The following is an 80771-nucleotide window of genomic DNA, read 5'->3' on the forward strand; positions in this document are numbered from 1 at the left end:
GGCACTGACCTTCTTCAAGAGCTACGGCGGCAACGTAGTAGCAGCAAAAACGCATCTGGGTGACGCACCTGTACTGGCGGAGCTGATTGGCTCGGTCAAGGTGATGTTCGATGCGTTTGCAGAAGGCAGGCTGGATCGCCTGTTTGTGGTGTCGAACGAATTCGTTAACACCATGACACAGAAACCCGTGGTTGAGCAGATTCTGCCACTGCGGGCTGAAGACGACGACAAACAGCTGAGCCATCACTGGGATTACATCTACGAACCGGAAGCGAAAGAGCTGCTCAACGGGCTGCTCCAGCGCTATGTCGAGTCGGTAGTCTACCAGTCGGTGGTCGAGAACAATGCCTGTGAACAGGCAGCCCGTATGCTGGCGATGAAGAGCGCAACTGATAACGCCGGCGACCTGATAGACGAGCTTAAGATGGTTTACAACAAGGCTCGTCAAGCTGCGATTACTCAGGAAATTTCCGAGATCGTTAGTGGCGCCGCTGCAGTTTGATGCAGTAAACGGGTTTCAACGTTTTAGAGGATCCGAACATGAGTAGCGGACAAATCGTTCAGATTATCGGCGCCGTCGTCGACGTGGAATTCCCGCGTGACAGCGTGCCGAAAGTATATGACGCCCTGACAGTACCCAAAGTCGGCCTGACGCTGGAAGTTCAGCAGCAGCTGGGTGATGGTGTTGTACGTGCGATTGCCATGGGCCAGACCGAAGGCGTAAGCCGTGGTCTGACTGTAGAAAACACCGGCGCTCCTATTTCCGTACCTGTGGGCAAAGCGACCCTGGGCCGGATCATGGACGTGCTGGGCAACCCGATCGACGACGCCGGTGCTATCGGTGAAGAAGAGCGGATGCCGATTCACCGCAAGGCACCGACCTACGCGGAGCAGGCAGCTTCCAACGAACTGCTGGAAACTGGCATCAAGGTTATCGACCTGGTTTGCCCGTTTGCCAAAGGCGGCAAGGTGGGTCTGTTTGGCGGTGCTGGCGTCGGCAAGACCGTCAACATGATGGAGCTTATCCGTAACATCGCCATCGAGCACAGCGGTTATTCCGTGTTCGCAGGCGTGGGTGAGCGTACTCGTGAAGGCAACGACTTTTACTACGAGATGAAAGAGTCCAACGTACTGGACAAGGTATCTCTGGTATATGGACAGATGAACGAGCCGCCGGGTAACCGTCTGCGCGTAGCACTGACCGGTCTGACCATGGCGGAGAAATTCCGTGATGAAGGTCGTGACGTACTGCTGTTTGTCGACAACATCTACCGTTACACCCTGGCGGGTACCGAAGTATCGGCTTTGCTGGGTCGTATGCCTTCAGCAGTAGGTTACCAGCCGACTCTGGCCGAAGAGATGGGCGTTCTGCAGGAACGTATCACTTCTACCAAGACGGGTTCCATCACGTCCATCCAGGCGGTATACGTACCGGCGGATGACTTGACTGACCCGTCTCCGGCGACCACCTTCTCCCACCTTGATGCGACTGTAGTACTGTCCCGTCAGATTGCCGAGCTGGGTATCTACCCGGCTGTGGACCCGCTGGACTCTACGTCCCGTCAGCTGGATCCGCTGGTAATCGGTCAGGAACACTACGACATCGCTCGTCAGGTGCAGAACGTGCTGCAGCGTTACAAGGAACTGAAGGATATCATCGCGATTCTGGGTATGGATGAGCTGTCTGAAGAAGACAGGCAGATCGTATCCCGTGCGCGTAAGATCCAGCGCTTCCTGTCTCAGCCGTTCTTCGTAGCGGAAATATTTACCGGTGCAACCGGCAAATACGTCTCGCTGAAAGACACCATCCGTGGCTTTAAGGGCATTCTGGAAGGCGAGTTCGACTCCCTGCCGGAACAGGCCTTCTACATGGTTGGCGGCATCGAAGAAGCGGTTGAGAAAGCCAAGAACCTGTAAGGTTCTGGTCGGAAACCTTTAAGAGGTAATAAGCATGGCTATGACTGTTCATTGCGATATCGTGAGTGCCGAGGGCGAAGTTTTCTCCGGCCTGATCGAGTTCGTATCGGTAACAGGTAGCCTGGGTGACCTGGGTATCTACCCCGGTCACGCTCCGCTTCTGACGGAACTGAAACCAGGCCCTGTCGAGCTGCGCAAGCAGGGCGGCCAGGAAGACGTTTTTTACGTCTCCGGCGGCTTTCTCGAAGTGCAACCGCACAAGATCATAGTGCTGGCAGACACCGCTCTGCGCGCCAATGATCTGAGTGAAGCGGCGGCAATCGAGGCTCAGACGCATGCGCAACAGGAGATGGCTGATAAGTCCGCCGAGTTTGAATACTCGCGGGCGGCCACGCAGCTGGCGGAAGCTGCTGCGCAGCTCCGCACACTGCAGCAGCTTCGCAAGAAAGGTAAACACTGATCCTGCGAACTGATCTCGATTAAAAAGGGGTAGCCATTGGCTACCCCTTTTTTGTGGACGCGCGGCTACGCCTAGCGGCGAATATTTTTTCAGCTTTCAGCTTTCAGCTTTTATCTTGCCCCTAGCCCCTAGCCCCTAGCCCCTTTCCTCTTTAATCTCGCACCTCGCACCTCGCACCTCGCACCTCACAACAACCCCCAGAGCGTATCGAAGACTATCTTCTGCGCGGCTGACACTTCCCGTGAATCAATCACCACGGCGGTGGGGTAATTCTCCGAGGCCAGCGAGATGATAGCTACCTTGGGTGGATAGATGGCGATATAGGCCGCATCTACCGGGCCTTGGGTACGAATCCATTTGCGCTCCGATAGCTCAGCATCCTCACCGCCCTCGCCGATGGCGATGACCCGCACCTGGATACCGCGGGCGATGCGCTGCACCGTATAGGTCGGGAAGGGACGGTACAGGTGACGCCGAATGGGCTTGGATGAAAATACCGAATAGGCCGGGTTGGGCTGGCCAGACACCGTATTGAGAATATCCCGCAGCACAAATTCGATACCGTCGTCACCTTCATAGAACTGTACATTGGCGGCGCTGAAATCGGGCTTGAGATGATTCAGTTCGGGGATTATCTTGCCGCGCAACTGGCCCACCGCATTGTCCAGCGAAGCCTGACGTTCCTGTGCCATCTGCAGCAGCACCTCGGGATCGCGGGGCGAGAAGTAGCGTCGTTTGCCCTTGGGCAGGTAGGTGACAACTCCCTTGCTCTGCAGGCTCTTGAGGCACTCGTAGGCGGTGCCGCGATTGATGCCGGCCTTGTCGGCAATGGTACGTATGGCGCTGGGGCCCAGACTCAGCAGGGCACGGTAAATACGTACCTCGCGTTCTTCCAGGCCGAGCAGACTAAAGATTGAATCGGTCATTTTGTCAAAATTTTACTGACAACTAATATTGAATTAGAGTTTGTATCAGCTAAAGTCTGCAACAACCAGTTTTACTTCAGTTAACCGGATAAAACGCGCAGCGCGCAGGATTAGCGTAACGATGTCATTGGATGTGATTATTCTGGCGGCCGGACAGGGCAGCCGCATGAAATCGAAGAAACCCAAGGTGCTGCACGGCATCGGCGGCAAGCCGATGGTGCAGCATGTCATCGACTGTGCACTTGAGCTGGATGCACCGCGCATACATGTAGTGGTGGGGCATGGCGCCGAGCAGGTGCGCGAAGCCCTGGGCGATCAGGCACTCAATTTTGCCCTCCAGGCTGAACAGCTGGGCACCGGCCATGCCGTAGCCCAGGCGCTGGACGGCACCGAAGCTTCCGGCATCAGTCTGGTGCTGTACGGCGATGTCCCCCTGACCCGCAGCGAGACCCTGCGTCAGCTGGTTGCTATAGCTGCCCAGGACAAGCTCGGCCTGCTGACGGTGAAGCTGACCGATCCCAGCGGTTATGGTCGTATCATCCGCAACGATGCCGACCAGGTAGTGGCCATCGTCGAGCACAAGGATGCAACCGAGGCGCAGCGCGAAGTGGATGAGGTCAACACCGGCATAATGGCGTTGCCCACACGACTGCTGGCCGACTGGCTACCCAAACTCTCGAGCAACAATGTCCAGGGCGAGTATTACCTCACCGATGTCATTGCCATGGCGGCGGATCAGGGCGTGCTGATCGAGGCGATTCAGCCTGAACACGAACAGGAAGTGCAGGGCGTGAACAACCGCCTGCAGCAGGCCGAGCTGGAGCGCTGGTATCAGCTGCGTGAAGCGCAGCGCCTGATGCACCAGGGTGTGACCCTGCTGGACCCGTCGCGGCTGGATGTGCGCGGCAACCTGAGTGTCGGCCTCGATGTGGTGATCGATATCAACTGTCTGTTCGAAGGCAAGGTCACTCTGGGTAACGATGTCACTATCGGCGCCAACTGCCATATCAGCGATGCGGTGATTGGCGATGGCTGCCATATCAAGGCCAATTCCGTGATCGAACAGGCGACTATGCAGGAAAACTGCGATATCGGGCCTTTTGCGCGGCTGCGTCCGGGCACGGTACTGGCGGCAGGGGTCAAGGTTGGCAACTTCGTTGAAACCAAGAAAGCCCGTATCGGCGAAGGCTCCAAGGTCAGTCACCTGAGCTATGTGGGCGATGCCCTGATCGGCAGTGGCGTCAATGTCGGCGCCGGCACCATTACCTGCAACTATGATGGCGTCAACAAGTCACAGACCGAGATCGGCGATGGCGCCTTTATCGGCTCCAACAGCGCCCTGGTGGCACCGGTGAAGGTAGGAGCGGGCGCAACCGTGGGCGCAGGTTCTACTATTACCAAGGATGTGGCCGACGATCAGCTGTCGGTGGCCCGGGCCAAGCAGCGCAATCTCGATGGCTGGCCGCGCCCGACTAAGCGCGAAAGCTGAACGCGCGCAGCGACGGCATTTGGCCTGCAGTACTCAATATTCGTTATATAAGCTGTACCCGTTTTAACGGAAGGATCGAAACATGTGTGGAATCGTAGGGGCTATCGCCGCAAGGCCGGTATCGGAAATACTGCTCGAAGGCCTGCGTCGGCTGGAATACCGCGGTTATGACTCCGCCGGCATGACGGTGTGGGATGGCAGCCAGATCAATCGTTTGCGCCGCGCCGGCAAGGTACAGGCGCTGGGTGATGCCCTGGCCGAAACCCCGCTGGACGGCCAGCTGGGCATCGCCCACACGCGCTGGGCCACCCACGGCAAGCCCACCGAGAACAATGCGCATCCGCATATGTCCGGCACCCGCGTGGCGGTGGTGCACAACGGCATTATCGAAAACTACGAGAGCATCAAGCGTGACCTGATCGCCAGGGGCTACGAGTTCACCTCTGACACCGATACCGAAGTCATCGCCCACCTGCTGGACAGCGCCATCTCCGCCGGCGCCAGCGTGCTGGATGCGGTGCGCGATTCGGTGGCGCAGCTGCACGGTGCCTTTGCCCTGGGCGTGATGCACCAAGATTATCCCGGCGAGCTGATCACGGCGCGCAAGGGCAGCCCGCTGGTTATAGGTGTGGGGATCGGCGAGAACTTTATCGGCTCAGATCCGCTGGCGCTGCTGCAGGTCACCGACCGTTTCATCTACCTGGAAGAGGGCGATGTGGCCCGTCTGCGTCGCCTTGGCATCGAGATATGGAACAGTGCCGGCGAGTCCGTCGAGCGCCCGGTACTGCGGTTTGAGTACGGTTCCGGCAGCGTCGACAAAGGCGAATACAAGCACTACATGCTCAAGGAAATCTACGAGCAGCCCAGGGTCGTGCACGCCGCCATGGAAGGGCGCCTGGGTGCCGAACGGGTGCTGGAAGAAGCCTTTGGCGTCACCGCGCCGGCCATCTTTGATCAGGTCAAACAGGTGCAGATCGTGGCCTGCGGCACCAGCTATCATGCCGGCCTTATCGCCAAGTACTGGATCGAGGATCTGGCGGGGATTCCCTGCATGGTGGAAGTGGCCAGTGAATTCCGCTACCGCAAGGTGGTGCTGCCCAAGGGCACGCTCTTTATCAGCATTTCCCAGTCGGGCGAAACCGCCGATACCCTGGCGGCGTTGCGCGAGGTGCGTGATCGCATTCTGGCCAGCCTGACCATCTGCAACGTGCCGGGTAGCTCCCTGGTGCGCGAATCCGATCTCTGCCTGATGACCAATGCCGGCCCCGAAATCGGCGTGGCCTCCACCAAGGCCTTTACCACCCAGCTGGTCGCGCTGCTGATGACCACCCTGGTGCTGGGGCGTCGCCATGAGCTGAGTCCTGAGACCGAGGCGCGGATAGTGGCTGATCTTAAAACACTGCCGGGGCTGCTGGAGCAGGTACTGGGGCTGGATTCTGCCATCGAGAAAATGGCTGAAGCCTTTGCCGAGAAGCAACACGCCCTCTTTCTGGGCCGCGGTACCCTGAACCCTGTGGCGATGGAAGGGGCCCTCAAGCTCAAGGAAATCTCCTACATTCACGCCGAGGCCTACGCCGCCGGTGAGCTCAAGCATGGCCCGCTGGCACTGGTCGACAAGGACATGCCGGTGGTCACAGTCGCGCCGCGCAACGAGATGCTCGACAAGCTCAAGGCCAACCTGCAGGAAGTGCGCGCCCGTGGCGGCGAGCTGTTCGTCTTCGCCGGCAGCCGCCAGGAAGTACAGCCCGAAGAGGGCGTGCAGGTGCTGGAATTGCCGCCGATGCCGGGCATTCTGGAGCCCATCGTCTACACCCTGCCGCTGCAGCTGCTGTCCTACCACGTCGCCGTACTCAAGGGCACAGACGTCGATCAACCGCGTAACCTGGCCAAGTCTGTCACGGTGGAATAACGGCTTTTGCCCGGTCGACTCAAGCGGAGTCGAGCGCCAAGGTGAAACGCAACGCAAAAGCCCGACAGCAATGTCGGGCTTTTGTCGTTTTGGGGTTATTTTGTGGATCAGTACTCGACGATATTGACCGCCAGGCCGCCGCGGGAGGTTTCCTTGTACTTGTCGAGCATGTCGCGACCGGTTTCGCGCATGGTGCGGATCACCTTGTGGGGGGGGGGGGGGCAAAATGCTGGCCGTCGCCGCGCAAGACCAGAGCGCGAAAGCCCATGCCGTTGGCGTGCAGCGGTAGGCTTTCCTTGCGGTGGTAGGTCAGGTGTTCTTAAAACCGATCTTTTGTCGCCCGTGCCGGTGGCACCGAGGGAGCCGTACAGCTGGGTCTGCACCGCAGCGACTCGGGGCCGCCCGGTTTCCCGGAGCGACCCCGGGTGCGCGTTACTTCAAAGGGCTTCCCGAGGCTTGCAGGTCCGCATGGTAGGAGGACCGCACCATGGGGCCGCTGGCGACGTTGCGAAACCCCAGTTGGTTGCCGATCTCTTCGTAGGCCTTGAATTCGTCCGGCGTCACGTAGCGCTCGACCGCCAGGTGGTGTCGGCTCGGCTGCAGGTACTGGCCGATCGTCAGCATGTCGACGCCCTGGTTGCGCAGGTCCTGCATGACCGCGACTATCTCGTCCCGGGTTTCGCCCAGGCCCACCATCAGGCCGGACTTGGTGGCGACCTCGGGGTGCTGATGCTTGTAGCGCTGCAGCAGGTCGAGGGAGTTGCGGTAGTCGGCGCCCGGTCGCACTGTTGCGTAGAGGCGCGGCACGGTTTCCATGTTGTGGTTCAGGACATCGGGCAGGTCGACGGACAGGGCTGCCAGCGCGGTATCGAGCTTGCCGCGAAAATCCGGTACCAGAATCTCCACCGTCAGGCCCGGATTCAGCGCCCGGGACTCGCGCACAGTGGCACTGAAGTGGGCGGCTCCGCCATCGCGCAGATCGTCACGATCGACGGAGGTAATCACCGCATAGCGCAGGTTCAGCTGCTGAATGCTCTGGGCCACGTGGCGCGGCTCGTCCGGGTCGAGCCCCAGAGGCTTGCCGTGGGCGACATCGCAGAAGGGGCAGCGGCGGGTGCAGATTCCGCCCATGATCATAAAGGTGGCGGTGCGCTTGCTGAAGCACTCGGCCAGATTCGGGCAGGAGGCCTCCTCGCACACCGTATGCAGTTTCAGCTCGCGCAGCTGTTTCTTCACCTTGGCGACGTTGCTGTTGCTGCGCGGATCAATGCGGATCCACTCCGGCTTCGCCAGGCGCGTACGGCTGGGATCGGGCTTGTGGCGCAGGCGCGCCATCTTGGATTCGCCCTTCAATTCTTTTAACGGAATGAGTTCCATCCTGTCACCTCTGCTTGCGGAGTTCTGCCGTAATCGGGTTCATTGGGCCGTGGTGATAGCGCATGTTCCATCAGGAACACGGCTGTCACGGCCTTCGATTGTTGCCTAATCATGCACCAAGCAAATAAAGTTTCCAATAGGAAACAGTGTTTCTTTGTTTTCAAGCCTGGCCGTGCATCTATAACGCGCACCTGATCAACAGCCTGATGAGTAGCTGTGCCGGTTGAGGCTAGTCAGTCCCAATACGGGTAAAGTATGTTTCGTTAGTTTCCAATAAGAAATTTTTGTTGAAAGCGGGAAATCGTGTTGCTAGTCTGTGGCTGTCACCGGTTCAGGGCGATAGCCGCCGGACCCTCGATGAACAGCAGAAGGAAAATAACGATGAGCAAGGTCCCGACAAATCTGAAATATGCCGCCTCCCATGAGTGGGTACTCGACAACGGTGACGGTACCGTGACCCTGGGCATCAGTGATCATGCCCAGGAGCTGCTGGGTGACGTGGTTTTCGTGGAGCTGCCGGACCTGGGTCGCCAGATCAGCAAGGGTGAGGAGTTCTCGCTGGTGGAGTCCGTCAAGGCGGCCTCCGACATCTACTCGCCGGTCAGCGGTGAGGTGATCGAGGTCAACGGCGCGCTGACGGATACACCGGAAATGGTTAATGAAAACCCCTACGAGGGGGCCTGGATCGCCAAAATCAAGCTGTCCGAGGTTGCTGAACTGGCGGATCTGCTGAGTGCCGTGGAATACGAGGCCACCGTCGCCGAAGACGCCTGATCCGCCCACGCCCGGCAGGTGTACCGAGAATAAAAGAGCAGGTAGAAGACTATGGCTGTAGAGACACGCACGCTGGCCCAGCTGGAACAGCGCAACGAATTCACCCGGCGCCACGTCGGCCCGGATACCGCCGAACAGCAGGCCATGCTGGCAGAGCTTGGGCTGGATTCGCTCCAGACGCTGATCGAGCACACCGTACCGGATAGCATCCGGCTGGATGATGCCCTGGCGATGGACTGGGGTGTCTCCGAGACCGATGCCCTGGCCGAGCTGCGTGTCCTGGCGAGCCAGAACAGGGTCAACAAGTCCTACATCGGCATGGGCTACAGCAATACCCTGGTGCCGAATGTGATCCAGCGCAATGTGCTGGAAAATCCGGCCTGGTACACCGCCTACACGCCCTACCAGCCCGAGATCGCCCAGGGACGGCTCGAAGCACTGCTGAATTTCCAGCAGATGGTGATGGGCCTCACCGGCATGGATCTGGCCAACGCCTCGCTGCTGGACGAAGCCACCGCCGCCGCCGAGGCGATGACGCTGTGCAAGCGCGCCAACAGCAAGAAGAGCAATGTGTTTTTCGTCGCCGACGATGTGCACCCCCAGACTCTCGACGTGGTGAAAACCCGGGCCGAATACTTCGGCTACGAGCTGGTGGTGGATGCGCCGGAAAAACTGGCCGAACATGATGTTTTCGGTGTGCTGCTGCAATATCCCGGCAGCCGTGGTGATGTGCGCGATATCGCGGCCCTGGTCCGCCTGGCGAAGCAGCAGAAGGCGATGACCGCCGTGGCCTCGGACCTGCTGGCGCTGGTGCTGCTCAAGTCCCCCGCAAGCCTGGGCGCCGACGTGGTGTTCGGCTCATCGCAGCGCTTCGGCGTGCCGATGGGCTTCGGTGGCCCCCACGCCGCCTTTTTCGCAGCCTCCGGCAAGCTCAAGCGCTCGGTGCCGGGGCGCATCATCGGCGTTTCCGTAGACAGCCGTGGCAACCCGGCGCTGCGCATGGCGATGCAGACCCGCGAGCAGCATATCCGCCGCGAGAAGGCGACCTCCAACATCTGTACCGCCCAGGCACTGCTGGCGAACATGGCCAGTTTCTATGCCGTTTACCACGGTCCCCAGGGGCTGAAGGTCATTGCCGAGCGCGTTCACCGCCTGACGGCGATCCTGGCCAGGGGGCTGGCCGACAGGGGCGTCGCGACCAACGATACCTATTTCGATACCCTGACCTTCGAAGTCGACGACGCGGTCTATCAGCGTGCGCTGGATGCCGGCTGCAACCTGCGTGACTACGGTGATGGCCGCCTTGGCATCAGCCTGGACGAGACCAGCACCGCGGCCGACATCGCCCAGCTGCTGGACATCGTGCTGGGCAACGGTCATGGCCTGGAAATCGCAGCGCTGGACGCCCGTATCACAGCAGGCGAAGCGACCGGCATTGCCGCCGACCTGCGCCGCGAAGACGCTATCCTGAGCCACCCGACCTTCAACAGCTACCAGTCCGAAACCGAGATGCTGCGCTACATGAAGCGCCTCGAGAACAAGGACTACTCGCTGGTGCACGGCATGATCCCGCTGGGCTCCTGCACCATGAAACTGAACGCCACCGCGCAGATGATCCCGGTAACCTGGCCCGAGTTCGCCAATATCCACCCCTTCGCACCCGCCGATCAGGTGACCGGCTATCACGCCATGATTGATCAGCTGGAACAGATGCTGGTGGAGATCACCGGCTACGACGCGATTTCGATGCAGCCCAACTCCGGCGCCCAGGGCGAGTACGCCGGCCTGCTGGCAATCCGCAAGTACCAGGAATCGATCGGCGAAGGTCACCGCAATATCTGCCTGATACCCTCGTCCGCCCATGGCACCAATCCGGCGTCCGCCGCCATGATGGGCCTGAAGGTGGTGATCGTCGAATGCGACGAGGAGGGTAACGTCGATATCGCCGACCTGACCGCCAAGGCGCAGCAGCACAGGGATGAGCTGTCGACCCTGATGATCACCTACCCGTCGACCCACGGCGTGTTCGAAGAGGCAATCGTCGAGATCTGCGGTGTCATCCACCAATGCGGCGGCCAGGTGTATATGGACGGCGCCAACATGAACGCCCAGGTCGGCATTTCGAAGCCCGGCCTGATCGGCTCCGACGTGTCGCACCTCAACCTGCACAAGACCTTCGCCATTCCCCACGGCGGCGGCGGGCCGGGCATGGGCCCCATCGGTGTCAAGAGTCACCTGGCGCCCTTCCTGCCGAGCCATAAGGTGAGCCCGCTGGACGGGCTGGACCACAACAACGGCGCCGTGGCGGCGGCACCCTTCGGTTCCGCATCGATTCTGCCGATAACCTGGATGTATATCCGTGCGCTGGGCAAGGACGGCCTGAAGCATTCGACGGAGCTGGCGATCCTCAATGCCAACTACCTGACCGCGAAGCTGGCGGACCACTACCCGGTGCTGTACCACGGGCGCAACGGCAAGGTGGCCCACGAGTGCATCTTGGATATACGCCCGCTCAAGGAAGCCTCGGGCGTGACCGAGGAGGATATCGCCAAGCGCCTGATGGACTACGGCTTCCACGCGCCGACCATGTCGTTCCCGGTCGCGGGTACGCTGATGATCGAGCCCACGGAGTCCGAATCCCGAGTGGAGTTGGATCGCTTTGTCGAAGCCATGGTCGGCATCCGCGCCGAGATACAGCGTGTGCAGGACGGCTCGCTGCCGGCGGACAACAACCCGCTGTGCAATGCGCCCCACACCCAGGCTGACCTGGTCGGCGACTGGCAACGCCCGTACAGCCGTGACGAAGGCGTGTTCCCGACCGCTGCCACCCGCGCCGCCAAGTTCTGGCCTATGGCGAATCGCATCGACAACGTCTACGGCGACCGCAACTTCATCTGTTCCTGCCCGGGTATCGATGTCTACCGGGATGAGTAAGACGGCGCGTTAGCCCTCGTTTGGTTAGAAGCACTACCAGGTCCGGCAGCAATGTCGGGCCTTTTTTGGCTTCCCCAGCGGCACCGGAGCGACTCGTACCGGTGCGCCCGTCGACGTTAACCCGCCCCCCCTTTCCCTTCCTGGGGGATTCACTTTCCTTGCTCGCACGAAGTAAAAGCAAGCGGCTCCCTGCAACAAGTGGCGCCCTCAGACGCCCTCTCACTGCGCCCTGAAGCGACTTTCTGCGTTACGCCCTTGTACCGTAGCGCCAGCTCGACACCCATGCCCCGCCCCTGACGAGCCTGACCCTGACTGTGCCATGGATCCGTCACGCTTTGTCGCCGCTGCCAGGCCGTTGTGCTGTTGCCCCTCCAGTTCTGCTGTTCGTGCTACCCGACCGTCCACCCCGGTTCGTATTACTGACAGCAGCAACGCTTGCAATGGTCAAAAGGTTGCGGTATAACTCGTGAAGTTCCCATAATGTTCAAAAAGGTGTGTTAATATGAACAAATCGAGAACTGCCGGGAGGTTTTTTTTGGATTTAAGTCGTTTTTACGGCCTAACCCCTTGAAGAACCTAGAATAACTATTAGAAACCAGGAGATGACAATGTCTGATAAAACGACAACATTCGCGGAGGCGGGCGACGATAACGCCAGAGTGGTCGTGCCGCTGTCCGAACGCAGAGCAACATGGGACGTTTCGCTTGTGGCTGCCGGCTACTGCATCGCAATGTCCGGCTTGTTTACCGGAGCCGCGCTCATGGCCGGTATGGAGCTGTTCCAGGTAATCATTGCAGCCCTGATCGGCAATACCGTCCTGGCGCTGTATGGCGGATTGCTGGGTGCCGCGGGTGCCCGGGAAGGTGTGGGTACGGCAATGCTTGCGCGTCATGCTTTCGGGCGGGAAGGCTCCAAGATTGTCGGCCTGGTGCTGGCGATCACCATGCTGGGGTGGTTTTCTGTTCAGGTGGGCTTTTTCGGAAACACCATCAATGCGCTTTTCCCTGAAGGCGGTATTTTGACCCAGCCCAAAATAGCGGCATTCTGGGGAGGCATCCTGATGATAGGTACAGCCTATCTCGGCTACAAAGGCCTGTCGCTGGTTAGCCGGATCGCGATCCCTGCCGTGGTTATTACTGCCGCCTGGGGGGCACTCACGGCGGTGAACAGCGCCGGCGGCTGGGAACATATCGCGAGCATAGTGCCGCCTGAGAGTTTCGGTCTGGGAACCGGTATTGTTATCGTGGTTGGTTCCTTCGCCGCAGGGGCTTCTGCCCAGGCGGATATCACCCGCTACGCAAAAGACGAAAAAGCCGCATGGATTTCTACGGTCTTTGGATACATGTGCGCCAATGCCTTCGTTATTCTGGCTGGATTCTTGACCAGCGTTTCCACCGGCACCGGTGACCTGCCTTCGGCAATGGTCAGCCTTGGTTTGGGGGCTCCGGCTCTGGTGGTACTGATCGCCGCTCAGTGGACTACGAATGACAACAATCTTTATACCTCGTCACTGGGCCTGTCGGCGCTGGTCAAGCTGAAAAAGTCGGTCATCGTATTAATCACCGGATTGTTCGCCACTGCCATCGGGGTTCTGGGTATGGCGGATTACTTTATCAACTGGCTTATCATTCTGGGTATTGCCATCCCGCCGATGGCTGGGATATTAATTGCCGATTACTATGTTTTGAATGGTCGTAAATATTCCTTTGGCGAAGGTGTTCGTTATAACAAGTGGAACTTGACGACCTTTGTGTCCTGGGGCTTTTCGTCTGTCGCCGCTTACAACATCGAGTGGGGATCCGGTGCAATTAATTCGCTATTCCTTGGGTTTGTCGTTTATATAATTCTGTCGAAAATAGAATCCTTGCGAGTGATGGGTAATGTTGGCGAATGCCACGAAGACTCGGCCGGATTTTGAGTTATTAAATAAAACAGATTAAGAGGAAATTCTAATGCCTACTTACCTGGATATGGAGCTTACCAAAGCTGCTTACAAATTAATTCATGACCAGATTAAGCTTAAAAAAGGCGAAAGCGTCCTGATCACTACGGATTCAATCAGTAACTTCCGTGTGGCTGAGGAATTAGCAAAAATGGCCGACGCTCTTGGCGGAAAGGTCATGCTGGCATGGCATAGTACGCCAAAAGGGTATGGCGAAGTCACGATTCCCTATCTGCCTGAGCCTTTAATCGCCTGTGCTGATAAGACGGACGTGTGGATTGAACTCAATAACCAGTGGCTGTTATACAGCAGTTTCTGGAATAAGGCTGTCACCAATGGCCGTACACGACAGGTAATGCTCGGTGGATTATCGGTAGAGCAAATTGTTCGATGCATTGGCATGGTGGATATCGATGTTCAGGCAGAATTTCAATCTCGTGTTGTCGAGATGACAAAAGCGGCGTCCCACGTCCGTATCACCAACAAGGCGGGTACTGATGTTGAATTTAACAACGATCCGAACCGGCCCATGAATAGCGAGATTCTGCATGACAAGCCGGGTGCCAATTTTTTGCTTGGTCAGATCGGGTGGGCGCCCATTGAAGAAAGCATCAACGGCATTATCGCTATTGATGGCGCCATAAGTGGCGGGGGGGATGCAGAGCTTGGTGTTCTGGATGAAACGATCAGCTACCATGTGGAAAAGGGGCGCATAAAGGATATTACCGGTGGCAAGAAAGCCAAGATAATTCGGGACTGGTTTGCCGGACTCGATGACCCGAACATGTATATTGCTGCTCATGTCTGTTATGGCTTCAACCCGAATGCCCGCCTCGAAGGGACCACCACGGAAGATGAACGCGTATGGGGATCCACGGAGTGGGGCTTCGGTTACCAGGGTCCTAATTTCTCCGGTGGCGCGCCTCGGGAAGCGAAAAGCCATATTGATGGTATCTGCCTGGATTGTACCGTCTACCTGGACGGACGCGTTATCATGGAGGATGGCAATGTCGTCGCGCCGGAGCTTGTGGAGCTTGCAAAACAGCTCGGTCACTAGCACCTCCTTGGGTTGAAAATAATCATTCCTACTAATGTTGGCTTGATGGATTCATGCTATTGAGGCCATCACCGGTGGCCAGGCAATCAATAGGGCCGCGAATCTTTCAAGCCACTTCCAGTATGGAAAGAGAGCGATGAATACAATAAACCTAGTTGCGGACCCCTTTCCTCCGTATCAGTATATGGACATAAACGGCCAGCTTGCAGGGGCCGATTATGAGATTATTGTGAACGCTTTTTTGCGGGTGGACATCGCTGTGAATGTCAAACTGTACCCATGGGGGGAGTGTGATTCTAAAGTAAGGGCTGGAGAGGTGGATGGAGCTTTCCAGGTACAACGTAGTTCTGAAAGAGAAAAATATTTTGCGTTTTCAAACACGTTGAGAGAATCTGAAACCACGCTCTATGTAAGCAGAAAATACGGTGATAAATATCTAGGAATTAAAAGCTTTGACAGCCTGGCGGGTCCTATTGGGTTATTGAAGGGATACTGTTATGGAGATAGTCTGGGTCAATCAATTTTGGAAAAAAGTCTTAGGTTTGAGAGTACCATCGATTTGATTGAGGCGATCGAAAACGGAAAAATAGACGGTGGTGTTATGGATTGTGGGGTTTATAATTTTCTTGTTTCCCATCACAACCATATGCCTCTTTTAAAGATTTATGATCTTTTGTTTAAAAGGCCTCTTTCACTGATGGTGGCTAACAGCAAGTCTGGCATTGTTGAAAATTTTAACCGTGGGCTTGAGGCTATAAAATGTGATGGCCTGTATCACACGATATTGGAAAAATATCAGGTGTCACAATGACGTGCTCCCAGGCCGTTGGTTGCGTCAAGTGGAATTTTCATTGAGTGATTAGGATAAGTTAACTATAATCATTTTTGAATTCGAGCGAATGACTTGAGCCGAAATGAAAAAACTTATAGAGATATAATTATGGTTAAGCTTGATGAAATCGATATAAGTATTATTCGCCAGCTATGGGATGGTCGGGCGGCTTACTCTGATGTATCCAATGAATTATCTATTAGTACCAAAACCATTGGAAAGCGTGTCAAGGAGATGACGGACTCCCACGCGGCTGAAATTACCTGTCTGGTTGATCCCTTTAAATTACATGACCATGGGGCCGCATTTGTTGGTTTTAAAACGGTTCCGGAAAATAGAAAAGAGGCGCTGGCGAAAGTCGACAAGCTAAAAGGGGTTATTCTTGCGGCTATTGTCACCGGTCGGTTTGATATAATGGCGATCGTCATTTTCAATGACTCTTTCACCTATGAGAATTTTATCGCTAATGAAGTTGTTAAGGTCCCGGGCATAAGAGATGTCGAGGCCTTTATTGCTTTCGGTGGTCGGGATTTTCAGCTTAGATATTTGTTGGATTGAGTAATATGAAAACCGGGGAAACAAAAGACGCTCATATCCACCTGTCATTGACAGACCTTAAGATTATCAAGGCCTTGAGAAATGGGCGTAAACCTCTGGCAGACGTTGCTGACGAGGTGGGGCTTACGCTGAGTACACTCAGGCGGCGTGTTCAGCGCATGCAGGAAGACAATGCCATACAGATCATATGCTTGGTGGATCCGTTCCTGATCAAGGGGCATTCCTCCGCGTTTATTGGTTTCAAGTTCGAGCCCGATAAAATACACCAGGGGGCCAAGCAAATTGAGAACCTTAAAGGCATAGTGTTAAGCGCCCTGGTTTCTGGAAGCTATGATGCCATGGCGATAGCCATGTTTAACGAAGAGTTCACCTTTCAGCAATTCATCATGGATGAAGTTTTAAAGCTCGAAGGGCTCGTCGGTATTGAAACCTCGCTGGCAATTGAGGGTGGTGAAAACTATCAGCTTCGATACGTTCTTTAAGTGTGAGGGTTAGCTGCGAGTAAGTTTATTTTCCAATTGGTGGGCTTCAGGTCGAAATCCACCTCGATATATCAGGTGGTAATAACACAATGATAACGATAAGCAGTCAGTTCGATGGCGGGAACATCGACACGGTGGATACGCGCGAGCCCAGCAACATATTGTTGAATATCAAGCCTGATCATGAATCTGACTTTTATCAGTGGTTCTATTTCAGGTTGCAGGGGGCACAGGGCGTAAAGTGCCGGATGCACATTCTCAATGCTGGAACGGCGGCTTACCCCGATGGCTGGCGCGATTACTCCACGGTGGCCTCCTACGATAGAGTTAACTGGTTTCGTGTACCAACCCGGTTTGAGGACGGTCGCCTTACCATCGAACATTGCCCGGATAAGGGTTTGGTCTGGTATGCGTATTTCGCGCCTTACAGCGGGGAAAGGCATCAGGATCTGCTGGCACGCGCCCTGGCCTCGCCGGACTGCCAGTACGCAAGCCTGGGCCAAACCCTGGATGGCCGGGAGCTTGATCTGCTGACAGTCGGCCAGCCCGGTCCCGGTAAGAGGGTAATCTGGCTAACGGCCCGGCAGCACCCGGGGGAAACGATGGCGGAGTGGTTCATGGAGGGGCTACTGGAACGACTGCTCGATAACCAGGACTCCGTTGCCCGTGAGCTGCTGAGTAAAGCTGTCTTCTATCTGGTTCCAAACATGAATCCGGATGGTTCGGCGCGAGGCCACCTGAGAACAAATGCAGCAGGGGTGAACCTGAACAGGGAATGGACCGGGCCCCGACTGGAGCGCAGCCCGGAGGTGCACTACGTACTGGTCAGGATGGAGCAGACCGGTGTCGATCTCTTCCTGGATATTCATGGAGACGAGGTCCTGCCTTACAATTTCCTCGCGGGCTGTGGTGGCAACCCGAGCTTCAGTGAAAAACAAAGGCAGCTGGAGTCACAATTCCGGCAGGATTTGCTTGCGGCCAGTGACGAGTTTCAGCTGGAGTACGGCTATGCCGATGACCAGTTTGGGCAGGAGGCGCTGACACTCGCGGCGAACCAGGTGGGACACCGGTTCAACTGCCTGGCGATGACGCTCGAGATGCCCTTTAAGGACAACAGTAACAGGCCCGCCCCATCAGAGGGCTGGTCGCCCGAGCGCAGCAAAAAGCTGGGGAGTACTGTTCTGACGCCAATCCTTAAGGCCATCTAAATAGACTGATGTGAGTGATACGGCCCCTGTGTTCGGTTACAGAGGCTTTATATAACCCGGCGGGTGCCTGGGATTATTCCGATGACTTTTGCCCTGCGCTAGCGGGGCATTTTTTTGCGCGCGGCTTCCGGCAGGGCCGGGAAATGCTACGTTCAGCTGGGCGTGCAACGATAGCGAGGTCGCGCAGCCGAGCTCGGCCGTTTTCGGAATGCCGGGTGCGCAACCGCCGCTTTACGCCGGAAGGAAAAGGCTAACCGCTACAGCCGTCAGGTAGAGCCCCAGCCCGAAGACGGCATGGTTGAGCAGGCTGTGGAAGCGGGCGACATTCGGACGGGGTGTGCGGGATGCGGCGATGCCGGCGCCCATGCCCGGCTGCATCAGCAGGAAAGGCGCTGCAACGGTGCCGATCCCGACGATCAGCGCAGGTTCGATCGATGGGCGCGATATCCAGTCGCTTCCCCAGATGCCAGTCAGCAGCGCCGCGTACGCGATGCCCGTCAGGTAGTGGGCGCTCCAGCCGATCAGTGTTTCGCCTGTCACGGCAGCGGCCCTAGAGATGGCCCCGTGACGAAAGCGGCCCCGGGGCATGTGGCCGAGCCAGCGTCCGACCATTGTGTAATCGGCGGCGGGGTGCTGGAGCGTCTGGCGCTGATCGCGCTGGGGCGCTCGGCGGGATTCTCGCTGGACGAGATCGCCGGCATGCTGGGCACCGGCGCGGAACCCCGGATCGATCGCCGGCAACTGAACGCAAAGGCCGACGAGCTCGACGTCACCATCCGGCGGCTCACCGCGATGCGCGAGGGCTTGCGGCATGTCGCCGACTGTTCGGCGCCGAGTCACCTGGAGTGCCCCAGGTTCCGCCGCCTGATGGAGCTGGCGGCGGCCGGGGCCCTCGGTGACGGCCGCGACGGCAGGAAGGCACCGGCACCGCGCCGAGACGAATGGAGAGTCTCGTCTCCTTGACCCCTGATCCGGCCGCTGGGGCGGATCCTCAGCTGAGTAGAAGCGCACCGCCGATCATGGTGCCCGTCACCAGCATCACGATTGCGCAATATCCCATGATATCCCGGGCTTTCAGGCCGGCGATGGCCAAGGCGGGCAGGGCCCAGAACGGCTGCAGCATGTTCGTCCAGCTGTCGCCCCAGGCGAATGCCATGGCCACCTTCGGTATATCGGCATTCAGCGCCTGGGCCGCTTCCATCAGGATGGGGCCCTGCACGGCCCACTGACCGCCGCCGGAGGGGATGAACATGTTGATGATGCCGGCGGACAGGAAGCTCCAGGCCGGCAGGGTTTGCGCACTCGATATGTCCACGAATAGCTGCGCGAAGTCACTGGCAAGGCCGGATTGACTCATCATGCCCATTATGCCGGCATAGAACGGAAACTGGATAATGACGCCGCTTGCGCCTTTTACCGCTTCGTTCATCTGGTCCAGAAAGTTACGCAGGTTCCTGTGCAGACCGATGCCGGTAAACAGCAGTGCGAAGATGATGATGTTCAGGTTCAGGCCCCCACCCTGCACGGCGTAGGCGACGACGCCCGCCAACCCCAGCAGAGCGATGAACAGCGCGGGCCAGGCGGCCTGCTCGATACGTTCGGCGGGGCGGAGGGCCTCGGTGTTGCCGGGTTTGGGCGTATCGGCCTGGGCAGTCAGGGTGACGGGCGTGTCGATGCTTTTCATCAGCAGATAGTTCGTCAGCGGCAGGACGATGAACAGTGCCACGACCAGGCTGATATTGAAGTTGCTGAACAGTGTCAGGCTGGTGGGAATAAGCCCGATATTGGCCTCGAGAAAGTTACCGGGTGTCGCCAGCGCCAGCGGTACCGAGCCTGAAAGGCCCGCGTGCCAGATCAGAAAGCCGGAGTAGGCACTGGAGATCAGCAACCGGTAATCAACGCCGGCAACACGTCTGGCCAGCTCCTTGGCGAGTATTGCGCCGACGACCAGCCCGATTCCCCAGTTCAGCCAGCTGGCGGCAAGAGACACCAGTGTCACCAGGATGATGGCGCTGGCGGGGGTTGTGGCACCACTGGCAATGCGGGATACCAAGTGCTTGAACAGCGGGGTGGTGGCGACAACGAAACCGGTCACCAGTATCAGCACCATTTGCATCGCAAAAGCGTGCAGTGTCCAGAAACCATCCGTCCAGTAGTTCAGCATGGCGGTAGCTGTGTGACCCTTGAGCACGATGCCCGCGGCCATGATGGCGATGGTGATCAGCACCACGATCACCAGGGGGTCGGGGAGGTAGCGGTCGAAGAGACGGGTGCAGCCATGGGTTAAATGGCCGAAGACGGACTTTCTCTCGGGCGCAGTCATGGTTTTGTTTAGCATTTTTATTCTCCAGTGAGCTGTTTAGCCTTGATAGACGAGTGAGGCCGCGGCCAGATCTTCCAGTGCGGTGCCGACCGCCTTGAATACCGTACGTTCGGTCTCCGACTGGCGTACGCGGCATTGGCCCCGGCACAGGTCTTCAAGTGTGCCGATGACCAAGCGTGGGTTCAGGGCCCCGGTCGACAGGGGTTTAAGCAGATCGCCGGATTTTTCCATGGCCTCGGGGGTATCGATAAACAGGCTGGCGTTGACGATGGCGTCTTCGTCTGCCTCGCGCATCTCGGGTGTGAAGCTGCCGATCAGATCGAGGTGGCTGCCGGGCTTAAGCCAGGCGCCTTTTACCACAGGCTCCGTCGACAGGGTGGCGCAGCTGACGATATCGGCCCAGCCTGCGGCCTGGGCAAGATCGACGACGGCGCGGGCGGCAATGCCATCCTGATTGAGCTGTGCAACCAGTCGCTGGGTGGCGACAGGGTTGATATCCCAGACTTGCACTTCCTCGATGGGCAGGACTTCGCGGTACGCGTAGGGGATGAGGCTGCCGACTCTGCCGGCGCCAAGCAGCGTCAGCCGGGACGCATCGCGGCGTGCCAGAAAAGATGCCGCCAGCGCCGAGGCCGCCGCGGTTCTTCGCGAGGTAATCTCGTTGCCATCGACCTGCGCAACGGGCTCACCGGTGTTGCGGTTGTACAGCGTATAGGTCGAGAAAAGACCCGGCAGGGCTTTTTTTGCATTGTTGGGAGCAATGTTGACCGTTTTGATGCCCATGAGCCCCGCGTCGCTCCAGGCCGGCATGATCAGGGTTGTCAGCGGATTTTCGTCCGTACCGACGGCGTGAACATGCCGTCGCGGGACGCAGCAATCACTGTTGAACATCTTCTCCAGTGCTGGAATCAGTCGGGAAAAGGGCAGCGCAGCTCGTGTTTCGTCACAACTGTATATTTTCATGTTGAGTTCTCTCTTCTTTTAAATGTCCAGCGTCAGATCGCTGACAGGCACCGCCTGGCAGGTCAGACAGACGCTGGGGTCTTCCGGCACTTGGCCGTTGAGGTGATAGACCTTGCCGGACAGGATGCGCACGGCGCAGCTTTCGCATTGACCCACCCGGCAGCCGCTGGGCAGCTTGAGGTTTTGTTTCTCCGCGAAATTGAGTATCGGGCCGGACGCGGGCGTCCAGTTCAGGTCCTGGCGCTCGGAGCGCGCGAAGGAAACCCGGTATTGCTGAGACCCGGTGGGATCGAGGGTCACTGGGGATCGGAAAACCTCGCTGAAGATGTCGAAGGACGGCACGCCCTTTGCGATCAGCTGATCGGTAATGGCGCTCATCATCGGTCCGGGGCCGCACAGGTAAAAGCGGGCGCGGCGCTCCAGCAGGGCCTCGGGCACAACGGCGGCGGACACGAACTCGCTGCTGTCGTAGTCGCGGCCCTTTACATCCTGTGCCAGTGGCTCGTTGTAATAGTTGATGACGTTGAGCCGCGGCAGTTGCCGTTGCAGTTGGGCCAATCGTTGGGAAAAGGCATGGGTGGCGCTGTTGCGGTTTGAATAATGCAGCCACACTTCGGGCATGCTGTGCGCATCTTCAAGGGATTCCAGGTAGCTGATAAAGGGCGTGATGCCGATACCGCCTGCGAAAATCACCACCGGCTGCGGCAGTGAGCGGGGCAGGATAAAATTGCCGCCGGGCGCGCCGAGGTGCACTTCCTGCCCGGGCTCAAGGTGTTTGTGGAGGTAGCTGGACATCCGGCCTTCGACGGCGTTGCCTTGCTTGTCCAGGCCTCGCTGATGGCGCACCGCGATGCTGTAGGTGGTTCTGTCCTGCCGCTCGGCGGGTCCTGTCAGGGAATAGGCGCGGGTCAGTTCGCTATCGCTGCCCGGGTTGATGCGCAGGGTAATATGCTGCCCCGGCAGGTAATCGGGTAACAGGGATCCGTCGTACGTCTCCAGCTCAATGGTGACGACGCCATCCGATTCCGGTCTGATGGCGCTCACTTTGAACGGTCGAAAACCCTGCCAGCTGCGCTGCCGACTGTCCTGCTCGGGATCGAGGCGGACGTCGCAGGGGAAGGATCGCATAGGCACTGATCCGCTGACCGGGTCCGAATGGCGGGCACTGATGAGGCTGTTGAAGTTGCTGCTGCCGGCACCGATGATTGCCGAACCCCTGCGACCTAATTCCTCGCATGCCTGCCACCAGCCGAACTCGGCAATGATGACATTGCGGTCGATGTCCGGGCTCAGGATGGCGCTGAACCGGGCACGCCCTTCGGTGGTTTCGATCTGAACCCAGTCGCCTTCACGGATGCCCTTTCGCTTGGCGAGGGCCGTGCTGAGCTGAGCGATCGGCAGGGGCGACCGTTTTCGCAGGGAAACCAGCGATCGATGCTGGCTGTGGCAAAAGTAGCCGCTTTTCACCGAGGTCAGCGTGCAGGGGTAGCGCTCGTCGGCACAGGCTTGCGGCTGCGCGTACGCAGGCAGAGGCGCATAACCGTTGCGCAGCAGGGTTTCCGAGTACAGCTCGACGCGCTCTGTCGGTGTATCGAAACCCCGTACTCTGCCGTTTGTTATTTCGGCGTACTTGCGGCTGCGCTGGGTCAGGGGGTGGCGTATGCCGGCGGGCTGCTGACGCAGCTGCTCGACGCTCAGACCCATCGGCTGCAACTGCCAGTTCCAGCCCGCTTCGATGCTGCCGTTGAAGAACAGCTCACCCATGCCGAGCTGTTCGGCCAGTGCGAACACGATTTCGGTGTCGGATTTTGATTCTCCCCGTGGCGACACCATCCGCTGTCTCAGCTGAATATGTTCGACCGCTTGGGCATCGATCTCGAAGCCGGCCCGCAGCGCTTCGCGTTCCCAGGGCGTGTTCACCGGCAGGAGAATGTCCGCAAAGCGGGAGGACGGGGTCTCGAACAGGTCGCAATGGACATGAAACTCCAGGCTCTGCAGGGCTTCGATGCCCCGGGCCACATCCCCCTGGCTGACAAGGGTGTTGGTGCCGAAGCCGACAAAGGCCCGAACCTGGTAAGGCTGGCCATCGATAATGGCGCTATAGAGATCCCGCGTATTGACCCAGCCTTGGGACGCAGGCCCCAGTGGCCGTTTCTCCAACCCCAGTGCTTTGCGTTTCTGCTCAGGGGCGATCAGGTCCTCGCCGTTCGCCTTGTTCAGCGGCAGCTGTGTGTAAATGCGATTACCGCCCCGGATATCGAAGCTGCCGGTAAGGGCGTAGAGAATGGCCACGGCGCGTTCAGTCTGGGTCGCATTTTCGTGCTGGCCGATGCCTGTCCAGGCGTGGTAGGCCACGCGCTTGCTGGTGGCCAGAAGTTCGGCGGCCCGTAGCAGCTGCGGCTCATTGACGCCGGATATTCGGGCAACGACTTCAGGGGTGTAGTCCGCACAGGCCCGCTCGAGCAGGGCAAAAACGGGTTCGCAGATCACCTGCTCGCCACTTTTTAGCGTCACGCTATAGCGGCCCGACAGTGCGCTGTGCGCGGCGCGGGAAAGCGATTCCTCGTTGCTGGGTTTGTAGCCGGCCGGCCGGTTGGCCTCGCGATCCCAAACCACGTAGCTGCTTGCGTCGGTACTGGTGCGGCTGGATTTTTCGGCGAGCTCGCAGTCCTCTGCACGCAGCAGGGTTGCATCATCTGCGCGAACGAGGAAGGGCGCATTGGTCCAGGCGCGAACAAAGCCCTTGTTAAAACCACCGCAGTTTATCAGCAGGCGGATCAGACCCAGGGCAACGGCGATATCGGTTCCGGGGCGCACCTGCAGCCAGGCCTCTGCACTGGCGGCCAGGGGTGTTTTGCGCGGATCGATCACGATCATCTGCGCGCCCTTTTCGCGGCCATTGCCGATGGCATTGGCCTGGCTGAGCCAGGTGCTGGTCGGGTTGTGCCCCCAGAGCATGATCAGATCGGCATTGCTGTAGTCAGCCGTCGGCATGCCACACCCGAAGGTGAAGGCGTGTGCGTAATCCTTGTGCCAGTTGCAGACCTCGGTGCCATAGCAGATGTTGGGGCTTTGAAAGGCCCGGACGAACCGTTCGATCCAGTCGATGCTGTCTGAAATAGGCGTCCCGCTCGGCGTGGTAATGCCGAATGAGACGGCCTCGGCGCCGCTTTGTGTCTTGATGTCGGCAAGCCGGACGGCGATATCGGTGATGGCGTCGGCCCAGGTTATTCGCTCCCAGCCTGGGTCGCTGTCGGTTTTCGGCCGGGTGCGACGCATGGGGTGCAGGATCCTGTTGGGATTGTGCACCAGCTCAGGGGCTGCACGTCCCTTCATGCACATGGCGGAGCCGGTCGGGTGCTGCGGATCCGGCACAACCTTGAGCAGACTGTCGTTGTCGACCCTGTTGATCGTTCCGCACCGGGAGCGGCACAGGGTGCAGTAGCCGTGTTTTTCTTCGACTGCCATGGGGGATCTCCGGTCTCGCGTTAGGTCTGATACCCATCACGCTATCCGGAGCACACTTGTATTGCTAATATATATTTTGAATCAATGAATATTGAAAAAAACAATATGTCTAGCGGTATCACCCTGCGACAACTCGAGTATCTAGTGGCACTGGCGGAAACCGGACAGGTTTCCCGGGCGGCGCTGCGCTGTCACGTATCCCAGTCCTCAATGACCATTGCACTGAAAAACCTTGAGCGCAGCCTCGGTGCGCAACTCTTTGAGCGCCACGCTAAGGGCGTGAACCTGACGGGGGCCGGTGAGCGTTTCATGCGCAAGGCACAGGGCATCGTGGCGGGTGTCGAGGAAGCCGTCGAAGAAATCCGCCACTCGCCGGATGACCTGTCCGGGCGGGTGCGCATCGGCGTCACCGAAACCATATCGGCGTACCTGATTCCCATGCTGGTGAGTGCGTTATCCCGGCACTTTCCCAACCTGCAAATCGAGATGATTGAGCGTGACAGGAGCAGTATTGAAAAAGGGTTGATGGCGCAGGAGTTCGATCTGGCTTTTATCCTTGTATCCAATATGGAAGGCCGGGCGGAGCTCGAATATGAAACCATGCTTCGTTCGCCCAGGCGACTCTGGCTGCACAGCGACAGCCCGCTGCAATACCCGCAAAGCCTGGGGCTCGAGGATATCGCCCGGGCCGACTATATCCTGCTCGATATGGATGAGCACGTTTCAACGGTGAACCGATACTGGGGCGCGCAAGGCCTGGAACCCAAGGTCCATTTCAAGAGCAGCTCCCTGGAGGCCGTGCGCAGTCTCGTGGCGCTGGGGCAGGGGGTGACGATCCTGTCGGATCTGGTGTACCGGCCGATATCCCTGGATGGCCGTCGCATTATTCGGCGGGATCTTGACGATAAATTACCCACGATGGACGTCGGCTGCGTGTGGAAAAAACTGGAGCATCAGCCTCGCAATATAAGCGCCGTTATCGACTTTATTCGCCGGTCTATAAGCGAGAATGGCTAGCCGGCTTTAACGCCTTACCCGATGACTCTGACGAACCTAAATACATGAACCCTGCCCCGGCCGCAAAGCCGGGGCAGGTTTTTAGAGCGTGCCGATATTTCTTGCAACAGGCTTACCGAAACGCCAGGTCCCGCAGGAAGAGCGCGATGGGCGGGAAGGCGACAATCAGTACCGTGGCAGCGAACAGGATTATCAGGAAGGGCGGTACGCCGCGGATCACGTCCATGAAGGGGCGGCGGAACACCGCTACGGCGGTGAAGATGTTGCAGCCAAAGGGTGGCGTGGCGGCGCCGATGGCGACCTGCAGCGTGATCAGTACGCCGACCAGCACCGGGTCGAGACCGGCGGCCTTGATCAGGGGGGCGAAGATCGGCACCAGGATCAGGATCACGACGATGGAGTCGACGAACATGCAGCCGACGAAAAAGGCGATGTTGAGCGCGACCAGGGTCATGATGGGGCCGGCGCCTTCCAGCCCGATGGCGGCGATAAGCTGCTGCGGAATCTGCGCATAGGACAGCACCCAGGAGAAGGCCGCGCCAGCGGCGATCAGGATAAAGACCACCGAGGTGACGGCGCCCGTCGACAGGGCGATATCGAAGATCTCGCGCAGCTTGATGGAGCGGAACACCAGGGTTTCCAGTATCAGGGCGTAGAGTACGCAGATGGCCGCGGCCTCGGTCGGGCTGAAGATGCCGCCATAGATGCCGCCAACGACGATGGCGGGAAAGCCCAGCGGCCAGATGGCACGGCGCACCGAGGTCATGCGCTCACCCCAGCTGGCTTTGGGTTCGACCGGGATATTGTGCTTTTTGGCGTACCAGATGCAGTAGGCCGAGAAGAGCGCGATGATCAGCAGCCCGGGGCCAATACCGGCGATAAACAGCTCCGAGATGGAGGTGCCGGAAATCACGCCATAGATGATCATGCCGATCGACGGCGGGATCAGGTAGGCCAGGTCCGCGGCATTGATTATCAGGGCGATGGAAAAGCTGTCGTTATAGCCGGCCTTGAGCATGCGCGGGCGCATGGCACCGCCCACGGCCACCACCGTGGCCTGGGTCGAGCCACAGACGGCTCCGAACAGGGCACAGGCGGCGGTGACGGAAACCGCCAGGCCGCCACGGATATGGCCCATAAAGCGCATCACCACATCCACCAGGCGATCGGCCGAATGGCCGCGGGTGATGATATCGGCGGCGAGGATAAACATGGGTACCGCGATCAGTGCGGCGGGTTTGACGCCGCCGATCATCTGCTGCACCACCAGCTGCAGGCTGAGGTCCGGCAGGTAGAAAATGAAGGCCGCGACTGTGGCGGCCAGCAGGGGCATCATCATTGGGAAGCCTGCGAGCAGCAGTACAAGCATGATACCAAGCATTACCAGGGACATGGCGGGGCGCTCCTGTCGTTATCGTGTGTTGTTGTCGTTATTCGCTGGTGCCTGTCCCGTGTCATCCTCGGCTGGGTGGTCCTGGTTGTAGAGGTGCATCACCTCGCTAATTTCCGGGTCTTCGTAGGCATCGACGGTGCTGTAGGAGATGTAAACATCCGTATCGGCCAGGTCGAGGTTCTTGAATACGGTCAGCAGGTACTGGATGCCGGTGACCAGAAAGCCGAGTACCACCCAGACATAGGTCAGGTAGAGCGGGAATTGCAGTGCTGGCGTCACGCGGCCGCGGCGGGCAATCTTGGCGACATACTCGAAGGCATACCAGGCGAGTGCCAGCATGGCCACGGCGGTGACCGCGGCAATCAGAATCATCAGCAGCTTGCGGGCCCGTGCCGGCAGCACATCATAGAGCGCCGACATGCGGATATGGCGGCCTTTGCGGGTCACATAGCCCAGCCCCATGAAGGTGATGATTACGATGAGGAATTCGTTGAGCTCTTCGGTGAAGTAGATGCTCTGGGAGAACAGGTAGCGGCCAAATACGTTGGCGATGGTGTTCAGGGCCATGATAATGATGCCCCAGCCCAGCACATACATTTCAGCCTTGCCGATAACCGCGTCGAGCAGCGTGAAAAGGCGGCTGGCGATGGAGCGGGAGGATCGCATAGTCGTCCTCTGGGCATTGGCCTGATGGGTTGTCATGTCTTGTTGGCTCATGGGTGATGTCTCCTGCACCAGGGTGCGGGACCTGAAACCAGGGACTCCGCTATATAAATTAGCAGTGCTGATCGGTGGCGCTTTGGCATTGGGAAAGGCAAGGGAGGTGCTGCCGATGGGCCCGCACCTCAATGGACGGGCTCCCTGTCAGAGCGCTTCGACTTCGGCCAGCAGGGCATCCAGCAGGGACTGGCCGCGATCACCGACGATATCGACGTAGGCGGCATGGGTGGCCTGGCTGCGTTCACGAAAGGCGGCGCGTTCTGCGTCGCTCAGCTGCACCATCTTGATCTCGGGGCGTGCAGCCTTGATCTTTTCGAGTTTCTCGGCGTTGAAGCGATCGACGATACCGTGGATATAGTCCTGCAGTTCGGCAGTGGTGTCGCTGACCAGCTGCTGGCGCGCCGGGCTCAGGGTTTCGTACCAGTCGGTACCGGACAGGACCGAGGTCACCAGTTCCTGTTCGCCGGCCCAGATCATGTAGTCGGTGACTTCATAGAACTTCATTTCCTCGATGGCCGAGACCGGGTTGACCTGGCCGTCGACCTGCTTGAGCTGCAGGGCGCCGTAGACCTCGCCGAAGGCCAGGGGTGTCGGGCTGGCACCTAGGTCTTCATAGGCCTGCAGCAGAATGGGCGAGACCATGACCCGCATCTTGAAGTTGTCGAAGTCGGCCGGGCTGCGGATGTCGCGGTTGGTGGTCCAGACCTGGGGCCCCTCGGAGTAGAGGCGGTGCAGCTTCAGGCCCTTTTTTTCGAAGTCTTCGCCAAGCTGGTCGTAGATCACCGGGCTGGAGCCGAGCAGTTTCGAGACCGAGGCCGAATCGGATGGCAGGGTGTAGGTGAGCAGGAATATCTGGGATTCAGGCACTATGGTGCCCAGGTTGCCGACTGAAACATTGGCGAACTGCACCACGCCATCGGCGACCTGTTCGACCAGTTCGGTGGGCGTGCCCAGGGTGCCGAGGGGGTAGATCTTGACGGTGACATCGCCGTTGGTCTTGGCTTCGATGCGTTGCTTGAACTCCTGGGCGTAGCTGTCCATGATCGAGCCCGGAATTTCTTCAATGGCGAATTTCCATTCTTCGGCCTGGGCCTGCATCGGCGTCAGGGCGATGGCGGCCGAGAGCGCGGCGCCTTTAAGCAGTTTCTTGAGCATTAGCATGGTGGACTACCCCGTTCGTTTTATTTTTCTGAATCGGTTTGTAACAGGGCCAGTATTACAAATGGCTATCCATCTAAAAATACAAACATTGATATGTTTATATTTGATAACGTGATGTATTAGGCTTCATGTCCTTAACGTGCCTGAACCGGAGGTGCCCCATGTCCGCCTATTCGATGAAGCATATGCAGACCTTTTGTACGGTCGTAGAGTATGGCGGCTTCGTGGGCGCGCAGTCTGCGCTGGGCATGAGTCAGCCGGCCATCAGTACCCATATCCGCGATTTCGAGATCCGGCTGGGTTTCCCGCTCTGCCTGCGGGGTCGCAGTGGCTTTAGCCTGACGGAAAAAGGCGAGGTCGTGTACCGCCGCTGTCGGGAGATGCTCAATTCCATCTCGGATTTTGAAGCCGACCTGGGTGAGCTGCGCAATACCCTGACGGGAACCCTGCGGGTGGGGCTGGTCGACAACGTCATTACCAACCAGACGCTGCCGATCGCCGATGCGATCCACCGTTTCTACAGCCGGCCGAACGATGTCTCGATCAAGCTGCTGGTGTTGGCGCCGGAAGATCTTGAGCGCGAGCTGCTGACCGGCAATATCCACCTGGCCATAGGGTTGTTTCAGAACCGCAGTACGGCGGTGACCTATCGGCATCTGTGTTACGAGCAGCACAGTTTCTACTGTGGCCGCCGGCATCCCCTGTTCGGGTTACCGGATGAGCAGGTCAGCATCGAGACCATCCGGCAGTATCCGATTTCGTCCCGCACCTATCTGCAGCATGCCGATCTGCAGAACATCAAGAAGAGCCGCAATGTGGCTTTTGTTTCCAATATGGAGGCCCAGGCGATACTGATCACCAGCGGCAGTTTTCTCGGCTTTCTGCCCAGCCACTATGCCCAGCAGTGGGTCGAATCCGGCGACATGCGCGCCTTTGATCACCTGGATCTGTGCTGGAACTCCGAGTTCAGCCTGGCGGTGCGGGCATCGCCGGCGCCGCAGAATATTGTGCAGGTCTTCGTCAAGGATATCGAAGCGGCGCTGGAGGCGCAGGCGCAGACTTGACGTTAATTGCATCAAAAATCGTGATATGAACATTCTGTAATTTGTATTTTTTGATGCAATCGCTTTTGCAATACTGCCCCTGTCGAAAGCAGCCCGATCACTTTTTAACCGGTGCCGGGGGCTGCGAAACAATAAAATCGGTCGCTGACCGAGAACAGACAGAGGTCACCTGCTATGAGCGAAAATACCTACGAAAAGGGCCGTTTGAACCTGCCGTTTGTCGGATTCTGCACTTTTGGCAAGAACCGTACCTGCGAAGACTGGGACAACATCAAGGCTGATGTGGCGTTCATGGGCGCGCCCTTCGATTGCGGTACCCAGTGGCGTTCCGGTGCCCGCATGGGACCGCGTTCCATCCGCGAGGCGTCCACGCTGTTCTCGTTCGGTCATAGCGGTGCCTACTCCTATGAAGACGACGTCATGTACCTCGAAGGCGTCGATATTGTCGATATCGGTGATGCCGACATGGTGCACACCAACACCGAGAAGAGCCATGCCAACATCGAATACGGTGTGCGCAAGATTCTCGAGTCCGGTGCGCTGCCGGTGATTGTGGGCGGTGATCATTCCGTCAACGCGCCCTGCATCCGTGCCTTTGAAGGCCGCGGTCCGATGCACATCATCCAGATCGATGCCCACCTGGACTTCGTCGACGAGCGCCACGGTGTGCGTTTTGGCCACGGCAACCCGCTTCGCCGTGCCTCCGAGCAGGAATTCATTACCGGCATGACCCAGCTGGGCATCCGCAATGTGTCCTCGTCCAACCGCGCTGACCACAAGGAAGCCGAATCTGTGGGTTCGACCATACTGTCGGTGCGCGACGTGCGCCGTTTGGGTACCCAGGGCGTACTGGACCTGATTCCCAAGGGCGTGAACTACTACATCACCATCGATATCGACGGTTTCGATCCGTCCATCGCGCCGGGCACGGGCACTCCGAGCCACGGTGGCTTTACCTACTACGAAGTGATGGAAGTGCTGCAGGGCGTGGCGCTCAGCGGCGAAGTGGTCGGTATCGACCTGTGTGAAGTAGCGCCGGACTACGACCAGACCGGTTCGACCAGCGTCCTTGCCGCCCAGGTACTGATGAACCTGATCGGCTATGTCTTCCACGGTCGTCAGCTGCGCAAGCAGGGTTAGGAGCCTGCCGGACTTAACACTGATCTACTGCGGAAAAGCCGACTCTGGCCATTTTTTGAGCTCTTTCTTGTTAAATAGAACCACTATTCGCCGCAAAAGAGCTCAAAAACCGACTCAGAGCGGTCTTCCCCTCGCTACGATCGGCTAAGCCCGACAGGCTCCAGGCAGCCCGACAGGCTGCTAGGCTCTAGGTTTTTTCATGGCCCCTGGTTTTCCAGGGGCCATTTTTGGTTGTGGGCCAGGCGTTCACCCATATCAGCGCGACCGGTCCCGCAACCGCGTTGCAATGAACTTTTCTGCTACAGCTTGAGTCCACTGCGCTACTTTCCGTTGCGGTACTTAGGAGGAACAGTGATGCTGAACAGACTTAAAGCCGCGTTGACCGAGGTGTTTCAGCTGGGGGACACAAACGCCGGCGTGATGCCGCAAGACGATGTTTCCCTGGCATCGGCAGCGCTGATGGTGGAGGTGATAGCGTGCGACTACGAAGACCGGCCGCAGGAGCGGGAGATACTGCTGGCGATCGTGCAGCGCAGTTTCGGGCTCAATGCCGCAGACGCCGCGCAACTGCTGCAGCAAGCTGAAAAAGCACATCAGCAGTCCACCGACTACTTTCGTTTTACCTCACGCCTCAACGAGATCTGCACGCCGCGGGAAAAGGTGGCGCTGATCGAAAATCTTTGGCACATCGCCTTCGCCGACGGTGAACTGCATCATTACGAAGAGCATGTCATTCGCCGCATCGCCGACCTGATTTATGTGTCCCACGGGGACTTTATAGCCGCAAAACTCCGGGCCGAAACGCCGAGCTGACGGCTTGGCGTACGGGGCACCCAGTCCATGCGATCCGTGATGCCTCCTGGTTCAAGGTCAACCTGCGAAAGCCCAGCCGGAAGAGGGCGTGCAGGTGCTGGAGCGGCCTCCGATGCCGGGTATCCTAGAGCCCATCGTCTACACTCTGCCGCTGCAGCCCTACCAGGTCGCCGTACTCAAGGGCACCGACGTCGATCAGCCCCGCAATTTGGTAAAGTTTGTGACGGTAGAATAGCAGCTGTGTTTTTTCTCGGCTTCTCAAGTGCTGATATAACGTGATGAGAGACTTTAGAAGGCATTCGGTCTATCATATGAAGGAATTTAGTACTGTTTCATTACCTTACACAATCACTGATGATTGTGACTATTTAAGTAAGAAGTTTTAATTATGGCTACGGCGGCACAAATAAAAGCGTTAATGAAAAGTCACGTTGATAAAGATGATCAGCGTTTCTATTCTATTGCGCTGCAGATGGCTGCTAGGGAAGCTAGGCAAGGTCACACAAAATTGGCTTGCGAGATTAAAGAGATGATTGAAATATCTCAGAAATCTCATGTTTCAGCAGTTCCAGCGCGACCAACATCTATCGTTCAAAAGGTAAAGAGTGACCTTTCGGGCTTACTTGAACTTACGCACCCTCAGGTTCATCGTAATTTACTCGTATTATCTGATGAAATTCAAGATCGATTGGATAAAGTAATTCTCGAGCAGAGGCAAAAAGATAAGTTAGCGAAATTTGGACTTCATCCGCGTCGAAAGTTGCTTTTTACCGGATCTCCTGGAACTGGAAAAACTATGTCAGCAGCGGTACTGGCTACTGAACTAAAACTTCCACTGTACACTATCGTTCTGGATAATCTTATCACCCGGTTTATGGGAGAGACCGCTGCTAAGCTAAGGCTAATATTTGATCATATTAAGCAGACTAGGGCTGTTTACCTTTTTGACGAGTTCGATTCAATTGGAACACAACGTGGATCGAATAATGATGTGGGTGAGATACGACGAGTTTTGAACTCTTTTTTGTTATTTGTAGAGCAAGATAGTTCTGAAAGTTTGATTATTGCGGCAACTAATCACCCCGAGCTTCTAGATAAAGCCTTGTATAGAAGATTTGACGATAATATCCGATTTGAAAAGCCTAAAAGTGGTCAGATTAGAATTATTATCGAAAATCGCTTGTCAATGTTTGATCTCTCACATCTTGATTGGCGGTCAATTGAAAAAGAAGCTGAAGGCTTAAGCTCGGCAGAGGTTACGCGTGCTTGTGAAGATGCGGCGAAGGAAGCTGTACTTCATCATGACACTTATATTAATACAGAATTGGCTCTCACTGCTGTAAAAAGACGACATCCACAATATCAATAAGGATTGAAATGGCAACTAGGAAGCCCCATTTAAACGTTAATAACTATTTCACTCCGGAAGTTTTTCGCTCTCGTGGAAGTGCTAGAGGCAGTGAGGTTCCTCTACGAAATACAGCAGTTCACGGAAAGATGTTATCTGATCAATTTTTACAGATTCTTAATACATATGAGCAGCGTGCTCCTGATGAAGACGCAATTACTGAAGAAAAAGGTATATATGTAGAAATAATATCATTTGAAGATTCTGAGCTTCCATTAGACAGCCTAGATACCTCGAGAGATTTTAAACTGAGAGCTGTTAAGAAAACCGATGATGGCAGACACATAGCGATCGTCTTCATCCCGGAGTTACGAAGAAAAACATTTCAGAATAAAGTTGAACAGTACATTAACTTCAAAAATAAAAAAGGGGATAAGCCGAAAAACCACAAGTTGATTGGTAGTATTTCGGAGGTTAGACTTGCAAATATACGATCTTTTTGGACTGATTCGGCTAGTGATTTTCCGCAAGATTCTAATCAAGCTGTTTGGTGGGAATTGTGGTTAAAAGGAAGGCTAGAGGAAAATACAAAGCAAGTAGCCAAATTGCTTTCTTTAAGAATTGATGCCGTCTTAGGTAATACTGCACAACATTTTTTTGATAGCTCCGTATTTTTAATCAAAGCATCGGTTAATCAACTCGAATCGGCCACTTCTTTAATTGGCAACCTTGAGGAACTACGCAAAGCGAAGGAAACACCAAATGTTCTTCTCCACTCAGCCCCTAAAGAGCAGCAAGAATGGGTTGATAGTCTCGTTGAGAGACTGGAGATTCCCGAGGTGTATACGAGTTCAGTTTGTATTATGGATTCTGGGGTGAATTATCACCACCCCCTATTATGCTATGGAATCCTCCCTGATATGGCTGAGTGCTGGAATCCTAATTGGCCTCATTTTGATACATACTCATTCCATGCACCCTACCATGATCATGGATCTTTGCAGGCTGGTTTGGCTCTTTTTGGAAATCTACAGGAAGCACTCGTAAGTACGGGGAGTATACGTTTATCTCACTGTATTGAATCGGCTAGGATTTTACCTCCTATTAGTTCAAACGACCCTGAGTTGTATGGCGCTATCACTGTTGGCACCGCAGCTAAAATTGAAGCATCTAATCCAAACTTACCTCGCGTTTACTCTCTGGCAGTAACTGCCAGTCCAGAAGATTTAGGGGGCCAGCCAAGCTCATGGTCAGCTGAAATAGACCTTTATACCTCTGGAATGTTTGACGGATATCGTAGGCTATTCGTTATCTCCACTGGAAATATTAGAAATCTTGGAGTATATCCGGATTTTTGGGATCAAATCCATTTATCAGAAATTGAAGATCCTGCTCAGTCTTGGAATGCTATAACGGTGGGCGCCTATACTGAATTAACTACTAATGATGATCCTACGTTTTCTGGTTGGGCGCCTATAGCGCGAGCTGGTGATGCGTCGCCTGCTACACGTTCTGCAGTCAACTGGGGCTGGATAAAACAAGCACCTTATAAGCCTGATGTTGTTGCTGAAGGTGGAAATCGTTTAATTTCTCCTGACCAAACAGAGGTTAGTAATGCCGAATCAGTTTCGTTACTGACAACGTCGGGTAAAACTTCAGGCGATTTGTTTGAGGTTAATACTGATACAAGTGCAGCAACAGCTCTAGTTTCACGGCAAGCAGCAATTTTGATGTCAGAGTATCCTGCGTATTGGCCAGAAACTATTCGCGGGTTAATCGTACATGCTGCTGAGTGGACCCCTCGGATGTGGGAGCGCTATGGAAGCCTACAACGGCTCCATTCCCATAAAGTAGCGAAAGAAACTATGCTGCGGACCGTTGGGCATGGCGTTACAAGCTTAGATAGGGCGCGCTACAGTGCTGATCATGCCCTGACCTTGATAGCTGAAAATACAATCACGCCTTTCACTAAGGCGACTACCGCAAGTGCATCTACTGATCCGAATTTAAATGAGATGCAGCTTTATCAACTTCCGTGGCCCATTGAGGCACTACAAAGCCTTCCTCCAGAACTGGAAGTTAAGCTAAAAATTACGCTGTCTTACTTCATCGAACCAAGCCCTGGCCGTAGGGGTTACAAACAACGTTATAGCTATCAATCTCACGGCTTACGATTTGAAGTAATTAGGCCAGGGCAATCACTTCCAAATTTTAGAGCCTTTGTGAATGGTCTTGCTAATATTGAGAACTATCATGGCCCAGAAGGTGATAGTGATGGGTGGCATCTTGGCCCTCATTTAAGAAAAAGAGGCTCTCTGCACACTGATACATGGACTGGTGATGCTCAGTCATTAGCAGATATGTATACAATTGCTGTGTACCCCGTAGGAGGTTGGTGGAAGTATCGAACTGCAGAAGATAGATGGACTAATGACGTGCGTTATAGTTTGCTAGTCAGTGTCGAAGTTCCTAATCAAGATGTGGATATATATTCAATTATTGAAACGATGGTTGAGACCGAAATTCAAATACCGATTGAAGTATAATGAAGTCTTCATTTGTAATTTTTTAGATTTATTTCATTTTAAGTTAAGAATTTATTCACGTCGCTGCTTCTCTGCAGCGGATATACTCCAATAATTATAAATAACCACCGTCACTAACTGGAATTTAACCTCCGGTTGCCGTTTTAAAATCAGCTTAACCTATCCCGCAATTGGTAATACAACATGCCGGCGACCAGCGCCGGCCAGCGCAACAGGGTGCCGCCGGGAAAACCTGGGCTGGGGACGCGGGCCAGGATGTCGAAGCCTTCGGATGAGCCGCTGATGGCATCGCTGATCAGCTTGCCGCCGAGCGTCGCCAGGGCGATGCCGTGGCCGGAGTAGCCCTGGGCCACATAGAGATTGCTGTCGAGGCGGCGAAAGAAGGGCATGCGGTTGCGGGTGATGGCCAGGGTGCCGCCCCAGGCGTAGTCGATGCGGGTGCTTTCAAGCTGCGGGTACACCTGCAGCAGGTGCTTGCGCACAAAGGCGGGGATGTCCGCCGGGAAGCGGCTGCGGTAGTTTTCGCCGCCGCCGAACAGCAGACGATTGTCTGGTGTCAGGCGGAAGTAATTCACCACGAATTTCGAGTCGGCCACCGCTACATCATCCCGAATCAGGCTGCGGGCGAGGTCTTTACCCAGGGGCTCGGTGGCCAGAATAAAGTTGTTGATGGGCATGATCTTGCCGGCAATGCGCGGCTCCAGTGCACCCAGATAACCATTACAGGCCAGCACCAGAGTCTTTGCCCGTACCGAGCCCTGGGCTGTGTTTATCTGGGCGTTCTCGTTGCTACTGCCTTCATGTTGGTAATCAAGCACAGGGCTGTTTTCAAATATCTGCACGCCCTTGGCCCGTGCCGCCTGGGCCAGACCCAGGGCGTAATTGAGCGGATGCAGATGCAGGGCATCCGTAAACAGCTGGGCACCCTGGTAGCGTTCGGTGCCAAGCATAGTGCGCAACTCATCCCTGGGTACGAACCGCAGGCCCTGGTAGCCGTAGTGCTGTTGCAGATGCTCGGTTTCGCGCTGCATTGGGCCTACATGGGAGGGCTTGAAGGCCGTGTGCAGGATGCCGGCTTTCAGATCGCAATGGATGTTGTGGCGTGCGATCAGGTCTTTTACCAGTGCCACCGCCTCAACGGACAACCCCCACAGTTGCTGCGCATGTTCGGCCCCGAGCCAGGCTTCCAGTTCATGTTGGCCCAGGTTCAGGCCGACGCACACCTGGCCACCGTTACGCCCCGAGGCGCCCTGGGCCACGCGCGCCGCTTCCAGTACCACCACGCTGTAACCCTGCTCGCGCAGATGCAGCGCCGTCGACAGACCGGTGTAGCCGGCGCCTATGATGCAGACATCGGCCTGCACTTCGCCCTGCAGTGTCGGCCAGGGGTCAACTGAGTGAGCGCTGGCGGCGTAATAGGAGGCGGCAAAGCCGGTGTCGTGCATAGGGTCCGGGTCTCCTGGGGAAGGGAGGGCAAAAAAACGCTTTCTTATCAGCATACTATGGCCATAAATCGTCTGTTTGACAGCTCCCTGGGCAGAATCTTGTCATACACTGAAATGGGTATGGACACTTCTCTGGACGGTGCGCGATGGATACGATTGAGCAGTTTCTGCAGCAACACAATATAAGCGAGATTGAATGCCTGGTGCCGGACATGACCGGCAATGCCCGCGGCAAGTTTCTGCCCACGCGCAAGTTTATCGCCGAGCAGAATGCCCGCCTGCCTGAAAGCATTCTGATCCAGACGGTGACCGGCGACTGGTCCCGCGAGCACGATCAATTGGTGGACCCTGCCGACCGGGACATGGTGCTGCAGCCAGACCCGACCACGCTGCGCCTGGCGCCTTGGGCCAAGGAGCCGACGGCCCAGCTGATTCACGACTGCTACGACATGCAGGGTGAGCTGCATCCGCTGGCGACCCGCAGTGTGCTGCGCCGGGTGCTGGCGCTGTACGAGGCAGAAGGCCTGAGGCCGGTGGTGGCGCCGGAGGTGGAGTTCTATCTGGTGCAGAAGAATCTGGACCCGGACTACGAGCTCAAGGCGCCGATCGGGCGCTCCGGCCGTACCGAGAGTGCGCGCCAGTCCTACAGCATCGATGCGGTGAACGAGTTCGACCCCATTATCGATACCCTGTACCGCTACTGCGAACTGCAGCAGCTGGATGTGGATACCCTGATTCACGAGTCGGGCGCCGGCCAGATGGAGATCAACTTCAAGCACGGCGATGCCCTGGCGCTGGCCGACCAGGTGTTCACCTTCAAGCGCACCCTGCGCGAAACGGCGCTGCAGCACGATATCTACGCCACCTTCATGGCCAAGCCGATGGAGCATGAACCCGGCAGTGCGCTGCATATTCACCAGAGCCTGCAGGATATCGCCAGCGGTGAGAATATCTTCGCTACCCCGGAGGGCGGCCTCAGCGAGGCGCTCTATCACTACCTGGGTGGGCTGCAGAAGTACGTGCCGGCGGCGATCAGCTTCTTCGCCCCCAATGTGAATTCGTACCGCCGCTTCGTGCCGGATATAGCCGCGCCCATCAACCTGCAGTGGGGGCTGGATAACCGCACCACCGGGCTGCGGGTGCCCCAGAGCACACCCGAATCCACCCGGGTCGAGAACCGTTTTGCCGGCGCCGATGCCAACCCTTATCTGGCCATCGCCCTGTCCCTGGCCTGTGGCTATCTGGGGCTTAAAGAGCAGTTGCAACCTTCGGCCCCCACCCAGGGCAGTGCCTATGGCGCCAACAGCCGGGTCGAGATTGCCCGCACCCTGGAGGAGGGGCTGCGGCTGTTATCAGGTTGCGAACCGCTGCAGGCGATTCTGGGTGAGCGTTTTGTTCGGGCCTATGTCGCCGTGAAACTGGCGGAATACGAAGCCTTCAACAAGGTCATCAGCTCCTGGGAGCGCGAGCACCTGCTGCTGCGGGTGTGATCGACATATGGTTGATCTGGGTTCGCAGGTTCGGCAACCTGCTTGCAGGTGAAAGCAGATGGTCCAAAATCCATATCGCTAATCTTAATGCAAATCATTATTGTTTATCTTATACTCCTGCGCCTTGACAGAGAGGGAGTAAAGGATGCGATTTGCAGTATTGGTGGCGCCGTTGCTGAGCCTAATGGTGCTCTGGAGCACGGTAGCACAGGCCATTACCGACGACCGGGGACAGGAGATCCAGCCTCAGAGCGAGGCCCGCAAAGTGGTCGCCATTTCGACCTTCGCCGCCGACACCCTGGTGGCCCTGGGGGTTGCGCCGGCGGGGGCATCCACCTTCGGCGATCGTCCGACACCGGACTTTCTCGGGCCGCTGATGGAGGGCGTGCCGAGCCTGGGGCAGCGCGCCAGCACCAATCTGGAGCTGCTGTCGGCGCTGCAGCCTGATCTGATTCTGGCGATCCGCCGCTATACCGAACCCAGTGCGCAAAAGCTCAGCGCCCTGGCACCTTTCTATGCCTTCGATGTGATCAGTCATGACGACAGCCTGCGGGCGGTGACGGGCATTGCCACGGCGCTGGGCAAGGCGTCAGAAGGCCAGGCACTGAATGCGGATTTCGAGGCGCTGGTGGCGGATTTTGGCCGCCGGGCTCCCGGTGGAATTAGTGCCGTGCTGCTGGCGGGCAGCGGCGAAGCGCCCTTTGCCTATTACGACCACTTTCTGACTACTGACCTGCTGCGCCGGCTGCAGGCGACCAACAGCATAGGCCCGTCGCCCACGCCAGAACAAGTGGTCCCCTTTGGCTACCAGCTCAGCCTGGAGCAACTGCTGGCGCTGAACCCTGATGTGATCTTCATATTTGCCTCCAGTACCCGCCATGCCTATGCCGCCAACCCGGTATGGCCTTATCTGAAGGCCGTGCAGCAGGGGCGCGTGTATGAGGTGGGCCTGCACTGGAAGGAAGGCGGCGGCCCCTTTGCCCGTGAGTACATTCTGCGGGAAATGGCCTGGCGCCTGTACCCGCAAACCTTTCCTCAGCCGCAATTGCCTGCCTCTCTGGCCAGCCGGCTGTTTAACTAGGCCGTGTTCCCGATAATGGTGCGTGCAACCCTGTCGACGTTGAGATCCGCCCCGGCTCCAGACGCCGATTTCAAGGGTCTGGGCCTGCTCGCCGGGCTGGTCATAGCCTTGCTCGCCACCGCTGCCCTGGCCCTGGCCGCCGGTGCCGTACCTGTTTCAGTACAGGCACTCTGGCGTGTGTTGAATGGCACTGAAACCGGCATGCCCGCGATACTGGTGTGGGAGCTGCGGCTGCCGCGTTTTCTGGCCGGTCTGCTGGTGGGCGCGAGCCTTGGCGTTGCCGGCTGGGTGATGCAGACGGTGACCCGCAATCCGCTGGCATCCCCGGGCATTACCGGCGTGGTTGCCGGTGCGTCCATGCTGGTGGTGGTGGCCCAGGTCAGTTTCGTGGTGAGTGCCAGTTGGCTGCCCTGGATAGGCATGCTGGGAGGCACACTGGCGGCCACGCTGACCTTTGTGCTGGCGGCGCAGGGTGGCTTCACGCCCCTGCGCCTGGCCCTGGCCGGTATCGCCGTGACGGCCCTGGCCACCGCGCTGGCAACCGCTTTTCTGCTGTTTTCCGGCGCCCAGGCGCAGCAACTCTATTTCTGGCTGGCCGGTGGTCTGCAGGGGCGGGGCTGGGATCATGTGCAGCTGATGCTGCCCTGGGCCTGTGGCGGCCTCTTGCTGGTGATGTGTTTTTCCCGCTACCTGAACCTGCTGCGGCTGGATGATGCCGTCGCCCGGGCCCTGGGTGCCCGGGTGCTGCTGTGGCGTCTGGGCTTTGTCGGTATCGCAGTGGCGCTGACGGCGGCGACTGTGGCGGTGGCAGGTCCGGTGGGCTTTGTCGGGCTGGTGGCGCCCCATCTGGTACGTCTGCTGCTGGGCCCCGATCAGCGCTTTGCGCTGCCGGCGGTCATGTTGCTGGGCGCACTGCTGGTAACTCTGAGCGATCTGCTAGCGCGTATGCTGGCTGCTCCGGCCGAACTGCCATTGGGCATGTTTACGGCGCTTCTTGGCGGGCCGCTGTTTATCTGGCTGATTCGCACGAGGGTTCTGTGATGACGACACAGGCGCAAGACAGGCTGGCCATCCGACTGTGGCGCCTTGAATGCCCGCGCCTGCTATGGCTTGCGCTGCTGTTACTGGCGCTGATTGCTGTGGCCCTGGTGCTGAACCTGCTCTACGGTGCTGTGACGCTGACGCCACTGCAGGTCTGGCGGGCCCTCAACGGGGAGGGCGATGCAGTAGCCACCGATATTGTCTGGAATCTGCGCCTGCCGCGGGTACTGCTGGGGCTGCTGGTGGGGGCGCATTTTGCCATCGCAGGTTCCGTGCTGCAGGCCGTGATGCGCAATCCCCTGGCGGATGCCGGTGTGCTGGGCATCAATGCCGGCGCCAGTTTGGCTGCGGTGCTGGCTTTTGTTATGGCCGAACGGCTTTGGGGAGATAACGGCAGCTATTCGGCCCTGACGCTAAGTCTTAACTGGTTGCCGCTGATCAGTAGCGGCGGTGGCATTCTGGCCGCGGCGGCGGTTTACCGGCTGGGCTGGAGCCGCGGTGTCACGCCGTTGCGTCTGATACTCAGTGGCATTGCCGTGGCCAGTGTGCTGAATGCACTGGCCACCGGAGTACTCGCCGGCTGGGGGTCCATGAATACCGAAACGGTGCTGGTCTGGCTGGCGGGCAGTCTGTTTGGTCGTGGCTGGGAGCACCTCTGGGCTTTGCTGCCCTGGACGCTGCTGGCACTGAGTCTGCTGCCGCTGCTGCTGGCCGGAGCCAACCTGCTGCAGTTGGGGGATGATATCGCCAGCAGTCTCGGGCTGCCGGTCGAGCTGTGGCGTTTTGCCCTGCTGCTGGTGGCGGTGCTCTTTGCCGCCAGCGCCGTGGGGGTGGTGGGGCCTATTGGTTTTATCGGCCTGATAGTGGCGCAGATCGCGCGTCTTAGTTGTGGCCCGGACCTGCGCCGCCAGCTGATGCTGGGTCCGCTCTACGGGGCGCTGCTGGTGATGTTGTCAGATCTGCTGGGGCGGCTGCTGATGGTGCCGGCCGAGATCCCCATCGGGGTGATTACGTCCCTGCTCGGGGTGCCATTTTTTATCTATCTGCTGGCGCGCAAGCAGGCGTAGGAGGGAGTTCACATGTTATCGGCGCAGCAACTGCAGCTGGGTTACGACGACAAGATCATAGTGCCGCAGCTGAGTCTGGCAGTGGATACTGGCCGGATTCATTGTCTGATTGGTCCCAATGGTTGCGGCAAGAGTACGTTGCTGCGGGCACTGGCCGGTTTGCTGCAGCCACAGCAGGGCCAGGTCCTGCTGGACGGACGCTCGCTCAGGCGCTGGAAGCGGCGTGAACTGGCGCAGCGCCTGGCCATGCTGCCGCAGCATCCGGTGGCGCCGGATGGCCTGACCGTGGAGCAGCTGGTGCGCTACGGTCGCTTTCCCTATCAGCGTTTGCTGGGTCAGCCGAGCGAGCAGGATTTTAAAATGGTGCGCTGGGCGATCCGGGTCACGGGCCTGGGTGGCTTCGAGGCGCGGCCCTTGTCGGCGCTGTCCGGCGGTGAGCGTCAGCGCGCCTGGATTGCGCTGTCGCTGGCACAGCAGGCCGATATTCTGATTCTGGATGAGCCAACCACCTACCTCGATCTGGGCCACCAGCTCGAGGTGCTGGAGCTGCTTAGCGAGCTGAACCGCCAGCAGGGCCTGACCGTGATCATGTCACTGCACGACCTGAATCAGGCGGCGCAGTTTGGTCATCGCCTGGTGGCCATGCGGGCAGGGCGGCTGGAACAGGAGGGCGCACCGGCCGAAGTATTGACGCAGGCGTTATTGGCCGATGTCTTTCGAGTGCACGCCCGGGTGACCCCCGAAGAGCTGACCGGCAAGCCGCAGTTTGTACCTGTGTCGTCCCTGGCGCGACCGCTGCTGTAGGCCGGATGAGAGCAGCTGCAGTGTTGGCCGCTGCCGGTCCCTGAAAGTCGTGTGATTCGCAAGGCTTGGTTCAGCGGCGATCAATAGTTGTATGCGAAATATAATCTAGATACAATTGCGAACACTTATCATTTAGATTTAAATAATTACGCAATTGGAGAACCTTATGCCCCGGTCGATTTGCGGACAGCAGCCTGTACGCCCAAGGCTTTTCAGGAAGCCTCTGGTAGTGGCGGTCAGTCTGGTGACTATTGCTGTCAGTCAGGTTGGCCAGGCCGGGGACGCGGTGGAGCTGGATGCATTGACGGTGCAGGGCGACTGGATTGGCACTGCCAGCGAAGAGGAAATCAAGGTCTATCCCGGTTCCCGTACCCTGCTTGACCGTGAAGCCTTGCAGCAGAACGGCGCCCTGAATTTGGAAGATGCGCTGCGTAATGCGCCCGGCATCCAGATACTGGATGAGACCGGTACCGGCATTCTGCCGAATATAGGTCTGCGGGGCCTGAATCCGTTGCGCAGCGAACGTCTGCAAATGCTGGTGGACGGTTATCCCATCGCCATAGGCCCCTACAGCAACGTCGGTGTCTCGCTGTTTCCGGTTACCCTGCCCAGCGTCGATGCGATTGACGTGGTACGGGGCGGTGCCGCCGTGCACTATGGCCCCAATAACGTTGGCGGTGTAATGAATTTCCGCACCCGGCCGATTCCGGTCGAAACCGAACAGACACTGCAGCAGCGGCTGGTGATTGCCGAAGAGACCGGCAATGTCTTCAGCGATACCTACTACCGTATTGGCGGCTTTGCGACCGAGGACCTGGCGTTGCAGTTCCAGGCCAATGTGCAAAGTGGTGACGGTTTCCGTGATCATTCCGATACCGAGGTGCGTAATTTCGTCCTCGACGCCGAATATTTCGTGAATGATTACAACGAGCTGGCCGCGCAGCTGCAGTACTACGATGTCGATGCGCAGCTGCCAGGCGCCTTGAGCCCTGCGGCCTACGCGCAGGACCCCACCCAGTCCCAGCGCCCGCACGATGCCTATGCCGCCGACATGCTGCGCGGCACCCTGACCTGGACCGCGCACCCGAGTGATGCGGTTGAATTTCAGTGGCGCAATTTCGCCCACCGCGCCGATCGTACCTTCTTTTTCGGCCAGGACCTGACCAGTGGTGGCAGCTGGGCGGACCCGGAAGCCGATGCCAGCCATGTAGCCGACTCGCCGCGCATCTTTAATGTCTGGGGTACCGAGCCGCGCCTGACGGTACAGCAGGGGAATCATACCCTGACCCTGGGCGCGCGTTATGTTTCCGAAACGGTGGACTTTGATGTCAACCGCGAGGAACTGTCCAGCGGCACCTATGCCTCGGTGCGCCAGTGGGATTTGGAAACCAATGCCGTGGCGCTCTATGTCAGCGACACTCTGAGCCTGCTGGATGGCCGGCTGGAAGTGACGCCGGGGCTGCGCTACGAAAACGTGCGCATGGATTTTGTCGATCAGCTAAGCGGCGCTGAGTCGGCCAATAACGCCGACGAGCTACTGCCGGGCCTGACCCTGGGTCTGCAGGCGACCGACAGGGTCTTCCTGTTTGCCAACACACAGCGTTCCCTGGTGCCGGTACAGATCGCCCAGGCCACCAAGGCCGAGGACGTCGCCAACGAAACCGCCTGGAACTACGAGCTGGGTGCCCGCTGGCAGGCGATGCCTGAGCTTGCAACCTCAGCCACGCTGTTCCGCATCGATTACGATGATCAGATTCAGTACAACAAGGCGCTGGACCGCTACGAGAACCTGGGCGAGACACGCCATCAGGGCGTTGAACTGGAAGCCGACTGGCAGGCTACTCAGCGCTTGAGTCTGGGATTGGGGTATACCTATCTGGATACCGAACAGCTTAACGGTGCCAATGCCGGCAACGAGTTGCCGAACGCATCGCAGCACCATCTGAGCCTGCGGGCCGGCTATCAGTACCAGCAGTGGCAGGCCAGCCTCAGCGCCCAGTATGCCAGCGACAGCTTCAGTGATGCGGCCAATACCGAACAGGAAACGGCCAACGGTGATGCCGGCAAGCTGCCGTCCTATACCCTGGTGAATGCACGTCTGGGACGGGATATCGTCCTCGCCGGTGGGCGGAATCTTAACCTGGGCCTGGCGGCCACCAACCTGCTGGATGAGGACTATTACTTCCGCGGTGCCGATGTCAGCCCGGTCGGGCGTGTGTCAGGCCCGGGTCGCGCCTTTATCCTGGAGGGGCGGCTGGATTTCTGACCCTGTAATCGCGCAGGACTGCGTGACTCGCATGATCTGACAAGAGGCCGGCATTGATTGCCGGCCTTTTTACGTCAGGCTGAGTTATGGCGGCAGGCTTAAAGCGACCAGCGTACGGGTAATTCGGTGGTCGATTTCAGCGTCTGCAGCAGCAGGTTGGATTTGACGTTGGACACCATGGGCAGATTCAGCAGCCGGTGCAGGGTGACATCGGCGAAAGCCTTCAGATCTGGCGCCACTATTTTTAGCGCACTGGGTGCCTGCAGCGCAGGCTATGCTAAAGCGACCAGCGTACGGGTAATTCGGTGGTCGATTTCAGCGTCTGCAGCAGCAGGTTGGATTTGACGTTGGACACCATGGGCAGATTCAGCAGCCGGTGCAGGGTGACATCGGCAAAGGCTTTCAAATCCGGTGCCACGATTTTCAGCATATAGTCTGCATCCCCCGCCACCCCCCAGCATTCGAGTACCTCGGGGTACTCTATAATGGCAGTACGGAATGCGTCGGCGATCTTCTCGCTGTGTTTGTCCAGCGATACGCTGACCAGTGCCATGACGCCAAGCCCGATCTTTTCCGGGTCCAGCTGTGCGATGTATTTGCACACCACCCCGGTTTCTTCCAGCTTCTGACGCCGCCGCTGACACTGGGACGCGGACAGGTGTACCAGCTCCGATAATTCCACATTACTGAGCCGGCCGTTTTGCTGTAGCGCCTCGAGAATTTTGATGTCCTGACGGTCGAGCGCAACGGAATGCGTGTTTCTCACGTTTTTGATCTCTTGAATGCGGGAATCATGTGAAAGTTAAGCGGTACGAGCGTTTTATGCAAAATAAACGCACGGCATTTGCCTTAAGCTATTTCTCAATCACTCGGCGCGACTCAGGTCACGCCGGATCACTTGCCAGCACCAGCGGTACGGATGGAGATAATAACAATGGCCCAGACACAAACTGCAACCACTTCAGGCCTGTGGGAAAACCCCCTGGGAACCGACGGCTTCGAATTCGTCGAGTATTGCTCGGATTCGCCTGAAATCCTGTCGCGCCTGTTCGAAAGCCTGGGCTTTGTCGCCATCGCCCGGCACCGCAGCAAGAATGTCACCCTGTTTCGTCAGGGCGATATCAACTTCATTCTCAACGCCGAGCCCAACAGCCGCGCCCAGAGCTTCGCCCATGAACATGGCCCCAGCGCCAATGCCATGGCGTTTCGGGTGGCCGATGCCGCCGCCGCACTCAAGGCGCTGGTGGCCGGTGGCGCCAAAGCGGTGGAATCCGGCGCGGGCCCCATGGAGCTGCAGATTCCGGCCATCGAGGGTATCGGCGGCTCCCTGATCTACCTGGTGGATCGCTATGGCGACAAGAGCATCTATGATGTGGATTTTCGCGCCATCCAGGGCGTCGATCAGCACCCGGCGGGTGTGGGCCTGACCTATATAGACCACCTGACGCACAATGTGGCACGGGGCAATATGGATCTGTGGGCCGGCTTCTACGAGCAGCATTTCAACTTTCGCGAAGTGCGTTACTTCGATATCGAAGGCAAGCTGACCGGGCTCAAGTCCCGCGCCCTGACCAGCCCCTGTGGCAAGATTCGCATCCCGATTAACGAGTCCACCGACGACAAGAGCCAGATCGAGGAATTCCTGCAGGATTATAACGGCGAAGGCATTCAGCATATTGCGCTTGGTACTGGCGATATATTCCAGACCGTTGAAACCCTGCGTGCGGCCGGTGTGACCTTCCTGACCACGCCGGACACTTACTATGCACGTATCGACGAGCGCCTGCCGGGCCACGGTGAAGATGTGGCACGTTTGCAGAAGGATCATATCCTGGTCGACGGCGCCCCCACTGAAGGGCAGGGGCTACTGCTGCAGATCTTTACCGATACGGTGATTGGCCCGATTTTCTTCGAGATCATTCAGCGCAAGGGTAACGAGGGCTTTGGCGAGGGCAACTTCCAGGCCCTGTTCGAATCCATCGAGGAAGACCAGATCCGCCGCGGCGTCCTGCCGAACAACGGCTGATCAGCGCTCACCGCTCAGTCTGACCCGCTCCGGCGTCTCTCTCCTCCTTTCCTCATCAGGAAGGCAGGGAAGAGGCGCCGGCGGCGACCTATAACAAAGCTAATAACAGGTTTTCAAGGAGCACTCTGTGTCTTCAACCACTATCGCATCCTCCGCGAGTCGCTCGGCTGCGCCCGGTCCGGCCCTCTGGTCGTCACGTCTGGCCTTTATTCTGGCGGCGGCGGGGTCCGCCGTCGGCCTGGGTAATATCTGGAAATTCCCCTATATCACCGGTGAAAACGGTGGCGGTGCCTTTGTGCTGGTGTACCTGGCCTGCATCGCCGTGATCGGTATTCCGGTAATGATCGCCGAAGTCATGCTGGGTCGGCGCGGTCGCCACAGCCCGATCAACAGCATGCGCGAAATTGCCCGCCAGGAAGGGGTGTCACGACACTGGAAGGCCATCGGCTGGCTGGCCACCCTGGCGGCGTTTCTGATCCTGTCGTTTTACAGCGTCATCGCCGGCTGGACCATTCCCTATATCTTCCATGCGCTACAGGGCAACCTGGTGGGGATGGATGGCGCCCAGGCGGGCGAGATGTTTGGCCAGCTGCTGGCGTCGCCCTTTGAGCTGACGATTTGGCACAGCCTGTTTATGGTGCTGGCGGTGATTGTGTCCGTGGGCGGCGTGCGCCACGGCCTGGAACGGGCGGTGACCTGGCTGATGCCGGCGCTGTTGCTGTTGCTGGTCATGCTGGTGGGCTTTGGCATGAGCACCGATCATTTCGGTACCGCCTTGCGCTTTCTGTTCAAACCGGACTTCTCCAGCCTTACCGCAGCGGCGGTGCTGGTGGCGCTTGGTCATGCGTTCTTTACCTTGAGCCTGGCCAGCGGTTCCATGATGGCCTACGGTGCTTATCTGCCCAAGGGGGTATCGATTGTGCGCACCTCCATGCTGGTGGCGGTGATGGATACCGCGGTGGCATTGATGGCGGGTCTGGCGATTTTCCCCATCGTGTTTGCCAACAATCTTGAACCCGGTGCTGGGCCTGGTCTGATCTTCAATACCCTGCCGGTAGCCTTTGGCCAGATGCCGGGGGGCAGCTTCTTTGCGACCCTGTTCTTTGTGCTGCTGCTGTTCGCCGCCTGGACCTCGGCGCTGTCGATGCTGGAGGCCGTGGTGAAGTGGCTGGAAGAGCAGGGCATGGCGCGGCGCAAGGCGGCCATTTCGGGCGGTCTGGCGGCTTGGCTGGTAGGGCTGACCACGGTGCTGTCGCTGAATGTCTGGTCCGACTTTACGCCGCTGGACAGCTTCGAGCGCTTTGAAGGCAAGACGCTGTTTGATCTGTACGACTTCCTTACCGCCAACGTCATGATGCCGCTGGTGGCGTTGCTGACCGCTGTCTTTGTTGGCTGGGTGATGAAAAAGGCGTCCAGTGAAGAGGAGCTCGGCGCGGGCTTGATGCATCGGATCTGGCTGTTCGTGCTGCGCTACCTGACGCCGGTCGGCCTGGTGGTGCTGTTCTTCTACAACCTCTGATTCCCTCATTCACGATAATCAAGCCAGGCTGCGCGCCTGGCCAGGTACGGGCTCTGCCGGTGCCGGTAACACAGGTATATAACGATGAAAGAACTACTGCAGGCATTTGAAAGCAAGACGCCCGAAATCGTCTTCGAGTGGCAGGATGCCGAAACCGAAGCCAAAGGCTGGGTGGTGATCAACTCTCTGCGCGGTGGCGCCGCCGGTGGCGGTACCCGCATGCGCAAGGGGCTGGACCGCCACGAAGTGGAATCCCTGGCCAAGACCATGGAAGTGAAGTTCTCTGTGTCGGGCCCGGCCATCGGCGGTGCCAAGTCCGGCATCGATTTCGACCCCGCCGATCCGCGCAAGCTCGATGTGCTCAAGCGCTGGTACAAGGCGGTGGCACCCTTGCTGAAGCACTACTACGGCACTGGTGGCGACCTTAACGTCGATGAAGTGCACGAGGTGATACCCATCACCGAAAGCTACGGCCTCTGGCACCCGCAGGAAGGTGTGGTCAATGGCCACTTCCAGCCCAGCACCAGCGAGCGAATCCAGAAGGTCGGTCAATTGCGCCTGGGCGTGGCCAAGATTATCGAAGACAGCCGCTATACGCCGGATCACGGCCGCAAGTACACAGTGGCCGACATGATCACCGGCTGGGGGGTGGCCGAGGCGGTGCATCATTACTACAACATCTACGGTGGTGAAGTGCAGGGCAAGCGCGTCATCGTCCAGGGCTGGGGTAATGTCGGCTCCGCTGCGGCCTATTACCTGGCACAACAGGGCGCCAAAATTGTTGGCATTATCGATCGCGCCGGTGGCCTTATGGTACCCGAGGGGCTGTCGTTCGAGCAGGTGCGCGAACTGTTCCACAACAAAGAAGGCAATCAGCTGGCAGCTGAAGGGTTGCTGTCGTTCGAAGAGGTGCAGGCACGCATCTGGGATATGGAGGCGGAAATCTTCCTGCCCTGCGCGGCGTCCCGCCTGGTAACGCGAGATCAGCTGGATCGCCTGATCGACCGGGGGCTGGAAGTGGTGTCCTGTGGCGCCAACGTGCCCTTTAACGATCCCGAAATCTTCTACGGCAAGGTGTACGAGTACGTGGACTCCAGAGTCAGCGTGCTGCCGGACTTCATCGCCAACTGCGGTATGGCCCGGGTGTTCGCTTTCCTGATGAACAGCAATGTCGAGATCAGCGATGAGGCGATTTTCAGCGATGTGACTACCACTGTGCGCAATGCCCTGGCGCTGACCCACGCTCAGTCCAGCGCGCGCACCGGTATCGCCAGCACGGCGTTCGAGATTGCGCTCAAGCAACTGGTCTGAAACCGCACTGAAGTTGCGGGCTGAATCTATTGCCTGAACGCATTGTCTGAAAGCGTCGCCAAAGCCCGTTGCATTTCGATGTGACGGGCTTTGTGCGTTTGGGTGTGTTTTCATCCCTTAGTGCGGTGGTTATGAGGCTATCGGCACAGACTCATAATATTTTCAGTTTCAATTGATAGTTTGTAGCTCAAATTGTTATGGGCTCCCTGCCCCTGGTGCCTGTAACGTGCCCAGCCATTGAGCTTTGGCATGGCAGGGGTAGGATAGGGGCCTGAATCTGGCTGGAGATATAGTGCATGAACGATGCGGTGACGAGTTTTGCGATCAATTTCATCGCAGTGATCGGTGTGCTGGTGCTGATTGTGCTGGTGGGCGCCGCAGTGGCGGCGTTGGCCTACTACCAGATCGACAAGCATCAGACCAAACACAGCCTGAGGCGCAACTATCCGCTGGTGGGGCGCTTTCGCTACCTGTTTGAGCATCTGGGTGAGTTCTTTCGCCAGTACTTCTTTGCCATGGACCGGGAAGAAATGCCCTTTAACCGCGCCCAGCGCTCCTGGGTGTATCGGGCGGCCAAGAACATCGACAATACTGTCGCCTTCGGTTCGACCCGCGATCTGCGCACCCCGGGTACTTATTACTTCCTGAATTGCCCCTTTCCCAAGCTGTCCGAGGAGAGCACCCGTTCGGTGTCGATGCGCATAGGTCCTTATTGCACCGAGCCCTACGATGCGCCCTCCTGGTTCAACGTATCGGGCATGAGCTACGGCGCTCTGTCCAAACCCGCCGTACAGGCGCTGTCCCGTGGAGCCAAGCTGGCGGGCTGCTGGATGAACACCGGTGAAGGCGGTATTGCTCCCTACCACCTGGAAGGCGGCTGCGACCTGGTGTGTCAGATAGGAACGGCCAAATATGGCGTGCGCGATGAGCATGGTCTGTTGTCCGACGACAAGCTGCGGGAGAAGGCCGCCATTGGCCAGGTGCGGATGTTCGAGATCAAGCTGTCCCAGGGCGCCAAGCCCGGCAAGGGTGGCATGCTGCCGGCGGAGAAAGTCAGTGAGGAAGTGGCCAGTATTCGCGGTATCCCTGCAGGCCATGCCTCCATCAGCCCCAACCGCCATCCGGAAATCGACTCCATCGATGATCTGCTGGACATGATCGGGCATGTGCGCAGCGTGACTGGCAAACCCTGCGGCATCAAGCTGGTATTGGGGTCGGCGCACTGGCTGGACGATTTCTGTCAGTCGATTCATGACCGGGGCATAGAGTCGGCACCCGACTTTATCACTCTGGATAGCTCTGATGGCGGTACCGGTGCGGCGCCCATGCCGCTGATGGACAGCGTCGGCTTGCCGCTGCGCGAAAGCCTGCCGGTGCTGGTCAACAAGTTGCTGGAACATGGCCTGCGCGAACGTATAAGGCTGGTCGTGTCCGGCAAGCTGATCAATCCGACCGATGTGGCGGCGGCACTGTGCATGGGGGCGGACTTTATTGTCAGTGCCCGCGGTTTCATGTTCTCGCTGGGCTGCATCCAGGCCATGCAGTGCAATCGCAACACTTGCCCCACAGGGGTGACGACCCATGACCCGGACCTGCAACGCGGCCTGGTGCCCGCCGACAAGGCCGAGCGGGTGCGTCATTACCACGATAACCTGGTGCACGAGGTCGAGCTGATCGCCCACAGCTGCGGTGTTTCAGAGCCCAGACTGCTGAGGCGCGAGCACGCGGCCATGGTGGTGGAAGGTGGCCGTTCTGTGCCGCTAAATATTATCTATCCAGAGCCCCGGACCGATACGGGTACAGGGGTTGCGTGAGGCCGTGCTTGGGTAAGGCGTGGTGCGGACGCCGCTTCAGAGCCAAGACTGCTGCGGCGCGAGCATGCACATACTGAAGAGCCGCTGGTGGAAGGTGGCCGTTCTGTGCCGCTAAATATTATCTATCCAGAGCCTCGCACCGATGGAGGGGCAGGAATTGTGTGACGGATAAGGTGAAGCGCTAAACGTACTGAACCCTGCGATTGCAGGGCTCAGTTGTTTGATGGGGGAGACTCAGGCTTCTTCGAGCCAGGCGTCGGTATCTATATGTCGCGTCAGGTTGCGTTCCTCCATGTGCCTTTCAATGGCGCGTCTGGCTTCCAGGGCGCGACGCGAGGCGCGTTGCTTGCGTACCTGTTTTTCCTCGTCGTTGAATCCGATCAGAATGTCGAATACTTCGGTTTGAATGGCGTTTAGATCCTGCTCTTTGCGTATCAGCATAATGACAGCTCCTCGTCGCTCGAGTCTCTGTATCTGCCGGTGACCTGCCTGCTGCCTGTCACTGACTCAGAGACTGCCTCAAACACGATTCCCACTGGGTGCGATGCTGCATTCCATGACGGGAATCGCTACGGGTTACTCTGTTTTATCGCAACTTTAATTGTTTTTCAAACAATGACGGCAGAGTAATGGGCGGCTGTTACAGACTGATGTCAATCTTCGGCGCCGGCAGCGGAGGGGCGTTTGTCGTTCAGACGCAGGCTGCGCAGGCTGCGTTTGATGGTCTTGAGATGGTCGAGCAGGGCCGGGCCGAGCTTCATGGCAACGCCTACCGCCAGCACATCAATCACCACAAGGTGCATGACGCGGGATGACATCAGGGCGCTGAGATCCTTGTCTTCTTCCAGGTCGGTGTGGATGGCGATTGTGGCGAGGTCTGCCAAGGGGGTGTTGCCCGGGCACAGGGTAATGACGGTGGCACCGGTCTCGCGCACCAGGCGCACGCTGTGCAGCAGATCCTTGGTTCGGCCGGTTTGGGACACGGCCATGACCACATCGCCTTCCTTCAGGGTGACGGCGGAGATGGTCTGCATGTGGGGGTCTGAATAGGCCGCCGCCAGAATTTTCAGGCGGTGCAGCTTGTGCTGTGCATCCATGCACACCGGTGCCGAGGCCCCAAAGCCGTAGATCTCGACCCGCGGAGCCTGGGCCAGTGCATCTATGGCACTTTCGAGGGTTTCCGAGTCCAGGTCTTCGCGGATATTGATCAGGTTGCCGATCATGGAATCGAAAATCTTCTGCTTGAATTCGTGCACAGTATCGGTCGAATTCAGCGCAAACTGCTCAAAGCTGGGGTTGCTTGCCAGACCCTGAGCCAGGGTCATTTTGAAGTCCTGAAAGCCATCGTAGTTGAGCGCACGACAAAACCGCACCACTGTCGGTTCACTGACGCTGGCCTCGGCCGCGAGGTCGACAATGCGCATATGAATGACATCGCTGGGCTTTGCCAGGACGAAGTCAGCCACCTTCTGCTCGGACTTGCGCAGCTTGGGGCGTGCATCTGCGATCATTTTCAGCAGGTTGAGGGGGTGCAAGGCTTTTCTCTTTTTCGAACAACTACTTGGCAAGGCGGCAATTATAGCAATGAATGTGACAGCGATCCTATTTAACTACGCTCGCCTGTTATATCAAATGCGCCATGCCGGCGCAGAAAACCGCGTTGCAGCTTCAGCAGGTGCGTGCTACCTTTTTGAATTGCAAATAAAAATCCGAATAATGCAAAACAGCGGGGAAGGCTCTGTGAAACGTCGTCAATTCCTACAAGGAGCGGGTGCGGCCACTCTGGCAGCAGGCACTCTGGTATCAGGAGTCGCGCAGGCGGCACCAGAACACAAGTGGAAAATGGTCACTACCTGGCCGAAGAACTTTCCGGGGCTGGGTACCGGCGCAAACTATCTGGCTGAGCTGATTGGCAAGCTCAGTAACGGTCGAATCGAGGTTAAGGTTTACGGTGCAGGCGAGCTGGTCGGCGCACTGGAAGTATTTGACGCAGTCTCCCGCGGCACGGCCCAGCTCGGCCATGGCGCGTCCTACTACTGGAAAGGCAAAAGCAGCGCGGCTCAGTTCTTCGCAGCGGTGCCTTTCGGTCTGACCGCACAGGAAATGAACTCCTGGCTGTACCACGGTGGCGGCATGGAGCTGTGGGAAGAAGTCTACGCACCCTTTGGCCTGGTGCCGGGCGCAGCCGGTAACACAGGCGTGCAGATGGGCGGCTGGTTCAACAAGGAAATCAACAGTGTTGGTGACCTGGAAGGCTTGAAAATGCGTATTCCGGGCCTGGGCGGCGAAGTGCTCAAGCGCGCTGGTGGTACTCCGGTACTGTTGCCGGGTGGCGAGATCTTCCCATCGCTGCAGTCCGGTGCCATTGATGCCACCGAGTGGGTTGGTCCTTACAACGACATGGCCTTCGGTCTGCACAAGGCCGCCAAGTACTACTACTACCCGGGTTGGCATGAGCCAGGCACCACGCTGGAGTGCATGATCAACAAGGAAGCACTGGAAGCACTGCCCGAAGAGCTGCAGCTGATCGTGCGTACGTCCATTCGCATTGCCAACCAGGACATGCTGGCGGACTTCACGGCCAAGAACAACCAGGCTCTGGAGCAACTGGTTAACGAGCAGAACGTGGATCTGCGTCGCTTCCCGGATGATGTGCTGAAGAAACTGCGCGATCTGTCCGACGAAGTGATTGCTGAAGAAGCCGCGCAGGACGAGATTACCAAAAAGGTGTTCGACTCCTTCGTCAAATTCCGCGACCAGGCAACGAAATGGCACGCCGTTTCCGAGCAGGCTTACCTGAACGCCCGCTCGCTCTAGGCTTTACCTTGTAAAAAATACCGCTGTAAAAAAGGCCGACAGAAATGTCGGCCTTTTTTATGTTCAGGATGAACGGGCCCTGACATTAGCTCCTGCAATGTCAGGATTTCCGCCATCCATGGCGGTCATATCGCGGTCGCAGGGCCGTTTTTTGCTCCCGGCAAAAACGGCATTCAGGCCATTCCTGGCCCTTATGCGAAGGAGTGGTGCATGTTCAGGATGAATCTACCCTGACGGTAGGTTGGGTGAAGCCCCGAAGGGGCGTAACCCAACGATGGCCGTAACCCAACAAGACACCATTGATGGGTTTCGCTGCGCTACCCCCATCCCAGCCGTACACATTAGCCGTACACCACTTCTGGCAGCCAGGTGGCGAGCGCCGGCCAGTAAGCCAGCAGGCTGAGGACCACCAGCTGTATGAGGATGAAGGGTATAACGCCGCGATAGATCTGCATGGTCGAGACCGACTCGGGCGCCACGCCACGCAGGTAAAAGAGCGCGAAGCCAAAGGGCGGCGTCAGGAAGGAGGTCTGCAGGTTGATGGCGATCATGATACCCAGCCACACCGGATCCAGCCCCATGGTGAGCAGAATCGGCGCCACTATGGGCACGACCACAAAGGTGATCTCGATAAAGTCGAGGAAGAAGCCAAGCAGGAAGATGACCAGCATAACGATGGCCATGGCGCCGAAGACGCCGCCGGGCAGGTCGGTCAGGAAGTCTCGCACCAGATCATCACCGCCGTAACCACGGAACACCAGCGAGAAGATGGAGGCGCCCACCAGGATGATAAATACCATGGAGCTGACTTCGGTGGTGGACTTCATCACCTGCTTGAGCACGATATAGCTGAAGTTGCCGCGCATTATGCTGAGCGCAATGGCGCCGACAGCACCGACCGAAGCGGCCTCTGTCGGGGTCGCAAAGCCACCCAGAATGGAGCCCAGCACCAAGCCGATCAGCATAATGGGGGGCACCAGTGCCTTGAGTACGCGGGCAGTGAGGTCATCCACTGCATCGCGCTCGGCCTGGGGAATGGCCGGCACGCTTTTGGGATCAACCACGGCTTTGAACAGCAGATAGAGAACATAGGCCATAACCAGGATCAGGCCGGGAATCAGCGCGCCGAGGAAGAGATCACCCACTGTGACGGTTTCAGGCGAAAACATGCCCTGGTCGATCTGTGCCTGCTGATAGGCGGATGAAATAACATCCCCCAGCAGTACCAGCACTATAGACGGCGGAATGATCTGCCCCAGGGTACCTGAGGCGCAGATAATGCCGGTGGCCACCTTGGGATCGTAGCCACGGCGCAGCATGGTGGGCAAGGACAGCAGCCCCATGGTCACCACTGTAGCGCCAACGATACCGGTACTGGCGGCCAGTAGCATTCCCACCAGGGTGACCGAGATGCCAAGGCCTGCACGCATGGGGCCGAACATCAGCGCCATGGCATCCAGCAGCTCTTCGGCGATGCGGGATTTTTCCAGCATGACCCCCATGAACACAAACAGCGGTACTGCGATCAGTACTTCATTGTTCATGATGCCGAACAGGCGGTTGGGGATGGCTTCCAGAAAGACGGAATCGAAGTGTCCTGTCCAGGTGCCGATGGCGGCAAACAGCAGGCCGGTGCCAGCGAGGGAAAAGGCCACGGAGTAACCCAGTAGCAATACGGCTATGGCGCCTGCGAACAGCAGCAGCGGAAGAAGTTCGCTCATAGACCGTGTTCCTCGTCAGTCGGCAGCAGATGACCGTGGCCGCAGATTACCAGCAGGCAGCGGCCAAGGTCGGCGATACCCTGCATGATCATCATGATGGGCATTATGATCAGGGTTGATTTGAGTATGTAGCGGTACGGAATACCCCCGGCTTCCTGGGAGCCTTCGAGCTGGCCCCAGGAGGTGGCGACGTATTCCCAGGAGATCACCAGTATGAAAATGGACACGGGCATCAATAGCAGCAGGGTACCGAACAGGTTGATCCAGGCCTTGCCGCGCTCACTCAGCGGGCGGTAAAAGATATCCACCCGCACATGGCCGTCGTGCTTGAGGGTGTAGGCGGCGCCCAGCAGGAAGACAAAGCTGTGCATGTAAATAATGGATTCTTGTACTGCGATGTTGCCGAAGTTGAACAGGTAGCGCATGACCACAACCACGAAGGTCGTCAGCACCATGGTCAGTGTCAGCCAGGAAATAATGCGGCCGCTCCATTCGCTGAAACAATCCAGCATCTGGACCAGTCGATTGATCGACGAGAATGAGGACATTTTTGTTATAACCGCGATTCAATTCGAGGAGGTACTAATATAACCGCATCAGGCAGGGCCGTCATGACTTCCCGTACTGCAAATTACTGTAAAACCCTTACAATAGGGCCTACGAAACTGCCTCGACCTGCGGAGAGATCAATGAGTGATCAATTGGATATAGAAGCACGCCTGTCAGAACTGGAGCAGGTCCGGTTGACGGCCTTCTGCGCCACCCTGTCCGAACGCATGTTTCCGAATTTTGCGCTCTTTTCCCGGCTGGCTGAATTTGGCGATGCGCAGCAGCTGCGCCAGATTCTGAATGGGGTCTGGGATCATCTGTCCAACAGCGGTGCCAAGATGAACTTCGAAGTGCAGCTGGACAAGGTCGAGAGCAATATGCCGGATCTGGATGCCTTCGACATGTATGGTGCATCCCCGGCACTGGACTCGGTACTGGCGTTGTTCTCCACCCTGAGCGCAATTCTGGATAATGACTCGGCTGAAGCCGTGGCGGCACTGAATCTGTCCCGCGAGTGTGTGGCGTCCTACATCGAGGTCACCGAAGGCAATGACCAGATGTCCGACGAGGAGCTGGTGCGCTTCATCAATACCCACGACATGATGTTGCAGGAAGAAGCCTTTGTGGACACGACGCTGGAATTGCTGGAAGCCGATGGTCCCTTCAACCCGGCACTGGTGAAGCAGTTGCGCGATCTGGGCTGCAACGAAGGTTTCAGCAACATCGGCATTAGTGATCAGGACTGATGCTCAGACTCGGCCTTTTACTGCTGCTGGTGCCGGCGATCGGCATGATGGCCGGTTACATGATGGAACAGTCGCTGATTGATGCCTGCCTTGATGCCGGCGGATCTTTCGATTATGCCGCCGAGGCCTGTGACCCGGTGGGCAATCATGCTTTTGTACCCTTTAGCGCGCGCAATCCGTTGCTGGTGAACGGTGGCATGCTGCTCTCCACCCTGGGCCTGTTCCTGTGTCTTGGCGGCCTGTACACCAGGCGTCGCTGAAGGCCTTTCTACTCTCTGAAACACCGGGTTGACTATGAAATCACGCAGCAAAGTCCTTATCGGGCTCGGCCTTATTACGCTGGTGTCGGGCCTTTGGGCCTGGCTGAGTGGCCCGCTGTGGCTGGAGCAGTTCAATGAGCGCCAGATAGATGTGCGGGAAACCTTTCAGGCCCAGGGGCGGCTGTTTGGCCAGAGCCACGATCAGCAGGCCTGCCTGACCCAGACCCTGAATGATTTTAGTGGCTGTATCGGTTTTGAGTGCACCTTGCAGCAAGACTACTTCCTCAAGGCCTGCCTTGCTGAAGCAGCGCCTTCGCAAGGGTTCTGTGACGGCGTACCGGCGTACCGACTCAAGCTCACCGAAGATGACAAGTCCTGGGCCAAGTACGCTTGCTGGGAAGGTGATATTCGTGGTGAAGGCTGTCGCCTGCTATTGCGCCAGCAGCAGTATGAATGCAGCGGCGGCATTGCCGCGGATGCGCCGGCGCAGTAACGCCCATTCTTCAGCGGGTGCTGATCAGACGGTCAGCACCAGCTTGCCGCGTACATGACCACCGGCGCTCTGCTGGTGGGCGCTACGGGCTTCGGCCAGGGGTATTTCAGCGGCCAGGGTTAGCTTGAGGCTACCCTGGGCATAGCGCTTGGCCAACTCTGCCAGCTGGACGCCATTGGGTTCAACCCGGATGCCGCTTGCCTGCACGCCAGCTGCTTCTGCGGCGCGTACCACCGCATCAAGGGTAACCGAGGGCAAGGTGACCAGGCGACCACCGGGTTTGAGGCACTGCAATGCATTGATGCCAACCTCACCGCCCATGCCATCGATCACCAGATCGATGTCCTGCAGCTCCTGACCCAGGTTCTGCGTCTGGTAATCAATCACCGCATCACAGCCCAGGCTTTGCAGGTACTCATGGTTGGCCGCCGAGGCGGAGCCTGTTACCTGGGCGCCGGCCGCCTTGGCCAGCTGCACCGCCAGATGCCCCACACCGCCAGCCGCTGCCAGTACCAGCACTTGCTGGCCGGCACTGAGCTGCCCCTTGTCGAACAGCGCCTGCCAGGCAGTGAGCCCCGCCAACCCAAGCCCCGCGCCTTCACTGAATGACATCTGCGCAGGTTTGTGGGCGATCTGATTTGCCGGCGCCGCCAGATGTTCGGCATAGCATCCGGCTGCTTCAGGAAAGCGGATAAAACCAAAGACTTCGTCGCCGGGCTTGAAGCCTTCCACCGCTGCTCCGACCAGTTCAACGACGCCGGCAAACTCCCAACCGGGCACGAAGGGCAGTTTGCCTATAAAGGAAGCGGCACCCCCGCCGCTGCAGGTTTTCCAGTCAATCGGATTGATGCCGGCCGCCTTGTTGCGCACTAAAACTTCGTTGTCGCGAATGGTGGGGGTCGGCACTTCCTCATAGCTGAGGGCGTCAGGGCCGCCAAAGGCGTGAATGCGAATCGCTTTCATGAAAGTCTCCTGCTGGGCAGAGGGGCTGCGGCGAAAGTGCTAGTCGGAACTGCAGCTCTTGAGGTTTGAATTTGTTAGGCTTGGTGTTTCTGCAGGCCGCCTGGGCGGGCCTAAACACGCGAAACAGATATCAGGTAGCAAGAGTATGGTTTATTTGGGAATTTTGGAACAAGTGCTGTTCTGGGGTGGAGTTATCCTGTTTCTGGTGTCGCTGGGGCTCTATGGTCTGCGCACCCGGGATTACCGCTCACTGCTGATGTTCTGGCAGCCGACTATTGCTTTCAGTGCCGGTGAGAACCGTATTAATCGTATCGCGCTGGTGATGATGATTCTGGCCGTTGTGCTTAAGGGTTATCTGTTTTATATCAGCTGATAATCTCGTATAAGTGGGCAGGCCCGGGTTAAGAGCTGCGGGCCGCCATCCAAGTGCAATCACGCAAGGTCTGTCATGAAAGGAAATCCTGTTAAGGGCGCAGGCTATCTGCTGCGCGGCCTGAAAATGTTGCCCCACCCCTCGATTCGCAATTTCGTACTGATCCCACTACTGATAAATGTGTTGCTGTTCAGCGGTGCTATCTGGCTGCTGATGAGCCAGTTTGATGGTTGGGTCGATTACCTGCTGACACAGCTGTTGCCGGACTGGGAATGGTTATCGTTCCTGCGCTATTTGCTCTGGCCGCTGCTGGCGCTGGTGGTACTGGTGCTGGTCTATTACAGCTTTACGCTGGTGGCCAATCTGATCGCGGCACCTTTTAACGGTTTGCTGGCAGAAAAGGTCGAAAGCAACCTGCGTGGAGTTCGCAGTGCCGATGAGGGCTGGCAGGGGGTGCTGGCGCTGGTGCCGCGCACACTGGCGCGGGAACTGGCCAAGATCGCTTATTATTTGCCGCGAGTGCTGTTGCTGCTGGTGCTGACCTTTGTGCCGGTGGTGGGCCTGATCTCGCCGTTACTGTGGTTCCTGTTCGGTGCCTGGATGATGTCGATCCAGTACTGCGACTACCCCATGGATAACAACAAGGTCAGTTTTGGGCAGATGAAGCTGCTGCTAAAAGAGAAACGCCTGACATCGATTGGCTTTGGTGGCCTGGTGCAGCTGGGCATGATGGTGCCGCTGCTGAATCTGATACTGATGCCAGCGGCGGTGGTGGGTGCCACCCTGTACTGGGTGGAAGAGCATGCACCGGTGGTGGAAGGTGAGTCAGCGGAATTACGTCTGCGTTAAATGAGGCTGCTAGGTAAACGGTGCGATTCGCTTCGCTCATCAGCACCCTGATGCACGTGCCCCGCAACCCTATTACACCCTATGCTTCCTTACTTCGAGGTGGCCGGATATGGGTCGAGGTAAGATGAAAGTGCTGCTCTAGTGCCGGGCGTCGGCGGTTTCGGTCTTGCGATCGGCGGCGTCGACCAGCATCTCGGGCGGGAAGTGGCAGCTGAAGGTGCTGCCCTTACCAGGTCGGCTGTCGATACTGAGATGGGCGCCGTGGCGCACCAGCACATGCTTGACGATGGCCAGCCCAAGGCCTGTGCCGCCGCTGGAGGATGAGCGGCTTTCATCGACGCGGTAAAAGCGTTCCGTCAGGCGCGGAATATGGATGGAGTCGATACCGATGCCGTCGTCCGCGACCGAGAAGTGCCCGCCGTTTGTGTCTGTCCACCAGCGCAGCGCTATCCTGCCCCCGGCCGGTGTGTAACGCACGGCATTGAATACCAGATTCGAGAAGGCGCTGTGCAGCTCCAGTTCCTGGCCGGCCAGATCAAAATCGCTGTCCAGCTGCAGACTGATGACATGGTCTTTTTGCTGGGTTTGCGTCAGCACCTGGGCATCCTGACGAATCTGCTCCAGCATGGGTTTGAGCTGGATCTGGTGTTCATCGGCGATATGGTTGCTGGACTCCAGCCGTGACAACAGCAGCAGGTCATTGACCAGACTCTCCATGCGCAGTGCCTGAGCCTGCATCTGTCCCATGGCGCGGGCCAGCGGACGCGGCAGATCCTGATCCATAAAAGTTTCGACATAGCCGCGAATGACCGTTAGAGGTGTGCGCAGCTCGTGGGAAGCGTTGGCGACGAAGTCCTGGCGGGTCTGCTCCAGGCGCATCAGTCGGGTAATATCACGGGCCACCAGCAGCCGGTTGCCTTCGCCGAAGAGGGTGATCTGGTATTGCAGGTGCAGGTCGTTGTTTACAGGGCTCGGCAGTTCCAGTGGCTCGGCATACTGGCCCTTGCGGAAATAGCGGATAAAACGCGGGTCACGCAGCAGGTTTATTACCGGCTTGCCGCGATCCGACGTCGCCTTTAGGCCCAGCAGCTTGTCGGCCGAACGGTTCCACCATTCCAGATTGTTGTTGCGATCGACAATGACGATGCCGTCCTGCAAGGCGGCGGACGACTGCTGGAAACGCAGGATAACGGCCTGCAGGCTCTTTTCACGGCTGCGATCGGTTTTTTGCGTGCGTGCCAGCTCGTCCAGCAGCTCACCCCAGTAACCTGTGGCCTCGGGCGGCGCCGCGCCATCATTGCGCTGTAGCCAGGTCTGGAGTTTCTGAAACTGGCGAATCTGGTAGCTGCCCCAGCCCAGCAGGCCGGCAGTGGCGCCCCAGGCCGGGGTGCCAAACAGCAGACCGGCACCCGCTCCGGCCAGTGCACTCAGGCACAGGCTGACGAACATTGCGTGCTGCGTGTTCTGCATACTCGTCTGGGCCCCTGATTGTCAGATGGCGAATTATGCCACCTGGGAGGAGAAACGGTAACCAGTGCCGCGAACGGTTTGCACCAGGTAGTCGTGACGCTCAGTGAGTGCCTTTCTCAGGCGGCGTATATGCACATCGACGGTACGTTCCTCCACGTAGACATTGCCGCCCCAAACCATGTCCAGCAGCTGGCTGCGAGAGTAAGCGCGGTCCTGATGCGTCATGAAAAACTGCAGCAGGCGAAACTCGGTCGGCCCCAGCTCAATGGGCTTGTCGTCGGAGGTCACGCGGTGCGAGATGGGGTCCAGCATCAGGCCATCCACGCTAACCGGTTCTTCGACGCCCTTGGGCGTGGTGCGGCGCAAAACCGTTTTCAGCCGTGCCACCAGCTCGCGTGGCGAGAAGGGCTTGGTGATATAGTCATCCACCCCGGCCTCAAGCCCCTTCACCTTGCTGTCCTCTTCACCCTTGGCGGTCAGCATGATGATGGGGATTTCTGCGGTGAGTGCATCCTTGCGCAACCTGCGGGCAAATTCGATGCCGGTCATACCGGGCATCATCCAATCCAGCAACACCAGATCCGGTGGGCTGTCCACGACCAGTTCGTGGGCATCGCGGGCGTTATCAGCTTCCAGGCACTCGTAGCCGGCCATTTCCAGCGCCACCGCGATCATTTCACGTATCGGCGCTTCATCGTCGACAATCAGTACACGTTTTGCTGCAGACATGGGTCCTGCCTCTGTACGTAGCAATTAAGACGACATCATTACAAACGTAAATTATGACAGAGATGTGACGAAGGCCGTAATCAGCGCCAATTGGTTGGTTTTTCAGGTAAAAAGGCGCCGATCAGGCGCCTGTGCTGAGACTGTAGTCCGCTGCCAGGCCGATAAAGATCACCAGGCCGGCGTAATGGTTGTTGAGAAAGGCACGAAAGCAGGCATCACGCATCCGCGTGCGGGTGAGCCAGGCCTGGTAGACGAAGAAGCCGGCGGCGGCGACTAGACCTCCGTAGTACCAGGCGCCAAGGCTGAGGTTTTGCCCCACCATCACCAGGCACAGCAGCGACAGCCCCTGCAGCAGGCCAATAATCACCCGGTCCGCATCACCGAACAGGATGGCGGTGGATTTAACGCCAATCTTGAGGTCGTCGTCGCGATCGACCATGGCGTAGTAGGTATCGTAGGCCACTGTCCACAATAGATTGGCCAGAAACAGCAGCCAGGCGTTTGGTATCAGCTCGGCCTCCAGCGCGGTAAAGGCCATGGGGATGGCCCAGGAAAAGGCGGCACCAAGCACGACCTGGGGCAGGTGGGTATAGCGCTTCATGAAGGGGTAGCAAAACGCCAGCAGCAGGCCGCCGAATGACATCAGCACCGTGGTGTAGTTGGTATAGAGCACCAGTATGAACGCCAGTATCATCAGCACGGCGAACAGGTACAGGGCCTCGCGGCTGCTGACGCGGCCGGAGGCCAGTGGTCGGCCGGCGGTACGCTTGACATGGCCGTCAACCTTGCGATCAGCGAAGTCATTGATAACGCAGCCGCCGGCGCGGGTAAGGAACACGCCGGCACTGAAGATCAGCAGGATATCCAGTGGTGGTACGCCGTCTGCGGCTATCCATAGTGCCCAGAAGGTTGGCCACAGCAGCAGGTAGATACCGATGGGCTTATTGACCCTGGACAGCTGGATATAGGCATCCAGGCGATCACGCAGATGTGCGGACAGACTTTGGCTAGCGGGTGGCTGATGCATGGGCGTTATCCGTTGTGACCCCGAAAGCGGGGATATTCGACGTGCTGGAGTGCGGGCAGAAACACCTCGCACACCAGCAGGGGTTTGTTGGCCAGCCGGAACACCGAACGGCGGGCCCAGAGCGGGTCGCTGCCCTGCAGGCGCAGCCGGCCAATCTGCAGTGGCTCGCGCTGCATCGACAGGTCGCTGAACAAGAGTGTCCCCAGGGAGCGGCTGCCCACGCCCCTGAGCTGACGCTGCGGCCCTGACAGGGTATCAATCGGAATCACCGAGCGGGCATAGACCCAGGGCTCACCCTGGCCCAGCAGCTGCACCTCGCGGATCAGCGCCTGGCGCCGTGGCTGCATGCCCAGGGCACGGGCTTCAGAGCGGGTTGGGCGGGCATAGCCCAGACGTACAAGCTGGACACTGAACTGGCCATGACTCGCCCGTGTCAGCCGTTTTGTCAGGCTGCCCCTGTCCTGCAACCAGTCGCGCCAGGGCTGGGGTGCGGCCAGCCGGGACGGTCGCCTGAGGGCGCGCCAGCGGGTCGAAAAATGGTTACGAGTCAGGGCTTGAGCGGGTGTCACGGCAGGGTCCGGGGCAGGAAAGGGGCCTATCTTAGCACTCAGGTCGCTGGGCTCAAGCGGGCTGAGGCATACATCTTCGCGGCCCGGCTGTGGTAGCATCGCGCGATGAACGAAAAGACGACAGAATTGTGTGCCGATCAGGTGCGTGCGCTAACCGAGCGCTGGGTTGAGGTCATGGTGGTGGGGGAGAATCTGTGCCCCTTTGCTGCTGCGGTACTCAAGCGTGAGCAACTGCGCTTCGCGGTATCACCGGCGGACAGCGCCGAGGCCGTGGCCCGCGATTTCCTGCAGGAGCTGGCTCTGATCCAGCAGGCGCCGGAAGAAGAGATTGCCACAACGCTGATGATAGTGCCGGCGGCATTGGATGACTTCTACGATTACCTGGATGCGCTGGCGCAGTGCGAGGCACTGATCGCGAAGGCCGGGCTGGAGGGGGTGTTTCAGCTGGCCAGCTTCCATCCGCGCTATCGCTTTGGTGGCGTGCCGGCCGACGATATCAGCCACTGGACCAACCGCTCGCCCTATCCGATGTTTCACCTGCTGCGTGAAGGTCAGATGAGCCGCGTGCTGGCACACTATCCCGACCCCGACGCCATCCCGGAGCGCAATATTGCGCACCTGCGAGCACTGGGCCCTGAGGGACTGATCAAGCTCTTCCCGCCTTTCGCCGATTACTGCTAAACAGCTGTTATAACGAAAATGGCCGCGGAGCTAGCGCTACCGCGGCCATTGTATTGTTACGCCAGTGTGCGGGGTTTAGGTATCGTCTGACTCGTCAAGGTCGCCGGATTCGTCATTCACCGTGCGGCGCATTTCCTGCAAGCTCTGGTGGCGCACGTCCGTGCCACTCACCTGATAGACCAGATGTTCGGCCAGATTGCAGACATGATCGCCGATACGCTCGAGGGAGCGCAGCACCCAGATTACATTCAGTACGCTGCTGATGGAGCGCGGGTCTTCCATCATGTAGGTGGCCAGCGAGCGCATCGCTGAACGGTATTCCTGATCCACGGCCTTGTCCTGCTTGGCGACCTGGTAAGCCAGGTTTATATCGCTGCGGGCAAAGGCGGTCAGGACATCCCGCACCATGATGCGGACCAGACTGCCGATATGACGAATTTCCTGGTAACCGCGGGGAGACTCGCCGCCCTTGACCAGCTCAATGGCCTGACGTGAGATACGGGTCGCTTCGTCGCCGATGCGCTCCAGATCCACTACCGCGCGCGAGATCGCCATGATCATGCGCAGGTCGCTGGCGGCAGGCTGGCGGCGGGCGATGATGCGCGTGCAGTGCTCATCGATCATCAGCTCCATGTCGTTGGTCTGCTTGTCGCCGCGCAGTGAGCGCTCGGCCAGGTCGCTATCGCCGTTCAGCAGGGCTTCGATGCTGTCCTGCACCTGGCGCTCCACCATGCCGCCCATGGTCAGCAGTTCGGTCCGGATCTGTTCGAGATCTTCGTTGAACTGCTGGGAAATGTGGGTGCTGTAGCCGTCTTTTTCATATTCCACGGTGTCTTTCTCCGTAGCGGTTATTCGGGTTATCGCGTCTTTGCAGGCTGCAAGACTGCATCAGCCGTAACGGCCGGTGATGTAGTCTTCGGTCTGCTTTTGCACCGGGTTGGTAAAGAGGGTGTCCGTGACGCCAAACTCAATTAGGTCGCCCATGTACATGAAAGCGGTGTAGTCCGATACGCGGGCGGCCTGCTGCATGTTGTGGGTAACAATGACGATGGTGAAATCCTTTTTCAGAGCATGGATCAGCTCTTCGATCTTCAGGGTCGAGATGGGATCCAGTGCCGATGCCGGTTCGTCGAGCAGCAGGACTTCAGGCTTCACGGCGATGGTACGGGCGATGACCAGACGCTGCTGCTGACCACCGGACATGCCCAGTGCGCTCTCGTGCAGACGGTCCTTGACCTCATCCCAGAGGGCGGCGGAGCGCAGCGCCCATTCCACGGTATCGTCAATCAGGCGCTTCTTCTTCAGGCCCTGAATACGCAGGCCATAGGCTACGTTTTCGTAGATCGACTTGGGGAAGGGGTTGGGCTTCTGGAACACCATGCCAACACGACGGCGCAGTTCGGCGACATCCACGCCGCGGCCGTAAACGTTGCTGTCGTCCAGCAGAATTTCGCCGTCGATCTGGCAGCCATCCACCAGGTCGTTCATGCGATTGAAGCAGCGCAGCAGTGTGGATTTGCCGCAGCCCGACGGGCCTATAAAGGCGGTGACCCGGTTCTTGGGAATCAGCATGTTGATGCCGTGAAGTGCTTCCTTGTCGCCGTAGCGCAGGCGCAGGTCATTGACCTTGAGGGTGATTTCCTCGTCGTCCATGTTCAGTGCACGGGGATCACGCTTGAGCGAGGAAATGTCGATCGCATGGGATTTCATATTGCTACTCATGTCTCAAACCTTTGTTAAGTCAGCGCGTCAGGCCAGCGTTACATTTCAAGCGCTTTGTATTTCTCGCGCAGATGGTTGCGAATCGCGATGGCTGAGAAGTTCAGCAGGGCGATCACTACCACCAGCAGCAGCGCTGTGGCATAAACCAGCGGACGGGCCGCTTCCACGTTCGGGCTCTGGAAACCCACATCATAGATGTGGAAGCCCAGGTGCATGAATTTCTGATCCAGATGCAGATAGGGGTAATTCATATCCAGCGGCAGGCTTGGTGCCAACTTGACCACGCCCACCAGCATCAGCGGAGCCACTTCACCGGCGGCGCGGGCAATGGCCAGAATAACACCGGTCATGATGGCGGGGCTGGCCATGGGCAGCACTACCTTCCACAGGGTTTCAGCCTTGGTCGCGCCCAGTGCCAGTGAGCCTTCGCGCACGGCGCGGGGGATTCGACTCAGGCCTTCCTCAGTGGCGACGATGACCACCGGTACTGTCAGCAGTGCCAGGGTCAGAGAGGCCCACATCAGGCCGCCGGTGCCAAAGGTCGGCGACGGCTTGGCTTCGGGGAAGAAGAGGTCATCGATATTGCCACCCAGGAAATAAACGAAGAAGCCCAGGCCGAAGACGCCGTAAACGATGGACGGTACGCCGGCCAGGTTGTTGACGGCGATGCGCAACACACGGGTGGTGAAGCCCTGGCGGGCATATTCGCGCAGGTAAACCGCCGCGATAACTCCGAACGGTGTCACCATCACGGACATCAGCAGTACCATCATCACGGTGCCGTAGATGGCTGGGAATATGCCGCCCTCTGTGTTGGCTTCACGGGGATCATCGGCGATGAATTCCCAGATCTTGGCCGCGTAGTGCAGAACCTTGTCGCCCAGATGCATGCTGTTGGGCAGGAAGGCGCGCACAACCTTGGACAGTTGCACTTCCACGCTGCGACCGTCGGCCACTTCGGCCACAAAGCTGTCGCGGTTCAGCGCATTGCTCAGCTCCAGCAGATCGACCTGCAGTTCCTCGTACTCGGCATTGAGTTCGCTACGCCTGTCTTCGATGTCGGCATAGGGCTGCGGATCTGTGACGTTTTTCAGTTCCAGTGAACGCTGCTTCAGGCGCAGGCGCTCCAGTTCATAGTTGATGGAGCCGATAACGCCTTTCTGGATGTCCTCAATCTGGGCATGCAGATCCTGGGCACGGCTGATGCGACGCTGAAAGTTCTGCCACAGCGCATCGTATTCCGGGCCCGGAGCGTAGCCGTCATGCTGGGCGACCAGTTCGCCGTCCTGCTTGATGGCCTGCAGATAACCGTAAAGGTTGCCCCATTCGCGACGTTCGGCGACAAACATCATCGCCGGATAGCTGCGTTCGGTCACATGGTCATCCAGCGCCCAGACAAAGTCGGCGCCGGTGATATCGCGGTTACCGACCTTGAACAGGTCACGTTTCATGTGCTCGAGGCCAGCGGGTACATCGACGCCGGCATCGCGCAGCTGGGCGGCGGGTACAAACTCGGACTCCACCAGTTCGCCCACTAGCACGGAACGCTGTCCGCTCTGATCGTAGCTGGCGCTCAGCACGTCGGCGGGCCAGAAGTGACCCAGGCCGCGCACGGCGATCAGCGCCAGCAGGCCCAGCACCATGATGATACAGATGGCCACGGCGCCGGCGTTGAGCCAGACCCAGGGGGAGCCGGAGCGGGTCCAGTCGGAAACGGAAATTCTCATCACATTAATCCTCAGTCACCCGATTACAGAGAGCCATATTTCTGGCGCAGATGCTGGCGAATGCTCTCGGCCAGGGTGTTCACCATAAAAGTGAACATGAACAGTACGAAGGCGGCCAGGAACAGGATGCGGAAATGGGTGCTGCCCACTTCGGACTCCGGCATTTCCACCGCGATATTGGCGGCCAGGGTACGCATGCCCTCAAAGATGTTTACATCCATGATTGGGGTGTTGCCCGTGGCCATCAGCACTATCATGGTTTCACCTACCGCACGGCCCATGCCGATCATCACCGCCGAGAAGATACCGGGGCTGGCGGTCGGCATGACCACGCGCACCAGTGTCTGCCAGGGCGTGGCACCCAGCGCCAGTGAGCCGTAGCTCAGGCTCTTGGGCACCGCGAAGATGGCATCCTCGGTGATCGAGAAGATGGTCGGGATAACGGCAAAGCCCATGGCGATACCCACCACCAGAGCGTTGCGCTGATCGTAGCTGATGCCCATGGTCTGACTGACCCACAGGCGCAGGTCGCCGCCGAACAGCAGGTTTTCAACCGGGCCGGCCAGGGCAAAGCTAAGCCAGGTTGCCAGCATGACCACCGGAATCAGCAGGGCGGCATCCCAGCCGTCGGGCAGCAGGTAGCGGATGCGATTGGGCATTTGCGCCCAGCCAAAGGCAAAGGCCAGGATCGATGCCGGGACCACCAGTAGAATCAGGAAGACCGCAGCCAGGTTGAGTTCCATAAAGGGCGCCAGCCAGAGACCTGCCAGAAATCCCAGGATGACCGTTGGCAGAGCCTCCATCAGCTCGATCACCGGCTTTACCTTGCGGCGCAGGCCCGGAGCCATGAAGTAGGCGGTGTAGATGGCACCGCAGATGGCCAGCGGGGTCGCCAGTAGCATGGCGTAGAAGGCAGCCTTGAGAGTACCGAACGCCAGTGGCATGAGGCTGTATTTGGGCTCGAAGTCGTTGTTGGCGGCGGAGGACTGCCATACATAAGCCGGTTCTTCATAACCTTCATACCAGACCTTGTCCCAGAGCGCGGTCCAGGAAATGTCCGGGTGCTCGTTGTGGATGGCCCAGAAGCTTAATGTTCCGCGCTGTTCCAGCAGCATGGCGTTGGAACGCGGTGCATAGGCGATCTGGTCGGCGGGGCCGTCCAGCAGTTTCTCGCTCAGTACAGTGCGCTGCGCCGTGGTGTTGAACAGCTTCAGGGTGCCTTCGTTGTCCAGAGTAGCGAAGCCCTTGCGACGGTGTTCGGTGGTGAAACTCGACAGGGTGCCGCCTTCGGTGTCGAAGTGGCGAATGGGGGTCAGCTGCCAGCTGCCCTGCTCATCACGCACCAGGAACCACTGTGAAACGCGGCCCTTGCTGTCAGCCAGCATCAGGGAGTTGCCGCCCAGCAGCAGTTCAAATGCCTCTATATCGCCATTGGTGGCGTTGATGATCTGGCTGATGCTGGCGTCGTTCGGTGCCTGCAGGTCAGCTACGGCGAGCTTGCCACCCTGGGCGGCGATCAGCAGCCAGCGCCGATCCGGCATCAGCAACAGTTTGGTCGCCTTGACGTTGGGTTGCGCCAGGTGGGTTGTTTCGATGCTGGTTTCCACTTCACCGCTGAGGAAGTTCTCGCTCAGTTCGATATCGGTGCGAGTCAGGCCGCTGGCGTTGCCGCCGATCAGGCGCCAGTTGTCGCCATCACCATTAACCGTCAGCAGTTCCAGCGGGTTGTCGCCCATGGGGATGGGGTCGGTGCCCAGCGGGTAGGCCAGTTCCGGTGACAGTACGCGCACCCCGTCGGGGTAGGATGCCTTGTAATCGTGGCGCAGTACCAGGGCATTGCCGTTGCTCAGTCCCAGCGCAAACAGGCGACGGGCATCGGAGATGAGGGCAAAGCTGCTGATGGATACGCCTTCGGGCAGATCCAGCGACTGTTGCCTGACGATGTCGCCACTGCGGGTGTTGAAGAAGATAACTTCAGCCGCATCGGTCAGGCGCAGGCCTATTTCAGCCTGTTCTTCCATGGCCAGATAGAGCGTCTTGCCCTGGCCCGGCAGCGGGTAGGGGCTGACGACCTGGCCGTTCTGCTGCCAGGGCTCGACGGCGGCGGAACGAAACAGTGGCATTACTTCATATAGCAGATAGAAAAAAATCAGCAGAATAGCGACTATAACGCTGATGCCGCCGATGCCGATGCCGACGGTCGCAGCCTTGTCCTTGAGCGCGCGCATCTTGCGCTTGCGCCTGGCGGAGGGCGTATTGAAGTCGAGCTCGGGTACGCTAACTGTGGCTTCGTTGCTCATGACACTCGGTTCCCGGAAGTCCTGAATATACGGCGGCTACAATAATGCAGTTATATGACGCTTTTGTTACAAGCCGCGAACAATAAAATGCAGGGATGCTGTCGCCAGCACCCCTGCATTTCGTAACACCTTAACTCTCTCCGATCACGGCTTGGAACCGGCCGGGGGAAGCTGTGTTACAGGCCCAGAGCAGCCATCTGTTTTTCAACAACCTTGGCGGGCAGCGGGATGTAACCGTCTTTCACGACCACTTCCTGACCGGCCTTGGACATGACCAGCTTGAGGAACTCGCGTTCCAGCGGCTGCAGGTCGGTACCAGGCTTCTTGTTGATGTAAACGTAGAGCGAACGTGCCAGCGGGTATTTGCCGGTAATGGCGTTTTCCGGCGTTGCTTCAACGAATTCTTCACCAGCTTTCTTCGCCAGTGGCAGGGCACGTACGGAAGCGGTTTTGTAGCCGATACCGGAGTAACCCAGGCTGTTCAGCGAGGTGGAGACAGACTGTACAACAGAGGCAGAGCCTGGCTGTTCGTTAACGTTGTTGCGGAAATCGCCCTTGCACAGCGCTTTTTCCTTGAAGTAACCGTAAGTGCCGGATACCGAGTTGCGACCGAACAGCTGAATGCTCTTGTCGGCCAGGGTACCTTCCAGGCCCAGTTGACCCCAGTTAGTGACGTCGTCAGCGCCGCCGCACTTGCGGGTAGACGAGAACACAGCGTCAACCTGGTCGATGCTCAGGCCGGCGATGGGGTTGTCCTTGTGGGCGAACACGGCCAGAGCGTCGATGGCCACGGCAACAGCGGTCGGCTTGTAGCCGTATTTCTGCTCGAAGGATTCCAGCTCCTTGTCTTTCATCTTGCGGGACATGGGGCCAATGTTGGAAGTGCCTTCAGTCAGGGCTGGCGGCGCTGTGGAAGACCCGGCGGCCTGAATCTGGATGTTGACGTTGGGGTACAGACGCTTGAACTCTTCAGCCCAGAGGGTCATCAGGTTGGCCAGAGTATCGGAACCGACGCTGGACAGGTTGCCTGAAACGCCAGACGCTTTTTCGTAAGTCGGCAGGTTGGCATCCAGCAGATCGGAGGCGTTGGCAGTCAGGCAGGTTGCCGAGATGGCAACGGCTGAGATCAGCTTTTTCATCGGTGTCATGGTTAGCTCCTGAAGAGTTTTAAGAGTCAGTGTTCAGTTGTTGGACGTCACTATAGGGCGGGTCTGTGACACTAATGTGACAACCTGCGAGGGTTTGCAGTCGGGGGGCTGGCGCGCTACAGGTAGTGATTTGTGAAGCTGTGAAGATTACACTCTGTGCATCCGAAATCTGCACCCGAAAAATACAGGTTGGAATATCGATCATGTCCAGTGTTGATGAGCACAATCCGTTACCCGACGGTGAGCTGAGCCTAAAATTGCCGGCCAGCAGTCAGGCAACCAACATGTTTGGCGATGTCTATGGCGGCTGGGTCGTGGCGCGGGCCGTTGAAGCGGCAGAAATTCGCGCCGCCAAGATTGCCGAGGGCCGCATTGCCACAGTGTCGGTGGGGAGCATGGATTTTCTCTCGCCGGTGCTGGTTGGCACCATTCTCAGCTTCTATACCCGCGTGATTGAACTGGGCAACAGCTCAGCGCGTATTCTGGTTGAGGTCTGGGGTCGTTGCCCCGATGGCCGGGAGCCACGCAAGGTCACCGAAACCGAATGTGTCCAGGTTGCCATCGATCAGTACGGACATATTCGCCCGCTGCCGGTGCAGTGATCGCAGCATGCAGGTGAACTTCCTGTAGCTCAGTTTGACTAACAGGCCCCGCTTTAGCCTGCATCTGGAGATCACATGTACACGCGGCGCATAAAACTGCTCAGGATGGCGCTTTCGACATTGCTCGGATGGCGCCGTCAGGGCTACTTCATTCCCTATCGCTACGCCGACCAGCTGCCGGAGGCAACGCCATCTTACCCGGCGCTGGAACAGCTGCTGGCGCGCCATGAGCCACAGTTCAGTCAGTTGCTCACCGCATTGGACGCCTTTGCGCCACAGTTGCAGGGATTTAGTGGTACCCAGCCGCCGCTGCCTCGCTGGCAGCAGAGCTGGTTTCCCCGCCTGGATGGCGCTATCGCCTACGGCCTGACCCGGCTGCAGCGCCCGCGAATGATTATCGAGGTGGGGTCCGGCCATTCCACGCGCTTCTTTGTCAAAGCCTGTCAGGATGAGGGGCTGAGTACCGAACTGATCTGTATCGACCCTGCGCCACGGGCGGATCTGGCCCGGCTGGATGTGAAGGTGCAGCGTACGCCGGTACAACAGGCGGATCCGGCACTGTTCGAGCGTTTGCAGGCCGGGGATCTGCTCTTTATTGATTCCAGCCATCTGTTGCTGCCAGGCAGCGATGTCGACTGGCTGCTGAATCGGGTCTGGCCAGTGCTGGCTGCCGGCGTGCTGGTGCATTTCCATGACATACTGCTGCCCGACGACTACCCCGAGCAGTGGCGCTGGCGCGGTTACAACGAACAGCAGGCAGTGGCGGTGTTGCTTAGTAGCGGCGCAGCCACACCGCTCTGGTCCAGCCATTACGCCGCCAGTCGCATGCAATCCCAGTTACAGCATAGCTTTGTGGCGGGGCTGCCGATGCCGGATGAAGCGCTGGAAACCAGCCTGTGGCTGCGCAAGGTCACACCGGCGCTGGATGCTCTCTAGGACGCAGCCCGGCAGACAGTGTTTTTTACAGCGGCTGCAGGTTGGCGTAGCCGAGCATCAGCCACTTGGAGCCCTCGTCATCAAAGTTCACCTGCACCCGTGCCTTGGGTCCAGAGCCTTCGTAGTTGACCACTATGCCTTCGCCAAACTTGGCGTGGCCGACGCGCTGCCCCAGGGAAATATTGGTGGCAGGCACCTCGGCGTTGGACAGTGAGGAACTGCTACCCTGAAACAGAGGCTCGCTCGGGCTTCGGGCGGTCAGCGGGCGGCGAACCTGGGCATTGAGGCGCACTTCCTCGATCAGCTCGGGCGGCACTTCCTGGATAAAGCGCGAGGCGCGGTTGAAGTTTTCCTGGCCGTGCAGACGGCGCGATTCCGCATGGGTCAGATACAGCTTTTGCATCGCCCGGGTAATGCCGACGTAGCACAGACGGCGTTCTTCCTCGAGCCGGCCGGGCTCCTCGATCGACATCTTGTGGGGGAACAAACCTTCTTCCATGCCCGCCAGGAACACCAGCGGGAACTCCAGCCCCTTGGCCGAGTGCAGTGTCATCATCTGCACGCTGTCCTGGTGTTCGTCGGCCTGGGCATCACCGGCATCCAGTGCCGCCTGATCGAGAAAGGCGACCATGGGCGTGCGGGCTTCACCTTCCTCGGTTTCAATATCTTCCTGCCAGCTGCCGGCAAATTGGCGCGCGGCTGTGATCAGCTCATCAAGGTTTTCGAGGCGCGACTGTGCCTTTTCGCCCTTTTCCTTTTCGTGATGCTGCACCAGGCCGCTGTGCTTGATCATGTGCTCGGTCTGCTCGTGCAGCTGGGTATCCCGAGTCTCGGTATCGAGCCTGTCGATCAGTTCAAGGAAGCCCCGCAGTGCATTGCCGGCACGGGCCGGCAGCAGACCCTGCTCGATAATTTCGCAGGCCGCCTGCCACATGCTCAGTTCCTGCTCGCGGGCGTGCTGGCGCAGCAGTTCGATGGTGCGGGTGCCGATGCCGCGGGTCGGTACATTGATCACGCGCTCCATGGCGGTGTCGTTGTGACGGCTCGACATCAGGCGCAGATAGGCCAGGGCATTCTTGATTTCCAGTCGGTCGTAGAAGCGCTGTCCGCCGTAGATGCGATAGGGCACACCTGCGCGAATGAGCATTTCCTCGATAATACGTGACTGGGCGTTGGAGCGGTACAGCACGGCGGAATCGACCCGCAGGTTGCCGTCCTGCACCCACTGCTGCACGCGGCCGACAATAAAGCTGGCTTCGTCCTGTTCGTTGAAGGCGGAGTAGACCGACAGTAGCTCGCCATCGCTGCCTTCGGTCCAGAGCTGCTTGCCCAGACGCCCCTGGTTGTTGCCGATGACGGCGTTGGCCGCCTGCAGGATGTTCTTGGTGGAGCGGTAGTTCTGCTCCAGCTTGATGGTCGTAGTGCCGGGGAAGTGTTCTGGCAGGTTCTGAATATTCTCGATGCGGGCGCCGCGCCAGCCATAGATTGACTGGTCATCGTCGCCGACGGCCATCAGCTTGCGTTCGGCGCCACAGAGCAGGCGCAGCCAGGCGTACTGGATGGCGTTGGTGTCCTGAAACTCATCCACCAGCAGGTAGCGAAAGCGCTCCTGGTAGTGCTTGAGCAGCGCCGGCGAGCGGTCACGCAGCAGTTCAAGACTGCGCAGCAGCAGTTCGCCGAAATCGATCATGCCGCCGCGATCGCAGGCCTGCTCGTAGGCTTCGTAGATATTCAGCATGGTGCGCTGGAAAGGGTCGTTGGAAGGTTCTATGTGGCGCGCGCGCAGGCCTTCGTCTTTCTGGGCGTTAATGAACCACTGGAACTGTCGCGCCGGCCAGCGCTGTTCGTCCAGGTTCATTTCCTTGGCCAGGCGCTTGATCAGCCGCAGCTGATCATCGCTGTCCATGATCTGGAAGTTGTCCGGCAGGCCGGCATCGCGCCAGTGCGAGCGTAGCAGACGGTGTGCCAGGCCGTGGAAGGTGCCCACCCACATGCCGTGGGGGTTGAGCCCCAGCAGTTCTTCGATACGCCCGCGCATTTCCCGGGCGGCCTTGTTGGTAAAGGTCACCGCCATGATCGAGTAGGGCGAGATATCCTCGACCTGGATCAGCCAGGCAATGCGGTGCACCAGCACGCGGGTTTTACCGGAGCCGGCACCGGCCAGTACCAGCAGGTTCTGCACCGGTGCAGAGACCGCTTCGCGCTGGGCATCGTTGAGTGAGTCGAGTATCGGGGTTAAATCCATGGCGGCAACAATCGGGCTCTGGGGTTGATTTCAGGGCCGCCTGCGGGTTAGCAGCGGGCGACTCTGAAAAGAAAAGGGCTGTATGGGCGTCCAGTATAACCCGAACGACTGCGATTGGCTGCCGTCCTGAATCAGGGCAGCTGCGAGGGGTGTTCTATGCGGTGCAGCAGGATGCGTTTGAGCTCGTCTGGATTTTTGAGCTTCATTTCCACGCCCTGGCGTCCAGCCTGTTCGATGCCCAGCCAGGGAATCAGGCGCGAGAGCCAGAAACGCATGGCGGCGGTGCGGGTCAGCTGTGACCAGACTTGCCGCTCGTCATCGGTGAACGGGCGCACGGCGTTGTAGGCTTGCAACAGGGCTGCTTCCCGCTCAGTGTCTATGCTGCCGTCTGGCCTGGTGCACCAGTCGTTGGCCACTATCGCCAGATCGTACAGCAGATAGGCGGTGGCGGCGTTGTAGACGTCCAGAATGGCGCTAACGTCGGTGCCGCTGAACAGGGCGTTGTCGTGGAAGAGGTCACCATGAATGACGCCCATGGGCAGATCCAGCTTGGCTGCACGCAGGGCATCGAAGTTGCGCACTTCGGTGCTGAGCAGCTGGGCTTCATCTTCCGGCAACAGGCGCGCAATCTGCTGGCTCTCGCGGCGCCACCAGAAGACCCCGCGGTGGGCCTGGCGATGCAGATAGAACTCGGAGCCGGCCAGGTGCATCTGTGCCAAGGCTGCGCCAACGGAGCTGCAGTGCGCCGGGCTGAGTTCACTCTGGGCCACATGCTGGCCTCCAAAACGCGGCAACAGCAACGCCGGGCGGCCGTGCAGTTGCTTCAGTGCAATGCCGTCACGGTCCTTGAAGGGTGCTGGCACCGGGCTGTCGCGTTCGGCCAGCCAGCAGGTCAGTTCGACGAAAAAAGGCATCTCCTCCAGCGTAAATTCCTCGAACAGGGTGAGGACAAACTCCTGTTCGGTGCCGGCAGGGCTTTTAAGCGTGACAAAATAGTTAGTGTTTTCTATACCGCCTTCTATACCCTTGTGGGCGACCAGCGTGCCGAGATCAAAATCGGCCAGCAGGCGGTTGAGGTCCTGTGCAGTTACTTCTGTATATACCGCCACAAAATATTACCAGCTGAAGATGACCCATTTGGGGATTAGCAGGGAGGATTCTTCGAAGCGGCTGAATTCACCACTACCCTCGACCGGCACCAGATAATAGGGCTTCCCGACTTTGGGAACCACCTTGACCTCTTTCAGCACACCGTTGACCCGGTACTCGTAAAAGGCGCGTTCGTCGTTGTGGCGAATGGTGATTTGCGGGGCGTCCGGCCCGAACTCCGGTATTGTCTCCGCCTGCGCCGGCGGCACCAGCAGAAGGCTGGCGAGCAACAGCAGTTTTTTCATCTTATTTCCATATTCGTTGGTTGGCTGCGGCATATTTAATATGATTGTCAGCCCTGACACTATCCCCCGGCACTAACAATCATGGATACCGCTATGAGCGAGCAACACCCATCCCTCATTCTAGTCGACGGCTCTTCCTATTTATACCGTGCATTCTTTGCTTCACAGCAGGCCGACATGCGCACCAAAGAGGGCTTTCCGACAGGCGCGGTGCGGGTGGTGACTTCGATGCTGCGCAGTCTGATCAGGCAGTACCCGAAAAGCCCGGTGGTGGTGGTGTTCGACGCCAAGGGCAAAACCTTCAGGGACGAACTGTTTTCCGAGTACAAGGCCCAGCGTCCGTCCATGCCCGATGACCTGCGGCTGCAGATCGAACCGATTCACGACATCATCCGTGCCATGGGCCTGCCCCTGCTGATGGTGGACGGGGTTGAGGCTGATGATGTGATCGGCACCCTGGCGCGTCAGGCCAGCGCCCAAGCCATGAACACGCTTATCTCCACCGGGGACAAGGATATGGCGCAGCTGGTGGATGAGCATGTGACACTGATCAACACCATGAACGATGTCCGCATGGACGCCGCCGGGGTGCAGGAAAAGTACGGTATACCGCCGGAACTGGTGATCGACCTGCTGGCGTTAATGGGGGACAAGGTCGACAACATTCCTGGTGTGCCGGGAGTGGGCGAGAAAACTGCGCTGGGGCTGTTGCAGGGCATTGGTGGCATAGCGGCACTGTATGAAAACCTCGACAAGATTGCCACCCTGGGCTTTCGTGGCGCCAAGACCATGGCCAAAAAACTGCAGGAAAACCGCGAAGCCGCAGAGCTTTCGTATCTGCTGGCTACCATCAAGACCGATGTCGAGCTGGATCAGGGTGTAACCGACTTTGGCCTGCCGGCGCCCGACAATGAAAAATTGCTGGAGCTGTTTGGCCGCTTTTCGTTTCGCAGCTGGATTCAGGAACTGGGCACCTCGTCGCGGGCGCAGACTATAGCGCAGGCCGCCGCCGATGCTACAGCGGGCACTCTGGCTGCAGAACCCGCACAGATCGAATACGAAACCCTGCTGGAGCAGGCGGATCTGGATCGCTGGATCAGCGCGCTCAAGGCTTCGAGCCTGTTCGCCTTTGATACCGAAACGACCAGTCTGGATTCCATGCAGGCGGAGCTGGTGGGCGTTTCCTTTGCCATTGAGCCTGGCCGTGCGGCCTATGTGCCCCTGGCCCACGACTATGTAGGCGCCCCGGAGCAGCTCGATCGCGCCGCCGTGCTGGCCCAGCTCAAGCCGCTGCTGGAAGATGCCAATCTCGCCAAGGTCGGCCAGCACATCAAGTACGACATGAATGTGCTGGCGCGCTATGGCATTGAACTCCAGGGCGTGGCCTTTGACACCATGCTGGAGTCCTATGTGCTTAATTCAGTGGTGACCCGCCATGACATGGACAGCCTGGCCGATGTCTACCTGGGACAGCAGACGGTGCATTTTGAAGACATCGCCGGCAAGGGTAAAAAACAGCTGACCTTCAATCAGATCGCACTGGAGCAGGCCGCACCCTACGCCGCCGAAGATGCCGACATCACCCTTAGGCTGCACCAGGTGCTGCATGCCCGCCTGAGCGAAGAAGGCTCGCTGCTGCAGGTTTTCGAGGAAATCGAAAAGCCGCTGATTCCGGTGCTGTCTCGCATTGAGCGCAACGGTGCCCTGGTGGATGCCAACCTGCTGGGCAAGCAGAGCGTGGAGATCGGCGAGCGTCTGGTTACGCTGGAACGCGAGGCCTTCGAGTTGGCGGGGCGACCATTCAATCTGAGTTCCCCCAAACAGCTGCAGCAGATCTTCTATGAAGAACAGAAACTGCCGGTACTGAAAAAGACCCCCAAGGGTGCGCCCTCGACCGCCGAGGAAGTGCTGCAGGAGCTGGCGCTGGACTACCCGCTGCCCAAGCTGATTCTGGAGCACCGGGGCCTGAGCAAGCTTAAGTCCACCTATACCGACAAGCTGCCGCTGATGATCAATCCGACCACTGGCCGCATTCATACCTCCTATCATCAGGCCATTACCGCCACCGGGCGGCTGTCGTCCACCGACCCGAACCTGCAGAACATCCCGATTCGCAGTGCCGAGGGGCGGCGCATTCGTCAGGCCTTTATTGCGCCCGAAGGCTACCGTCTGGTGGCGGCGGATTACTCCCAGATCGAACTGCGCATCATGGCGCACCTGTCGCAGGATCAGGGGCTGCTGAGTGCCTTCTCCAAGGGCGAGGACATTCACCGCGCCACGGCGGCGGAAGTGTTCAAGGTTGCACTGGATCAGGTCACCATCGAGCAGCGGCGCAGCGCCAAGGCCATCAACTTCGGCCTGATCTATGGCATGTCAGCCTTCGGGCTGGGCAAGCAGCTTGGCATAGGCCGCAACGAGGCGCAGCAGTATATCGATCACTACTTTGCCACTTATCCAGGTGTGCAGCGCTACATGGATGACATTCGCGAGAAGGCGCGGGCCCAGGGTTACGTCGAGACGGTGTTCGGACGCAGGCTCTATCTGCCGGAAATCAATGCCAGCAATGGCATGCGCCGTCAGGGGGCCGAACGCACGGCCATAAACGCGCCCATGCAGGGTACGGCGGCGGACATTATCAAGCGTGCGATGGTGCAGGTGGCGCAGTGGCTGGATGATACGGGGCTGGATGTTCGCGTCATCATGCAGGTACACGATGAGCTGGTGTTCGAGGTACGGGAGGATCTGGTCGACGACTTCGTGCCACAAGTGAAGGCGCGCATGGCTGCGGCGGCGAAAATGGATGTGCCCCTGCTAGTGGAAGCAGGCGTTGGTGCTCACTGGGACGAGGCGCACTAACAACTCGTGTCGTGTAACTGAGAAAAGGGGCGGTTAAGAGTATCGCTTTTAGCCGCTCCGGAACTTTCGTAGCGCCCCAGGACTCAACTGATACGCAGAGTCACATTTTTACATTTGTTTGTGCCATGGCAGTGATCTCTGACACAAGAAGCATGCGTTGAAGCCCTACGACTGTCTGTAATTCCCCTTCCAGCCAGTTGCAGGGCTTCTTTTTGTAGAGCACTTTCATCTTACATCGACCCGTATCCGGCCGCCTTGAAGTAAAGAAGCATAGGGTGCAATGGGGTTGCGGGGCACGTGCTTTTGTAGGGTGCCTGTAGCACCGTTTACCCAAGCGAATTGTTCCGGGGGGCGTACCGTCATGTGGCGTGCTGACGGACGCTTCTAGCTGGCCGATCGTTGCGCGGGAAAGTCCGTTTTGAGGCAGTTTTTGAGCTCTTTTGAGACGAATAGTGGTTCTATTTAACACTTGTAACGCAGTGTAAAGAGCCGCTTTAGCGGAGTCGCAGACCGAGGAGCTTGCGACGAGTCAAAAAGAGCGCGAATAATGCCCAAAATCGGCTTTTCCGCAGTAGATCAGTGGTAAGTCCGACAGGCTGCTAGGAGGCTGTCCGACAATACTCAACCTACTGCGAACCACCTGAGTTTGGCTGTTTTTTGTGCTGTTTTGCGTTAAATAGAACCACTATTCACAAGCTACATCCCTGTAACTTGCCCTTCGGGCAGCTAACGCTGTGTAAATCGGCTATCCTGCCGATTTATCGCCTTAAAACACCGCAAAAAACCGCTCAAATCAGTCGGCTCTCGCTACGGCTAGCATTCTCGGACAGCCTCCTAGTTTCAGCGCTGTTCTGAAGCCTGGTGCGAGACATATCCTGTCCATTAGACCACAACTGACCCTGCCAACG

70 protein-coding genes and 1 pseudogene (1 of these 71 cut by a window edge) are annotated in these 80771 nt (G+C 58.3%); 41 read left to right on the forward strand and 30 right to left on the reverse strand.

Annotation, left to right across the window (positions count from 1 at the left end):
- The 3 genes in view from atpG to MPRO_RS06785 are tightly spaced (at most 38 nt apart) and all read left to right on the forward strand, a layout consistent with a single transcriptional unit that may run on beyond the window.
- Window positions 1-502, forward strand: the 3' portion of a protein-coding gene (gene atpG / locus MPRO_RS06775; RefSeq protein ID WP_067289249.1) for a F0F1 ATP synthase subunit gamma. It extends 362 nt beyond the left edge of the window; 502 of the gene's 864 nt are visible here — the last part of the coding sequence; the start codon falls outside the window, past its left edge; its stop codon occupies window positions 500-502.
- Between the two features lie 38 nt (window positions 503-540).
- Window positions 541-1917: a F0F1 ATP synthase subunit beta gene (gene atpD / locus MPRO_RS06780; protein WP_067289252.1), complete on the forward strand. Its 1377-nt coding sequence runs from the start codon at window positions 541-543 to the stop codon at window positions 1915-1917.
- A gap of 34 nt (window positions 1918-1951) precedes the next feature.
- Entirely contained in the window at window positions 1952-2377 is a 426-nt protein-coding gene (locus tag MPRO_RS06785; RefSeq protein WP_067289254.1) for a F0F1 ATP synthase subunit epsilon, read from the forward strand.
- A 185-nt stretch (window positions 2378-2562) separates the two neighbouring features.
- Here MPRO_RS06785 and MPRO_RS06790 read toward each other — a convergent pair whose 3' ends face one another.
- Window positions 2563-3303: a TrmB family transcriptional regulator gene (locus MPRO_RS06790; protein ID WP_067289259.1), complete on the reverse strand. Its 741-nt coding sequence runs from the start codon at window positions 3301-3303 to the stop codon at window positions 2563-2565.
- A 121-nt stretch (window positions 3304-3424) separates the two neighbouring features.
- Between MPRO_RS06790 and glmU the strand changes: the two genes are divergently transcribed.
- Entirely contained in the window at window positions 3425-4792 is a 1368-nt protein-coding gene (glmU, locus tag MPRO_RS06795) for a bifunctional UDP-N-acetylglucosamine diphosphorylase/glucosamine-1-phosphate N-acetyltransferase GlmU (protein WP_067289262.1), read from the forward strand.
- 82 nt (window positions 4793-4874) lie between these two features.
- Window positions 4875-6701, forward strand: coding sequence for a glutamine--fructose-6-phosphate transaminase (isomerizing) (glmS, locus tag MPRO_RS06800; RefSeq protein WP_067289264.1), 1827 nt, complete (start codon window positions 4875-4877; stop codon window positions 6699-6701).
- A gap of 107 nt (window positions 6702-6808) precedes the next feature.
- Here glmS and MPRO_RS26695 read toward each other — a convergent pair.
- Window positions 6809-6954 (reverse strand): annotated as a pseudogene (locus MPRO_RS26695) (L-serine ammonia-lyase, iron-sulfur-dependent, subunit alpha); the annotation flags it as partial.
- 179 nt (window positions 6955-7133) lie between these two features.
- Entirely contained in the window at window positions 7134-8078 is a 945-nt protein-coding gene (lipA, locus tag MPRO_RS06805) for a lipoyl synthase (RefSeq protein ID WP_067289265.1), read from the reverse strand.
- A 381-nt stretch (window positions 8079-8459) separates the two neighbouring features.
- Here lipA and gcvH point away from each other — a divergent pair, with 381 nt between their 5' ends.
- The 8 genes from gcvH to MPRO_RS06845 all read left to right on the forward strand — a co-directional run bounded on the left by gcvH (window position 8460) and on the right by MPRO_RS06845 (window position 17866).
- Entirely contained in the window at window positions 8460-8852 is a 393-nt protein-coding gene (gene gcvH / locus MPRO_RS06810; RefSeq protein ID WP_067289268.1) for a glycine cleavage system protein GcvH, read from the forward strand.
- A 51-nt stretch (window positions 8853-8903) separates the two neighbouring features.
- The gene (gene gcvP, locus MPRO_RS06815; protein ID WP_067289271.1) at window positions 8904-11786 is read left to right on the forward strand and encodes an aminomethyl-transferring glycine dehydrogenase; all 2883 of its coding nucleotides are present in this window, start codon (window positions 8904-8906) and stop codon (window positions 11784-11786) included.
- A 608-nt stretch (window positions 11787-12394) separates the two neighbouring features.
- Window positions 12395-13705, forward strand: coding sequence for a purine-cytosine permease family protein (locus tag MPRO_RS06820; protein WP_067289276.1), 1311 nt, complete (start codon window positions 12395-12397; stop codon window positions 13703-13705).
- Between the two features lie 34 nt (window positions 13706-13739).
- Complete coding sequence (locus MPRO_RS06825; RefSeq protein WP_067289279.1) at window positions 13740-14786, forward strand: 2,5-dihydroxypyridine 5,6-dioxygenase NicX family protein; 1047 nt, start codon at window positions 13740-13742, stop codon at window positions 14784-14786.
- A gap of 136 nt (window positions 14787-14922) precedes the next feature.
- Complete coding sequence (locus tag MPRO_RS06830; protein WP_067289282.1) at window positions 14923-15597, forward strand: substrate-binding periplasmic protein; 675 nt, start codon at window positions 14923-14925, stop codon at window positions 15595-15597.
- 129 nt (window positions 15598-15726) lie between these two features.
- Window positions 15727-16176 carry an Lrp/AsnC family transcriptional regulator gene (locus tag MPRO_RS06835; RefSeq protein ID WP_067289284.1) on the forward strand — a complete coding sequence of 150 codons (450 nt, stop codon included), beginning with the start codon at window positions 15727-15729 and terminating at the stop codon, window positions 16174-16176.
- Window positions 16177-16181: 5 nt separating this feature from the next.
- A complete protein-coding gene (locus MPRO_RS06840; RefSeq protein WP_067289288.1) occupies window positions 16182-16658 on the forward strand; it encodes an Lrp/AsnC family transcriptional regulator in 477 nt (158 codons plus the stop codon).
- Between the two features lie 89 nt (window positions 16659-16747).
- Complete coding sequence (locus tag MPRO_RS06845) at window positions 16748-17866, forward strand: M14 family metallopeptidase (protein WP_216821255.1); 1119 nt, start codon at window positions 16748-16750, stop codon at window positions 17864-17866.
- 231 nt (window positions 17867-18097) lie between these two features.
- Here the strand turns inward: MPRO_RS06845 and MPRO_RS26310 are convergent, their stop codons facing one another.
- Window positions 18098-18478 (reverse strand): DUF2938 domain-containing protein, encoded by a 381-nt coding sequence (locus MPRO_RS26310; protein WP_369406724.1) that lies wholly within the window; start codon window positions 18476-18478, stop codon window positions 18098-18100.
- Between MPRO_RS26310 and MPRO_RS26315 the strand changes: the two genes are divergently transcribed.
- Window positions 18431-18829: a MerR family DNA-binding protein gene (locus tag MPRO_RS26315; protein ID WP_245635044.1), complete on the forward strand. Its 399-nt coding sequence runs from the start codon at window positions 18431-18433 to the stop codon at window positions 18827-18829. The two genes, MPRO_RS26310 and MPRO_RS26315, sit on opposite strands and share 48 nt — an antisense overlap.
- A gap of 28 nt (window positions 18830-18857) precedes the next feature.
- Here the strand turns inward: MPRO_RS26315 and MPRO_RS06860 are convergent, their stop codons facing one another.
- Genes MPRO_RS06860 through MPRO_RS06870 form a run of 3 tightly spaced genes read right to left on the reverse strand, consistent with a single transcriptional unit; the run spans window position 18858 to window position 24620 of the window.
- Window positions 18858-20189: a short-chain fatty acid transporter gene (locus MPRO_RS06860; RefSeq protein WP_067289449.1), complete on the reverse strand. Its 1332-nt coding sequence runs from the start codon at window positions 20187-20189 to the stop codon at window positions 18858-18860.
- Window positions 20190-20225: 36 nt separating this feature from the next.
- Entirely contained in the window at window positions 20226-21152 is a 927-nt protein-coding gene (lhpI, locus tag MPRO_RS06865; RefSeq protein WP_067289295.1) for a bifunctional Delta(1)-pyrroline-2-carboxylate/Delta(1)-piperideine-2-carboxylate reductase, read from the reverse strand.
- A gap of 18 nt (window positions 21153-21170) precedes the next feature.
- A complete protein-coding gene (locus tag MPRO_RS06870; protein ID WP_067289299.1) occupies window positions 21171-24620 on the reverse strand; it encodes a molybdopterin-dependent oxidoreductase in 3450 nt (1149 codons plus the stop codon).
- Between the two features lie 105 nt (window positions 24621-24725).
- On the opposite strand from MPRO_RS06870, the gene MPRO_RS06875 reads away from it, so the two are divergent.
- On the forward strand, window positions 24726-25637 hold the full coding sequence (locus tag MPRO_RS06875) for a LysR family transcriptional regulator (RefSeq protein ID WP_067289452.1): 912 nt from the start codon (window positions 24726-24728) through the stop codon (window positions 25635-25637).
- A gap of 112 nt (window positions 25638-25749) precedes the next feature.
- Here the strand turns inward: MPRO_RS06875 and MPRO_RS06880 are convergent, their stop codons facing one another.
- From MPRO_RS06880 to MPRO_RS06890, 3 genes are all read right to left on the reverse strand, one after another.
- Window positions 25750-27030 carry a TRAP transporter large permease gene (locus MPRO_RS06880; protein WP_067289301.1) on the reverse strand — a complete coding sequence of 427 codons (1281 nt, stop codon included), beginning with the start codon at window positions 27028-27030 and terminating at the stop codon, window positions 25750-25752.
- An 18-nt stretch (window positions 27031-27048) separates the two neighbouring features.
- Complete coding sequence (locus MPRO_RS06885) at window positions 27049-27747, reverse strand: TRAP transporter small permease (RefSeq protein ID WP_369406725.1); 699 nt, start codon at window positions 27745-27747, stop codon at window positions 27049-27051.
- Between the two features lie 147 nt (window positions 27748-27894).
- Window positions 27895-28911 (reverse strand): TRAP transporter substrate-binding protein, encoded by a 1017-nt coding sequence (locus MPRO_RS06890; RefSeq protein ID WP_067289304.1) that lies wholly within the window; start codon window positions 28909-28911, stop codon window positions 27895-27897.
- Window positions 28912-29072: 161 nt separating this feature from the next.
- On the opposite strand from MPRO_RS06890, the gene MPRO_RS06895 reads away from it, so the two are divergent.
- From MPRO_RS06895 to MPRO_RS25025, 6 genes are all read left to right on the forward strand, one after another.
- The gene (locus tag MPRO_RS06895; RefSeq protein WP_227819990.1) at window positions 29073-29975 is read left to right on the forward strand and encodes a LysR family transcriptional regulator; all 903 of its coding nucleotides are present in this window, start codon (window positions 29073-29075) and stop codon (window positions 29973-29975) included.
- 174 nt (window positions 29976-30149) lie between these two features.
- Entirely contained in the window at window positions 30150-31115 is a 966-nt protein-coding gene (locus MPRO_RS06900; RefSeq protein WP_067289312.1) for an agmatinase, read from the forward strand.
- A gap of 354 nt (window positions 31116-31469) precedes the next feature.
- Window positions 31470-31928 carry a tellurite resistance TerB family protein gene (locus MPRO_RS06905; protein ID WP_067289315.1) on the forward strand — a complete coding sequence of 153 codons (459 nt, stop codon included), beginning with the start codon at window positions 31470-31472 and terminating at the stop codon, window positions 31926-31928.
- Between the two features lie 112 nt (window positions 31929-32040).
- A complete protein-coding gene (locus MPRO_RS26475; RefSeq protein ID WP_281177149.1) occupies window positions 32041-32163 on the forward strand; it encodes a hypothetical protein in 123 nt (40 codons plus the stop codon).
- A 153-nt stretch (window positions 32164-32316) separates the two neighbouring features.
- A complete protein-coding gene (locus MPRO_RS06910; protein WP_067289318.1) occupies window positions 32317-33297 on the forward strand; it encodes an AAA family ATPase in 981 nt (326 codons plus the stop codon).
- Window positions 33298-33305: 8 nt separating this feature from the next.
- Window positions 33306-35822 carry a S8 family peptidase gene (locus MPRO_RS25025; protein WP_082708507.1) on the forward strand — a complete coding sequence of 839 codons (2517 nt, stop codon included), beginning with the start codon at window positions 33306-33308 and terminating at the stop codon, window positions 35820-35822.
- 149 nt (window positions 35823-35971) lie between these two features.
- Here MPRO_RS25025 and MPRO_RS06915 read toward each other — a convergent pair whose 3' ends face one another.
- Entirely contained in the window at window positions 35972-37267 is a 1296-nt protein-coding gene (locus tag MPRO_RS06915) for an NAD(P)/FAD-dependent oxidoreductase (protein ID WP_067289320.1), read from the reverse strand.
- A gap of 146 nt (window positions 37268-37413) precedes the next feature.
- Between MPRO_RS06915 and MPRO_RS06920 the strand changes: the two genes are divergently transcribed.
- The 6 genes from MPRO_RS06920 to MPRO_RS06945 all read left to right on the forward strand — a co-directional run bounded on the left by MPRO_RS06920 (window position 37414) and on the right by MPRO_RS06945 (window position 45016).
- Entirely contained in the window at window positions 37414-38757 is a 1344-nt protein-coding gene (locus MPRO_RS06920; RefSeq protein WP_067289322.1) for a glutamine synthetase family protein, read from the forward strand.
- A 145-nt stretch (window positions 38758-38902) separates the two neighbouring features.
- On the forward strand, window positions 38903-39838 hold the full coding sequence (locus tag MPRO_RS06925; RefSeq protein WP_245635045.1) for an ABC transporter substrate-binding protein: 936 nt from the start codon (window positions 38903-38905) through the stop codon (window positions 39836-39838).
- Window positions 39839-39853: 15 nt separating this feature from the next.
- Complete coding sequence (locus MPRO_RS06930) at window positions 39854-40879, forward strand: FecCD family ABC transporter permease (RefSeq protein WP_082708509.1); 1026 nt, start codon at window positions 39854-39856, stop codon at window positions 40877-40879.
- Window positions 40879-41946: a FecCD family ABC transporter permease gene (locus MPRO_RS06935; RefSeq protein ID WP_082708511.1), complete on the forward strand. Its 1068-nt coding sequence runs from the start codon at window positions 40879-40881 to the stop codon at window positions 41944-41946. The genes MPRO_RS06930 and MPRO_RS06935 overlap by 1 nt, the downstream gene beginning before the upstream one ends.
- 12 nt (window positions 41947-41958) lie before the next feature.
- Window positions 41959-42750 (forward strand): ABC transporter ATP-binding protein, encoded by a 792-nt coding sequence (locus MPRO_RS06940; protein ID WP_067289324.1) that lies wholly within the window; start codon window positions 41959-41961, stop codon window positions 42748-42750.
- Window positions 42751-42916: 166 nt separating this feature from the next.
- A complete protein-coding gene (locus tag MPRO_RS06945; RefSeq protein WP_067289327.1) occupies window positions 42917-45016 on the forward strand; it encodes a TonB-dependent receptor family protein in 2100 nt (699 codons plus the stop codon).
- 98 nt (window positions 45017-45114) lie between these two features.
- Here MPRO_RS06945 and MPRO_RS25455 read toward each other — a convergent pair whose 3' ends face one another.
- On the reverse strand, window positions 45115-45255 hold the full coding sequence (locus MPRO_RS25455) for a hypothetical protein (RefSeq protein ID WP_216821256.1): 141 nt from the start codon (window positions 45253-45255) through the stop codon (window positions 45115-45117).
- A gap of 38 nt (window positions 45256-45293) precedes the next feature.
- Window positions 45294-45782, reverse strand: a complete 489-nt coding sequence (locus MPRO_RS06950) for an Lrp/AsnC family transcriptional regulator (RefSeq protein WP_067386763.1) — start codon at window positions 45780-45782, stop codon at window positions 45294-45296.
- 168 nt (window positions 45783-45950) lie between these two features.
- Between MPRO_RS06950 and hppD the strand changes: the two genes are divergently transcribed.
- The 4 genes from hppD (at window position 45951) to MPRO_RS06970 (ending at window position 51686) form a co-directional block, all read left to right on the forward strand.
- On the forward strand, window positions 45951-47042 hold the full coding sequence (hppD, locus tag MPRO_RS06955; RefSeq protein WP_067289329.1) for a 4-hydroxyphenylpyruvate dioxygenase: 1092 nt from the start codon (window positions 45951-45953) through the stop codon (window positions 47040-47042).
- Window positions 47043-47169: 127 nt separating this feature from the next.
- The gene (locus MPRO_RS06960) at window positions 47170-48561 is read left to right on the forward strand and encodes a sodium-dependent transporter (RefSeq protein ID WP_067289332.1); all 1392 of its coding nucleotides are present in this window, start codon (window positions 47170-47172) and stop codon (window positions 48559-48561) included.
- Between the two features lie 84 nt (window positions 48562-48645).
- Window positions 48646-49872: a Glu/Leu/Phe/Val dehydrogenase dimerization domain-containing protein gene (locus tag MPRO_RS06965; RefSeq protein ID WP_067289335.1), complete on the forward strand. Its 1227-nt coding sequence runs from the start codon at window positions 48646-48648 to the stop codon at window positions 49870-49872.
- A gap of 296 nt (window positions 49873-50168) precedes the next feature.
- Window positions 50169-51686 carry an FMN-binding glutamate synthase family protein gene (locus MPRO_RS06970; protein WP_067289338.1) on the forward strand — a complete coding sequence of 506 codons (1518 nt, stop codon included), beginning with the start codon at window positions 50169-50171 and terminating at the stop codon, window positions 51684-51686.
- A gap of 234 nt (window positions 51687-51920) precedes the next feature.
- Here MPRO_RS06970 and MPRO_RS06975 read toward each other — a convergent pair whose 3' ends face one another.
- Entirely contained in the window at window positions 51921-52127 is a 207-nt protein-coding gene (locus MPRO_RS06975) for a PA3496 family putative envelope integrity protein (protein ID WP_067289342.1), read from the reverse strand.
- A 212-nt stretch (window positions 52128-52339) separates the two neighbouring features.
- Entirely contained in the window at window positions 52340-53221 is an 882-nt protein-coding gene (locus tag MPRO_RS06980; protein ID WP_173645501.1) for a MurR/RpiR family transcriptional regulator, read from the reverse strand.
- 205 nt (window positions 53222-53426) lie between these two features.
- Here MPRO_RS06980 and MPRO_RS06985 point away from each other — a divergent pair, with 205 nt between their 5' ends.
- Window positions 53427-54503, forward strand: coding sequence for a TRAP transporter substrate-binding protein (locus MPRO_RS06985; RefSeq protein ID WP_102136279.1), 1077 nt, complete (start codon window positions 53427-53429; stop codon window positions 54501-54503).
- 341 nt (window positions 54504-54844) lie between these two features.
- On the opposite strand, the gene MPRO_RS06990 is transcribed toward MPRO_RS06985, so the two are convergent.
- The gene (locus MPRO_RS06990; RefSeq protein ID WP_067289347.1) at window positions 54845-56224 is read right to left on the reverse strand and encodes a TRAP transporter large permease; all 1380 of its coding nucleotides are present in this window, start codon (window positions 56222-56224) and stop codon (window positions 54845-54847) included.
- On the reverse strand, window positions 56221-56772 hold the full coding sequence (locus MPRO_RS06995) for a TRAP transporter small permease subunit (protein WP_067289350.1): 552 nt from the start codon (window positions 56770-56772) through the stop codon (window positions 56221-56223). Before MPRO_RS06995 ends, MPRO_RS06990 begins: the two co-directional genes overlap by 4 nt.
- A 141-nt stretch (window positions 56773-56913) precedes the next feature.
- Here MPRO_RS06995 and MPRO_RS07000 point away from each other — a divergent pair, with 141 nt between their 5' ends.
- From MPRO_RS07000 to MPRO_RS07010, 3 genes are read left to right on the forward strand one after another with little or no spacing between them, the layout of a single operon-like run.
- The gene (locus MPRO_RS07000; protein WP_067289354.1) at window positions 56914-57519 is read left to right on the forward strand and encodes a YjaG family protein; all 606 of its coding nucleotides are present in this window, start codon (window positions 56914-56916) and stop codon (window positions 57517-57519) included.
- Window positions 57519-57779 (forward strand): hypothetical protein, encoded by a 261-nt coding sequence (locus tag MPRO_RS07005; RefSeq protein WP_067289357.1) that lies wholly within the window; start codon window positions 57519-57521, stop codon window positions 57777-57779. The genes MPRO_RS07000 and MPRO_RS07005 overlap by 1 nt, the downstream gene beginning before the upstream one ends.
- 34 nt (window positions 57780-57813) lie before the next feature.
- Window positions 57814-58272: a hypothetical protein gene (locus MPRO_RS07010; protein ID WP_067289361.1), complete on the forward strand. Its 459-nt coding sequence runs from the start codon at window positions 57814-57816 to the stop codon at window positions 58270-58272.
- A 24-nt stretch (window positions 58273-58296) separates the two neighbouring features.
- On the opposite strand, the gene MPRO_RS07015 is transcribed toward MPRO_RS07010, so the two are convergent.
- Entirely contained in the window at window positions 58297-59235 is a 939-nt protein-coding gene (locus MPRO_RS07015; protein ID WP_067289365.1) for an NADP-dependent oxidoreductase, read from the reverse strand.
- Between the two features lie 145 nt (window positions 59236-59380).
- On the opposite strand from MPRO_RS07015, the gene MPRO_RS07020 reads away from it, so the two are divergent.
- Both MPRO_RS07020 and cysZ read left to right on the forward strand, forming a co-directional pair.
- The gene (locus MPRO_RS07020; protein ID WP_067289370.1) at window positions 59381-59608 is read left to right on the forward strand and encodes a hypothetical protein; all 228 of its coding nucleotides are present in this window, start codon (window positions 59381-59383) and stop codon (window positions 59606-59608) included.
- A 75-nt stretch (window positions 59609-59683) separates the two neighbouring features.
- Window positions 59684-60457 carry a sulfate transporter CysZ gene (gene cysZ, locus MPRO_RS07025; protein WP_067289373.1) on the forward strand — a complete coding sequence of 258 codons (774 nt, stop codon included), beginning with the start codon at window positions 59684-59686 and terminating at the stop codon, window positions 60455-60457.
- 138 nt (window positions 60458-60595) lie between these two features.
- On the opposite strand, the gene phoR is transcribed toward cysZ, so the two are convergent.
- From phoR to MPRO_RS07045, 4 genes are all read right to left on the reverse strand, one after another.
- A complete protein-coding gene (phoR, locus tag MPRO_RS07030; protein ID WP_067289377.1) occupies window positions 60596-61927 on the reverse strand; it encodes a phosphate regulon sensor histidine kinase PhoR in 1332 nt (443 codons plus the stop codon).
- 33 nt (window positions 61928-61960) lie between these two features.
- Window positions 61961-62656 carry a phosphate regulon transcriptional regulator PhoB gene (phoB, locus tag MPRO_RS07035; RefSeq protein WP_067289381.1) on the reverse strand — a complete coding sequence of 232 codons (696 nt, stop codon included), beginning with the start codon at window positions 62654-62656 and terminating at the stop codon, window positions 61961-61963.
- Window positions 62657-62777: 121 nt separating this feature from the next.
- A complete protein-coding gene (gene ubiA / locus MPRO_RS07040; RefSeq protein ID WP_067289384.1) occupies window positions 62778-63683 on the reverse strand; it encodes a 4-hydroxybenzoate octaprenyltransferase in 906 nt (301 codons plus the stop codon).
- A 5-nt stretch (window positions 63684-63688) separates the two neighbouring features.
- The gene (locus MPRO_RS07045; protein ID WP_067289479.1) at window positions 63689-64252 is read right to left on the reverse strand and encodes a chorismate--pyruvate lyase family protein; all 564 of its coding nucleotides are present in this window, start codon (window positions 64250-64252) and stop codon (window positions 63689-63691) included.
- Between the two features lie 105 nt (window positions 64253-64357).
- Between MPRO_RS07045 and MPRO_RS07050 the strand changes: the two genes are divergently transcribed.
- Window positions 64358-64933, forward strand: a complete 576-nt coding sequence (locus MPRO_RS07050; RefSeq protein WP_067289386.1) for a DUF1415 domain-containing protein — start codon at window positions 64358-64360, stop codon at window positions 64931-64933.
- 75 nt (window positions 64934-65008) lie between these two features.
- Here MPRO_RS07050 and phoU read toward each other — a convergent pair whose 3' ends face one another.
- The 5 genes from phoU to MPRO_RS07075 all read right to left on the reverse strand — a co-directional run bounded on the left by phoU (window position 65009) and on the right by MPRO_RS07075 (window position 71830).
- A complete protein-coding gene (phoU, locus tag MPRO_RS07055; protein ID WP_067289389.1) occupies window positions 65009-65761 on the reverse strand; it encodes a phosphate signaling complex protein PhoU in 753 nt (250 codons plus the stop codon).
- 60 nt (window positions 65762-65821) lie between these two features.
- Window positions 65822-66655, reverse strand: a complete 834-nt coding sequence (pstB, locus tag MPRO_RS07060; protein WP_067289391.1) for a phosphate ABC transporter ATP-binding protein PstB — start codon at window positions 66653-66655, stop codon at window positions 65822-65824.
- A gap of 38 nt (window positions 66656-66693) precedes the next feature.
- Entirely contained in the window at window positions 66694-68382 is a 1689-nt protein-coding gene (gene pstA / locus MPRO_RS07065) for a phosphate ABC transporter permease PstA (RefSeq protein WP_173645502.1), read from the reverse strand.
- A 23-nt stretch (window positions 68383-68405) separates the two neighbouring features.
- Entirely contained in the window at window positions 68406-70682 is a 2277-nt protein-coding gene (locus MPRO_RS07070) for an ABC transporter permease subunit (RefSeq protein ID WP_067289395.1), read from the reverse strand.
- 176 nt (window positions 70683-70858) lie between these two features.
- Window positions 70859-71830, reverse strand: a complete 972-nt coding sequence (locus tag MPRO_RS07075; protein WP_067289397.1) for a PstS family phosphate ABC transporter substrate-binding protein — start codon at window positions 71828-71830, stop codon at window positions 70859-70861.
- Window positions 71831-72033: 203 nt separating this feature from the next.
- On the opposite strand from MPRO_RS07075, the gene MPRO_RS07080 reads away from it, so the two are divergent.
- Both MPRO_RS07080 and MPRO_RS07085 read left to right on the forward strand, forming a co-directional pair.
- Window positions 72034-72432 carry an acyl-CoA thioesterase gene (locus tag MPRO_RS07080; RefSeq protein WP_067289399.1) on the forward strand — a complete coding sequence of 133 codons (399 nt, stop codon included), beginning with the start codon at window positions 72034-72036 and terminating at the stop codon, window positions 72430-72432.
- 75 nt (window positions 72433-72507) lie between these two features.
- On the forward strand, window positions 72508-73368 hold the full coding sequence (locus MPRO_RS07085; protein WP_067289402.1) for a class I SAM-dependent methyltransferase: 861 nt from the start codon (window positions 72508-72510) through the stop codon (window positions 73366-73368).
- Window positions 73369-73393: 25 nt separating this feature from the next.
- On the opposite strand, the gene uvrD is transcribed toward MPRO_RS07085, so the two are convergent.
- The 3 genes from uvrD to MPRO_RS07100 all read right to left on the reverse strand — a co-directional run bounded on the left by uvrD (window position 73394) and on the right by MPRO_RS07100 (window position 77007).
- Window positions 73394-75613 carry a DNA helicase II gene (gene uvrD, locus MPRO_RS07090; protein ID WP_067289406.1) on the reverse strand — a complete coding sequence of 740 codons (2220 nt, stop codon included), beginning with the start codon at window positions 75611-75613 and terminating at the stop codon, window positions 73394-73396.
- Window positions 75614-75744: 131 nt separating this feature from the next.
- Window positions 75745-76722, reverse strand: coding sequence for a homoserine kinase (locus tag MPRO_RS07095; protein WP_067289409.1), 978 nt, complete (start codon window positions 76720-76722; stop codon window positions 75745-75747).
- Between the two features lie 6 nt (window positions 76723-76728).
- Complete coding sequence (locus MPRO_RS07100; protein WP_067289411.1) at window positions 76729-77007, reverse strand: DUF2782 domain-containing protein; 279 nt, start codon at window positions 77005-77007, stop codon at window positions 76729-76731.
- Between the two features lie 93 nt (window positions 77008-77100).
- Between MPRO_RS07100 and polA the strand changes: the two genes are divergently transcribed.
- Window positions 77101-79863, forward strand: a complete 2763-nt coding sequence (polA, locus tag MPRO_RS07105) for a DNA polymerase I (RefSeq protein WP_067289413.1) — start codon at window positions 77101-77103, stop codon at window positions 79861-79863.
- Window positions 79864-80771 lie beyond the last annotated feature (908 nt).

This window comes from Marinobacterium profundum (assembly GCF_001528745.1).
Taxonomy (GTDB): Bacteria; Pseudomonadota; Gammaproteobacteria; order Pseudomonadales; family Balneatricaceae; genus Marinobacterium_A; species Marinobacterium_A profundum.

What these genes read in the sequence shown, in the direction of transcription:
- atpD (WP_067289252.1), top strand. Translation starts at nt 541, where the DNA reads ATGAGTAGCGGACAAATCGTTCAGATTATCGGCGCCGTCGTCGACGTG.
- MPRO_RS06785 (WP_067289254.1), top strand. Translation starts at nt 1,952, where the DNA reads ATGGCTATGACTGTTCATTGCGATATCGTGAGTGCCGAGGGCGAAGTT.
- MPRO_RS06790 (WP_067289259.1), bottom strand. Translation starts at nt 3,303, where the DNA reads ATGACCGATTCAATCTTTAGTCTGCTCGGCCTGGAAGAACGCGAGGTA.
- glmU (WP_067289262.1), top strand. Translation starts at nt 3,425, where the DNA reads ATGTCATTGGATGTGATTATTCTGGCGGCCGGACAGGGCAGCCGCATG.
- glmS (WP_067289264.1), top strand. Translation starts at nt 4,875, where the DNA reads ATGTGTGGAATCGTAGGGGCTATCGCCGCAAGGCCGGTATCGGAAATA.
- lipA (WP_067289265.1), bottom strand. Translation starts at nt 8,078, where the DNA reads ATGGAACTCATTCCGTTAAAAGAATTGAAGGGCGAATCCAAGATGGCG.
- gcvH (WP_067289268.1), top strand. Translation starts at nt 8,460, where the DNA reads ATGAGCAAGGTCCCGACAAATCTGAAATATGCCGCCTCCCATGAGTGG.
- gcvP (WP_067289271.1), top strand. Translation starts at nt 8,904, where the DNA reads ATGGCTGTAGAGACACGCACGCTGGCCCAGCTGGAACAGCGCAACGAA.
- MPRO_RS06820 (WP_067289276.1), top strand. Translation starts at nt 12,395, where the DNA reads ATGTCTGATAAAACGACAACATTCGCGGAGGCGGGCGACGATAACGCC.
- MPRO_RS06825 (WP_067289279.1), top strand. Translation starts at nt 13,740, where the DNA reads ATGCCTACTTACCTGGATATGGAGCTTACCAAAGCTGCTTACAAATTA.
- MPRO_RS06830 (WP_067289282.1), top strand. Translation starts at nt 14,923, where the DNA reads ATGAATACAATAAACCTAGTTGCGGACCCCTTTCCTCCGTATCAGTAT.
- MPRO_RS06835 (WP_067289284.1), top strand. Translation starts at nt 15,727, where the DNA reads ATGGTTAAGCTTGATGAAATCGATATAAGTATTATTCGCCAGCTATGG.
- MPRO_RS06840 (WP_067289288.1), top strand. Translation starts at nt 16,182, where the DNA reads ATGAAAACCGGGGAAACAAAAGACGCTCATATCCACCTGTCATTGACA.
- MPRO_RS06845 (WP_216821255.1), top strand. Translation starts at nt 16,748, where the DNA reads ATGATAACGATAAGCAGTCAGTTCGATGGCGGGAACATCGACACGGTG.
- MPRO_RS26310 (WP_369406724.1), bottom strand. Translation starts at nt 18,478, where the DNA reads ATGGTCGGACGCTGGCTCGGCCACATGCCCCGGGGCCGCTTTCGTCAC.
- MPRO_RS06860 (WP_067289449.1), bottom strand. Translation starts at nt 20,189, where the DNA reads ATGACTGCGCCCGAGAGAAAGTCCGTCTTCGGCCATTTAACCCATGGC.
- lhpI (WP_067289295.1), bottom strand. Translation starts at nt 21,152, where the DNA reads ATGAAAATATACAGTTGTGACGAAACACGAGCTGCGCTGCCCTTTTCC.
- MPRO_RS06870 (WP_067289299.1), bottom strand. Translation starts at nt 24,620, where the DNA reads ATGGCAGTCGAAGAAAAACACGGCTACTGCACCCTGTGCCGCTCCCGG.
- MPRO_RS06875 (WP_067289452.1), top strand. Translation starts at nt 24,726, where the DNA reads ATGTCTAGCGGTATCACCCTGCGACAACTCGAGTATCTAGTGGCACTG.
- MPRO_RS06880 (WP_067289301.1), bottom strand. Translation starts at nt 27,030, where the DNA reads ATGTCCCTGGTAATGCTTGGTATCATGCTTGTACTGCTGCTCGCAGGC.
- MPRO_RS06885 (WP_369406725.1), bottom strand. Translation starts at nt 27,747, where the DNA reads ATGAGCCAACAAGACATGACAACCCATCAGGCCAATGCCCAGAGGACG.
- MPRO_RS06890 (WP_067289304.1), bottom strand. Translation starts at nt 28,911, where the DNA reads ATGCTAATGCTCAAGAAACTGCTTAAAGGCGCCGCGCTCTCGGCCGCC.
- MPRO_RS06895 (WP_227819990.1), top strand. Translation starts at nt 29,073, where the DNA reads ATGTCCGCCTATTCGATGAAGCATATGCAGACCTTTTGTACGGTCGTA.
- MPRO_RS06900 (WP_067289312.1), top strand. Translation starts at nt 30,150, where the DNA reads ATGAGCGAAAATACCTACGAAAAGGGCCGTTTGAACCTGCCGTTTGTC.
- MPRO_RS06905 (WP_067289315.1), top strand. Translation starts at nt 31,470, where the DNA reads ATGCTGAACAGACTTAAAGCCGCGTTGACCGAGGTGTTTCAGCTGGGG.
- MPRO_RS26475 (WP_281177149.1), top strand. Translation starts at nt 32,041, where the DNA reads ATGCCGGGTATCCTAGAGCCCATCGTCTACACTCTGCCGCTGCAGCCC.
- MPRO_RS06910 (WP_067289318.1), top strand. Translation starts at nt 32,317, where the DNA reads ATGGCTACGGCGGCACAAATAAAAGCGTTAATGAAAAGTCACGTTGAT.
- MPRO_RS25025 (WP_082708507.1), top strand. Translation starts at nt 33,306, where the DNA reads ATGGCAACTAGGAAGCCCCATTTAAACGTTAATAACTATTTCACTCCG.
- MPRO_RS06915 (WP_067289320.1), bottom strand. Translation starts at nt 37,267, where the DNA reads ATGCACGACACCGGCTTTGCCGCCTCCTATTACGCCGCCAGCGCTCAC.
- MPRO_RS06920 (WP_067289322.1), top strand. Translation starts at nt 37,414, where the DNA reads ATGGATACGATTGAGCAGTTTCTGCAGCAACACAATATAAGCGAGATT.
- MPRO_RS06925 (WP_245635045.1), top strand. Translation starts at nt 38,903, where the DNA reads ATGCGATTTGCAGTATTGGTGGCGCCGTTGCTGAGCCTAATGGTGCTC.
- MPRO_RS06930 (WP_082708509.1), top strand. Translation starts at nt 39,854, where the DNA reads ATGGTGCGTGCAACCCTGTCGACGTTGAGATCCGCCCCGGCTCCAGAC.
- MPRO_RS06935 (WP_082708511.1), top strand. Translation starts at nt 40,879, where the DNA reads ATGACGACACAGGCGCAAGACAGGCTGGCCATCCGACTGTGGCGCCTT.
- MPRO_RS06940 (WP_067289324.1), top strand. Translation starts at nt 41,959, where the DNA reads ATGTTATCGGCGCAGCAACTGCAGCTGGGTTACGACGACAAGATCATA.
- MPRO_RS06945 (WP_067289327.1), top strand. Translation starts at nt 42,917, where the DNA reads ATGCCCCGGTCGATTTGCGGACAGCAGCCTGTACGCCCAAGGCTTTTC.
- hppD (WP_067289329.1), top strand. Translation starts at nt 45,951, where the DNA reads ATGGCCCAGACACAAACTGCAACCACTTCAGGCCTGTGGGAAAACCCC.
- MPRO_RS06965 (WP_067289335.1), top strand. Translation starts at nt 48,646, where the DNA reads ATGAAAGAACTACTGCAGGCATTTGAAAGCAAGACGCCCGAAATCGTC.
- MPRO_RS06970 (WP_067289338.1), top strand. Translation starts at nt 50,169, where the DNA reads ATGAACGATGCGGTGACGAGTTTTGCGATCAATTTCATCGCAGTGATC.
- MPRO_RS06975 (WP_067289342.1), bottom strand. Translation starts at nt 52,127, where the DNA reads ATGCTGATACGCAAAGAGCAGGATCTAAACGCCATTCAAACCGAAGTA.
- MPRO_RS06990 (WP_067289347.1), bottom strand. Translation starts at nt 56,224, where the DNA reads ATGAGCGAACTTCTTCCGCTGCTGCTGTTCGCAGGCGCCATAGCCGTA.
- MPRO_RS06995 (WP_067289350.1), bottom strand. Translation starts at nt 56,772, where the DNA reads ATGTCCTCATTCTCGTCGATCAATCGACTGGTCCAGATGCTGGATTGT.
- MPRO_RS07000 (WP_067289354.1), top strand. Translation starts at nt 56,914, where the DNA reads ATGAGTGATCAATTGGATATAGAAGCACGCCTGTCAGAACTGGAGCAG.
- MPRO_RS07005 (WP_067289357.1), top strand. Translation starts at nt 57,519, where the DNA reads ATGCTCAGACTCGGCCTTTTACTGCTGCTGGTGCCGGCGATCGGCATG.
- MPRO_RS07010 (WP_067289361.1), top strand. Translation starts at nt 57,814, where the DNA reads ATGAAATCACGCAGCAAAGTCCTTATCGGGCTCGGCCTTATTACGCTG.
- MPRO_RS07015 (WP_067289365.1), bottom strand. Translation starts at nt 59,235, where the DNA reads ATGAAAGCGATTCGCATTCACGCCTTTGGCGGCCCTGACGCCCTCAGC.
- MPRO_RS07020 (WP_067289370.1), top strand. Translation starts at nt 59,381, where the DNA reads ATGGTTTATTTGGGAATTTTGGAACAAGTGCTGTTCTGGGGTGGAGTT.
- cysZ (WP_067289373.1), top strand. Translation starts at nt 59,684, where the DNA reads ATGAAAGGAAATCCTGTTAAGGGCGCAGGCTATCTGCTGCGCGGCCTG.
- phoR (WP_067289377.1), bottom strand. Translation starts at nt 61,927, where the DNA reads ATGCAGAACACGCAGCACGCAATGTTCGTCAGCCTGTGCCTGAGTGCA.
- phoB (WP_067289381.1), bottom strand. Translation starts at nt 62,656, where the DNA reads ATGTCTGCAGCAAAACGTGTACTGATTGTCGACGATGAAGCGCCGATA.
- ubiA (WP_067289384.1), bottom strand. Translation starts at nt 63,683, where the DNA reads ATGCATCAGCCACCCGCTAGCCAAAGTCTGTCCGCACATCTGCGTGAT.
- MPRO_RS07050 (WP_067289386.1), top strand. Translation starts at nt 64,358, where the DNA reads ATGAACGAAAAGACGACAGAATTGTGTGCCGATCAGGTGCGTGCGCTA.
- pstB (WP_067289391.1), bottom strand. Translation starts at nt 66,655, where the DNA reads ATGAGTAGCAATATGAAATCCCATGCGATCGACATTTCCTCGCTCAAG.
- pstA (WP_173645502.1), bottom strand. Translation starts at nt 68,382, where the DNA reads ATGAGAATTTCCGTTTCCGACTGGACCCGCTCCGGCTCCCCCTGGGTC.
- MPRO_RS07070 (WP_067289395.1), bottom strand. Translation starts at nt 70,682, where the DNA reads ATGAGCAACGAAGCCACAGTTAGCGTACCCGAGCTCGACTTCAATACG.
- MPRO_RS07075 (WP_067289397.1), bottom strand. Translation starts at nt 71,830, where the DNA reads ATGACACCGATGAAAAAGCTGATCTCAGCCGTTGCCATCTCGGCAACC.
- MPRO_RS07080 (WP_067289399.1), top strand. Translation starts at nt 72,034, where the DNA reads ATGTCCAGTGTTGATGAGCACAATCCGTTACCCGACGGTGAGCTGAGC.
- MPRO_RS07085 (WP_067289402.1), top strand. Translation starts at nt 72,508, where the DNA reads ATGTACACGCGGCGCATAAAACTGCTCAGGATGGCGCTTTCGACATTG.
- uvrD (WP_067289406.1), bottom strand. Translation starts at nt 75,613, where the DNA reads ATGGATTTAACCCCGATACTCGACTCACTCAACGATGCCCAGCGCGAA.
- MPRO_RS07100 (WP_067289411.1), bottom strand. Translation starts at nt 77,007, where the DNA reads ATGAAAAAACTGCTGTTGCTCGCCAGCCTTCTGCTGGTGCCGCCGGCG.
- polA (WP_067289413.1), top strand. Translation starts at nt 77,101, where the DNA reads ATGAGCGAGCAACACCCATCCCTCATTCTAGTCGACGGCTCTTCCTAT.